Origin of the sequence: Thalassospira sp. MCCC 1A02898 (genome assembly GCF_001618185.1) — a bacterium.
In the GTDB taxonomy this organism is placed as follows: Bacteria; Pseudomonadota; Alphaproteobacteria; order Rhodospirillales; family Thalassospiraceae; genus Thalassospira; species Thalassospira tepidiphila.
In genome coordinates this window covers 173015-288357 of sequence record NZ_LPXK01000012.1, presented here as the reverse complement: position 1 = coordinate 288357, position 115343 = coordinate 173015, and the positions used below count along the sequence as shown (strand labels likewise).

The window sequence follows — 115343 nt, the reverse complement described above, 5'->3', positions numbered from 1 at the left end:
TCTTAAGGATCAGATTGCCAATTTTGGTGCTGAAGCCGAAGTTGCCGAAGTCGGTCAGGTTCTGTCTGTCGGTGACGGTATTGCCCGTGTTTACGGTCTGGACAACGTCCAGGCAGGTGAACTCGTTGACTTCCCGGGTGGCATTAAGGGCATGGCCCTTAACCTCGAAGAAGACAACGTTGGTGTCGTGATCTTCGGTTCTGACCGTTCGATCAAGGAAGGTGACCAGGTTAAACGTACTGGCGCCATCGTTGACGTTCCGGTTGGTAAAGAACTTCTTGGTCGCGTTGTTGACGGTCTGGGTAACCCGATCGACGGCAAAGGCGAACTGGGTGCAAAAGAACGTCGCCTTGCTGACGTCAAGGCACCGGGCATCATCCCGCGTAAATCGGTTCACGAGCCGGTACAGACCGGTATCAAGTCGATTGACTCGCTGATCCCGATTGGCCGTGGCCAGCGTGAGCTGATCATTGGTGACCGTCAGACCGGTAAAACCGCCATCATCGTTGACACCATTCTGAACCAGAAGCCGGTGAACGATGCAGCGAAATCCGACAGCGACAAGATGTTCTCCATCTATGTTGCAGTTGGTCAGAAACGTTCGACCGTTGCACAGGTTGTTAAGGTCCTTGAAGAGCGCGGCGCGATGGAAAACACCATCATTGTTGCTGCGACCGCATCCGACCCGGCACCGATGCAGTTCATCGCACCGTTCGTTGCTTGCGCAATGGGTGAGTACTTCCGTGACAACGGCATGCACGCAACCATCTTCTATGATGATCTGTCCAAGCAGGCTGTTGCTTATCGTCAGATGTCGCTGCTGCTTCGCCGCCCGCCGGGACGTGAAGCATTCCCGGGTGACGTCTTCTATCTGCACTCCCGTCTACTGGAACGTGCGGCAAAGATGAATGACGAAAACGGCGCTGGCTCGCTGACCGCACTTCCGGTCATTGAAACCCAGGGTAACGACGTTTCGGCGTTTATTCCGACCAACGTGATCTCGATCACCGACGGTCAGATCTTCCTTGAAACCGACCTGTTCTACAAAGGCGTACGCCCGGCTGTGAACGTTGGTCTGTCGGTTTCGCGTGTTGGTTCGTCCGCACAGATCAAAGCGATGAAGCAGGTTGCTGGCTCGATCAAGCTGGAACTCGCTCAGTATCGTGAGATGGAAGCATTCGCACAGTTCGCATCGGATCTTGATCCGGCAACCCAGAAACTTCTGGCCCGTGGCGCACGTCTGACCGAGCTGCTCAAGCAGCCGCAGTACTCGCCTCTCAAGGTCGAAGAGCAGGTTGTTGTGATCTACGCTGGTGTTAAAGGCTATCTCGACAGCATTCCGGTGAACAAGGTTCGCGCCTTCGAAGAACAGTACCTGTCCGAAATTCGTTCGGCTGGCGCTGATATCCTCGATGCGATCCGCACCGAGAAAGTTCTGTCCGATGACAGCGAAGCCAAGCTTAAAGCGTTCCTCGACAAGTTCGCGAAAACCTTCGCGTAAGACTGAAACTTAGGCGAAGGAGGAAACGCAATGGCTAGTTTGAAGGATCTGCGCTCGCGCATTGCCAGCGTCAAATCGACGAGGAAGATTACCTCGGCGATGAAGATGGTGGCAGCCTCCAAGCTCCGTCGTGCACAGGATGCAGCGGAAGCAGCCCGTCCCTATGCGGAACGCATGGGGACGATGCTGGGCCGTCTTGCAACTGCCGTCGGCAGCAATGAAGGGGCGCCAAAGCTTCTGGCCGGTACCGGTAAGGATGATGTGCATCTGCTCGTCGTCTTCACCGCGGACCGTGGCCTTTGCGGTGGTTTTAACGCATCGATCGTCAAAGCAACCCGTCTGAAAGCCAAAGCCCTGCAGGCTGAAGGCAAGACGGTGAAGCTGATCTGTGTTGGCCGCAAGGGTGCAGATGCGCTCAAGCGTGAATTTGGTGACAATATTGTCGCCCGGTATACTGGCATCGAGGGCAAGAAGGGGATTGATTTCTCTTCGGCAACCGAGGTGGCAGACAAGGTTCTGGCGCTTTACGACGAAGGCGAATTCGACGTCTGCACGATCTTCTACAACAAGTTCGTGTCCGCGATTTCGCAGGTGGCAACCGCTCAGCAGCTGATCCCGTTCACGGGTGAAGAAGCAGACGAGCAGGAAGAAGCAACTGGTTCTTCTGCGGTTTATGAATACGAACCGTCCGAAGAAGCCATTCTGGCTGATTTGCTGCCGCGTAACGTTGGCGTCCAGATTTTCGGTGCAATGCTTGAAAGCAGCGCATCTGAACACGGTGCGCGTATGTCCGCGATGGATAACGCAACCCGCAATGCCGGCGATATGATCGACCGACTGAGCATCCAGTACAACCGCTCACGTCAGGCTCAGATCACCAATGAACTGATTGAAATCATTTCCGGCGCCGAGGCTTTGTAAGCGGGTCGCAGGAAGTTAACGGATAGCTTTGTCCGAGCAGGAGACAATAACTATGGCGAACAAGAAGGCGGGGAAAATTTCCCAGGTAATGGGCGCCGTCGTCGACGTTAAATTCGACGGCGATCTGCCTCCCATTCTGAATGCGCTGCATGTTGACAACAACGGTCAGCGTCTGGTTCTTGAAGTTGCACAGCACCTTGGTGAAAATGCGGTCCGTACGATCGCAATGGACACCACCGAAGGTCTGCAGCGCGGTCAGGAAGTCACCGATACCGGTGACGCGATCTCGGTTCCGGTTGGTCCGGAAACCCTTGGTCGTATTCTGAACGTTATCGGTGAGCCGGTTGACGAACGTGGTCCGGTTAATGCAGCTAAGACCTCTCCGATCCACCGTGAAGCACCTGACTTCATCGATCAGTCCACCGAAACCGAAATTCTTGTGACCGGCATTAAGGTTATCGACCTTATCGCGCCGTACACCAAGGGTGGTAAAATTGGTCTGTTCGGTGGTGCGGGCGTTGGTAAAACCGTCCTTATCATGGAACTGATCAACAACGTGGCAAAAGGCCACGGTGGTTATTCGGTCTTTGCTGGTGTTGGTGAACGTACCCGTGAAGGTAACGACCTCTATCACGAGATGATGGAATCGGGCGTTATCAACCCGGAAGGCGAATCCAAAGCCGCACTGGTCTATGGCCAGATGAACGAACCCCCGGGAGCACGTGCACGTGTTGCTCTGACCGGTCTGACCCTTGCGGAATACTTCCGTGATGAAGAAGGCCAGGACGTTCTGTTCTTCGTTGATAACATCTTCCGCTTTACCCAGGCTGGTTCGGAAGTGTCGGCACTTCTCGGACGTATCCCGTCTGCTGTGGGTTATCAGCCGACGCTGGCAACCGACATGGGTGCGCTGCAGGAACGTATTACCTCGACCAAAAAAGGTTCCATTACCTCGGTTCAGGCAATTTACGTCCCGGCCGATGACTTGACTGACCCGGCACCGGCAACCTCGTTTGCCCACCTTGACGCAACCACCACGCTGAACCGTCAGATTGCCGAGCTCGGCATCTACCCGGCAGTTGACCCGCTCGACTCCACTTCGCGTGCTCTGGATCCGGGCGTCATTGGTCAGGAACACTACGAGACCGCGCGTGAAGTTCAGCGTGTTCTTCAGACCTACAAAGGCCTGCAGGACATCATCGCCATCCTCGGCATGGACGAGCTTTCGGAAGAAGACAAACTGGTTGTGGCACGTGCCCGTAAGATCCAGCGTTTCCTTTCGCAGCCGTTCCACGTTGCAGAAGTCTTCACCGGTACTCCGGGCGTGTTCGTTCAGCTCGAAGACACCATCAAGGCTTTCAAAGCGATCTGCGCTGGTGAATATGACCACATGCCGGAACAGGCATTCTACATGGTCGGCACCATCGAAGAAGCGATCGAAAAAGCCAAGAAGATGGCCGAAGCTGCCTAAGGCAGCTTTGGTCCCCCTCCGGCTAAGGAGCGAGGATTGTCATGACTGATACGACTGTACTGGAACTTGTTTCACCGTCTGCCCTGCTCAAATCCGAGCCGGTCGAGATGGTCGTTGTTCCGGGCACGGACGGGAATTTTGGTGTTCTGCCCAAGCATGCGCCGATGATCTCGACCATTCGTCCGGGTGTCATCGACATCTATGCAGGTGGTAAGGTTTCCGAACGTATCTTCGTTGCTGGCGGTGTTGCCGAGGTTAATCCCGAGCGTTGCACCATTCTGGCAGAAGAAGCGGTTCCGGTTTCCGATTTGAAAGCTGACGAAGCACAGGCCCGTCTTGAAGAGGCTCAGGCCGCTCTCAAGTCCGCCGAGACTGCACACGACAAAGCCAATGCCGAGCGCGCGCTCGATATTGCCCGTGCACAGATCCAGGCCCTGAGCAACTAACCCTGCTTTCAGAAAATCATTTAAAAAAGGCCGCCCTGATGGGGCGGCCTTTTTTGTTGTCCGATGTGGCTTTGGGGCGTCTTGGGGCTTTCGGGTTTCGGCCTAACCGTGCCAGCCAGCCTGTGTGCGCAAACTTGCCGCCTGCAAAATCCAGCCGCCACCAAACCCAAGCACCACGATCATACCAAATGCCGTCGCGATCATCGGCCCGGCGATTATCGCGACCTGTGCGAGATCAATCGTGCCGATGGCCTGTGCGGCGATAATTGCAATTCCGCTGCCTGCCATCAGCCCGACCAGTCCACTGATCGCAACCATCAGTCCGGTTTCAAGCGCCCCGGTTTGGCTGATTTGACGCGGCCGAATACCAAGGGCGCGCAGCATGGCAAGTGTCTCTGTCTGACGCTGGCGCAGCGCGATCAGCCCGCAAATAATCACCAGAACCGCGCCAAGGGTCGCAAGGGAGGTGATCGCAAGCAGCCCTACGACCACGCCGTCAAACAAGCGGGTCAGTTTTGCCAGAACGTCGTTAACGAAAATCACCGGGATGTCGCGATAGGTCTCAAGGATCGGGGCCATTGATGCCCTTGCATCCATTGTGTCATTGAGCTGCACAGCACTGATCACCCCATGGTCAAAGGCCGGGGACATCGGCGACAGCACAATCGGGAAATCAAGGTCAAGTCGGGTCCAGTCAATCTGTCGCAGATTGGCAATGCGGACGTTATGGGGCGTTCCCATGATATTGACCGTCAGGCTGTCCCCCACCGCTGCACCGATTGCCTGTGCGACACCGGCGTCAATGGATGCCAGACCTTCGTTAACGCTCTCTGGCGACCACCAATGGCCGTCCTTAAGCGTGCTTTGGCTCATGTTTGCTGTCGGACGATCCGCCCATGACATGCCCCGGTCGCCGCGCAGGAACCAGTGATAGCGCCGTGGTACTTGGGCCTGCGTCAATGGCGCGTCATTCAGATGCGTGACCCGACCGTGCAGAAACGGCATCTGGGTGATGCTTTGAACACCATCAGCGCGCAGGACATCTGCCTGAAAGGCGTCTTGTTCTGTGGGTGGGATATCGAAAAACACCACATCCGGATCCGGGGTCTGGGACGGCAAGACAGATTTCAAATGCTGACCCGCCAAGCTGCCAAACAGCATAACCGCGGTCAGACATGCCATCGCCAGACCAAAGGATGCGGTGATGGTCACGGTCGGCGCAGAGGGCCGCGCGATATTGCGCAATGCCAGACGAAGGGTGGGGGAAAGGCGATGTCGTGTTGATAACCTTCCTGCGATGGCCCGGATTATCCGTCCGAGACCGACAAAAAGAACCTGACATCCAACAAGAACCGCCAACAAGACAAGCGAAAACCAGCCAAGGTCAATCAGGGCACCGGCAATGCCAAGCAAGCAAGCTGCAATGACGGCCTTTATGATTATGAGCTTGATCGAACGGCGTTTTATGGTGTCTTGCGTTTCGCGTTGATCCTGATGGCGAAAGAGGCAAGCCGGCGAAGCTTCACTGGCATCGCGGATCGGGTTGATAGCAACAAGGGCAACAAAGCCGAAAACGAAACCCGTAATCAGCGGGCCATTCTCGAAAGTTGGCCTTGCGTCAAAGCCAAGTATTTCGGCGAACAACGGCCCAAGCACCTCGCCCGCGATTACAGTCAAAACAACCGCAATCAGGATAGCGAAGGTAGTGATAAGTCCCATTTGCCAGATAATGCTGGCGGCAACTTCCTGTGGCCGGGCCCCCAGACTGCGCAGGGTCGCAAAGCGGGGACGTCGCGTGGCAAGGTCGGCTGTCAGGGCATTTCGGATTGCACTTGTCGCAATGGCAAAGATCGCAATTCCCATCAGGCTGACGAAGGCGGACGCGAAATCCCCGATGCGTTCAAGCCCGGGGACGCCGTCCGCCGCACTGACAATCCGCCATCCGCTATCTGGGAATTGGTCCTCAATGGCGGCAATAATCTGATCCGGCGATCGCTTGTTATCCGGTGGCAGCTTGATCCGCAAATACCAGTAAACCTGCTTGCCCGGTGCCAAAAGTGAGCTGTTGCGATACGCATCTAACCCGACAATCACGCGGGGACCAAGCGAGAACAGCCTGAATTTGCGTTCTGGCTCGGCGGCGATACGTGCGCGGATCTGGTAAGGCTGACCCCCAAGATAAAGGGTATCGCCGACCCTGTACCCAACGTCTTCAACCAGTTCGGGACCAACGACAATGCCGGGTGTGCCATCGCGGGTGCCAAGGGCTTCGGAAAGGTGAATGTCTGGCGACAGTGCCAGATTGCCAAAAAGCGGATAGGGGGCATCAACCGCCTTCAGTTCGGAAAGTACGGCCTGTTGATTATCGGATGGCTGGACCATCACCCTTTGTTCGATTGTCAGGCTGAGGGTGCCAAGCGTTTCAAGAAAGGCAATTTCATCTGTCGTCGGTGCCCGGTGAAACAGACGCAGCGAGATATCCCCGCCAATGGTCTGTTGTGCGGACTGGCGCAACCCATCGCGAACCGACTGGGTCAGACTGACGGTCAGGACCAGAATGGTCGCGGCAAAGACAAGGGTTGCAAACAGGGTGACAATGCCGATACCGGGCTTGCGCAATTCGCGCAGCGCAATCCTAAGGCTCGTCGGGATGGACTGGGATGCTAAAAGCAGAGATGTCGGGCGGCGCACGGCAGTCTCTCTGGCAGGGGGTTACGGCGTGGGGGTCAACGCCAGTCCCAGCCAGAAGGATTCGATCATTTTCATCAGTTCGATGAATTCTGTCACATCAACCGGCTTGCGCAAATAACAGTTTGCCCCGGCGGCATAGCACAGATCGACATCATGCTCGGCACCGGATGTTGTCAGAACGATTACCGGAATGGATGCGCAATTGGGATCATTGCGGATGTCGCGCAACATTTCGCGGCCATCCTTGCGTGGCATGTTCAGGTCCAGAAGAATCAGGCGTGGGCGCGGTGAATTGCGATACGGACCATCTTGCTGCAAAAACTGCAGTGCGGTCATCGCATCCTTTACGTGATGCAATTCAACCGGTTGTTTGAATTCCCGAAGTGCTTCGCGCACCAGGCGCGCATCACCAGGATTATCTTCAATCAACAACAGGTTGTTTATTGAACCGTTCTTTTGATCCGGCATGCTGATCCGCTATCCTTAGGGATGAGCTTTTGGTGCGCATGGTCATCCCTGATCTTTTGTTTTGTGAGCCTGTCAATATATTGATCCTAAAGAAAAAGATGGCCCCCACCATCGAAAGGTATTCTTTGGAATCATATATATGATGTATTTCTTATCTATCCTTAAGTCTTAATTTCATACCTCAGCACGAAGTTCAATTCAATAAGACTTCAGTAAAGTTGCAGATATTATCCGACTGTATGGGATATAATGGTTCAAAAGTGCAGGGAAAAGAGTTTCTGCAAAACAATTTTTATCGGCAATATTACCGATAAATGCCTGCTCAGTTCGCCGAGATGCCGATTTCTTGTGCCAGCGAGTCGAATCGGGCTAGCAGCTCCGGCTGGTCGGCAAACACCGTGCTGGCCTTCTCGAACGCCGCCTTGGCATCGTCTTCCCGGCCGAGCACCATGTATGCCTGCATCAGGCGGGCCCACCCGTCGGGATTGTTCGGCTCAGCCTCCAGCCGTTCGGCCAATCCATTGACCATCGACATGATCATTTGCTGCTGCTCTTCAGGTGTCATTTCCTGCGCGGCGGCGATATCTTCCTGACTTGGGCCGGGGGACGTGTTTTCGGCAAGGTTCAGCCGTCCTTCAATGTCGATCCCTTGGGCAAGGGCGGCTTCATTGATCCGGCCAACCACCATCGGCAACCACGGGGCATCGCCCGGTGCCCCATTGGCAAGCGCGATCCAGCGATCAACCGCCGCACCGACATTGCCTTCCTGTGCATCGGCAAGGCCAAGATAAAACTGGATGCGTGGATCGGTACTGTCGGTTTTTTCGGCTTCGCGCAGCACGCCGCGCGCGGTTGTATTGATTTGGCCGTTATTGCTGCGGATCAGGCTTTCGGCATACATGGCCAGATAATCACCGTCGCGTCCCGACCGTTTGACGGTTTCAAGAAACGCGGTTTGCGCTTCTTCCGGGCGACCAAGCGCCATCAGGCTGGCACCCAGCAATTCCCAGGCCCGCAGATCATCTGGATTTTCCAAAAGCCTCTGCGACAGGTCGCTGACAGCACGATTAAGCACCGACTGGCGGTCTTCATCCGCGGTCTGGGCCATCCGCACGGCATTGATTTCATCGGTGCGGCTGGTGATCGGGCGGTCTGGCATGGTCGGATTGCCAAGATCAAGATAAAGCCCGAACCCGCCTGCAATGAACAGCACAATAAAACCGGCGGCAATGGCCCGGACGGGTTTGTTTGCCGATGTCTGCTGGATGGTGTCAGTGGGCTGTTGCTTTTTGATGCGCTGATCGGCCGCCAGAATACGGCGCTGAACTTCGGTGCGCGCGGCATCGGCTTGTTCTGCGCTTAGAACCCCGCGTTCAATGTCACGGTCAATCTCGGAAAGCTGATCGCGATAAACCGCCAAGTCGCGCGAAAGCTCGTTTTCCGGGCTGCCATCTTCAAGCTCCGATGCAGAGGACGCATCGCTTGCCTCATACGATCCAGCTTTTCGGTTACCGCCAAAAATCGGCCACAGAATGAACCCCGCAAGCAGCAGGGTTATCGCGCCAAGAACAATCCAGATGGTCATTATTTAGGTATCCTGTCCTTGGCTTATTCTGCGGGCACTGCTTTGGCGGCAGTCTTGTGGGAACGGGTCGGTGCACCGATGCGATAACGACGATCCGAAAGTGACATCAAACCGCCAAACACCATGACAAGCCCACCAAACCACATCCATGGGATCAGGGGTTTGACGTAAAACCGCGTGATCCATTTGCCGCTTTCATCCTGATCGCCGATCACGGCATAGATATCACCGGTGAAGCTTGATTGAATGCCGGCTTCGGTCGTTGGCATGCCTTCGACCGTATAGACGCGTTTTTCCGGTGTCAGGACAACGGTGCGTTCGCCCGGTGTGGTGATGGTGATTTCCGCTTCACGGGCGGCATAGTTCGGGCCCTGATATTCACGGATGCCAGACAGGATAAAGGTATGCCCGGCAAGTTCGGTGCTTTCGCCAACGGCAAGTGACTGAACGGCTTCCTCGGTCCAGGCCTGCGATCCGGTGATACCGGCCACCACGATTGCCACACCGGCATGGGCCAGCATCGTCCCGTGGGCCGACCGCGGCAGGTTGCGCATGCGGCGCAGGCTGGTGCCAATTGGCTCACGGAACAGCTTGATGCGGCCCGACCATTCAAGGATCGATCCGACAAACAGCCAGGCTGCAAGCCCCATCCCAAACAGGGCAAAGGCCGGGCCACCCGAAAGCCAAAGTGTCACCAGCACGACAACGGCGGCAGCAGCAAGGGCGATCTTGAGCTTGTTAAACACGCCTAGAAGGTCGGCACGTTTCCACGGCATCAACGGCCCAAAGGCCATCGCGACAATCACCGGGGTGATGATCGGAACGAAGGTCGCATTAAAGAACGGTGCCCCGACCGAGATTTTTTCGCCAGTCAGGGTTTCAAGCAGCAACGGATAAAGCGTGCCAAGCAACACCATGGCGGCGGCAATCGACAAAAGGACATTATTAAAAATAAGCGCCCCTTCGCGCGAAATCGGCTGGAACAACCCGCCGCCCTTCAATGTCGGTGCCCGCCAGGCATAAAGTGTTAGCGACCCGCCAACCGCAATGAACAGCAGGAACAGGATAAACACCCCGCGCGTCGGATCGGTGGCAAAGGCATGCACCGATGTTAGCGCACCCGACCGCACAAGGAAGGTCCCCAGAAGCGAGAAGGAAAACGCCAGGATCGCCAGGAAAATGGTCCAGCTTTTAAGCGCGTCACGCTTTTCCACTACGATGGCCGAATGCAAAAGCGCGGTTCCCGCAAGCCATGGCATGAAGGATGCGTTTTCAACCGGGTCCCAGAACCACCAGCCGCCCCAGCCAAGCTCGTAATAGGCCCACCAGGAACCAAGCCCGATGCCGGCGGTCAAAAATACCCAGGCTGCCAGCGTCCAGGGGCGCACCCAACGTGCCCAGGCCGGATCAACCCGGCCTTCAATCAGGGCTGCCACCGCAAAGGCAAAGGCGACTGAAAAGCCGACATAGCCGAGATAGAGGAACGGCGGATGAATGGCGATGCCCGGGTCCTGCAACAGCGGGTTCATGCCTTCCCCATCCAGCGGTGGGTTCAAGACGCGCTCAAACGGGTTCGAGGTCAGAACAATAAACAGGATAAAGCCAGCCCCAATCAGCCCCATCACACCCAAAACGCGCGCCAGCAATGTCGGTGGCAAATTGCGGCCAAATGCCGCAACCGCGCCGCCAAACAGGGTCAGGATCAACACCCAAAGCAGCATTGATCCTTCGTGATTGGCCCAAACGCCGGTGATCTTGTAGATCATCGGTTTGGATGTATGGCTGTTAGCCAGAACGTTGAGGACCGAGAAGTCGGAACTGACATAGGCATAGGTCAGCGCAAGGAAACTTGCAGCGACCAGTGCAAAGCAGGCCAAAGCCAACCTTGGTGCGACGGCCAGAAGTGCGGCGTCACGCCGCGATGCCGCCAGAAACGGTACGGTGGATTGGGCAACTGCCATCACCAATGACAGTATCAGCGCGTAATGTCCGATCTCTACAATCATATTATCGTTTCTCGTCCCTAGCAGGCTTTACAGTATCAATTATGTGCCCGGATGCGACATATAATCCCTTTAAAAAGGCTTGGAAACCTTGCGGAATATCAAATATGCGCTATTTGCTGCCCTAGGACGGGCGAAAATATGGCAATAGACATTACATATTGTACGCAAACAGGCTATAAAACGGTGGTCAGTAAGCGTATTGGTAGGCCAGAGGTTGACAACTGATGAGTCAATGTCCCGTCATTGACATAGCACAGAAAGAGACTTGGGCGCGTCGTGCAACGACGGCCTCCATTGTCATTGCTGCGACACTGATCCTGATCAAGGCTGTCGGCTGGTTCCTGACCGATTCCGTCAGCCTTCTATCTTCCATGATTGATAGCATGCTTGATGTTGGTACCTCTGTGATCAACTTCATGGCGGTGCGGTCGGCCTGGCGTCCGGCGGATTACGATCACCGGTTTGGCCATGGTAAGGCAGAACCGCTGGCGGGGCTGTTCCAATCGGCCTTCATGATTGGGGCTGCGATCCTGGTTCTGGCAGAGGCGGCATCGCGCATCACCGAACCCATGCCGATTTCCTTTGCCATTGAAGGCCTTTGGATCATGGGCGTTTCGCTGATCATGACCATTGGGCTGGTATTGCTTCAACGCAAGGCGGTGCGGATTTCAGGCTCGGCCGCGGTCGAGGCGGACTCGCTTCATTACAGCAGCGATATCCTGTCCAATCTGGCGGTGATGATAGCCCTGTTTGGCGGGATGTCGGGCCTTGCCTGGGCCGATCCGGCGATTGGCGGGCTGGTTGCGATCTTCCTGCTCTATTCCGCGGTCAAGGTTGGTCGGACCTCGGTCAAGGTGTTGATGGATGCGGAACTTCCCGAATCTGATAGCCAGCGCATCATCGAACTGACGATGAAAAACCCCGATGTCATCGGTATCCACCGTCTTCGGACCCGTTCATCGGGCGTGCATCGTTTTGCCGAGATCGAATTGATCATGGATGGCGGCATGCTGATGCGCGAATCGCACACCATCTGCCATCAGGTGATGGACAGCATCCGTGCCGAATATCCTGATCTCGACATCACCATTCATCCCGAACCGCCCGAAGACATCCATCTTGATGAATTCAGCGGCTATACCGAAGACCCGGAATTCTGGCACACCGGTCGTGCCAAACGTGCAGGCCAACATGATATTCCGGTCAATAACAGTGGCGGCGAAGTCGCGGCCATGGGGCGCTAGGCGCCAACCGGTTTCAACGATGACCACAAAAAATGGCGGACCCTTTCGGGCCCGCCTTTGTTTTATGCAGTGTTTTTGCAGTTTGCTGTGTTGAAACCTAAAGAACGGTCAACATGCTTGCGACCAGCGGGTGACGGACGATGTCCTTGTCACGCAGCTGGACACAGGCGACATCCTCGACATTTTCAAGACGTTCGGACATTTCCGAAAGACCCGACATTTCCGGCAGAAGGTCGGTCTGGTCCGGGTCGCCGGTCAGGATCATGGTGGAGTTCCACCCAAGGCGGGTGACCAGCATCTTAAGCTGTCCGTATGTGCAGTTCTGCGCCTCGTCGATCACCACAAAGGCGTTGTTGAGTGTGCGACCCCGCATATAGCCGATCGGTGCAATCTCGATCGTGCCGTCCGAGATATAAGTCTTAAGGCGCTTGGCCCCCAGACGATCATTGAGCGCATCATAAAGCGGGCGCAGATACGGTGCCATTTTGGCTTCGACGTCGCCTGGCAGGAAGCCGATATTTTCCCCGGCCTCAACCGCCGGGCGGGCCAGAACGATGCGGGCGATGTCGCCGTTATCAAGCGCTTCGACTGCCTTGGATACAGCGATATAGGTCTTGCCGGTGCCGGCCGGGCCAAGGGCCATGACCAGATTGTAATTGTCGATGGCATCCATCAGGGCTGCCTGGTTTTCACTTTTTGGGCGGATGTTGCGGCGGTAGCTTTGATCGCGTTGTCCTTTCTGTTCTGTTCCGGTCTGATCCGACCCGCCAAGCGGGTGCCAATCAGCATTGTTTTCATCAAACAGTTCATGAACATTGTTATTAGACTGCTGCGGACGGTTACGACGACGTGCTGCGCGCTTACCCATGACAATCACCTCAACAAAGTGGCCAAAAAAGCAAAACGCGCCATTCCGTTATGGAAAGGCGCGCATTCAATTTTCATCTTACGATGGAAGTGGCGGTAGGAGTTTCCGCCGGTCACAGCATGTTGCATGTGCGATCCGGGGGGCGAAAATTCTCGGTTTAAGACGCTTTTTCGCGGCACTCGGGAACTCCTCCTGCGGTCCAGTTATTGACCGTTAATTGGAATCGTACCCCCATATGCAGTGTCTTGTCACGGCTTTTTGCGCGATTAAAGTTTCATGAATTCGCTTTATGAGTCTTTTCAGGTATTTATCCCGCATCTGCGAAGGAAGTTTTTTTCCAATCAACCGTGCGTTGGTGTCGCTGAGCGCGATGGCAGGGCGGCACTGATCACCCAGGCGAGCGTTAAAAACGCGATTGATGTCACAAGGCATCCGACCAATCCGCCATAAAGATAGGCCACCCCCGAAAGCACCGTTCCGGTCAATCGTCCGATGGCGTTCGACATATAATAGAACCCGACATTCATCGCGACCTTGTCGCCCTCGGCATAGGCAAGGATCAGGTAGGAATGCAGCGATGAATTGATCGCAAAGACAATCCCGAACACAAGTAATCCACCCAGAACAGCAAGTTCCGGGGCAAAGTCCTGTGTGATGGCGATGGCAATAGCTGCAGACACGGCAATAAGGGTGGCAATCCAGATTTGCGCGGTTCGGCCATCCGGTTCGCGGGTTTTCGCACGCAGCATCTTCGGCGCAATGGCCTGAATAAAGCCATATCCGATCACCCAAAGCGCCATGTAACTGCCGACCTCGATATGGCCCCAGCCAAGCTCGGACGCCAGAAACACCGGCAAACCGACGACAAACCAGATATCGCGCGATCCAAACAAAAACAGACGGGCGGCGGACAGCACATTGATCTTGCGATCGCGTGAAAAGACATCGCGAAATTTCGGCTTCATCGCACCGGCTGGTCCGGCCATCGCAGAGCCGAGCGATATCGCAACCGCAATCAGGGTCAGCGCAAGACCCGCCGCCATCGCCAAAAGTGCACCTGAAAAACCAAGCCAGGACAGCAACGCACCACCCATGAAAAAGCCCACACCCTTAAGCGCGTTCTTCGATCCGGTCAAAAGCGCAACCCAGCGAAAAAGCGCCCCCTCGGCATGGGCGGGCACCAGAACCTTGATCGCCGATTTGCTCGACATCTTGGTCAGATCCTTGGCGACCCCCGATGCCGCCTGAAGTCCCATGACATAAGCAACCGAGATCGCGGGAAGCCAATCGGGATTGGTAAATGAAAGGGCGGTCAGGGATGCGATTTGCAATGCCAACCCGGCAAAAAGGGTAAAGCGCAATCCGCGTGCCTGCGCCAGCCACCCACCGACCAGATTGGTGACGATGCCTGCCACTTCATACAGAATGAACAACAACGCGATTTCAAATGCCGAATAGCCCAGCGCATGAAAGTGCAACAGCACCAGCATACGAAGCGCCCCGTCGGTCAGGGTAAAGCCCCAATAGGCCCCGGTGACCAGCGCATAGTTGCGGATTGCGGCCGACATTTTTGCTATTTCCCCAAAAGGTGTTGCGCGACCTTGGCCGCCAGATCCGCCATCCGGCAGACATATCCCCATTCATTGTCATACCAGGCCAGAATTTTGACCTGCCGCTTGTCGATCACCATGGTTGACCCGGCATCGATAATCGAAGAACGACTGTCATTAAGGTAATCGGCACTGACCAGCGGGCGTTCTTCATAGCCAAGAATACCGGCAAGATAGGTTTCAGATGCCTCACGCATCAGGCGATTGACGGTCTCAGTATCGGTGTCTTCGGCGACTTCAAACACGCAATCGGTCAGCGATGCATTCAGCAACGGGACACGCACGGCAATACCGTTCAGTTTGCCCTTGAGTTCCGGGTAAATCATCGTGATCGCGGTCGCCGACCCGGTGCTGGTCGGGATCAGGGATTGCAGGCACGACCGCGCACGGCGCAAATCCTTGTGCGGCAGATCAACAATCGTCTGGGTGTTGGTCACATCATGAATGGTGGTGATCGATCCATGCACGATGCCAAGCTTTTCATGCATGACCTTGACCACCGGCGCCAAACAATTGGTCGTGCAACTCGCCGCGGTCAAAAGGTGATGCTGGGTTGGGTCATAAAGATCGTCATTCACGCCATAGACGATATTAAGCGCGCCTTCCTTGACCGGGGCGGCAACGATGACCTTTTTAACCCCCTGATCAAAATAGGGCTGCAATGTCTCGGGCGTTTTGAACTTGCCGGTGCATTCCAGAACAATGTCGCATCCCATGCCGACCCAGTCGGTCTCGCCGGGGGTGGCATTTTCGCTAAAACTGATCTTGTGCGTCTGATCGATCACCACATGATCATCGATGCAGGCAACAGTATTGCCCCAGCGGCCATGGACCGAATCAAATTCCAGCAAGTGGGCCGCGGTAACAGCTCCGCCCTTGATTTCGTTGATATGGACAAATTCAAGGTCCGGGTGACCCCATCCTGCGCGCAGAACCAGACGGCCCATGCGGCCAAAACCATTGATGCCAATGCGGATTTTGCGGCTCATAACAGGGCTCCGTTAGTTTGCAAGTTTCGATGGGGTGAACCAGCCACGGGTGCGGTTGGCAATCGCGACAAGCGACAGCATCACCGGCACTTCAACCAGCACACCAACCACGGTGGCAAGTGCAGCCCCCGATGAAAAGCCAAACAACCCAATGGCGGTTGCCACAGCCAGTTCAAAGAAGTTCGAGGCCCCGATCATCGAAGACGGCGCGGCGATTTTATGCTCCACACCCAGCACCTTGTTGGCGACATAGACGATGGCGGCGATGAAATAGGTCTGCAAAATGATCGGTACCGCCAGAAGGGCAATGATCATCGGCTGGGCAATGATCTGCTGCCCCTGAAAGGCAAACAGCAGAACCAGCGTGCTGAGCAACGCAATCATCGACACGGGTTTAAGCTTCGCATCAAAGCTGTTGAACGCTGCGACCCCGCCTTTCATGACGCGATTTCGAATGATCTGACCGACAATCACCGGAATAACGATAAACGCCACAACCGAAATGGTCAGCGTTTCCCACGGAATGGTGATTGCCGAAATACCGAGTAACAGGGCCACAATCGGCGCAAAGGCAAAGATCATGATCGTGTCATTCAGCGCCACCTGGGTCAGCGTAAAGTTCGCATCCCCCTTGGTCAGGTGCGACCAGACAAACACCATCGCCGTGCAGGGGGCTGCCCCCAACAGGATAAGACCGGCGATATAACTTTCAATTTGTGCCTCGGGCAAAAGCGGACGGAAAAGAAAGCCGATAAACAACCAGCCAAGGGCGGCCATGGTAAACGGCTTGATCAGCCAATTCACACCAAGCGTGACACCGATCCCGCGCCATTGCCGGCCGACTTCGTGAAGCGCGCCAAAATCGACCTTCATCAACATCGGCACAATCATCAGCCAGATCAGTACCGTCACTGGCAGATTGATCTCATAGGCGGTCAGATTGCCAATCGCCTGAAAAATGCCGGGGAACATCTCGCCCAAGACGATGCCGACCACGATACTTGCCGCAACCCAGATGGTCAGAAAACGTTCAAACAAGTTCATTGGTGCAGATTCATTGTTGGCGTCGCTCATGCTTCCTCGCTGGTTGAGATTTGCCCGATCTTGTCGAGTTCATTTTGAAGCGACAGCCGGTCAAGCGACTTGAACGGGAGGCTGGTGAAGATCGAAATCCGGTTGCGCAACATGCGATAGGTTTCCGCAAACGCCAGGCGTTTTTCTGCTTCGCAACCTTCGGCCTCCGCCGGATCGGGCACGCCCCAATGGGCGGTCATCGGCGAACCGGGGAAAATCGGGCAGTCTTCATTGGCCGTGGCGTCACAAACCGTAAAGACGAAATCAAATTTGATTTCATCCTGACCCGAATAGGTTTCCATGTCTTTGGAGGACAGTGTCGTCATATCATGACCCAGACTTTCCAGAAGGTCACGCGCATAGGGATGTATTTCGCCGCGCGGGTGTGATCCGGCGCTATAGCCAAAGAAATGATCGTGACCTTCTTTGTTCAAGATGGCCTCGGCCATGATGCTGCGTGCCGAATTGGCACGGCACAGGAAAAGCACGTTATAGGTACCACCAGACATGTCTTTTCGTCCTCTGTAAAAGGCGTTGTGAGCTAACAGCAGTCGTCGTTTGTTGCCCGAACAATCCCGCAAAGTTCCGGACGGCCATGACAGCAGTCATCGGCAAGAAACCCCAGAAGATCGCGCATCGCATCGGGAACGATCCGGTAAATGATCGACCGGCCTTCTCGGGTGCTGGTAATCAGCCCGGCCTGACTAAGGGTTGTCAGATGCGATGACATGGTGTTGTGCGGAATGGATATCTGCCGGGCCAGTTCGCCCGCAGCAATACCGTCATTCCCGGCCCGGACCAGCAAGCGGAATGCTGCCAGTCTGTGTTCCTGTGCCAGGGCGCCAAGGGCGCTGATTGCGTGTTTTGTTTCCATATGTCGGGAAATATCGACATATATCGGTGCTGGCAAGTGACATTTGTATTGCAGTGGTGATCATGCTCAAGCCTGATGCCAAAAAGGATATTTGAATCAGCCAGATACGGGATTTTCTGAAAATGTATTTAAATAACTAGAAATATAGTTATAATAGCGGCATGAGCGAAAAAACCATTGCACCGGCCTTTGCCGCACTAGGCCACGAAGCCCGTCTGAAAATCTACCGTCTGCTGGTCAAGGCCGGGGACGAGGGACTTAATATCGGCGATATCGGGCGGGTGCTTGGCCTTCCGGCTTCGACCCTTTCCCATCATCTGGGCACCCTGGTTCAGGCTGGTCTGGTCAAACAGGAAAAACTGGGGCGCGAAACCCGTAATCGGGCGGATTTCGATGTCATGCGCGATCTTGTCGGCTTCATCACCGATGAATGCTGCAGCGGTGTCGATCTTGATGTCGCCGGTGAAACGGAAAAGGCCTGCTAGGTCAGGCCTCTTTTTTGGATCAATATAACTAATTTTCTAGGGATATAGATATGAGTGCCCTGACATTTCAATTGCGCCGCATCGGCACTTCTGCCCGTCAAACAGACCGGGTTTTGCTGGCAGCCTGCATCATCCTTGCCGTGATCTTTATCTTTGACGCGCCGCAATTTGTCCCAAGTTTGCAGTTCACGGCTGAGTCCTTTGTAAGCACGGCACCGTTTCTGGTGCTCTCAATCGGTATTGCCGCCTATGCGACGGCAACCGGGGCCGATAACCTGATTTCGCGCGCCTTTGCCGGGCGGCCTGTGCGAATGGTGTTTACCGCTGCGGCCTTTGGGGCACTGTCGCCATTTTGCTCCTGCGGGGTGATCCCGCTGATCGCGGCCCTGCTTGCCATGGGGGTTCCACTGGCACCGGTCATGGCGTTCTGGTTGGCTTCACCCGTGATTGACCCGGCGATGTTTGTTCTGACTGCGGGAACGCTTGGGACCGAATTCGCGGTGATTAAAATGATCTCGGCGATTGGTCTTGGTCTGATGGGTGGCTTTGTTACCCTATGGTTGGGGTCGCGGGGCTTCCTTGCCGATCCGTTACGTGACGGGGTGGGCAATGGTGGCTGCGGCGGGGCCAAGGTTCGTTCACACAAGGCGGTTGTCTGGAAGTTCTGGCACAATGATGAACGGATCAAAAAGTTCAGATCGTCCGCCATTGCCAACATGATCTTTTTGGGCAAGTGGATCGCCTTTGCCTTCCTGCTTGAAAGCATCATGGTCGCCTATGTCCCGGCTGAAAATGTCAGTGGATTGCTTGGCGGTGACGGGATTGGCCCGATTGCGATTGCCACCCTTGTCGGGGTTCCGGCCTATTTGAATGGTTATGCCGCGCTTCCGATCATGGAAGGCCTGATATCGCAGGGCATGCAATCCGGGGCGGCGATGGCGTTTCTGGTGGCCGGTGGTGTTTCGTCGATCCCGGCGGCGATTGCCGTTTTTGCGCTGGTCAAAAAGCCGGTCTTTGCGCTGTATCTGGTTTATGCGCTGGTCGGTTCGTTCGTAATTGGTGTTGTTTCGCAAGCCTGGCTGGGTTAAACCGCCCGCTTCATGTCCGATATGATGATTTCACGGTGGCAATGACGTTAAAAATCGCTACATTGCGCGCCAAGAAATTCATATCGGATTAAAGTTGATAACCATGTCGATGATTGACAAGCAGGTATCGCGTCGCCGTACCTTCGCCATCATTGCTCACCCGGATGCGGGTAAAACCACCCTGACCGAAAAACTGCTTCTTTTCGGGGGTGCCATCCAGATGGCTGGTGCAGTGAAGGCGAAAAAGGAACAAAAGGGTGCCCGTTCGGACTTCATGAAGATCGAACAGGATCGCGGTATTTCCGTTTCCTCCGCGGTTATGACGTTCGAGTTCGAAGAAAACATCTTCAACCTGCTTGATACGCCGGGCCACGAAGACTTTTCCGAAGATACCTATCGCGTGCTGACCGCCGTTGACTCGGCTGTCATGGTGATTGACGGAGCGAAGGGCATCGAGGCCCAGACGCGCAAGCTGTTTGAGGTTTGCCGTCTGCGTGACGTGCCGATCACGACGTTCGTTAACAAGCTTGACCGTGAAGCACGGGATTCGTTCGAACTGATTGATCAGATCGAACAGGATCTTGCCCTTGATGTGTCGCCGGTTACCTGGCCGATTGGCTCGGGTCGTGATTTCCATGGCTGTTATGATCTGGTCAATGATCAGCTTCTGTTCATGGAAAAAGGCGGCAACGTCGTCAAGGAAGCCATTCCGATCAAGGGGCTTGATGACCCTAAGCTTGATGAATTGATCCCGGATTACCTTCTGGAAAAGCTGCGCGAAGAAGTCGAAATGGTGCGCGAAATCTGCCCGCCATTTGATTTGCAAAGCTACCGTGAAGGGCATCTGACCCCGGTCTTCTTTGGGTCGGCGGTCAATAACTTTGGCGTGCGTGAATTGTTGCGCGGCATTGGCGAAATCGCACCGACCCCGCGTCCGCAAGAAGCGGCAACGCGTCTGGTCGAGGCGGTCGAGCCAAAGGTCGCCGGCTTCGTGTTCAAGGTGCAAGCCAACATTGACCCGAACCACCGGGACCGTATTGCCTTCATTCGTTTGTGCTCTGGCCATTTCAAACGCGGCATGAAGCTCAAGCATGTGCGTGCAGGCAAACTGATGGCTGTGCATAACCCGATGCTGTTCTTTGCCAATGAACGTGACATTGCCGAAGAAGCCTGGCCGGGCGATATCATCGGTATTCCGAACCACGGCACGCTGCGCATTGGCGATACCCTGACCGAGGGCGAAGACCTTCGCTTCCGGGGTGTTCCTGCCTTTGCACCGGAATTGCTCCAAAAAGTCCGTCTTGATGATCCGCTCAAGGGCAAACACCTTCAGCGCGCACTTGAACAGCTTGCCGAAGAAGGCGCATCGCAGGTCTTCAAACCGATGATGGGTGCGGACTGGATCGTTGGCGTAGTCGGTCAGCTTCAGTTCGAGGTTCTCAAGGAACGCATCTCGGCCGAATACGGCATCAAGGTGCATTTCGAACCGACGCCTGCCTATGCAGCCCGCTGGGTGGTGGGCGATGATCCGCTTGAAATCAAGAAATTCCGGGATGCGAACCAGTCGGCGCTGTTCGAAGACCATGACGAAACACTGGTCTTTATTGCGCGCAACGCCTGGCATCTTGAAACCACACAACGCGATTGGCCGAACCTCAAATTCGAAGCCACCCGCGAACAGAACCTGATTGCGGCGTAAATTTCGCACGTACCCAGATGCAAAAAGCCGCCTTCATCCGAGGGCGGCTTTTTCTTTGTGTGGTTTCGGCGGTTGTCTAGTTGCCAATGAAATAGCGGCCAACACCGACCAGAACCATGCCCACGGCCATGGCGGCAAACAGGTTGCGCGCAACCGCCATGGTAATCACGGTGGCTGCCGCCCCGGCAATGCCAATCGCACCTGCCGAAAGCGCACTTGGCACCCAGACGGAAATCAAAACCGCACCGGGCAGGCGTTCCAGCACATGCGCCCAGCGGCCATGTTGCGGCAAACGGTCCGCCATCAAAAGCCCACCCAGACGCATGCCATAGGTGACCGCCGCCATGCCAAGGATGGTCAGAACGGCCTCAAGGCTGAAACTTGTCAGATCGGGGAATTGGGTCATTGGCCCGTCTCCATTGCAGTCTCCGTCGCAGGTTTGGCGGCGTTTGTGCCTTCCGGCGCGCCATAAGCATCCCGGCCTTCAACGGCAAATTCAGCCTCAAGGCTGTCATCATCCATGTCTTCGCGCCAAGTCAGGGCGGCGACAAGGACACCCGCACCCGCACCAGCCAGGATCGACCAGGTGCCGGGCAAAGTGTAATGGCCAATAACCGATCCGATCGCGGCGGCAATCCATGGCAAAAGGTCAACCTTGCCCTTCCACATACCAATGGTGAGTGCGGCAAACACGGCAGTAAAAGCGAAATCAAGCGCATAAACCTCCGGGTCGGGAATACCCCCGCCAAGCAGGTAGCCCACCGTATTGCCGGTCGCCCAGACCACACCCAGGAAAATTCCGCCGCCCAGCAAGAAGCCCGGATTGGCCAAATCCTTTTGCGTCATCGACACGGCCCAGTTTTCATCGGCGACCATATGCATGCCGGTCACCTTGACCCAAAGTGGACGACCGCGAAACACCGGGCGTAGTGACGCCCCGATCAGGATATAGCGCATATTGATCACCGCCGTTGCGATGATGATGGTCGCACTTGGAATGGTTTCGCGCCAAAGATCGACGGAGACGAACTGTGCCGATCCGGCAAACACGGCCAGGCTCATGAACAGAAGCTCGCCAAGCGACAATCCGCGCTGTGCGGCCAGCACACCAAGCACCGCACCAAAGATGATGGTGCTGGGCAAAAGCGGCAGGCAGGCAAGGGCACCGCGCCGGATGGTGTCCGCGTCGAAATGCCCGATCTCGGGTTGGCTCTGGGGCTGATTTTGGGGTTGGTTCTCGGTCTGACTTTCGGTCTGTCCGGGGCGTGACATTTCCGACGTTTCCTGTGGTTGTTGGTGCCGGTTCGTTTCGGGCGACCGGCACTTTCATGGGCGTAAACGGGTGGGCGAGGAGCCATCATTTCAGGCGCCATACTGCCCGATATCAAATAGGCGGTATTGGACGATATTGCTATCGGTTGTTGATGTTGGTTTTGGGACTGCGGCTCAGGCCCGTTCGGTGGCAAAATCGGCGATCAGCATATCAAGGAATAGCTTGGTGATCGGATCGGGTTGCTTGCTGTCATCAAGGCTTGCCTGAAAGGTGACTTTCACCTTCAACCGATCCGGCAGGACCATGCGCATGCGCCCGGCCTCGACAAACTGCCTGGCGTAATGTTCGGGCAGATAGCCCAAAAAGGCGCCTGACAGGATCAGGCGTGCTTCGGCCTCCATGTCCGAGACGGTCGCATGCGGGCGCGAAATGGCGAATTCCTTGAGGTCGCGACCCAGCCAGGATTTCCGCCCGATCAGGCGATAACGGCGGATTTCATCAATATCAATGTCCGCATCATCCAGCGCAAAAAGCGGATGGTCTGACCCGCAATAGAACCGGTGGATCTCGTCATAAAGCGGGATGTAGCGCAGACCCAGCACGGTTTTCGGGAAGCTGCATATGCCGATCTGGATATTGTCGGTCACTACTTCACGCAGAAGATCATTGGGCGGATAGGTCACGACATTAAGCGTTACATCCGGTGCGCGTTCCATAAACCGCGCGATGGTCTTTTCGATCCGCCGTGCCCCCGGATCGGTGATGGTGTTGTCGGTCAGGCCAATGGTCAGTGTGCCGCTCAGTTTGTCACGGAGCGCCCGCATCTTGGTTTCATATTGCGCGACCGATTTGAAAAGCCGGTGGGCTTCTTCAAACACCACCTGGCCTTCGCGTGTCAGGGCAAAACCACCCCGCCCGCGTTTGCAAAGCGTAAAGCCAAGCCGTGTTTCAAGGGTGGTGACATAGCTTGAAATTGTTGAAAGTGACAGATTGAGATCACTTTGCGCCGCGGCAAATCCCCCGGCCTCGACAATGGTCAGGAAGATACGCAAAAGCTTGAGATCGGCCTGTTCCGTGATCATCGGGCGGCGTCCATGGGTGAGCGGTCATTACTTTGAGGAATGCCAAAGTAAAGTTCAGAAATACGTGATTTTTAACTGCTGCGCAATTTGATCTGATCGGGCCAACAAAAACATTCGGCCATTGGTTCAGATTTTATCGAACCGATGTGCCACTTCAGGAGGTCCCATGTTCACAGACGACAAGCTTGCAAAACTGCGTGAAAAATACGGCAACGCCAAGGGTGCCGACATCTTTGATCCGCATTTCCGCGAAGTCGCTGCATCGCAATTTTCCGAAAGTGGCGGGCGCAAATGGCCGTTTGCCGGGGTGCCGACTTTCCTCGATGCACCTTTTGCCGCCGATGCCGATGCCGAGAATTTTGCCGGGCTTGATATCGCCCTTGTCGGCGTGCCGATGGATCTTGGTGTCAGCAACCGTGCCGGTGCCCGTCTGGGCCCACGTGCGGTGCGCAATATCGAACGCATCGGGCCGTATGAACATGTCCTGCGCATGGTGCCGGGTGCGATGGCGCGCATTGCCGATATTGGCGATGTCCCGTTCAGAAGCCGCTATTCGCTTGAAAGCTGCCACGAAGATATCGAGGCCTATTTCAGCAAGATTGTCGGCGCAGGCGTTATTCCGATTGCGGTCGGCGGTGATCATTCGATCAGCTATTCGATCCAGAAGGCGGTGGGTAAGGATCGCCCCGTTGGCATGATCCATCTTGATGCCCATTGCGATACCTGCGGTGCCTATGACGGTTCGCGTTTCCATCATGGCGGCCCGTTCCGCGAGGCGGTGATGGATGGCGTCCTTGATCCCGAACGCACCATCCAGATCGGTATTCGCGGTGCGTCGGAATATGTTTGGGAATTTTCCTATGATAGCGGCATGACCGTGATCCACGCCGAAGAAGTACCGAAAATGGGCATTGATGCCGTGATCGCCAAGGCCCGCGAAGTGGTTGGTGATGGCCCGGTTTATCTGTCCTTTGATGTTGATTGCCTCGATCCGTCCTTCGCACCGGGCACCGGCACGCCAGAGGTCGGTGGCCTCACCTCGCGCGAGGCACTGGCGATCCTGCGCGGGCTCAAGGGTCTTGATTTTGTCGGTGCCGACGTTGTCGAAGTCGCCCCGCAATATGATGCCACCACCAACACCGCCCATATCGCCGCACAGGTCCTGTTCGAAGAACTGTGTCTGGTGGTCGATGCGATGAAGCGCCGCGACGCTGGCGCGTAAATACAACTGATGTCGCCTGCCCACGTCATTCACATGACGGGCAGGCGATGTCAGTTTTGCGCCGGTTTAGGGATCAAGACTTGCGATAAACGCGCCGGGGCTGACGCCCCACATCGCCTTGAAATGCCGGTTCAGATGGCTTTGATCGGCAAAGCCGGTGGCGGCGGCCGCATCGGCAATGCTTGCGCCGTCAAACAGCAACCGCTTGGCCCGCCGCAACCGCATGTGATTGAAATAGGTGTGTGGCGGAAGCCCGGTTGCCGCGCGAAACACGCGCAGCAAATGAAACCGGCTGAGCCCGGTAATCATCGCAAGATCATCAAGCGATATATTGGCATCCAGATGTGCTGCCATATAGTCAATCACCGCCCGAACACGTTTGTCCTCTGACCCCGGCTGATACAGATAGGGCGGGGCATCGGCATGGCGCAGCGCAAGGCGGGCAGCACTGTAAAGAAGTTGACTGTCACGTTCCAAAAGGCTGTTGCTGCCGTTGCTGCCATCGTCATTCGGGCGAAACAGGCGGTGCAGGCCTTGCAGTTGCAAATGCAATTCCGGGTCGTTGACGACACAGGAGCCAAAAAACGGCAGGCCACTGTTTTTGGGCGAAAGGTCCGTCACCAGATCGCCAAACACCTTCGGATCGATGAACATGATCTGGTATTGATAGCCATCATCGGATGCCGGGCTACCATCATGCACCTGCATCGGGTTCATCATCAAAAGCTGCCCGCGCGCGGCGACATAATTTGTCCCGCGGGTCGTAAACCGCTCCGCCCCGTTCAGGACAGTGCCAAACGCGTAATAATCGTGGCTGTGCTTGGGGAAAGAGAAATTCTTGTAATCGGCTTCGAACATATCAATGCCGTCGGCTGCCCGCCAGTGACGGGCAATCTCGCGGGGGCGGCCGGTCGCCGGTCGCGATGACGTCTGGCGACGCTGGGCTGCCGTGTTCTGTCGCGCGGCATTGTTCATCAGGCCATTATAACGCCAAGGCCGGGTGCCAGCTTGTACAATATTGTCATCGTGACATTTTAGTTGGCATCATTCCAAAAAATCGCCGGACGCCTGCGTAATCTTGCGGCGGATGGTCGAGTCGCAGTCGATTTTTGGAAATCTGCCGCTTTGAAGCCCTTCGAAACGGATAATGACCTTCGTCCAATTGTATAATGCGATGTTCATATGAACATTTTCGGGTGGCCGAAATGTTGTTTTGCGCAACGCAAATGACCATCCGGCACCTTGTTTGATCGACAAATGCGGGTTTCATCCAACTGTTACAAAACCGCGTCCTGCACCCATGTATGAATCGCGCCAAACGTAAATTTTGCTGTTTGGATGTCCCATGTTTCTTGATCGCATTCGTATCGGATCGCGCATCTTCGCCGGTTTTTTTGTTCTGGTTGTTCTGCTGGTTGGCCTGTCTGCCCTGTCATCAACCTATCTTCTGGGCTTTGGCGCACATGCAGACCGCATTGCCAAAAGTACCGGTCTGGTCGGGCTTGCCAATGACTATGCACTGCGTCTGGAACGTCTTTCCAACCAGGTCCTGTTGTTTGCCCAGACGGTTGATCCGCTTGACCGCGAAGGCATCACCACCATGCGCCAGGCGGCCGAGCAAAGCGGTGCCACCCTTGTCACCCAGCTGCGTCAAAACGGCGATACGGGCCGCGCAGACGCGCTTGAAAGCCTCAGTGCCGATTACATCGCAACGCTGGAACCGCTTGTGCTGCGGGCGGAAAACCTGTCGGCGGCATCGGAAACCATGCTGCTTGGCGCCAATCAGCTTGGCAAATCCGCAAGCCAGCTTGAAGATTTCATCGCCAAACGCGATCCGGTGATCGCCGAGAAATATGCAGATAAACTTGGCGCGGCCAATTTGGCGGCCATCGTCAATTCCCTGCAATTCCCGATCCTGCGCACCGCGGACTCACTTGATGCCGCCCGCTCGCAAACCTCGGCCCTGACCGATCTTCAGGAAGAAATCAAAGCGTCCTTTGATGGCCTGACGCGCAACGAGAAAAAACTGTTCTCCTACGCGATCCGCGACAATGACTTGCTAAAACAAGGCGCGAACCAGCTCGAAGCCTCCATCGCCGGGTTCCGTCAATCGATGGACGACTTCAAATCGGCCGTCCGCGAAGTCCAGACCATCACCCAGAATATCCGCACAGACGCCATGACCAATCAAACCGCCCTGGTCGAGGCGGCCCACAATCAGTCGGAAAACTCGGCCCTGACAAACATCGTGGTTGCCGCCATCGGGGTTCTGATTGCGGTTGCCTTGGCGCTTGGCATCGCGATGAGCATCCTGCGTCCGCTGCGTCGGGTGAATGGTGATATGACGCGGCTCAGTGAAAACGACACCGATATCGCCCTTGCCGATATCAAGCGCCGCGATGAATTCGGGGCGATGTCACGCACCGTTGCGATCTTCCGCGAAAACGCGCTCAAGATCGAAAAAATGGCCGAAGAACGCATCACGCTTCAGCGCATCGAGGAAGAAAAACGACGTGCATCGCTTGGCGCGATGGCCGAAACGATTGAGGGCGAGACCACCGGTCTTGTCAAATCGGTCAATCATCAGGTGACCCGTATGCGTGAAGCCGTGGTCGAAGTCGCCGCCGCCGCCGAACGCGTCACCGGACAAACCGAAACCGCAACCAGTGCCGCACACGACAGCCAGTCGCATTCCAATGCCATCGGCGATGCTGCCAACCGTCTGCGCGAAGCCATTGTCTCAATCGCCAACCGCGTCGAACATCAACGCGACATCGCGCAAAGTGCCGTCGGCTCGACTGAGGAGTCGGCAAAGGCAGTCGATGACCTGCGCGAAGTTGCCACCAGCATCGAACAGATTGTCGACCTGATCCGGGGCATTGCCGGACAGACCAACATGCTGGCGCTTAATGCCACCATCGAGGCCGCCCGTGCGGGCGATGCCGGCAAGGGCTTTGCCGTCGTCGCGGCAGAGGTCAAAAACCTTGCCAGCCAGACCGAACGTGCGACCGAACAGATCACCGAACATGTCAACGCAATGGGCGCTGTCACTGATCGGTGTGTTGCCTCGATGGAGGATGTCGGGGTCACGGTGCGGTCGATGATGTCTATTTCCGAAGAAGTCGCAGGCGACGTTGAACATCAACGCCGCGAGACCGAGGAAATTACCGGTGCCATCGCCCTTGCCGGCGATGCGGTACGCAATGTTGCGACCGCCATCGGTGCGGTATCCGAAGACATCGAAGTCACCCGCAAGCTCAGCCTTGATCTTAATCGTCGTGCCGACGAGGTTGATCGCAATGTGACCGAGCTCACAGCATCCCTTGACCGTGCGGTGGCCTCTGCCGCTGGCAACGAAGACGCAGATGGCACTGACGACAACGCCAAAGAAGCCACCAGATGGCACGATGACAATCTGGTGGTCTTCCCGCAAACGCAACAGCGCGGTGCCGCCTGATTTGTCGGCATCAGTCCGCGGTTTCACTGCTAAAATTCAAAATTGAACAACAAAGGCCTGCACACCGTATAGAGGGTGTGCAGGCCTAATGCATTAGCTCAGTGCTATCGGCGCAAAACGCAGGATTTGTCAGCAGTTAAGATACAAACTGCGACGTTTCTGATACACTTTTTGTGTGGTTCTCACTGGCGGGTTGCAATATCGTTCGGGGCAACGGTATTTCATCAAAAGCATAAAGCCTACTATTCGGTACTGAATTGAAATACCGGCACTTTCCCGGCGCGGGAACAGTGTCATTTGCAGTAAGGTTGTTTGGTCAGCCCGACTTGGAAGTATCAATGTGATGGCGCGTAAATCAACGCTTCTGATCGCAGGTGTTGCACTGATTGTTGTTGCGGCCTCTGCCTATATCTTTGCCAAAGACGACATCACGGCGTTGATCGCGCCCGATGCGCAACCCGCAAGTGTCGGGCAGCGCGGTGGCGGCGAACGCAGTCTTCCGGTGATTGCCGAATATGCCAGCCTGATGGATGAAAAGACCGTGGTTGAGGCCGTCGGAACCGGCAAATCGGCGCTGGGTGTTTCGATCTATCCGGCGGTGTCGGGCGAAGTTGCAGATGTGCTTGTGCGCGCCGGTGACAAGGTAACCAAGGGACAGGTTCTTGTCATTCTGGACTCTGATCGCGAACGCCTTGCCCGCGATCTTGCCGCTGTTCAGGCCCGCGATGCCGAACAACTCCTTGCCCGCTATGAAAAGGCCCGCCCGCTGGGTGCCGTTGCCGAAAGCGAAGTCGACAGTGCCCGCACCGCCCTGGCCGAGGCCCGCATCGCCCTTGATCAGGCAGAGGTCAATCTGGCCGATCGCACCATTCTGGCCCCGTTTGATGGCATCGTCGGCATCCCGCAGGTTGAGGCCGGCGACCGTGTTGACAGTTCCACCGCCATCGTGACGCTTGATAATATCGATAGCATTCTGGTCGATTTCGAAGTTGCCGAAACACGGTTCGATAATGTCCGTCCCGGCCAGTCTGTCCGGGTTGAAACCTGGAGCCTGCCGGGCGAGGAATTCACCGGTGTGGTTGAGTCTATTGGCAGCCGTATTGATCCTGAAAGCCGCACCTTTGCCGTGCGCGCCCGGGTGCCAAACCCCAATAGTCGCTTGCTTGCCGGGATGTCCTTTGCGGTTTATGTCGACATCGAAGGCAAACAATATCCCGCAGTTGCCGAAATTTCGGTCCTGTGGGGCGATGAAGGCACCTATGTCTGGCGGATCGATGATGAAGACAAGGTCTCGCGCGTTCCCGTCCGTGTCGTGAAACGGACCAATGGCCGGATCCTTCTCGATGGCGGGATTGCCGAGGGTGATCTGGTCGTGGTCGAGGGTGTCTTGCGTCTGCGTCCGGGCCGGACTGTTTCGGCAACCATTCGCGGCGATAACCCCGCGCCTGAAAATGCGCCGTCGGATGCGGGCGGCGTTGCCACCCGCGAAGGCGCTGGCGAGGGGTCCTGATCATGACGACAGGAACCGAAAATCACGATCATAACGATCTTGCATCGCTAAGTATCCGACGCCCTGTTCTGATCAGTGTGGTGTCCATGCTGATCATCCTGGCCGGTCTTGCCGCGATGCTCGGTGTCGAAATTCGCGAACTGCCCAATGTTGACCGCCCAACCATCACCGTGACGGCGGACTATGACGGGGCATCGCCGGAAACGGTCGATTCCGAAGTCACCGGGATCATCGAAAGTGCGGCATCGCGGGTCAGTGGCATCAAAGAAATCAGTTCGCAAAGCGAAGAGGCCAACGCCCGCATTCGCATCGAATTCTACCCCGATGTTGAAATCAACGATGCCGCCAGCGACATCCGCGAAGCCATCAGCCGTGCGGAACGCAGCCTGCCCGACGGGGTGGAAAACGTCCGCGTGGTCAAGGCCGATGCCGATGCCAGTGCGATCATGCGCATTGCTGTCGTCAGCAACAGCCTGACCGAGGAAGAACTCGCCAATATCGTCGAAGACCAGATCAGCCCGTCCTTGCTGTCTGTGCCCGGTGTGGCGGAAGTCGGGGTCAACGGGGATCGCGAACGCGTTTTGCATGTGCGCATCGACCCGCTCCGCATGGCAAGTTACGGCCTGTCGGTTCAGGATGTGGCTGACCTTCTGCGTACCGCCCAGTTTGATATTCCCGCCGGCAGTTTCGAATCATCCGATCAGAAACTGTTTGTCCGTGCCGATGCATCCGTTTGGGAAGTCGACAGACTGAACCAGATGCTGGTGCGCGACGGTGTCCAGATGGGCGATGTTGCCGATATTTATTATGGCCCGGATGATGCAACATCCTATGTGCGACTGAACGGGCGCACGGTGATCGGGCTGAGTATTACCCGTCAGGCGCAATCCAACACGATTGCGATTTCCAATGGCGTGCGCGATGTCGTTGAACGCCTTAACGATCAATATGACGACCTTGATGTTTTCGTGAACTCCGATGATGCGGTCTTTATCGAAGGCGCGCTTTGGGAAGTGATCTTTAGCCTCGGTCTTGCCATCGCGATTGTGATCGGGGTGCTTTATCTGTTCCTCAGATCCTTTACCGCGACGCTTATTCCGACCATCACCATTCCGATTGCCCTGATCGGCACGGTTGCCGCCATCTGGGCGATGGGCTTTTCGATCAACATCCTGACCCTTCTTGCACTTGTTCTCGCAACCGGCATGATTGTCGATGACGCGATTGTTGTGCTGGAAAATATTCAGCGCCGCCGTCATCAGGGGCTGGGCTCGATGGCCGCCGCAGTGCTTGGCTCGCGCCAGGTGTTCTTTGCCGTGATCGCCACCACGCTAACCCTGATTTCGGTGTTCGTTCCGATTTCCTTCCTGCCAAGTACGGCTGGCCGTCTGTTCCGCGAGTTCGGTTTTGTGCTGGCCTTTGCGGTGGTGGTGTCATCCTTTGTCGCACTGTCGCTGTGTCCGATGCTGGCATCGCGCCTGAAACATATCGATCCACATGATGGTAAGGCCGATGATGCCCCCAACATGCTGGAGCGTTTCGGCTTCTTCTGCGCCGGGATTTATCGCCGCATTCTCGAAGCCGCCCTTGGCAGCCCGATCATTACCGTGATGATTTGTGTCGTTGCCGGTGGGCTTGCCTTCGGTGTCTATACCAACGTGACGCAGGAATTGCTGCCCGATGAGGATCGCGGACGTATTCTTGTTTCCATGCGCGGCCCGGACGGGGTCGGCATCGACTATATGGACCGTCAGGTCGAGGCAGTTGAAGACATCCTGCGCCCGGTGGTCGAAGCAGGTGATGCCTATAACATCTACACCATTGTCGGCCTGTGGGATCCGAACCGCGCCCTTGTGATTGCCCCGCTGAAACCGTGGGAAGAACGGAGCCGCTCGCAGCAGGAAATTACCGCGTCGATACGTGGGGATCTGAATGCCCTGCCGGGTGTGCAGGCCTATGTCTGGCAGCCTAACAGTCTCGGCTTGCGCGGTGGCACGGGCGAGGGACTAGAATTTGCCCTGACCGGGACAAGCTATCGCACGCTGGCCGAAAATGCCCGCGCCATGCAGCAGGAGATCGAGGCAAACTATCCCGGCCTCACCGGCCTTCGGGTATCCTATCAAACCACCCAGCCGCAGCTTTTGGTCAATATTGATCGCAAGCGCGCCTTTGATCTCGGCATCCCGATCGAAGAACTTGATACCACGCTGCGTGCGATGATCGAAGGATACGAAGTCACCGAAATCAATGTCGATGACCAGAACGTCCCGATCAAGCTGCGCAGTGCGCTGGGCAGCATCAATGACCCGTCGGACCTCGAAAACCTGTTCGTCACCGGCACCAATGGCCGCATCCTGCCATTATCCTCTGTCATCACCTTGACCGAGGAAGCCGTCGCCTCCGAACTTGAACGCGAAGGGCAACAACGTGCTGTGACCATTTCAGCCAACCTCGCACCGGGCTATACCCTGGCTGAGGCGGTCGCGGATGTGAACACGGTCGGTGATCAGTTGCTGCCACCCGGTGTCGGCATCCTGTTCCTGGGTAATGCGGCGGCCCTTGGCGAAACCGCCAACGACGTGCAGATCACCTTCCTGATTGCCGTTCTTGTCGTGTTGCTGGTTCTGGCCGCCCAGTTCGAAAGCTTTACCTCCGCCCTTGTCGTGGTTTTGACCGTGCCGTTTGGTCTGGCGGCGGCGATCTATGCGCTGGCGCTGAGTGGCACCTCGATCAATATCTACAGCCAGATCGGGTTGGTGATGTTGGTCGGGCTGATGGCCAAGAACGGGATTCTGGTTGTCGAATTTGCCGATCAGTTGCGTGATGCCGGGAAATCCGTGCGTGATGCCGTGCATGATGCCGCCATGGTGCGTTTGCGCCCGATCATGATGACAATGATTTCTACCGTTCTGGGCGGCTTGCCGCTTGTCCTTGGCACTGGTGCCGGGGCAGAGGCGCGTGCGGCCATTGGCTGGGTGGTGTTTGGTGGACTTGGCTTTGCCACGGTCTTTACATTGTTCCTGACCCCGGTGCTGTATCTGTTGCTGGCGCCCTTGGTGTCGGCCCGTGCCGATGGCGGCAAGAAACTGCAATCGCAACTGCGCGCCGCCGAAGCCATTCCCGATCATGGCGAGGCAGCATCACATGTCGCGGCGGAGCCCGGAAGTGGCGGTCTTCAAGGAAGTGCGAAATAATATGAATAATCCTCACATTTCTGCGATTTCGGGAATTGCCCTTCTGGTCGCGCTGGTCGGGTGTCAGTCTGTCGGGCCGGATTATACCGCGCCGAAATTCGATCTTGTCGGCGCCTACACCCCGGAAATCCCGGTAATTGCCGCCAATCAAAGCAAACAGGACCGCTGGTGGGAAAGCACCACCGACCCGGTTTTAAATGGTCTGATTAATGAAGGGGTCGAAAACAATATTGATCTTCAGATCGCAATCAGTCGCATCCGTGCGGCTGCGGCGACTGCACGTGGCGTTGCCGGGGCGAATGGGCCACAGGTCGGCGCGTCGGTGGATGGTTCGGCCAGCCGATCGACCTCCAGCCGCGCCAGTGGCGATCAGGTGACCGATATGGGCTATGGTGCGGGCATTGATTTGTCCTGGACCGCCGATATCTGGGGCGGTCAGACGCGCGAGGAAGAAGTCGCTGAGGCCGATTATCTTCAACAGGTTTACCTGCGCGAAGACGTCTATCGCACCATGATTGCCGACATCATCCGCAACTATATCGAACTGCGCGGGGCGCAGCGGCGTCTTGCCCTTTTGCGGGACTCGCTTGATCTGCAACGCCAGACCAGCAACATCGTGCAGGTCCGTTTGCAAACCGGCCTGGGTTCCGAGCTTGATCTTTCTCGGGCACGCGCCGAGGTCGCCGATCTTGAGGCGACGGTTCCGATCCTGCAGACCACGATTGACCGGTCGATCAACGCGATTTCCATTCTGGTTGGTGCACAGCCGGGCACCCATCGTGATCTGTTGCTGGATGCATCGCCACTGCCCGAATTTCAAAGCAGCCCGCCAATTGGCATTCCGGCCGATTTGCTCCGCCGTCGGCCAGATGTGCGCGCGGCCGAGCTGGCGCTGATTTCCGCGACCTCGCAAATCGGGGTGGAAACCGCAACGCTGTATCCGGAATTGACCCTTGATGGGTCGCTTGCCCTTGGGGTGACCGGTTATGGTACAGGCCCGATTGTCCGCACCGCGATGGCGGCCATCGGGGCATTGATCGATGCGACGCTTTATGATGGCGGCGAACGGCGTGCGAATATCACGGTGGCCGAGGAAGAGGCTGAACAGGCCTTCCTGACCTATCGTCAGACGCTTCTGACCGCGATTGAGGAAGTCGAAAGTGCGATTTACGGCTATGTCGGGGCGGTTGCACAGCGCGATTCCCTGATCGCATCGGTGCAATATCACCGCGATGCCTTTGAACAGTCCCGCGTGCGCTACGTACAGGGCCTGTCGGACTTTCTTGATGTGCTCGATTCCCAGCGCAGTCTGACCACATCCCTGCAATCATTGGCCGATTCCGAAACCGATCTGGAACTTGAAACCATCAATCTCTATAGCGCGGCGGGACTGAGTGTCGAGGATGTTGAACGTTATGCCAACGAGGCCGGTGTGACGTTGGTAAACGGCTAGAACCTGTTGCGGCAAAGCACATATCAGCAAACTGTGGCTTGAGTTTCGCCGCCGTTCATCCTAGGTCTTTGGCAATCTGTATTCCGGGGAAAACCATGACCGGCGATCTGTTTGCCAATGAACCACCACGCAACCTTTTGCCCTTTGATGGCGAAGTGTTGTTGCTGCGTGACATCATGGATGCTGATGAAGCCGACAAGACCTTTGCCCGGCTTCAAAGCAACATTGTCTGGCAACAGGAAATTGCCAAACTCCATGGCAAGGAAATCCCGGTCCCGCGCCTGACCGCCTGGTATGGCGAAGTCGCCTATCGCTATAGCGGGGTGTACCACCCGGCAAGCCCGTTCCCCTCTATTGTTGCCCCGTTACGCACCTTGGCCGAAGAACTGGCAGGGGCGTCGTTTAACACCGTGCTGCTCAACCAGTATCGTGACGGGCGCGATAGCGTTTCCTGGCATGCCGATGATGAGGAAGTTCTGGGCGAAAACCCGGTGATTGCCAGCCTGACCTTCGGGCAGGAACGCCGGTTTCATTTCCGCCACAAGAAAACCGGTGATCGCCTCAGCATTGATTTGCCGCATAACTCGGCCCTGATCATGTCAGGCGCGACCCAGCATTGCTGGCTGCATCAATTGCCCAAAACGGCGCGTCAGGTCGGGCCGCGGATCAACCTGACCTTCCGCAATACCCGCCCCGAAAGCCGATAAACGATCGTATCCTGACGTGGCAATGCGTTCTGGTAGTATCGTGCTGGTTCTGGCTATAGTGTCGGCAATTCAACTGGGTAAAGATCACACACGACAGTTTCGGGGATAAGGCACGCATGGCAAAACGCGTAAAACTTCTGGATGTCGCCAAGGCTGCCGGGGTTTCGCAGGGGACAGCCTCCAATGCGTTTGGCAAGCCTGATCTGGTCCGCCCGGAAGTCCGCGAACGCATCTTCGAAGCCGCGCGCGAACTGGGTTATCGCGGGCCACATGTCATGGCGCGCATGCTCCGCACCGGCAAGGCGGGTGCGCTGGGTGTCGTATTTCCCGATAATCTTGAATATGCCTTTACTGATCCGGTGGCGATTGAGCTGCTGCGCGGGATCGGGCGCGAATGCGCCCGCCACGGTGTCAATGTCATGATCATTTCGGCCGACAACCCCGAACAAGCGATTGCCGCGGTCAATAATGCCGCGGTCGATGCCTTTCTGGTGCATTGCTATTCCGATAATAACGACATCATCGCTGCCATCCAGCGCCGCAATCAGCCCTTGATCAGCATTGATACAGATATTGCCGGTGCGGCGGGCACCGTGGTGCTTGATGACTTCGCGGCGGCGAAAAATGCGGCCCGGCATCTGCTTGAATGCGGGGCCTCGAAATTCGCCATTCTGTCGCTGCAGGCAACCGAGCACGATCATTTCGGCCCGATGAGCCCCAACCGTCTGGGGGCAGCCAGCCACCGGGTGGTGCGCGAACGGCTGGCGGGCTATCACGCGGCGCTTGAGGCCGCCGGAATTGCCGCAAGTGATGTTGTGCATATCGAATGCGACAACCAGTCCGAACAAAGTGCGCAAATGACGACAGAGCTCCTCGCAGACCATCCCGAAATCAACGGCATTCTCGCCATGTCGGACGTGATTGCCATCGGCGCAATTGACGCCGCGCGTGCCGTCGGGCGCAACGTGCCGGGCGATCTCAAGGTCATTGGTATTGACGGTATTGTCGCTGGCGAACGCACCGACCCGCCACTCACGACCATGCATCAGGATTCGGTGGAAAAAGGCCGGCTTGCCGCCGAAATGGCGCTATCGGATGAACCGGGCAAAACCATCACCCTGCAAACCAGCCTGTTGCTGCGCGGGTCTACTCAGGCCCCCAACTAGGCGAGCTCAGCATAGCGATAACAATCCGTCGTGTGGTCCATCACGATCCCGGTGGCCTGCAGGAAGGAATAGATGATCGTGGTGCCGACAAACTTCATGCCGCGTTTTTTCAGATCCTTGGAAATCTTGTCGCTGAGGTCGGTCGAAACCGGAACGTCCGACATGCGCTTCCAGTGATTGATCACCGGCATTCCTCCTACAAATGACCAGATGTAGGAATCGAAGCTTCCGAACTCTTTCTGGATGGCGATGAATGTTTGCGCATTTTGAATAGACGCCGCGACTTTTAATTTATTTCGAATAATCCCCGGATCGTCCAGAAGGGCTTCCTGCTTGGCCGCGTCATAGGCCGCGACCTTGTTCACATCGAAATTGTCATAAGCCGCGCGATAGGTATCCCGCCGTGCCAGAATGGTCAGCCAACTCAGGCCCGCCTGCGCACCTTCAAGGATCAGCATTTCAAAGAAATGTCGGTCATCATGCACCGGCACACCCCATTCCGTGTCGTGATAATCGACATAGAACGGCTTGTCGGCATGGCTCAGGGCCCAGCCGCAGCGCGGGTGGTGCTGATGATCAGTGTTTGGCATGTGTCTTCCTCCTTGAATGCCCGCATTCTGGCCGTGGAGCATGCAAACCCGCAAGCTGTAATCGGGGTGCGCCTGACATCTCCTGACAGTTTCTGGCAGGCGTTTTGGCAAGCCGGTTGGTGAGCATGATCACAAAGCGATGAAAACTTCCCCTCATTTGCGGCAAAATCAACGCTGTGTGCTTGCGTTGGGGGCAATTGCCGACTAGGTTTTGCTGCGTGCAAACATCTTTCCGGGCCCAAAGCATCCGTGCGCCCGGCGATTGTAAGGAGCGGCGATGCTGGCGATTTTTTGGCTTATTGACACTGTGGTGGGGATCTACATTTTCATGCTGATTGCATCTGCAATCCTGTCATGGCTTGTGGCGTTCAACGTGATCAATACCAGCAACCGGTTTGTTTATTTGGTTGGTGATTTCCTCTATCGGGTTACCGAACCGGTATTGCGCCCGATCCGGCGGATCATGCCCGATCTTGGCGGCATCGATATTTCGCCGATCATCCTGATCCTGATTTTGCAGTTCGCCAACATGCTGATCCAGACCGATGTCCGGATGGCGCTTGTCGGATATTGATGTCTCATTTCGCCTAGTAAAATGTCTCATTTAGACAATGTCTGATCACGCGCCCGTGTTACGGTCCGAGCCATCAGGGGTTCGGCTGTTTGTTCGGTTAACACCAAAGGCATCGTGCAATGCTATTGGCGATGTGGTGGCCGACGCTGACGGGCAGCAGTGGCTTAAGGTATCGGTGACGGCGGTGCCGGAAAACGGCAAGGCCAATCAGGCGCTGATAAAACTTTTGGCAAAAGCGGCCAAATGTCCTAAATCGTCGGTCAGGATTGTTTCCGGGCAAACTGATCGCACCAAAACGCTGCTGATCGACGGAAATCCCGAAGAGCTGATGGCGAAAATATCCCAACTCACGGGGCGGACAGACATATGAGTGACGCGAAAATCATAGACGGCAAGGCATTCGCAGCCAAACTGCGCACCGACATCACAGCCGAAGTATCGAAACTTAAAACCGAACATGGCGTAACACCGGGTCTGGCCGTCATTCTGGTCGGCGAAGACCCCGCCAGTCAGGTCTATGTCCGCAACAAGGGCAAACAAACCCTTGAATGCGGCATGAATTCCTATGAGCACAAGCTTCCGGCGGAAACCAGCGAAGAAGACCTGCTGGCGCTGATCGCCAAGCTGAATGCCGATGAAAATGTCCATGGCATCCTGTGTCAGCTTCCGGTGCCCAAGCACATTAACGAGCAGGCCATTCTGGCCGCCATCGACCCGGCCAAGGATGTTGATGGCTTCCACGTTGTGAATGCCGGCGCACTGGCAACGGGTGGCGAAGGTTTCGCGCCCTGCACGCCGTATGGCTGCCTGATGTTGCTTAAAGATACCCTTGGGGATCTGTCGGGCAAGCGTGCGGTCGTGGTTGGCCGTTCGAACATCGTTGGCAAGCCGATGGCGCAGCTTCTGTTGAAGGAAAGCTGCACGGTCACGATCGCGCATTCGCGTACCCGTGATCTGCCTGAGGAAGTCCGCCGTGCCGATATCGTGGTTGCCGCCGTTGGCCGCCCGAACATGATCAAGGGTGACTGGATCGCCCCGGGTGCCACCGTGATTGATGTTGGCATCAACCGCGTTGAAGGTGCTGAAGGCAAAATGAAGCTGGTCGGCGATGTCGAATTTGAAACCGCCTCCAAGGTGGCCGGTGCCATCACCCCGGTTCCGGGCGGTGTCGGCCCGATGACCATCGCGTGTCTTCTGAACAACACCCTGATTTCGGCTTGCCGTGCGAATGGCCTTGAAGTGCCGAACCTTGGTTTTGATAGCTAAGCGACAGGCATCAGCGAAATTACAAAGGGCAGCCATCGGCTGCCCTTTTGTTTTTAAACCAGGCTATTTGTCGGTGATGGCAGCATTGTATCGATTTCGTGCGGTCGGGCGTTCGACGATCACGAGAGCCACACCGGCAATCACAACAGCACCACCGATCAGCGACATTCGCGTGAGCTCCTCATCAAGCCATAAAACCCCGCCAAGGATTGTCGTAACAGGCACCAGCAACAAAAACGGACTGACAAACGCCACGGGGTATTTTCCAATCAGGTGATACCAGATGCCGATACCGCCAACAGTCATCGCGATGCCAAGATAGATAACGGTCACCCAGATCGTCGGCGCGGCATTAAGGATCAAGTCGATATGATCCTTTTCGAAAAATGCAGAGATCAAAAGCAATTGTGGGGACGCAAAGGCCGATATCCATGCCAGATTGCGCAATCCACCTGTTTCCCCAAGTTTGCGGATTTTAATTTGCCCGACAGCCCATGTCAGGATGCTTCCAAGTACCCATGCAACCGCGATGATATTGGTTCGAACCTGCGGGTCACCGGCGATCAGAACGATTCCGGAAAATGCGATCATGGTCCCGATGGCTTTTCTGTAGCCTGGCATTTCTCCAAGCATGATGGCACCGAGCATAATCAAAACCGGTGCTTCCAGTTGAACCAGAAGAATGGTTGTCGATGCATCAAGGTCCTTAAGGCCGACATAGATCATGGCATAAGGCACCGTAATCGCCAGAACCGAAATGAGCACGATAGTGCGCATCTGGCCGTATGGCGGTTTGACAAACCAGATCAATACGATGGCTGCGACGCCAAAGCGAAATGCCGCCAAGAGGATGGGCGGGAAGTAGTCGAGGGCGGACTTCGCCAGAACCCAACCCATGCCAAAGATAGCCGACATCAGGGTCGCCAGAAGCAGATGTTTATGTTTCACTTTTAAGTTCAGTTAAGTTGTCATTGTTCAGGGTGTATCATCTGATCCAATGTTCTTAGGTAAGATTGCCAAAAGCCAATCATTTGAAATGTGAAATGAATTCAGAAAAACTAAAGTCTGGCGTGTCTGGCTGGTTGCCGTCGCTTAAATCCATCCGCGCACTGGAAACAGTTGCCCGACACGGGAGCTTTCAACTGGCCGCAGAAGAGCTCGGTGTCAGCCCCGCTGCTGTTCATCAGTTGGTGCGCGGTTTGGAGGACGTGATTGGTCAGGATCTGGTCATTCGGGAGGGTCGAAACATTGCCATTACCCAAGCCGCCGAGGCGGGTTTGGCCGAGCTTCATATCGCATTTCAAAATCTTAGCGTCGGGATGCGCAAAATACGGGAGTATGACGGACGGCGACAATTGAGAATTTCGGTTGATCCGTCTTTCGCGCAGGCATGGCTTGTTGGGCGTCTTGGCCGCTTTCAGGCGCGCAATCCCGATATTGATATTCTGTTGGATTCCACAACGCGCTTTGCCGATATGGCGCATGGTCATGCCGATGTCGCGTTGCGTTATACAAACGAAGTTCGGGGCGATCTGAAATCCGTCAGATTTTTTGAAGACGAAACCATTGCCGTCTGCAGTCCGTCACTGATCCCCGGCAGGCAGCGTCCGCTTGATATCGCACTGCTTGCCGAGTTTCCTTTGTTGCATTTTGATTGGACGCAATCGCCGCAAATTCAGGTCAGTTGGCAGCGCTGGTTGCAGCTTGTCGGTGGACCGGCATTGACGCTTGGCAGCGGTGTACGGTTCAATGATTACAATGCTGTGGTTCAGGCCGCAATTGCCGGGCAAGGCATCGCCTTGGTGGGCAGGCCGCTGGTAACCGAGGCCTTGGCATCTGGTATCCTTGTTGAGCCTTTTGAGCGCAGTTACCGCAATGGATATGGCTACTTTGCAGTCAGCTCCCCTGAGGGTGACGGGGGTGACGATAGCTATGCCGAACAATTCGTTTCATGGGTCGTTGATGAAAGCCAAACTGACAAACTAAAGTGGCCAAACCCATAGAAGCATCGGCACGCCAACTGCAACCACGATGATTTCAATCGGCATGCCGAGGCGCCAGTAGTCGCTGAAGCGGAAGCCGCCGGGGCCGAGGATGAGGGTGTTGTTCTGATGGCCGATGGGGGTGAGGAAGGCGCAGGATGCGCCGATGGCAACCGCCATCAGGAACGGGTCGGAGCTGGCATCGAGTTGGGCGGCACTGCCTATCGCAATCGGGCACATGACGGCGGCGGTTGCGGCATTGTTCATGAAATCCGAGAGCGTCATGGTGACAATAAGGATCAGGGCAAGGGCAACTGGCGCGCTTCCTTGTGCGACGGTATCGAGCAGGAAGCGCGCAATCAGATCGGCACTGCCAGTACTTTCCATGGCATTGGCGACCGGGATCAGCGCGGCCAGCAACACAACCACCGGCCAGTCGACCGCATCATAAAGGGTGCGCGGCGAGACCACACCCACCAGCAAAGTGGCAAGCACGCCAAGTGCAAACGAAATGGCGGCAGGCAGGATGCCAAAGGCCGCAAGCGCAATCGCAACGGCCATGATGGCGGTAGCCTTAAGGGCCTGTGTCTTGTCGCCAAGGTTGAGCGACCGTTCGGCAAGCGGCGCGCAGCCCAGGCGATTGCCAAATTCGTTAATGGCCGCAGGCGTGCCTTGCATCAAAAGCACGTCCCCGGCCTGCATTTTCATGGTGCGCAAGCGTGACATCGAACGGTGTCCCTGACGGGACAGGGCCAGCAAGTTGATGCCATAGCGGCTGCGGATGCGGATATCGGCCGCAGATCGCCCGATGAAGGAGGCGTTCGGCAGGACCACGACCTCGATCAGGGAGATATCGTCTGACTGAAGGGCCGTTTTCTTTGTATCAGAGTCCTTTTTCTCCGATTTGGAGGCGTCTTCCTTTTCGGCGTCAGCCTTTGGTGCGTCACCGGATTTTTCGGCTGCCTTTTGCGCCTTTTGCGCGCGGACCTGTTCCTTGGCCTCTTCCTTTTGTTCGGCGTTGGCTTCTTCGCTGCGCAGTTCGGCTTCCAGGGTCAGCTCAAGGCCAGACAGGGCACTTGCCAGTCCTTCGGGTTCGGCTTCGATCAACAGGATGTCGTCCTGTTGCAGTTCGCGATAGGGGCTTGGTGCCGGAATGCGGCGTTCGTTGCGGATCAGGCCGATCACCTGCGCGTCCGACTTTTCAAGCTCGTCATTGATGTCGCGCATGAACATGCCGATGGCCTTGCTGCCCTCGGTGATGCGGGCCTCGGTCAAATAGGACCCGGTCTCGAACCCTTCTGCACCGGCACGTTGGCGGGTCGGCACCAGAAAGCGGCCCAGCAGAATGACAAATAGCAGTCCGGCAAGGGCGATGGCAACGCCGACCGGGCTGTAATCAAACATCGAAAATCCTGCCCCGTTTACCTCGGCCCGAAAGCCCGAAACGATCAGGTTGGGGGGCGTGCCGATAAGCGTCGTCATGCCGCCAAGGATCGAGCCAAAGGCAAGCGGCATCAGGATTTTGCCTGGTGGCAAGTCCTGTTTGTTGGCGATCTGAAGGGCAATCGGCATCAAAAGGGCCAGTGCCCCGACATTGTTCATGAAGGCTGACAGGATGGCGGCCAGAAGGCTGAGAGCTGCCATGGTGACAAACGGCCCGGCCGATTGCGGCAGGACAGTGCGCGAAAGGGTATCAACCGCCCCCGACCTTTGCAGGGCGGAAGACAGGATCAGGATACAGGCGACCGTGATCACGGCCGGATGGCCAAATCCGACAAAGGCCCCGTCGGTCGGAACCAAACCCAGAACCACACAAACCAGAAGGGATGCCATCGCCACCATATCATGGCGCCAGCGCCCCCATAAAAACAGCACAACGGTGCCAAGCAGCACGGCCAGAATCATGATTTGCGGGGTGCTCATTCGGGCTGTCCTGTTTGTTGGGGCGCTTTTGTCGCGATCAGGATTGAAGCCTATGAGGGCGGCGATGCGCGGTCAAGTTCGTCCGTGCGAACGACGGCAAAATCATCCTGCCAGAATTGTCAGGAGCGTGTGTTAGCATGCACCTGTTTTTATTCGATTTTCCAAGTGTGTCCTGATGCCGATTGACAGTGCTGCCACCCCGTCCCCGACCGTTTCGATATCTGCCAAACAGGCGCGTAACCTGGCACTTGTCGGGCAGGGCTTTGCCGCCAATCCCGACCGGGATGTGACCAAGCGCCAGATCCTTAAAACCATCCGGGCGACCAATATGTTGCAGGTCGACAGTGTCAATGTCCTGACACGGGCGCATTACATGCCGATCTTTTCGCGGTTGGGCGTTTATGACCCGAAGATGCTTGATGAAATGGTCTGGGGGACGGCGCGCCAGCGCAAGCTGTTTGAATATTGGGGCCACGAAGCATCGATGATCCCGGTTGAGGATTATCCGCTTTATCGTTGGCGGATGCGTGATGCCGAACAGGGCATGGGCACATGGGGACGGATCGCGCGGGTTCAGCGCGAACAACCCGATCTGATTGACAACATCCTGCGCCATATTGACCAAGAGGGCGCGGTCGCGGCCAGTTCGCTTGAGACTGAGGGGCGTAGCAGCGAGAAATGGTGGGGTTGGTCGAATACCAAAACCGCGATGGAATATCTGTTCTGGAGCGGGCAGGTGATGGCGCGCAAACGGCGCAGCAGTTTTGAGCGCGAATATGATTTGCCGCATCGGATCATTGGCGACGCGGCACACGAACCCGACCGGGATCGACAGGATGCAATGTGCGATCTGATCTGTCAGGGGATTGCCGCCATGGGGGTCGCCGCCGAGATAGATCTGCGCAAATATTTCCGTCTGCCAACCGATGAAACCAAGGCCTGTCTGCCGCGACTGGTCGAAGAGGGCCGGTTGTTGCAGGCCGACGTCGAAGGCTGGAAACAGGCAGGCTATCTGTGCCCGAAGGTCAATCCGCGGTCACGTGCCAAGCCGACATGCCTGATGGTGCCGTTTGATCCGGTGATGTGGGAACGCGATCGGGTGGAGCGGATATTTGGCTTTAACTACCGGATCGAGATTTATGTTCCGGCCGAGAAACGCCAATACGGCTATTACGTTTTGCCATTCATGTTAAACGGCGAATTTGTTGCCCGGGTGGATTTGAAATCAGATCGGCAGGCCGGGGTGCTTAGGGTGCAGAGTGCGCATCTTGAAGACCATGCGGGGGCCGGCGATGTTGCCGGGCCGTTGATGGAAAATCTGCAACGCTTGGCCGTCTTTCTGGGACTGGGCGGGGTCGAGGTGATGCCCGCCAATGACTTTTCAAAGTATCTTGCCAGTGTGCCCATAAGGTAAACGGGGCGCAGGTCCCACATCCGCGCCCCGTTTATCCGTCGAACTGGCTGACCACAAAAGCTTCAGGACAATGTGGTCATATTGTTTCACCTGGCCTTACCAGCAGGTGTAACCCCCATCTGCCAGAACGATGGACCCGGTCATCAGGCTGGAAGCATCAGAGGCAAGGAACAGCACAACCGATCCGATTTCCTCGGTCAGGCCCAGACGGGCCATCGGGGTGCCGTTGATCCATGCGTCATACATTTCCGGCTTGGATTTTACGAATTCATTGAGCGGGGTTGCGATATAGGTCGGTGCGACGGCATTGACGCGTACACCACGGTTGCCCCATTCGGCCGCCAGCGACTTGGTCAGGTGGTGGACCGCTGCCTTGGAGGCATTGTAATAGGCCTGTTCCTGCGGCTTATTGACGATGAAGCCAGACATGGAACCGACATTGACGATGACGCCGTTTTTCTTTTCAAGCATCTGCTTGCCGAATTCACGGCAGCACCAGAAGGTGCCGTTCAGGTTGACGTCAATGACATTAAGCCAATGTTCATCGGTGACGGTTTCCGCCGGGGTTTCCGAACGTGCGATACCGGCATTGTTGACCAGGATATCAACGCCGCCCTGCTTGGCCATCTTTTCGGCACTTGCACGGACCTGATCGGTGTTGGTGACATCCATGATGTCGATATCAGCCGAGTAACCTTTGGATTTCAGGTAATCTCGGCCTTCTTCGGCAACACCTTCGCTGATGTCACCGATGATGACATGGGCGCCGGCCTCTGCCAGAGCTTCGCAGCAGGACAGGCCGATGGCACGACCGCCGCCAGTGACATAGGCCCGACGGCCCGTAAGATCGAACTTTTTCAGATACATTTTGGACTCACAAGTGGCTAGGTTGGTAAGACGGGATCGCAATGTTTGTGGGACATCGCGATCCGGTTTTTGCACGTATCAGGATTTGGCCAGCGCCAGCCCTTGGGCATCAAAGCGATGGATGCGATCCTGTTCCGGGGTCAGGAAAATCTTGTCATGTTCGCCAAGCGGGATTTCCCCGGTGGCACGGACCGTCATCGGACCGAGACCGTCGGCTTCGACATGAAGATATGTTTCGGCACCAAGGTGTTCGGCGATCTTGACGGTTGCCGGGATTTCACCCTTTTCGGTGCTGACCGCGAAGTGTTCCGGGCGAATGCCGATTTCGTGGCAATCGTATTTTTTGGCAAGCTCCCCGCCCAGGAAGTTCATTTTCGGTGACCCGATAAAGCCCGCGACAAACTTGTTTGTCGGGTTGTTGTAAAGTTCCATCGGCTTGCCGACCTGTTCAACACGGCCCGCCTGAAGGACCACGATCTTGTCGGCCATGGTCATGGCTTCGACCTGATCGTGGGTCACATAGATCATGGTGGTTTTCAGTTCCTGATGCAGACCGGTGATTTCGAGCCGCATGTTCACACGCAGCGCCGCATCAAGGTTGGAAAGCGGTTCGTCAAATAGGAAGGCCGCCGGGTTACGGACAATCGCACGGCCAATGGCAACACGTTGACGTTGACCACCCGATAGTGCGCCCGGACGACGTTCAAGATAGTCGGTCAGGTTCAGGATCTTGGCCGCAGACTGGACTTTCTCTTCGATAACTTCCTTGCTTTCACCGGCCATTTTCAGGCCAAAGGCAATGTTGTTATAGACCGTCATATGCGGGTAAAGCGCATAGGACTGAAAGACCATGGACAGGCCGCGTTTGGCCGGGGCCTCGTTGGCGACATCGGTTCCGTTGATCAGGATTTTGCCATCGGTGACGTCTTCAAGGCCTGCAATCAGTCGCAGAAGCGTTGATTTGCCACAGCCCGACGGACCGACGAAAACCACGAATTCACCGTCATTGATATCAAGATCGACACCGGGAATAACATCGAGTGTGCCGAAGGTTTTCTTGACTTTTTCCAGTCGGATAGCACCCATTTTGGTGTTCCTTCTTTCCAGATTGCTATCAGGCTGCGGTTACTTGACCGCGCCGAATGTCAGACCACGAACCAGCTGTTTCTGAGAGAACCAGCCAATCACGAGAATTGGGGCAACCGCGAGCGTCGATGCGGCTGAAAGCTTCGCCCAGAACAGGCCCTCTGGGCTTGAATAAGACGCGATGAAAGCTGTCAGCGGGGCTGCATCGGACGTTGTTAGGTTGAGCGTCCAGAAGGCTTCGTTCCATGCCAGAATGATGTTGAGCAGCATGGTCGATGCGATGCCGGGAACTGCCATGGGCAACAGCACAAAGATGATTTCCTTGGGCAGGGTTGCGCCATCCATGCGGGCCGCTTCGAGGATGTCGGTCGGGATTTCCTTGAAATAGGTGTAGAGCATCCAGACCATGATCGGCAGGTTCATCAAGAACAGAACCATGATCAGACCAAAGCGGGTATCAAGCAGTCCCCAATCGCGGAACACCAGATAGATCGGGACCAGAACGCCGACCGGCGGCATCATCTTGGTCGACAGCATCCACAGAAGGGCGTCCTTGGTCCGCTTGGTCGGGTTAAACGCCATTGCCCATGCGCAGGTCACGGCAAAGACCAGACCGACCAGGGTGGAGCCGACCGCGAGGATCACCGAGTTCATGGCGAACTTGAAGTAGTTCGAGCGTTGCTGGACCTCGGCATAGTTTTCCAGTGTCCAGTCGAACGAGATGAAGCTCGGCGGGATGGACACCGCTTCGAGTTCGGTCTTGAAGCTGGTCAGCACCATCCAGAAGATCGGGAAGAAGATCAGAAGACCCACGATCCACGCGAAGACCGAGAAGCTGACATAGCCAAGGGGTGTTTGTTTGCTTTCCATGTCGTGCCCCTATTTGTCCAGGTTCTTGCCGATGAGGCGGATCAGGAAGATCGCCACGATATTGGCCAGAATGACCGCGACAATGCCGCCGGCAGATGCGCCACCAACATCGAACTGCAACAGCGCCTGCGTATAAACAAGGAAGGCGATGTTGGTCGTTGCCAGGCCCGGGCCACCACCAGTGGTGACAAAGATCTCGGCAAAGACGGTAAGCAGGAAGATGGTTTCGATCAGAACGACCACCGTGATCGCACGGCTAAGGTGCGGCAGGGTGATATAGAAGAAGATCGCGACCGGACCGGCACCGTCCATCTGGGCGGCTTCTTTTTGATCGCGGTCAAGCGATTGCAGGGCAGTCAACAGGATCAAAACGGCAAAGGGCAACCATTGCCAGGACACCATGATGATGATCGAGGTCAGCGGTGCATTGGTGAACCAGTCAATCGCGGGCAGCCCGAACAGGCTGGCGATCCAGGCAAACATGCCTGACACCGGATCCATCAAAAGGTTCTTCCAGACCAACGCATTCACAGTTGGCATGATGAAGAACGGTGCAATCACCAGCAGGCGCAAGACACCGCGCCCGAAGATCGGCTGATCAAGCATCAGACCCAGAAGGATGCCACCCACCACCGTGATGACCAGAACAGACCCGACCAGCAAAAGAGTGTTGGTAAGGGACGCGAAGAATGCGGGATCTGTCAGGAAGAATTCGTAGTTAAGTGTACCGATCCACTCTTCCATTCCCGGCGACAACAGGTTGTAGCGCAGGAAGGAGAAGTAAATCGTCATGCCCAGCGGGACGGCCATCCACAAGAACAGGACGATGATCGACGGTGCGGACATGATACGCCCGGTAAGGGTCGAGGCCCGTGTCGACATGATGTGCTCCCCGAAATTGTCGTTTCGATCCGTGACTTTAAGGGAAAAAAAGGGTGGTGTGTTTTGCAACCACCACCCAAGTTTCTCTCAGGTCAAGGAGGTTCAGACCGGATATCGCATCAAGGGCAGAAGTCCGGTCTGGGTAGTGTATCAGTAGTAACCAGCCTTGCGCATGGTGCGATCAGTGCTGGACTGAGCGGCCGAAAGGGCCTCTTCAACACTCATCTGACCTGCAAGGGCTGCGGAGAACTGCTGACCGACCGTGGTGCCGATACCCTGGAATTCAGGGATTGCAGCGAACTGAACACCAACATACGGCTTCGGTTCCAGGGTCGAGTTGATCGGGTCTGCGCTGTCGATCGCCAGAAGGGTCTCGTCTGCGAACGGTGCCGCTTCAAGATATTTCGGGTTCTGATAAAGCGACATACGGGTGCCCGGCGGTACGTTTGCCCAACCTTCTTTGGAGGCAACCAGTTCCAGATAGGCTTTCGAGGTCGCCCAGGAGATGAACTTCTGAGCAGCTTCTACTTTCTGGGAACCCATCGGAATGCCAAGGTTCCAAGCCCAGAGCCAGTTGGCGCCGGTGCAGGTGACAGCGCACGGAGCTTCGGTGAAGCCGACCTTGTCTGCAACTTTGGATTCTTTGGGGTTGGTCACGAAGGATGCCGCAACGGTGGCATCAATCCACATGCCGCACTTGCCGGAGTTGAACAGCGAAAGGTTTTCGTTAAAGCCGTTCGAGGTCGCACCGGGAGGACCGTAGTTACCAAGTACGTTGGTATACATGTCGAGTGCATTTTTCCACTCGGCACTGTCGAAGGTCGGGTTCCAGTTCTCGTCGAACAGGCGTGCACCAAAGGCATTGCCCATGGTGGTGATCAGCGCCATGTTTTCACCCCAGCCGGCCTTGCCACGCAGGCAGATGCCATAGACACCTTCGTCAGGCTTGTGGAGTTTCTTGGCGATTTCAAGGGTCTGGTCCCAGGTCAGGCGACCGTTGATTTCGATACCGGCAGCTTCGAACAGGTCGGTGCGGTACATCATCATCGAGCTTTCGCCGTAGAACGGTGCAGCATAAAGCTGGCCATCGTTGGAAACGGCAGAGCGGATCGCAGGCATCAGGTCATCGACGTCATAGTCGGAACCAAGATTATCAAGCGGTGCGAGCCAGCCTTTTTCAGCCCAGATCGGCACTTCGTAGGTACCAATGGTCATGACGTCATACTGACCGCCTTTGGTGGCGATGTCAGTGGTAACGCGCTGACGCAGGGTGTTTTCCTCGAGCGTGACCCACTCAAGGGAAATGTCAGGATTCTTGGAGGTGAAATCATCCGTCAGCTTCTGCATGCGGATCATGTCACCGTTGTTGACGGTAGCGATGGTCAGTTTCGTTTCGGCATTGGCGTGTGCAACACCGCCTGCCAGCAGCGCACAAAGCGCTACTCCCATTACGCGTTTCATATTTCCTCCCAAAGGACTATTTACCCGCTGAGCAACTTCGGTTGCCCACATTGATCATTTGTTCAGGTAATGAGCATTCACTCAATTTCGCTATTGCTTGTCAAACAAAATCGTTTTTGCGGCGCACAAAGAAACGCCCTGCCGATATGGGTGGCAGGGCGCAGAACTATTTGCTGTGTGGGTGAAAAATGCCGCGTGCTAGCGCAGCAAACTTTCCGCAGTGGCTTCGTCGGTAATCAGCGTTGAAATCAGTTGGCCACGCATTGCACCGCGAATCGCGGCAACCTTTTTCGCACCCTTGGCGACTGCAATGGTGTTGGTTGCGGGCTGGACAGCCGGCGCGCTGGTGACACAGTGATTGACCGGATGATCGAGGATATTGCCGTCCTGATCAAACGACCAACTGATCACTTCGCCGATGCCGCCACTTTCGCGCAGCGACACCAGCTCGTCTTTCGAGATAAAGCCGTCAATATGCAGCGGTGCATCATCGCCCAGATGCCCGACCCCGATAAAGCGGATGTCGGCTTCGCGCGCGAGTTTGAGGATATTGTCCATCGGGGGCTGTTGCTGCATGCGTTCGCGCATCTGCGGATCGGCAATGATCACCGGGATGGGCAACGGGTAATGCGGCGCACGGGTGCGGTCGGCAAGATCCGTCACCGCGTCATAGAAACTGGCCGCCCCGTCATGGGCAATGGTGCCGACCAGGGAGACGATCTTGTGATGATAGGCATCAATACGCCCGATTTCATCGACCATGGCGCGCATGGCACGGCCGGTACCAAGTGCGATGATCTTTGGTTCGGTGGAATGCAGCGCACGTTCGAGATAGTTTGCCGCCGCCTGCGCCATGCCAAACATCGCATCGGGTGCCGCCGGATCGGTTGGCACCACATCGCAACCGGCAATGCCATAGGTCTCGCAGATCGCCTTGCCCAGTTCCATGCAACGCGCAATCGGGTGATCAAGGCGAACCTTTACCAGCCCCTCGCTGACGGCTGCAGACACCAGACGCTGTGCGGTCGGGCGTGACACGCCAAGCTTCTGGGCGATTTCATCTTGCGTGTTGCCAGCACAGTAATAAAGCCAGCCAGCGCGGGCTGCTTCATCGAGGCGTGCCGCTTCCTTGCGGGTGCGTTTGACCATCTCATTCCCCGGACTTTTTGATCTGTTGCCAAAAGGCGAACAGGTATTTTTTGATTTTGAAAATTTGTCTTCTTTTTCCCTAGCGCCTTTTGGCGGCCCTGACCAGTACGAACCGTTTTACGGGATGTCAGAACCTTGAACGGCTTCTTTCGTTGAACTGCTTATGTTGATGTTTCGCGCGGAACACCGAATTCACCGGCAAGGCTTGCAAGCTCGTCATGGAACAGGTTCATCAGGTCCATCTTTGCTGATGCCATACGCTGTACAACCCCGATCTGGCGATAAACTTGCGGATCACCAAATGGCCGGATCAGAAGATTTTCATTATGCTCCTGAACGGCAATGTGGGGCACAACCGTGGCGCCAAGCCCGGCAACAACACATTCGACAATGGCACTGATTGTATCGATCTCCGCGGTGTCGGTTGTAACGATCCCCATCTTTGAGAGTTCCAGATCAATCAGATGGGCCAGCGGAACATTGGCGCGAAATCGTACGAACGGAAGTGTTTCAAGGATTTCGCGAGCATCCATATCGGGCGTGCCAAGAGGGGCGATCACGATAAGCGGTTCGCGAATAAACGGTCGCCAGACCATACCTTGCGGAATACCAAGATGTTCGGCAACGATCGCCATATCCAGACGCCCGGCCTGAACATCGCTGATCATGGAACTCGACAAACCGACACGCAAATTGATGCGGAAATCGGGATAGGTCGAGCGCAGCGAAACGATGGCCTTTGGCAAAAGCCCAATGGTACTGGTGCGCACCGATCCGATGCTGAGCGTTCCGCTTTTGCGTTCACCGTGCAGGGCACTTCGCGTTTCTTCAACAGTGCGCAATACGGAATGCGCGGTTTCAAGCAATTGGAGGCCATGTGCATTCAGCGTCGGTGGGCGTGTGTCACGGTTAAACAGACTGACACCCATTTCCTGTTCGAGCGCCTGCATTTGCTGGCTGACAGCCGATGGCGTGAGGTGGACGATTTCGGCAGCGCGGGCAAAGGTACCTTGTTCTGAAACGGCGACCAATGTCTTTAGTTGTCGAGTATCCATAAATTGCACCAGATTTTCTTAATTTATGCGGAAATATTATTCGCTGTAATATAAAAAATCTATTGTTAATCTTCCCTAACGCCGAAAAGGCAAAACAAACAAGAATCAAATTAGGGAAGAAACATGCAGGGTGACCTCTATCCACGCCCGTGCGAGGGAGTGGGCCAATGACTGAGCCTGTAAACATCCTCGTCACCGGTCCGGACCTGGATCCGGCAGCATCGGCACTGATTGAGCAGGCTGGTATTAATCGTATTCATACCCCGCCTTACCCGACAGACGACGTGCTGACCGATCACCTTGCCCGGTTCCGCCCCCAGGGCGTTGTATCTCGGATGGGAAAATTCGGTGCGCTTGCTATGGATGCGGCCCCCGATCTCAAGGTTATTTCCAAGCACGGCGCGGGTGTTGACAACATTGATGTCGATGCAGCAACCGAGCGCGGGATTGCCGTTGTGCGTGCGCCGGGTGCAAACGCCCTTTCGGTCGCCGAACATACCATTGCCTTGCTGCTTGCGACGGTAAAACAGATTGTGCCGCTGGTGTCTGGCCTACGCGACGGGCGCTGGGAAAAGCCGGGTTTCCTCGGCGTAGAGATTGCCGGAAAAACCCTTGGCTTGGTCGGGTTCGGTGCCATTGCACAGCACACGGCTCGCCTTGGACGCGGACTTGGACTGAATGTGGTTGCCTATGACCCGATGGCACAGGACAGCGTATTTGCCGCAGAAGGTGTGCAGCGGATAGCGAGTGTCGACGAACTTCTTGCCATCGCAGATATCGTTAGTCTGCATTGCCCGTTGATGCCTGCGACACAGCACATGATCAACGCGCAAAGCCTGCAGATCATGAAGCCGCAAAGCTATCTGATAAACACCGCACGTGGCGGCCTGATCAGTGAGACCGATTTGCTGATGGCGTTGCAAAGCGGACATATCGCCGGTGCTGGTCTTGATACGTTCGAGCAGGAACCACCGTCGCCTGATAACCCGCTGATGAACGAGAGAACAGTTGTTGTCACCCCGCATGTCGGCGGGGTTACGGCGGCGGCCGGTCGACGGGTTGGTCTTCTGGCCGTAGAGGGGATCCTTGATTTGCTGGCGGGCAAGAAAATTGCTGCAGAACGCATCGTCAATCCCGAGATTTTTGCTTCGGGAACAGCCCGACTGTTGACGTCAGGTGTAGATGCAAAACTGTTCGAGAAAGGGTGAGCAGAATGACTGTCGGAAATCGTATTTTTCCACGTAAACACAGAATCTCGGCAGAGCTGGTGGAAAAGTTCCGCGTCTTGCCGGTCGCCAATGTTAGCGATTGCATGAGCCGTCTATATGCGGGCGGCACCAACCTGCGTCCGATGCACACCGATGGTGTTCTTGCCGGTCCGGCACTTACGGTCAAATGCCGTCCTGGTGACAATCTGATGCTACACAAGGCCATTGATATTGCAGAGCCCGGCGACGTCATCGTTGTTGATGGCGGGGGCGATCTGAACAATGCACTGATGGGTGAGCTGATGCTCGCACATGCAATCAACCGCGGCGTTGCCGGCTTTGTTCTGTATGGCAGCCTGCGCGACCTTGATGCGTTCAGAAGCGTCAATCTGCCAACTTATGCGGTCGGGGTTACCCATCGCGGCCCTTACAAGTTCGGGCCAGGTGAGATCAACGCGACCATCTCGATTGATGGCATGACCATTGAAGCCGGTGATCTCGTCCTTGGTGATTCTGATGGTGTTTTGGCAGTGCCGGTCAACGACGCCGAAACCGTGCTTGAGGCCACCTTGGCGAAGCAGGCCGCCGAAGAACGTCAGATGCAGCAGATTAAAGAACGCACCAACGACCGTTCTTGGGTCGACAAGGCGCTGGTCGCGGCAGGTGTCGAGATCATATCAGCTTGATTTCGAGTTTGAAGTGAAGTGCGTTAAGTGTTTGGCATTTATGAATTGTTCAGGATGCCAAGATCAAGAGATGTCAATGATGTCTCATATGTAGAGCGAAAATGCCTGCATCATAAAATAAGAAAAACTGTTGAAAGAATGAATTTATATTCACTTTCATAAATAAAAAGTCGTGATGTAGGGTTGAATTAATCAATCGGGAGGAAACCAAAATGAAATTCAAAACGATTATTGCATCTGCGTGCCTTGTTGCTGCTTTTGCATCCAACGCGCATGCAGAATATCCGGAAAAGAAAATCGAAATCATCGTCGGTTATTCCGCCGGTGGTGGTACCGACGTTATGGCACGTACGGTTGCGCCGTTCCTTGAGCGTTATCTGGGTGATGGTGTCACGGTTGTTGTCAAAAACATGCCCGGCGCCAGTGGTCAGATCGGTGTGACCGAAGTTGCTAATGCTGATCCGGACGGCTACACGCTTGGCACCTTCAACCTGCCGGGCATGATGGCTCGTACGCTTGACCGCAAGGCTGATTATTCCGCCGACAGCTTCACCTATCTTGCCAACGTCGTTGACGATCCGAACGTGATCGTGACTGCAAAGGACAGCAAGCTCGACACCATGGAAAAGCTGATGACTGCTGCCAAGGCAGATCCGGGTGCAATCACCGTTGGCATGTCGAGCCTGGGCGGGGATGACCACTTCTTCCTGATGCGCCTGCAAAATGGCAGCGGTGCCGAATTCACCATTGCGCCGTTCAAGGGATCCGCACCGGCACGTACCGCTGTGATGGGTGGTCATGTTGCCATGGGCATCTTCAACCTTTCGGAAGTTCTCGGCTTCCGCGAAGAGCTCAACATCCTTGGTGTTGCCACCGAGGAGCGTTCAAGCCTAGCAGATGACATTCCGACCTTTACCGAGCAGGGAGTAAACGTTGTAAACGGTTCTCTTCGTGGCTTTGTCGCACCGCTAAATCTACCAGAAGATGTACGTGGCAAACTTCTGGATGCCTTCCAGAAGGCATATGATGATCCTGAGTTCTCTAAGGCGATGCTTGCATCTGGTAATCCGGTGAAACTGACTCTTGGCGACGACTTCAAGGCGCTTAATCAGGAACAGTATGACTTCGCCAAATCGGTTTGGGAAACCACTCCCTGGAAGTAATCCTTCGAGGTAGATTAAGGTTCCACGATGACAGCCAAAGAGGTGCGATGTGCCTCTTTGGCGATTTCCCAAAACAGACCTGAATTGCGTCACTTGTCTTGCACCAGACGGGATCAATACTACCCGTCGGATCCACATGAGCAAGCATTCGGGTTCAAATCAGTCGAGACCAGCAAAATGACGAACCAAACCGGTTCACGCATATTGCAACCTGACAACATTGCCGGTGTTGTAATGATTGCTGCCTGTGCGTGGCTCCTCACCAAAGTTACCGACATGCCCGAAATGAGCGCATTGTTGCCGGTGGCGATGCTCAGCACGATTATCGCGCTTTCGGTGTTGATGATTGTGCGTAATCTGATCCGGAGCGAGGCCATCGCGGTCAAGCCGGTCTTTTCCTCGTTACCGCGGTTTCTGCTCGTGGTGTTTTGTGTCGGACTCTACGTTCTGGCTGTTGCGACAATCGGCTTTTACACCTCGACATTAATCATGCTGCCTGCGGTCGCCTGGCTTTTTGGCTATCGCAATCCCAAGGGTATTGCCCTTGCGACGCTGATTTTTGTTGGCGGCATCGCATTGATCTTCCTGGTTCTGATGAACCAGAGCCTTCCGCCAGAATTCTTCCAGTCCTGACGCCGGAGAGCCTTTATGTATGCGAATTTGATTGATGCTCTGCCGAATGTTCTGGGTTGGGCCAATGTTCTTTCCGTTGTCGTTGGCGTTATCGCCGGGATTTGCGTTGGTGCACTTCCGGGGCTGAGCGCCACGATGGCGATTTCGGTTTTGATCCCGTTTACCTTCGGCCTTGATCCGTTGGTCGCACTTGGCATGATGGCCGGGATATATAACGGCGCGATGTATGGCGGGGCGATCCCGGCAGTATTGTTGCGTATTCCTGGCACGCCGGCCGCTGTTGCGACCAGTTTTGATGGTTACCCGATGGCGCAGTCAGGCCGCGGTGGTTTTGCGCTTCAGGTCGCGGTTGTTTCTTCGGCCATCGGCGGAATTGCATCGGCAATTGTTCTGATGTTGCTGGCACCGCCACTCTCGAAGGTGACCCTGCTTTTCGGGCCTGCCGAAATTTTCTGGGTCGCGGTGTTTGGTCTATCGTCAATTGTCTTCCTTCTGGGTGGCGATCCGATCAAGGGGCTGATCAGTGCCGCTTTCGGTGTCACGGTTTCCGTTGTCGGTTCGGATACGATCACCGGTTACGAGCGACTGACCTTTGATCATCTTGAACTGCTTGACGGGATCAATATCGTTGTCTTGCTGGTTGGGCTTTATGCCTTGCCGCCGGCAATCGATCTTCTGGAAAATGCTGATTTCGAGACAGTGAAGGGCAAGTTTAATCTGGGTACGGGCAGTATCTGGAAAGCCATCCCAAGTATGCTTGGTTTCTGGAAAACATGGCTGCGTTCCAGTGTGATCGGGGTGCTGATCGGTATCCTGCCCGGAGCAGGTGGCTCTATGGCTGCGTTCCTTAGCTATAACGAAGCACGTCGGGCATCAAAAAACCCCAAGGCTTGGGGTAACGGCGAACCAGAAGGCGTTGCCGCGGCCGAAACCGCGAACAATGCCGACACCGCATCGGCCATGATCCCCGCCCTGACTTTGGGGGTTCCGGGAACGTCTGTCGCTGCTGTTATGCTTGGCGGCTTGCTTATCCATGGCTTGCAGCCCGGACCGATGTTGTTCCGCGACAATCCTGACCTGGTCTTCGGCTTTATGTGGCAGTTCCTGTTCGGGGCAATTCTTCTGATATTTCTTGGCGGGTCACTTGCTACCAACAGCTTTGCTCAGGTTTTGCGTCTTCCGCGCCCGATGCTTGGCGCAATTATTATCGCACTTGTCTTTATCGGTGTGTATTCCATCAACGGACGAATGTTTGATGTCTACCTGACGCTTGGCTTCGGGGTGGTCGGTTATTTCATGGACAAGCTGAAATTCCCGCTGCCGCCCGTGGTTCTCGGTCTCATTCTTGGCAGTTTTGCCGAAGAGAACCTGCGTCTTGCGCTTCGAATTGGCCGGAATGACTGGTCGACACTGTGGCAGAACGGCACGAGCCAGATCATCATTGCCGTTACTGTATCAGTTATTGTCGGACCGCTTGTCATGCGCGTGATCCGCAAACGGAAATCGGAAGATGATTCTGCAAAATGAGCAGATATCTTTGTCTGGATGATTTTGAGGCGGCTGCAAGAAGCCGCCTCCCGCATCCTCTATTTACCTATATCTCAAGTGCTGCTGAAACGTCTTCGTCGCTGCGTGACAACCGGGATGTTTTCGGCAAATGGGGTTTTGTGCCCAGGGTTTTGCGGGGCGTGTCAGGGCGATCCATTTCATGCGACCTGCTGGGCAAGACCTATGACGCGCCGTTTGGTATTGCCCCGATGGGGATATCGGCCTTGATGGCCTACGACGGTGATCACGCCCTTACCCGTGCAGCGGCCAGCCACAACATTCCGATGGTGCTCAGTGGATCATCATTAACCCCAATGGAAGCGGTTCATGAGGCCAATCCAGATAGCTGGTTTCAGGCCTATCTTCCTGGCGAGGACGACAAAATCCTGGCTCTTGTTGACAGGGTCAAGCGGACCGGCTTCAAGACGCTGGTTTTGACCGTTGATACCGCGGTTCTGGCTAATCGCGAGAATAACCTTAGAGCCGGGTTTTCAACACCCTTGCGATTAACCCCGAAAACACTGTGGCAATTTGCCACCCATCCCGGATGGGTTTTGGGAACTTTCGCGAAAACCCTTATGACAAAGGGTATGCCACATTTTGAAAATTCCTATGCGACACGCGGTGCCCCGATCATGGCACGCAATGTCATGCGTGATTTCGGCAGAAAAGATCACCTGAATTGGGACCATTTGCGCCTGATTCGAGATCATTGGCAGGGCAAGCTGATTGTCAAAGGGGTTTTGGCTGCTACTGATGTAGGTGAAGTTGCCAAAGTTGGGTGCGATGCCGTCGTCCTGTCGAACCACGGTGGTCGGCAACTTGACGGTGCCGTTTCGCCGATGCGTGTCTTACCCAATGCAGTGTCGGTTGCAGGCAATATGCCGGTTATGGTCGATGGCGGCTTCAGGCGCGGGACAGATATCCTTAAGGCACTTGCCCTTGGGGCTGCATTTGTATTTGTCGGGCGGCCGTTCTTATACGCAGCGGTGGTTGACGGGGAACGTGGCGTCAGCCAGGCAGTTGAGATCCTGAAAAGCGAATTGCACCGTGATCTTGGACTTCTGGGGAAAACTACCCTGTCCGAGATTGAGGCCGATATTCTGATGACACATTAGGCTCATCACTTGTGGTTCAGTCCACGACGGTTAGCAAAAACAAAAGAACCCGCCTGAGAGGGCGGGCTCTTTCCTATGTGAATGAATCCAGACTTTGAATTATTTCTTCGGCAGGAATTCTGCGACCAGTTTCTCGGCAATCTGAACCGCGTTCAGGGCGGCACCCTTACGCAGGTTGTCACCAACGCACCACAGCGACAGGCCGTTTGCGACCGTCGGGTCCTTGCGCACGCGCGAAACAAAGACATTGTCCTCGCCCTGGACTTCCTGCGGGGTGACATAGCCTTCGTCCTGCCGGTAATCGACAACCGAAACGCCAGGGAAGTTTTTCATCGCCTTGCGGGCTTCTTCGACCGTGATCGGTTTTTCAAACTCGATATTGACCGCTTCGCCATGGCCGACAAAGACCGGGACGCGTACGCAGGTGGCGTGGACTGCGATTTCCGGCGCAAGAATTTTGCGGGTCTCGACCGACATTTTCCATTCTTCGCGGGTCGCGCCATCATCCATGAAATTGTCGATATGCGGGATGACGTTAAAGGCGATCTGTTTGGTGAATTCCTCCTTCTTTGGCGGATCATTCACATAGATGCCTTTGGTCTGGTTAAACAGCTCGTCCATGGCGGCACGACCGGCACCCGACACCGACTGATAGGTCGCAACAACGATACGTTTGATCGTTGCGATGTCATGAAGTGGCTTAAGGGCCAGAACCATCTGAATGGTCGAGCAGTTCGGATTGGCGATGATGTTCTTTTTGGCGTATCCGGCCAGTGCATCGCCATTGACCTCGGGCACGACCAGCGGAACACCCGGTTCCATGCGCCAATAGCTGGAATTGTCGATGACAACGCAGCCTGCTTCGGCAGCCTTGGGGGCCAGTTTCTTGGCGGTTTCACCACCGGCCGAGAACAGGGCGATATCGGCCTTTGAAAAATCAAAGGTTGCGGCATCGAGAACACTGATCTCGTCATCTTCGCCATAGCCCACGGTGCGCCCGATGGATTTCGACGATGCCAGCGCAAAGATTTCGTCTGCCGGGAATTTGCGTTCGGCAAGGGTGTTGAGCATCTCGCGCCCGACATTTCCGGTCGCGCCGACAACGGCGATTTTGTAGCCCATCAGGGTGCCTCTTTCAGTCTTGTCGGCATGGTGATCAAAATGATGCCGGAACGGGAAAACCCCGTGCGACAACGGATGACGCAGCGACCATGCCTTTGGGTAATGTCTGATAATCTGCGGCGAGATGTAAGGGTTTCTCGGCGATTGCGCAAGCATGTCGTTGCCAATGTGATCATGATTACTACTTGAGATCGCAGAAAAATCTGGCAGAATTACCAAAGGGGTTCATGTAGCGAACCTGAAATCAGAAACGTTTTGCATCTTGCCAGGTTGATTTCTGAATTTCTGCCTGGTTGGCGTCCAAGCCACCGATGTGACCACCTGACGATCCTCCGGACGGCCAGACAAAACGATCCTGATCACGGGTTCATTACAGATATGCGGCATTGCTGCATATGGGGCGATCACTATTCGGACTTTTATAAAAAGGACGGCAAATGACGTACCCGATGAGTTTGGATTGGACACAGAAAAAGGTTCTCGATTTCTTTCGGGAACATGTCACGCGCGGGACTTTGGTATTCCGTGTGGATGACAAGCACGAGGTCGTGCTGGGAGATGGATCAGAACCGCGGGCGGGTATGACCGTCCCGGACTGGACCAACACACTTAAAATGGCACTGAGCCCAGATCCGGGCTTTGGCGAGGCCTTCATGCATGGCGGATTCGACCTTGTGAACTGCGAGATGGAGGACCTGATCAAGGTGCTGCGTCTTAATTTCGAAGGCGGGCATTCGACCAGCGGGTTTGGCAGCTTTATCGAAAAGCTGCAGGCGCTGAAATTCCAGATCGGGCAGTTTACATCGGTCAGGGCCGCCTCACACCGCGTGCGCCATCACTATGATATCGGCAATGATCTTTACACCCGGTTCCTTGATCCGGAGATGCAATATTCATGTGCCTTCTGGGATGATGGGGCCCAGACTCTTGAAGAAGCCCAGCACCGGAAAATGAGCCTGACCACCCAGCGGCTCAAAATCAATGAGCCGGGCCTGCGCGTGGTCGATATCGGTTGTGGCTGGGGCGGGTTAAGCCGCTTTATCCATCGTGAGACCGGGGCAGAGGTGCATGGCATCACGCTTTCGACCGAACAATATAACTGGGCGCAGGAAAAGCGTTCGGAGATGGGCGGCAATATGAAGGCGGGGCTTGATTACCACCTGCTGGATTATCGGCTGTTTGCCGATGCCAATGCCGGGAAGTACGACCGCGTTGTATCGGTCGGCATGTTTGAGCATGTTGGTCGTCATCAGTTCAAAACCTATTTCGAAAAGGTCAGTGAGCTTCTGAAGGCCGGCGGGCGGGCTGTGATCCATACCATCATCAAGCCGCGGGCTGAATTTACCTCGCCGTGGATTGATAAATATATCTTCCCGGGCGGGTACATTCCGGCGGTGCATGAAGTGATCGAGGCTGCCGAACATGCCAACCTGACGGTAGAGGCCTCAAACTTCCATGCCGGTCGCAACTATGCCCAGACGCTTATTGCGTGGCGTGATCGGTTCCGCAAAGTCGCCGATGAACTTGACCCGGAAAAGTACGACGAAGAATTCAAACGCATGTGGGAATTCTATCTGGCCGGATGCATCAATGCCTTTGACGCGGGCGAGGGCGGCGGCGGCATGCGAGTCGGCCAGTTCGTCTTTACCAAGCCGGGCTTTGAATATGCCTGAGGGTCGCAATGATAGAGGGCGGGGAGCGATGGTTTCCCGCCCTGTTTGTTTTCTGCTTGCTGCTTCCCATATTCAATAAAGAGCCGTGCGACCCTGTTGCGGCGACATGCACCGCATGACTGCAAATCAAAATCAAAACAAAGAAGATCAAAGACGTGCCTTCAAACCAAGCCACATCGCGTGATGGACCGGCACGACAGATGTGAAAAGCGGAAAACCGGTCATTCTGTCGGGAGGAAACGACATGTTTGAAATGATCAGCCGGGATGACGCCAATCATCAGACGCAAAAGGATACCGCGCCGCATATCGGACGGCCCGAGGACTATGTCCGGGCCCTGGCCGAAATTGAAATGTCGAGCTGCGAACGCGATATGCTGCGTGCCCACGTCAAAGCCCCGGGGCGCAAGATTACCGGGCTGAAGCTGGCCGAGACGGTCGGGCATTTCGGATGCCGCATCGGGAATAAGAAGTATGGCCGGCTTGCCGCCAAGATCGCGGCCGCAGCAGACCTTCCGACGTGCAAGAGTGATGTCAGTGATTATCTGGCGGCGATATTCACCCTTGCCGAGGGAACGCAAAGTGATGGCGAGGACTGGACATGGGTGATGCATGACAATGTCGCCCGTGCGCTTGCGGATGCGGGTATCGTCTGAAATCCCAGATTGCTGATTTGATAAATTTCGAATTTTACGGGCGGGTCGTGTAACGCGGGCCGCCCGTGCTTCGTCCTTGTGGGCAGAGGGGGATTTTCCCCGTTAACCCTCGTGTCACCAAGGAGAATTGCCATGACCCGCTTTGCCTTTCATGAAGTCAGTCCGAAACTGTTCCAGGCCCAATTTGACCTTGCCACCAAGCTTGGCGAAAACCCGCAGATTGCACCCGTACTGCGTGACCTTATTGAGTGTCGGGTGTCGCAGATCAATGGCTGTGCCTATTGCGTTCGCATGCATTCTGACAGCTTTACCAAACATGGCGGCGATCCGGTCAAGCTTGCGATGTTGCCGGTTTGGCAGGGTGCCGAAGGGTTTAGCGCGGCAGAGCGTGCGGCACTGGCATGGGCCGAATGCCTGACCCGGGCGGAATGCCAAGTCACGATTTCGAAATGCCATCGGGTGCTTCTTGATCATTTCGAAGAAGCCGAGATTTCGGAGCTGACCTGCATCATTGCCACGATGAATGCATGGAACCGGTTGGGCATCGCGCAGCATGAATTTGCATGATCGTCGTAAGCTTCCTGACGGAGGCGTAAAAACCCCTTACAATCGGAGACACACAGCGATACGGGATTTCCCCGTATCGCTTCACGCGTTTGGTGGGACATCTTTGGCAGATCGGATTTTTGAACAACACAGGGCACGGTTGACCGCGTTGGCTTATCGTATGCTGGGCAGTCACGCCGATGCCGAGGATGCGGTTCAGGACGTCTGGTTGCGGTGGCGCAATCAGGATCATGAGACGATCAATGACGCCACCGGCTGGCTTGTCCGGGTGTGCAGCAATATCTGCCTCGATGTTTTGAAATCAGCCCGCCGCCAGCGCGAAAACTATGTCGGTCACTGGCTGCCTGAACCGTGGTTGCCGCCCGAACAACCCAAAGCCGAAACCCAGTTGATCGAGCAGGACGGCCTTGGGCAGGCTTATATGTTGATGCTTGAACGCTTGGCCCCGGTAGAACGTGTGGCACTTGTGCTGCATGAAGTTTTTGACTGGATGCATGACGATATCGCCCCCCTGATCGAACGCACGCCGAACAATACCCGTCAGATCCTGTTCCGCGCCCGGCGCAAGATGCAGCGCGACAGTGATCGCGATGCGACGCCCGAACCAAATGCAACGGCGTGTGATCGGGATCGTCTGGATGCGTTTGTCTCGGCCATCGGGACGAGTGACGTTGGCCGGTTGCTAGATCTTCTGGCACCTGATGTGATTTTGCATTCCGATGGTGGTGGCAAGGCACTGGCGACCGCCAATCCGCTGTTTGGCGCAGATCATGTGTCGCGGTTCTTTCTTGGTGTCTGGGGCAAGCGCAGTCCGGGTGAGCGCATCTTTGGCGTCACGATCAAGGATCAATGCTGGATCCTTATGGCCGAAGACGGTGTTGTGGCCACCGCACTTTGCGCGACCGAACGCGACGGAAAGATTGTTGATCTGTTTGTCCATCGGAACCCGGACAAGTTGGCGCTGTTTTCCGACATTCTTGCCGACGCCGTCGAGATTACCCATTAATGCAAAAAGGCCGGATCAATATCCGGCCTTTTTAATATCGGGATCGCTTGAAACGATCAGACGAGCTTGTCGAGTTCGCTGATCAGCGACTCACCCATAACCGTGGTCGAAACCTTGGCCATGCCCGGCTGCATGATGTCTGCAGTACGCAGGCCGCCCTTAAGGACGTTCTGTACCGCGTCTTCGATCAGGGTGGCATCGTCGCCCATATCAAACGAATAACGCAGCATCATGGCGAATGACAGGATGGTTGCCAGCGGGTTGGCGATGTCCTGACCGGCGATGTCCGGGGCGGAGCCGTGTACCGGCTCGTAAAGCGCCTTGCGCGCACCGTTTGCATCCGCAGCACCAAGGGACGCAGACGGCAACATGCCAAGCGACCCGGTCAGCATGGCGGCACAATCGGAAAGAATGTCGCCAAACATGTTGGTGGTGACCATCACGTCAAACTGTTTCGGGTTACGCACCAGCTGCATGGCGGCGTTATCGACGTACATGTGGCTCAGTTCGACTTCCGGGAAGTCCTTGGCAACACGTTCGACAACTTCGCGCCACAGAACGGTGGATTCCAGAACGTTCGCCTTATCGACAGAGCACAGGCGCTTGTTACGTTTCATTGCCATGTCAAAGGCAACGCGCGCGATGCGTTCGACTTCCGGCTCGGAGTAAACAAGGGTGTTGAAGCCGTGACGGACACCGTCGCGTTCTTCGATGCCGCGCGGCTGACCGAAATAGATGCCACCGGTCAGTTCACGCAGGATCATGATATCAAGACCCTTAACGACGTCTTCTTTAAGCGTCGATGCACCAACAAGGGCGTCAAACACCAGTGCCGGACGCAGGTTGGCAAACAGGCCCATTTCCTTACGGATTTTGAGCAAGCCACGTTCCGGTTTGATGTCGAACGGCATGTCGTCCCATTTCGGACCACCAACAGCACCCAGCAGAACAGCGTCGGCGGCCATGGCATCCGCAAGCGTTTCGTCGGTCAGCGGGTTTTTATGGGCATCAATGGATGCGCCGCCGATCAGACCTTCGGTGATTTCGAAATTCACGCTGCGCTTTTTCGCCATCCAGTCCATGACGCGCTGAACCTGACGCATGACTTCCGGGCCAATTCCATCGCCCGGCAGCATCAGTACTTTTTTGGTGGTGCTCATAAATGCTTCCTTCCCAGATTTTTTGGGGCCGCTCACCCCGTAACGATCAGAAAACGGGCGGCAAACCGATGTTTGCCGCCCGTTTTTGCAATTACAGCGACAGCCAGGGCTGCGATGCAGCGCGCTTGGCTTCGAAATCGTTGATGGCATCGGCCTTCTGCAGGGTCAGGCCAATGTCGTCGAGGCCATTCAGCAGGCAATGCTTGCGGAATTCTTCGACTTCAAACTTGATGCAGCCGCCATCCGGACCGGTGATTTCCTGATTTTCAAGATCAACGGTGACGGTCGCATTCGCACCGCGTTCGGCGTCGGCCATCAGTTTGTCGACATCTTCCTGCGGCAGACGGATCGGAAGGATGCCGTTCTTAAAGCAGTTGTTATAGAAAATGTCAGCAAAGCTTGGTGCGATCACGCAGCGAATGCCGAAATCAAGCAGCGACCAGGGTGCGTGTTCACGCGACGAGCCACAGCCAAAGTTGTCACCCGATACGAGGATCTTGGCATTGCGATAGGCTGGCTTGTTCAGAACGAAATCCGGAATTTCGTTACCGTTGTCGTCGTAACGCATTTCATCAAACAGGTTCTTGCCAAGGCCCGAACGTTTGATGGTTTTGAGGAACTGTTTGGGAATGATCATGTCGGTATCGACATTGATCATCGGCAGTGGTGCTGCAACACCGGTGAGCTTGGTGAATTTTTCCATTATCTTATCCCTTGCTTCCAGTTTCCCAGGCCAGACCGAGTGCTTCGATCAATTCTTCGGTCGCGTCGAGTTCCTGGGCCACGAAGTCCGGCAGGTTGATGCCGGTCAGTTGCGGCAGGAGGTGCTCAAGCACCGGTGCGCGGCCCAGACGAGGGGCACTTTCGCGGAAATTGATCAATGTGTGATCGGCCATGGGGAACCTTCCTTAACCGAGTTTGCGAATGTCGGTCAGATGACCGGTGATCGCAGCCGCAGCTGCCATGGCCGGGCTGACGAGGTGGGTACGACCACCACGGCCCTGACGGCCTTCAAAGTTACGGTTCGAGGTCGAAGCGCAACGCTCGCCCGGGGCCAGACGGTCCGGGTTCATCGCCAGACACATCGAGCAGCCCGGCTCGCGCCAGTCAAAGCCTGCTTCGATGAAGATCTCGTGCAGGCCTTCTGCCTCGGCCTGTTCTTTCACAAGACCGGAGCCCGGAACGATCATGGCATTGACGGTTTCGGCAACCTTGCGGCCCTTGGCGACTTCGGCAACAGCACGCAGGTCTTCGATACGACCGTTGGTGCAAGAACCGATAAAGACACGGTCGATCTTGATTTCCTCGATCGGGGTGCCTGCGGTCAGACCCATATATTCCAGTGAACGGGCAATTGCCTTTTGCTTGCCGGCATCCTTGCCGTCAGACGGGAACGGCACGGTGCCGGTAACCGGAACGACGTCTTCCGGGCTGGTGCCCCAGGTAACCTGCGGGACGATTTCGGCGGCATCGATTTCGACAATCTTGTCGTAATGTGCGCCTTCGTCAGACGGCAGGGTCTTCCAGTATTCAACAGCCTGCTCGAACGCGGCACCTTTCGGCGCCATCGGGCGGCCCTTGATATATTCAAAGGTTTTTTCGTCCGGGGCGATCAGGCCAGCGCGTGCGCCGCCTTCGATCGACATGTTGCAGACCGTCATGCGGCCTTCAACCGACAGCGAACGGATCGCCGAGCCAGCATATTCGATGACATAGCCGGTACCGCCAGCAGTGCCGATGCGACCGATGATCGCAAGGGTGATGTCCTTGGCGGTCACACCCGGATGCAGATCGCCTTCGACCTTGACCAGCATGTTCTTGGCCGGTTTCTGAACCAGCGTCTGGGTTGCCAGAACGTGTTCAACTTCGGACGTGCCGATACCAAATGCCAGCGCGCCGAAAGCGCCGTGGGTCGAGGTGTGGCTGTCACCGCAAACCATGGTCACGCCAGGAAGGGTGAAACCTTCTTCCGGGCCGACAATGTGCACGATGCCCTGACGGAGATCGTTCATCGGGAAATAGTGAATGCCGGTATCCTTGGCGTTCTGGTCAAGGGTTTCAACCTGAATGCGGCTGTCTTCTTCCTTGATGCCTTCGGAACGGTCAGAGGTCGGAACGTTGTGATCCGGCACGGCAAGCGTCAATTCCGGATGGCGCACTTTGCGGCCCGAATTGCGCAGACCTTCGAAGGCCTGCGGGCTGGTCACTTCGTGGACGAGATGACGGTCAATATAAAGCAGGCAGGTACCATCATCCTGCGTGTCGACCACATGGCTTTCCCAAATCTTGTCAAAAAGGGTTTTAGGTTGACCCATCTCGACCTCCTCATAATACATCGATCTTTTGAGCAGCAACGATCAAGCCGCTGGGTGCGGTTCTGAATGGGACGAAGATTGCTGCAATACCTGCTTTTGACGGCGGGTGGGGCTTGGCGTTTCTCCGGCGCAACCGGCTTTATCCGGTTTGCGAAATTTTATTATCCAGAACCACGCGGGTTTGTTCGTATTTGCCGCGGGAGTGCCTTTATACACGCCACCTTCCAAATCACAAGACATCGGGAGAGCGTTTTGTCAAACCGTTATTGTTTTCGGTGTGATTACGTCCTATTCATCAAAGAGAACATGTTTTTTCTGAGATTTTTTCTGAATTAAATATATCTGATATAACAAATATTGATGAGATTTGCTGATCTCTTGGCTCAAAGGTTACAGAAATTCAAGGCGATTCGTTGCTTTTTGGGCATTTACAAAGTGCCTGCAGTTGTCAACTAGTCAGAGCTGATAACAATTTTCTTGAACAGTCAGAAAGCCTGTAAAATGGTCCGCGCGTTTTTTCCGAAGAAAGCACTCTTGATCGGTTTGGGTCTCTTAATCATTGGTTCGGGTGTAGGTGTTTTGGGGGTTCGGAGCTATTTTGTTGCACAGGCAGAACGCCACGCGCAGCAGATAATCAAATCTGCTGAAATTGAGAATGCGACTGAAGCGGAAACCTTGTTAAGGATTTCCGCGGAAGTTCATCGAGAATTTTCCGAGGTATCACCGCGCTCTATTTTACTTTTAAGATTACGTCCCTATTTGACCCATCCTCTTCTACCTAAGTTCGTCCAGTTTCCGAACGGCGTTATAGAGACCGTGTTGCAGAAGGGGCTTTGTGACAATGCAGCGCGGAATCTTGCTTTCATTTTGGCTGAGCTTGGGTATCAGTCTTTTCAATGGGATATGGTTCAAACCGGAGCTGCCCATTCGGCTTTATTGGTTAACTTGTCTGATAAAAGTACAGCGCTGTTGGACCCTTTCTATGGAACTGCAAGCTACTCCATACAAGAGAACAAACTGATCTCACCTGAGTTGGCGCAGAAGAAATTGCGCGAAGGTGGAAAAACGGTGGATTATTTCATCCCGTTTTCTGACACGTCCCAGCTTTGGTTTTATGAGAAGTTTGAAGACTCTTGGATGGCAAAGCAGGGTGACGAGCTCATGATACCCGTGGTTATCCCCAGCATTGGCAAAGGTCGACTGATCCTAGGCGAGTTGAATGGTAGCTCCGATGATGTTGTAGCGACTTCAATTCAGAATGAGATGACGCCATATTGGGGGTACGTTGGTCATAAATATAATCGTTCTTGGGTTCGTACGCTGAGGGCGAGGCAGGATGTTGAGGTTGAGTTCAATCTTGTTCAGGAGGTTGAGAACTCGGTTGTCACTTCCGATCCTTTGCCGGATATCGATGGACGACGGATGCGTTGGCGACTGAAAGCAGGGGAAGAAATACAGTTCTTTGATGGCCGGGCACGGCGCTCGTTCACGCGCATGAATAGTTATCTGGATGTCGATCAGATTGTGATCCGTCCAATAGACTAAACCTTACAATTTGTAACACGTTGGAAACGAAAACGGGCCCACCCGAAGGTGAGCCCGTCTTTGTTCTGATGCTGAAAACAGCGAAGAATTACTTCTTCTTGCGTTCTTCGGCGGTCAGTTTGCCTTTGTGGCCGGTGGTCTGCTCGGCGATACGTGCAGATTTACCGGTACGGCCACGAAGGTAGTAGAGTTTCGCGCGACGTACGTCACCGCGGCGAACGACTTCGATTTTGTCGATGGCCGGGGAGTACGACTGGAAGATACGCTCAACGCCTTCGCCCGATGCAATTTTACGCACGGTGAAGGAAGAGTTCAGGCCGCGGTTCTTACGCGCAATGCATACGCCTTCGAACTGCTGGATACGCTCACGGGTACCTTCAACGACTTTCAGGTGTACACGGACGGTATCACCTGCATCGAATTCCGGAACTTCGCGCTGCGCAACGATTTTGTCGAGCTGCTCTTTCTCGAGCTGCTGGATGATGTTGGTCATGGTTTAACCCTCTTTGATGTTCCCGTTTGCCACGTACCGGTCCCAAAGGTCCGGGCGTCGCGCGCGGGTAATTTCTTCTGCCTGAGCATGCCGCCAGGCTTGTACCTTGGCATGATGTCCGGAAAGCAAGATCTCCGGCACTTCACGCCCGTTCCAGTTGGCCGGGCGCGTGTAATGCGGATATTCAAGCAACCCGGTTTCAAAGCTTTCCTCGTCGACAGACTCGGTCTTGTTGACCGTTCCCTCGATGAGGCGAATGCACGATTCAATCAGGACCATGGCCGGCAGTTCGCCGCCCATGAGGATGTAATCACCGATGCTGATTTCCTCGGCCTCGTGTTCATCCAGAACCCGTTGGTCAATACCTTCGTAACGACCGCAAAGCAGGATGGCACCCGGGCCTGCTGCCAATTCGCGACAGCGTTTCTGGTTCAGCACTTTTCCCCGCGGGCTGAGATAAATCAGCGGCAACTGCGGTGCAGAGCCACGCAATTCACGCAGGGCGGCGTCGACAATATCCGGGCGCATGACCATGCCGGCCCCGCCCCCGAAAGGATTGTCGTCTACAGTGCGGTGGCGGTCGGTTGCATGATCGCGGATGTCTTTGACATCAAGCGACCAGATCCCGTTTTCAAGCGCCTTGCCAGCCAAAGACTGACCAAGCACCCCCGGAAACATTTCCGGGAACAGGGTTGCAACTTTTGCCTGCCACACAGACATCGATCAGGCCTCCTTCCCGCTGCCGGTCGCGGTTTCCGCGCCTACTGCATCGGCAGTAACGGCATCAGAATCGCGGTCGGCCTGAGAGTCCTTGCGGGGTTTGTTCGGACGACGGTTACGATTACCGGGTCCGTCCTCATCCTGCAGTAGCCCCTCGGGCGGATTTACCACCATCTTGCGTTCCGAAAGAATGACCTCGGGCACGACTTCCTTGGTGAAGGGAAGAACAACAACCTTGTTCTTGGCTTCTTCAAGCGCGACTTCGATTACGTCGCCAGCGCCAAAATCAGCCACACCCCGTACGGTGCCAAAAACCGAACCATCAATGTGGAACGCTTTCAGACCGACAAGGTCAGCAAGGTAGAATTCATCTTCTTCAACCGTGTCAGGCAGTGCAGCACGCGGTACATGCAGCTTGGTGCCCCGCAGCCGTTCGGCAGCGTCCCGGTCGTCCACACCTTCGATCTTGGCGATCAGCTGGTCGCGGACATGTCCGACAGGAGACAGCTTGTATTTCACGCGTCCCTTGGCGTCGAACAACGGGCCGTAACCGACAAGGTTATCCGGATCGACGGTATAGCTTTTGACGCGCACGGCACCACGCACCCCGTGCGGGGCGGTGATCATGCCGACGCAGACATAAGCTTCGTCGTTTTTGGATTTGCGGGTATCAGCCATTTCGGTTCACAAGTTTCCGGTATCTGATCAAAGCGTGCCTTCAGCGATTACTCGCCTGCAGCTTCTTCTTCAGCAGGTGCTGCTGCTTCGGCAGCGGCTTCCGCAGCAGCGGCAGCAGCAGCTTCGGCTTTCTCAGCTTTCTCACGAAGACGTTCCTGAGCTTTCGCTTTCGGAGCAGACTTCTGCGGCTGTTCGGTCGGTTTGAACGCGTCAGCCAGGCCAGCTTTGCCCAGGAAACGTGCAACACGATCGGTCGGCTGTGCGCCAACGGACAGCCAGTATTTGATGCGCTCTTCTTTGAAGGTTACGCGGTTGTCAGCATCCTTCGGGAGCATCGGGTCGTAGGTACCGACGCGCTCGATGAAGCTGCCGTCACGCGGGGCACGAACGTCAGCAACTACGATACGGTAGTACGGACGCTTCTTGGCACCGCCACGGGAAAGACGAATCTTGACAGCCATTCGGATAAGTTCCTTTCAGCTTGGGTTTGTAGTCTTCTAAATCATGACCCCGAGGGGCCTATTCACTTGGTCTTTGATCCGGCTTTGTGGGCCGGTTTTGGTTCCTAAGAGGAATTCTTGAAGAACCCATTTCAGAACCGGGGGCTTGGCTATTTCTTTTTGCCGAACCCCGGGAATCCCGGAGGCAAGCCACCGCCGCCTCCCAATCCCGGCAACCCGGGCGGCAAACCGCCCCCGCCACCGGTAAATCCTTTTGGCAAGTTGTTGAGGTCGGGCATATCGCCGCCCTCAAGCATTGCCGGGTCCATTTTCGGCATGCCGCCAAACAAACCCTTTTTGCCCATCTTGCCCATCTTTTTGATCATGGTGGACATGGTCTGGTACTGCTTCAGAAGCTTGTTCACATCCTGAACGCTCAGACCACAGCCAGCGGCAATACGCTTTTTGCGCGATGCCTTGATCAGGGCCGGGTTTTCACGTTCTTTCGGCGTCATCGACAGGATGATCGCTTCCTGGTGGGTCAGAAGTTTGGGGTCAAGCTTGGTCTGCGACATCTGTTTTTTCAGCGCGCCCATGCCCGGCAGCATCCCCATGATTCCGGAAAGATCACCCATTTTCTGAAGCTGTTTGAGCTGTGCCAGAAGGTCGTTCAGGTCAAACTGACCCTTGCGCAGCTTCTTGGCCATTTTCTCGGCGTCTTCGGCCTTGATGTTTTCGGCAGCCTTTTCAACCAGGCTGACGACATCGCCCATGCCAAGAATACGGTTGGCGATACGATCAGGATGGAAGGCTTCCATCTCGTCGATTTTTTCGCCGATACCGATCATCTTGATCGGGCAGCCGGTGATCTGACGCATCGAAAGGGCGGCACCACCGCGCGCATCACCATCAACACGGGTCAGAACGATACCGGTGATCCCGACCTTGTCTGCAAATTCCTTGGCAACGTTTACCGAGTCCTGACCGGTCATCGCATCGGTGACCAGAAGGGTCTCGACCGGGTTGACGGCATCACGGATCTGGGCGACTTCGCTCATCAGTTCCATGTCGATATGCAGACGACCGGCGGTATCAAGGATGACCGCGTCATAGCCTTCCTTGCGTCCGGTATCCATTGCGCGCTTGGCAATCGAAACCGGCTTTTCGCCCATGACGATCGGCAGAATGCCAAGACCGTTATCGTCGGCCAGAACTTTCAGCTGCTGCTGGGCGGCCGGACGATAGATGTCAAGCGATGCCAGAAGGACTTTCTTGTTGCGCTTTTTGGTCAGGTTCAGCGCGATCTTGGCGGAACTGGTGGTTTTACCCGAACCCTGCAGACCGACCATCAGGATCGGAACCGGAGGGGTGGAAGCGAGATTGATTTCCTCGCCTTCGCCCAGCATGTTTTTCAGTTCGTCATGGACAATCTTGACGACCATCTGGCCCGGGGTGACCGAGCGCAGAACATCGGCACCAACTGCACGTTCGGTGGCGTTGGAGATAAAGGTTTTAACGACCGGAAGTGCCACGTCCGCCTCAAGCAGGGCGACGCGTACTTCGCGCATGGCCTCCTTGACGTCGGATTCTTTCAGCGCGCCACGTTTGCGCAGCTTATCGAGAACCCCGCCAAGGCGATCGCTTAGTCCTTCAAACATTCCAAATCCCGTCTGTGTTGCTGGTGTTTCCACCGTGTGCGCACAAAAAACTAAAACCCAGTGCTCGAAACTCGAGGACTGGGGGAGTCACCTCTTGGGCGACCTTTGGTGGGGAGGGTTTATTGGATCAGGGGGTGGGAGTCAAGCGCAATCGGGCGCAAAAGCGCGTTATTCTGCGCTTTTCATCCTGTTTGGCGCGCAATCGGCGATTCCGCCACTGTGCCCGGGTGTTTAACCGGCAGTCATGCCCGGCTCATGCCCAGAATTACGCAGGCTCAATCGCGTGATTGTCAATCAGACGCGCCTTGCCAAGCCGGGCAGCAACAAAGATTCGGGCCGGTTTTGTCACCGTATCACTGATCAGTTCCAGCGTATCGGCATCGCGGACTTCAAGGTAATCAATCGGATCAAATCCGGCAGACAGGATATCTTCGCGCCCCTTGGCCAAAAGCGGGCCAAGTTCGGCGCCTTTGGCGGCCTTGGCAGTGATGTCACTCAAGACCTTGTTGAGTGTCGGGGCAATCGCACGTTCGTCAGGTGTCAGATAGCGGTTGCGCGATGACATGGCGAGGCCATCGTCTTCGCGCAGGATTTTTGCGCCGATGATCTCGACCGGGATGTTCAGATCTGCGCTGAAACGCCGGATGACCATCAGTTGCTGATAGTCTTTTTGTCCAAAAATCGCGCAATCGGGCAGGGCCTGAAGCAGCAATTTGGTCACCACCTGTGCCACGCCATCAAAGTGGCCGGGGCGGGCCGCCCCACACAGCACACCGGTCATCGCGCCATCAACCGAGACCTTGGTGGCAAAACCGTCGGGATACATTTCCTCGACCGAGGGGGCAAAGCACAGCTCGACCCCGGCGTCATCAAGCAGTTTCTGATCGGCGGGCAGGGTGCGTGGATAGGCGCCGAAATCCTCGTTGGGCGTAAACTGGGTCGGATTGACGAAAATCGAAACAATCACCCGATCTGCGTGTTCACGGGCAAGGTGTGTCAGGCTGATATGGCCATCATGAAGCGCGCCCATGGTCGGAACCAGGGCGACACGCAGGCCTTCGGCGCGCCAGTTGGCAATAGTCGCGCGCAGATCAGCGACAGTGTGAACAGTCGTAAGGGACATCGTTTTCGTCGTATCGAAGATTGCAGAAAATCGCGGCGGTCTGGATCAGACAGCGCGCAACTTACCTTTTTTCGCTAACCCAAAGCAATGTTCATCCGTCGGGAACTGACGGGTTCGCACTTCGTCGGCATATTGGCCGACGGCCTCGGATACCGCATCGCCAAGATTGGCGTAGCGTTTGACGAATTTCGGCGTGAAGTCGGAAAACAGGCCAAGGATGTCTTCGGTGACCAGAACCTGCCCATCACAGGCGACCGAGGCACCAATGCCGATGGTCGGGATGTCGATGGCCTCGGTGATCTGACGTGCGACGGGTTCAACCGTGCCCTCGACGACAACCGAAAAGGCGCCGGCCTTGGCAACCGCCTTGGCATCAGCAACGGTTTTGCGTGCGGTTTCTTCGTCGCGGCCCTGACTTTTGAAGCCACCCATGGTGTTGACCTGTTGGGGCATCAGGCCGATATGGGCCATGACCGGCACCCCGCGCATGGTCAGGAATTCGATGGTTTCGGCAAGTTCGGCGCCGCCTTCAAGCTTGACAGCGGCACAGCCGGTTTCAGCCAGAATGTGGGATGCTGTGCGGAACGCCTGTTCCTTGGATTCCTGATAGCTGCCAAACGGCAGATCAACAACAACACAGGCATTCTTTGATCCGCGCATCACGGCCTTGCCATGGTTGACCATCATATCGACGGTCACGGCAAGCGTGCTTTCCATGCCATAGACAACCATGCCCAGTGAATCACCGACCAGAAGCAGGTCGCAATGTTCATCAAGGCGTTGCGCCATCGGCGCGGTATAGGCCGTCAGGCAGACAATCGGATCTTTGCCCTTACGGGCACGGAGTTCTGGGACGGAGGTCCGGCCCATCTTTTTGCTGGTGGCACTCATGACGTTTCTCCCCCGGTACAACCGGATTTCGCTGCCCGATCTTTGTCGAGCGTGCGGTCATGTTTACAATATCATGACCGCGATCGGGAAACCTTTTTTGCAATCGCGAAATAGGCAGTTCGGCCAATAACCGGGATTTTGGGCGTGGTTTGGCTGATCGTTCGAAGGATCAGCGTCCTAAAATGCTCTTGGCCGATTACAGGCACGCAGAAATCACAGACCTTCGGCAAGATCTTCAAGCATGTCGAGACCGACCGCCTCGATATGGCGGTTATCCTTGAGCGTAATCGTTGCTTCCTTGCGCAACTGGGTCAGGGTGCGTGACACGGTTTCAATGGTCAGACCCAGATAGTCGGCAATGTCGGAACGGCTCATGGGCACGTTGATTGTCTCGCTGCTTTCGCCGCGGTGTTCCTGACGGCGGGCCAGCATCAAAAGGAAGGATGCGACCTTTTCCTTGGCGGTCTTGCGGCCTAGCAGAAGCATCTGATCCTGTGCGGCGGCCAGTTCATCGACCGCCATGCCCAGCATGCGTTTTTCAAGATGCGGAAACTTGTCGAACAGTTTTTCCAGCTTCTGGCGCGGGAACCGACATGCGGTTACCGGTTCAATCGCCTCGGCGGTGTAGCTGTAATTGGCATTCAGTGCGAGACCAAGAAAGTCACCTGCAAACAGGAAACCGGTGATCTGGCGGCGGCCATCGCCGAGCAATTTATACAACTTTACCGAGCCAGACGTGACGTTAAAGACGTAATCAGCATCTTCGGCTTCGTGGAAAATCGTGGTGTGCGGGTCATAATGTGCATGCGTAAGCAATTGACGCAGCTGATCATGTTCATCGCCATGCAATGCGGAGCAAAAAGTCAAGTCCTTGATAGAACAGGCTTCGCAGAGTTGGGGGCGGACTGCCATCGTAGACTCCGATGCTGGTGACCCGGTAAGCGCAATACAAACCAATCTATCCGATGAGATAGCCCAGTTTCAAGCAATTCTAACTATCGTCTTCATGGAACTTCTTTGAGTTCCCCGGAGGCGTGACGTCATCGTCATCAAACAGAATGCGATTTGCCGCACCTTCCATATCGTCAAACTGCCCGGAACGCAACGACCACAAGAAGGCCCCAAGGCCCAGAAGCCCCAGAAACAATGCAATCGGGATCAGGAGAAGGAGGTTGCTCATGGCATTATATCCCTGCCTGCTGCGACAACGTGGTCGCCGGTTTGATGCCGACCCCGTCAGACTTGCCCGATTTTGCGTGTAAACGCAAGGCATTGGCGATCACAATCAGGGATGAGGATGACATGGCGATTGCCGCAAAAAGCGGTGTGACAAACCCTGATACCGCCAGCGGGATCGTGATCACGTTATAGGCAAAGGACAGGGCAAAATTTTGACGGACAAGTCGATCAGCCTTGCGCGCGACATCAATTGCCTCGATCACGGCGCCAAGCCGATCCCCCTGAAACACGATATCGGCCGCGTTTTGCGAAATTTCAGCAGCCGTTGCCGGCGACATTGATGCATGGGCGGCGGCAAGGGCCGGTGCGTCGTTGATGCCATCGCCGACCATCAAATCATGGTTGCCGCGATCCGCGCGGGCCTGAATATGGTTGGCTTTTTCGGTCGGCGACATCCGTGCCATCCAGCTGGTAATGCCAAGTGTTTCGGCAAGCTGGCGCACGGTGCTTTCGCGGTCACCCGACAGCAGGGTCATTTCAAAGCCACGCGTGCGCAGGGTGTCGATCACTTCGGGTGCGTCGCTGCGCATCGTATCGCGGAAGACAAACCGGGTCGGGGCAATGCCGGGCTCAGACAGCCACAATTCCGGTCCGGTAATATCGGATGGTACATCGGCGTTTTCGGCAACATCGCAGAAAGCACGGCTGCCAAGCCGGATCGGACCCGCCGGACCCTGCATCATCAGGCCAAGACCAGCTTGTTCGGTAACATTGGTTTGCGGGGTCACGTTTCCGGCGGCACGCACCAGTGCGCGGGATAACGGATGATTGCTGTTGGCGGCCATGCCGGCGGCAAGCATCAGTTTGTCTTGCTGTGGTTCGCCGACCAGTTCGGGTTTGCCCGTGGTCAGTGTGCCGGTCTTATCGAAAATAATGCCGGTGATCTTGGTCAGTCGTTCAAGGGCGGTTGCCGATTTGACAAGAATGCCCGCACGCAACAGACGCCCGGTGGCAATGACCTGAACCACCGGAACCGCAAGCGCCAGCGCACAGGGGCAGGTAATGATCAGAACGGCAATGGCATTCATCAGCGCATCCTGCCAGCCAATCCCACCAATCAGCCACCAGCCGATAAAGGTCGCCAGCGACAGGGTATGAACAACCGGCGCATAGGCCTTTGCCACCCGATCGGCAATGGCGACATATCTGGCGCGGCCCTGTTCGGCATTTTCCATCAGGCGCACGATTTCGGACAGCAACGTATTGCCACCGGTGGCGGTGACTTCGATACGAAGCGGGGCGGAAATATTGGTGGTTCCAGCAAACACGGTGGTGCCCGGACGGGTCAGAACAGGGATGCTTTCACCGGTGATGATGCTGGTATCGACATCAGATTGGCCGTCGATCACCTTGCCGTCGATGCCGATCCGTTCACCGGCCGCAGCCAGAACGATCATGCCCGGCGTGGCCTTTTGCGGTGCGATCAGACGCCGCGTACCATCAGGTTCAATCACGGTGATCGAGCGGGCATTGAGCGACAGAAGATGTTCAGCCGCCGAGCGTGCCTGCCCGCGCGCACGACCATCAAGATAGCGCCCGATCAGCAGGAAGAACAAAAGGGTAATCGCACTGTCGAAATAGGCATGCGGTTCGCCGCGAATGGTTTGTGCCAAACTCATACCAAGTGCCAGAATGACGCCCAGGCTGATCGGCACGTCCATATTGACCCGGCGGTTGCGAATGGCACCAAGGGCGGATCGATAAAACGGCAATCCGGCATAGGCCGCCGCAGGCAGCGCGATCAGGGCCGATATCCAGTGAAACAGATCGCGGGTCGCCCCACCCATGCCCTGAAAATATCCGGCCCAGACCGAGACCGACAGCAACATCACGTTCCCGGCTGCAAACCCGGCAACCGCCAGACAGCGCAGCAATTCCTTGTTGCGCGACGTTGTTGCCTGTTCAAGGGCGGCCGGATCAAACGGGATCAGGCGATAGCCCATCTGCATTACCGGGCGAATGATGTCTTCGATATCGGAAACATCGCCCTGCCAGCTCAGGCGCAGGCGGCGTGTCGTCATATTGACGCGGGCCTGCAATACGGCGCTGTTTCGTTGCAACAGGGTTTCGATCAGCCAGACACAGGCCGCGCAATGGATGCCATCGACCATCAGGTTCAGATGATGATGACCGTCGGTATCGGTGCTGGCCAGTTCGGTGAAATCAAAGCTTGCGATTTCGTCTTCGTCCGGGCGAAGGGCCCGGACCTTGGGATCGATTGCGCGTCGGTTGTAATAGGATGTCAGCCCCATTTCGCCCAAGAGCTCAAAGGCGCCAGCACACCCGGCACAACAAAAGTCGGGTGCGGCAGGTGACATGGCTGTCACCGGCTCGCCGCAATGGCGACAGGGCTGAAGGGCGACGTTCATGGATTTACGACGACATACTCGACAGTTTGATAATCATCCCCCATCGCGTTGGCGATGGTGCGCAATTGCCAACGACCATAAACCGGGAAGGCAGCACTTGCACGATATTCACCCGGTGCGATTTCGGCCATCGCGATAGTGGTATCAAGATCATCACGGTCTGCCCGCGACATCACAATGGACATTTTTGCCCCGGTGATCGGGTTGGAGTCTTTGTCGCGGAACAGGACGGTGATGGTGCCGTTTTGATCAATGACACCATCGACACTAAGCTTGCTGCGCCAGCCCAGTTCTTCCTGACGGGCAGCACCGGAAATGGCCGCGTTATAGTTGTTGCCCTCTTCGAAGGCATGCTTGGTCACAAGGCCATTCCAGCTGGTCATCGAAAAGGTGATCAGCGAGATATTGGCAATCAGCATGACGGCAAAGCCGCCGACAAAATACCACGGAATCCAGCGATCTGACTTGCGCGGGCCATTCTGATCTGTGGAAGGTGATGTCATCTGCATTGCCATATCTTGTCTCCTGAACTGAAACGCGTCTGCGATCAGCGGTCGTTTTCCGGACCGGCGAACACTGTATCATATGTTTCGGTATTGCCGGTTTCCTTATCGGTCACCGTGAATTCAAATGGTGTCGATTTACCATCAAGTGTTTGGGGATCAGCTGCCACAAAGACACGGAAACTGCCGACCCGGTCTGGGGCCACGTCCAGATCATAGGTGCCGTCCTGGTTCGGAGTCAGGCCGATGATCTGGAAATCAGTTGCATCAATCCCTTCAAGCGACAGAACATAGGATTTTTCTGCCTGTTCCTTGTTGAGAACCTTAAGGGTATAGCCGTTGCGCACGTCACCATCAGACAGGGCGACGAACAGCGGGTTACGGTCACGCAGAACATTGAGTTCAAGCACCGAACGGTTGGCCAGACCAAACATCATGACGGAAGCGACGAGCACCAGAAGCACTGCATAGAATATCGTTCTGGGGCGAATGATGCGTACACGTGTGGCTTTGCCCTGCGCGCGCAGTTGGCTGTTCTGGACCGAGTCGAACCGAACCAGATCGCGCGGGAAGCCGACCTTGTCCATCATCTCGTTACAGGCATCGATGCACAGCCCGCAACCAATGCACTCCATTTGCAGGCCATCGCGGATATCGATACCGGTCGGGCAAACGTTTACACAGGCGTGGCAGTCGATGCAGTGGCCGGTTTCGGGCACTTCGCCGCGCACAAGGTTTTTACGTTTGATCGGACCACGCGTTTCACCGCGCCAGCTTTCATAGGTGACGATCATGCTTTCATCATCAAGCATGGCGGACTGGAAGCGTGGCCACGGGCACATATAGGTGCAAACCTGTTCACGTGCCCAGCCTGCCAGAAGGTAAGTCGAACCCGTCAGGAACGCGATGGTGACATACGTGCCAAAGGTGGCATTGGCGGTGAAAATATCGACCATCACGGTCGGGGCGTCGTGGAAATAAAGGACAAAAGCGCCACCGGTCGCCATGGAAATGATGATCCATGCCAGATGGGTTGCACTGATTTTCCAGATTTTTTCCAGCGTCCATTTCGATTTGTCGAGGCGGACACGGGCGTTGCGGTCACCCTGAATATAGCGTTCCACCAGCATGAACAGATCCGTCCACACCGTCTGCGGGCAGGCATAGCCGCACCAGATACGCCCGAACAAGGAGGTTGCAAGGAACAAGCCCACAGCGGCCATGATCAGGATGCCGGTGATATAATAGACTTCCTGCGGCCAGATTTCGATGAAGAAGAAATAGGCACGCCCCAGATCCATATCGATCAGAACGGCCTGATCCGGTGCGCTTGGCCCACGATCCCAGCGCAGCCATGGCACGACCCAGTAAATGCCCAGAAGTGCAATCAGCGCAAACCACTTCAGGTTCCGGAAACGTCCGGAAACACGTTTGGGATAGACTTTGTCGCGCTTTTTATAAAGCGGGACTTCATCATAATCGCCTTCGTCAACGATGTCCGGGACGTTTTTGGGTTCGATATCTGGTTGCTGCAAAGTGGACATGGCCATGTTCGCTACCTGGTTGTTGCTCTGAACCTTGCGACTGCTCTCTGTGCGGGGCGAACCCGCCAGTCGCGTTGAAGGTTGGTCTGTCAGGAGAACTTGGGTTTCTGGCAGCTTTGCAGAGCAAACTCTAATTATTCAAATCTCAGGCAGAAAATACGAGAGACCCGACTTGCACACCATGACACATGTCAATTTATTAGCCGATATTGGTATGAATTGTTGCTGGTGAGCTGTCCGACAAAGAAAAAGGCCCGCGATCACAAATCACGGGCCTTTTCGGAAAAGTTGTCTTGGAATGCGGACTTCGTATGTGGACTTACTGGCCGCCACCGAGCGAGTGGACATAAACCGTCAGCATTTTGATGGTTTCTTCGTCCAGACGGCCTTCCCATGCTGGCATGACGCCGCGACGAGAATTCATGACCGTTTCAGTGATTGTTTCTTTTGAACCACCATAGAGCCAGATGGCATCGGTCAGGTTCGGTGCACCGAGATCCTGAATGCCTTTGGCATCTTCACCGTGGCAAGAAGCGCAGTTTTCCTCAAAAACGACCGTACCGCGATCTGCCGCTGCTGCGTCAGTTGCACGGTCCGTGAATGACAGAACATACTGGACCACATCTTCGATCTGGTCGCGTTCAAGCAGTTCGTCACGACCAAATGCCGGCATGTCATTGAAGCGCGTATCTTCATTGGCATCCCAGCGGATGCCAACATGCAGTGTTTCGTTGATCGCCTCAAGTGTACCGCCCCAAAGCCAAGCATCATCCTGAAGCGACGGGAAGCCCGGGTTACCCGCACCACCGGTGCCGTGGCACGGTGCGCAGTTGTCAGCAAAGACAGCCTTGCCACCAGCCATGGAGAAGTTCAGAAGTTCGGGGTCATTGACGACTTCCGATACATCCAGGGCTGCCAGACGTTCCATGTAAGGGGCACGCTCGGCCGCAACACTGGCCATGGTTTCGTGCAGTTCGGTGCGGTTGGTAGTCCCAAACGTACCTTTGAGATAATCATTGGCAGTTGGCCAGGACGGGTAAACCACCCAGTAGCCAACCGACCAGATGCAGGTGACCCAGAAGACATAGACCCACCATGATGGCAGCGGGGTATTCAGTTCCTTGATGCCATCCCATTCATGACCGGTGGTATCTGTTCCTGATACCTGATCTTTCTCGACTTTTGTCGACATTGCTCTGTTCTCCCCTCAATCCTGATCCCGGAAGGGGATCTGCGCATGTGATTCCATGTCCTTGTTGCGCTTTTTGCTTGGCCACATGACCCAGGCAATAATTGCGCCGAACAGCAGCATCAGCCACAAACCCCACAGAGGGCGGAAAAAGTCAGCGAGTTGCGTAAAGAATTCCATGACGATCCCCTTGCATTAGCGCAGGTTCATCTGCGGGTTGTAGGTGGTGAAGTCGACCATCTGGCCCAGGACCTGAAGGTACGCAACAAGCGCATCCATTTCGGTCAGTTCTGCCGGGTTGCCGTCAAAGTCACCTGTTGCCGCATTCGGGTAGCGCGCGAGGAAATCATCGTCATAGGCGGCATCCTCGCTGGCCTGCAGGTAAAGGTCCGCCTTGGCGGCTTCGATCATCTCGTCTGTATAGGGAACGCCTACCATCTTGAGAGTCTCGAGATGTGCCTGGGCATCATCGAAATTCAGTTTGCGTTCCGCCAGGAACGGATAGCCGGGCATGATCGATTCCGGCACAACCGCGCGCGGGTCGATCAGATGGGCCACGTGCCATGCATTGGAATATTTTCCGCCGACACGTGCCAGATCCGGACCGGTTCGTTTCGATCCCCATTGGAACGGATGGTCATACATCGATTCTGCTGCGAGGCTGTAATGGCCATACCGTTCGACTTCGTCGCGGAACGGACGAATTTGCTGGGAATGGCAGTTATAGCACCCTTCACGGAGATAGATGTTACGACCGGCCTGTTCGAGTGGCGAATAGGGACGGACACCTTCCACTTTCTCAATGGTCTGTTCCATCGTGAACAACGGTACAATTTCAACGATACCGCCGATGATGATGGTCAGGAAAATACCAAGGATCAGAAAGAAGACGTTCTTTTCTACGATATGGTGTTTTTTAAGAAGCATCTCTGGTTCCCCCCTTATTCGGCTGCAACGGGTGCAGGTGTGCCGATTGGTGCTTCGTTACGGAGGTCACCCTTGATGGTCTTGTAGATGTTCCAGACCATCAGCAGCGAACCCAGCAAGAACAGCAGGCCACCGGTTGCACGAATGATGTAGTAGGGATGCATTGCCTCGACAGTTTCGATGAAGGAATACTGCAGGAAGCCAAGGTCGTCATAGGCGCGCCACATCAGGCCCTGCATGATCCCCGAAACCCACATCGAGGTGATGTAAAGAACGATCCCGATGGTACCGAGCCAGAAGTGATGAGCCACAAGGCGCATCGAATACAGGCGTTCACGGTGCCAAAGGACCGGGATCAGGAAGTAGATCGCACCGAACGATACGAAGGCAACCCAGCCAAGCGCACCGGAATGCACGTGACCAATGGTCCAGTCGGTATAGTGAGACAGGCCGTTGACCGCCTTGATCGACATGACCGGGCCTTCGAAGGTCGACATGCCGTAGAAACCGACAGCCGCGACCATGAAACGCAGAACCGGATCCGTGCGCAGTTTGTCCCAGGCGCCCGAAAGCGTCATCAGACCGTTGATCATCCCCCCCCATGACGGCATCCACAGCATGATCGAGAAGGTCATGCCAAGGGTCTGTGCCCAATCCGGAAGTGCGGTGTAGTGCAGGTGGTGCGGACCAGCCCAGATATACAGGAAGATCAGCGCCCAGAAGTGGATGATCGACAGGCGATAGGAATAAACCGGACGTTCGGCACGTTTCGGAATGAAGTAGTACATCATGCCGAGGAAGCCAGCCGTCAGGAAGAAGCCCACAGCGTTATGGCCGTACCACCACTGGGTCAATGCATCCTGCACGCCAGAGAACATCGAATAGGACTTCGTGCCCATAAACGAGACCGGAATGGCAAGGTTGTTGCCAAGATGGAGCATCGCAATGGTCACGATAAAGGCCAGATAGAACCAGTTCGCGACGTAAATGTGCGGCTCGGTACGTTTCAAAAGGGTGCCGACAAACATTGCCAGATAGCAAACCCAGACGATCGTGATCCAGATATCAACGAACCATTCCGGTTCGGCATATTCACGACCCTGGGTCACACCGGTAACATAACCGATGGCCGCCATCACGATGAACAGCTGGTACCCCCAGAACACGAACGCCGGAAGTGCGCGGCCGCCATAAAGCGGTGCGCGGCAGGTACGCTGCACGACATAGAATGACGTTGCCAGAAGCGCGTTACCGCCAAAGGCAAAGATCACTGCCGAGGTGTGCAGTGGACGCAGGCGTCCGAAGTTCAGAAATTCTGTATCAAAATTGAGAACCGGAAATGCGAGCTGCCATGCAATGACATCGCCCACCAAAAATCCGACTACTCCCCAAAATACGGTCGCAAGTGCGGCCCAGCGCACAACGTCCATATTATAATTGACAGCAACTGAAGGCGATGCTGCCTGTGCCATGCTCCCCTGGCTCATGCTTGACTCCCGTTCAAGGTGGTCGGGTGAACTGCCCAAAACCCTCTCGGGCAGTTTCAATAGTCCCGATGAACCGACGACCTTCTTGATCTTCGGTCCACCTGCACAAAAAGCCCCACCCAAAATGCACCTTGTCTGAAAGTCAGGGCGCGTTATTCCGGGCGAGGTTTCCCAATTCGTTCGGCGAGTATGCGGACAGTTCATCCAAAAGCCATTGACCTACGTCAATCTCGGCTTGCAAACCCGTCAGAAATTCAATCGGCGGAAACGTATTGGCCCTTCGGCTGGGTACTTCTGTACTGGCTGTGTTTATGCGCGCCAAACCCTCAAAAGGTGTTGATGCACATCAAGGTGGGGCCGATTTATTTGCGGCATGATCTGCTAAATTCCAGAGGGCAGGATCATGTCAGAAGCCTATAAGTCACTTCCACTTACAGCACAGACCGCGGATATGACATATCCGCTGGTTCAGATGTTGAAAGTCGACATGTCTTTTGACCGTTGGCGTGCATTCGTCGATCAGTATTGCATGCCGGTTAATAAGGAGTCCGTTGGTGCAGGCACCGACGGTGATGACATCCTCTGGCAGCGTGAGCGCGGCATCATCGTGATCGCCAACGAGCGCGGCTATATCCATGGACTGTTTTCGTATTATGTCCGCGACGACATGACCGATGGCGTTGTCTTGCATGTCGACAATGTGATGGCAGTTGAAATCGTGTCAGGCGACTATGTCCTTGATGCCATGCGAGACGCCATGAGCCGACTTGCCCGCGTGCATGCGTGCAGCAATGTCTATGTCTCGCTTGGTGAACCGGACGAACGTCTCAGGGCCTATTTTTCCCGGGCCGGTTATGCGCCAAGCAAGGTGCGCTATTGTGCGCCGACAACCCCGCGACTTTCTGCCTGATTTATCCTTTTTCGGATGCGCGACAGTGCGATTGGCGTAATGCCGATAAAGCTTGCGATCTGTGCCTGTGTCAGGCGCGGAACGATATGGGCGTAATCTTCAAGAAATCCCTGATATCGATCCTGGGCGGACAGGCACAGGAATTCGTATTCGCGCTTTTCCTTGCGCATGCTGACCTGTTCGTTGAAATCAAAAAAGATCGCCATCAGGTCCGGTGAACGCGCGGCAAGTTTGCGCAAGCCGTCATAGGGCACAGCGGTAATTTCGCAGTCCTCAAGACATGTGATGGCAAAGTGGCTGGGCTCGCCCAGGATCTGGCAACGCCTTGCTCCCATGATCGCATTTTCCGCAAAGAAGCTTTTGATCCATTCCTTGCCCTCGAATGTGACATAGGACATCTGGGCGAGGCCTTTGCGAAGAAAAATCACATCGCCGCAAACCTCACCCTGTTTGATGATCTGGCTGCCTTTGGCATGGGTTGTGGTCCGTATCTTTGGTGCCAGATCCGGATCAGCCCTGAGCTGTTCGATCAAATCGTAAATGTTCATGCCCAATAAACCCGGGTTAATGCCAGTCCCACCGCGTAATGGCCAACTGTCGCTGATCTGAACGCCAGACTACGCGGATGGGAAGCCAATATGAACACACAATCAGGAACTGTCCTTATTACCGGGGCAACATCGGGAATCGGACGCGAATTGCTGGGCATTTATCATGCGCAGGGTTTTAACGTGATCGCGCATGGCCGATCCGAGGTGAAGCTTCATGACCTGAAATACCACTATCCGGGTTTGCAAACCGTGTGTGCCGATTTGGCGCATCCTGAATCCGTTGATGCGATGATGGCCGATACTTTCCGCGATGTTCCGCGCCTTGACCTTGTGATCAATAACGCCGCGGTACAAGAAAGGGGCGTTTTGACCGATGTGGAATTCAGCGCGTCTCTGGCGGATCGGGAAATTGCGATTAACCTGCAGGCGCCCATCCGCATATGTCATGCGGTGATCAAGGCATGGACAGAACAGGGCCATACCGGCACACCGCAACGGTCCGGGGTCTGGAGTCGCATCGTCAATGTGTCTTCCGGGCTGGCCTTTTTCCCCAAGACGGGCAGTGCGATTTATTGCGCCAGCAAAGCTGCGCTTCACAGCTTTTCGCAAAGCCTGCGTTACCAGCTTGTTGCCGCAGACCTGCCGATTGCCATCAGCGAGGTGTTCTTGCCGGTGGTCGACACCCCCATGACCGCAAGCCGCGACATTGCCAAGATCCCCGCACAGCAGGCCGCCCTTGCCATCCATGACGGCATTCTTGCCGGGCAGGATGAAATCTATGTCGGCAAGGCACGGTTGATCCCGGTGGTCACCCGGTTGTCGCCGTCCCTGATGAAATCGATTTTGCGCAAGGGGTAGGCGATCATGAAAGATCTTCTGAAAACCGGACTGGTGCTTGCGACCTGCTTTGCGGCGACCTTCGGGATATTGATCGCAACCGGGCTTTTGCAACGCGATGATGTCGTGCGCTGGCTGGAATATGCCGAGCAAATCGATGCGTGGCTTGTCGCAACGATTGTCATTGCGCTTCTGGTGGCGGATTTGTTCATCGCCGTGCCGACCATGACGGTCACCGTGTTGGCAGGATATTTTCTGGGGCCGATTGGTGGCGCATTGGCAGCTGGAACCGGCATGATCACCGCTGGTGCGATGGGATATGGGATCAGCACGAAATTTGGCCGTTCGGTTCTGCGCCGGATCATTTCCGATGAAGCACGTCTAGGCGAGATGGAGGAGGTCTTTTCTCGCTATGGCATGGTTGTTTTGATGATTTGCCGTGCAATGCCGATCCTGCCCGAAGTGTCATGCTGTCTGGCCGGTGTGACCCGGATGCGATTTGCGAAGTTCGGCTTTGGCTATCTTATCGGCACGGTTCCATACGTGATCGTGTGTGCCTGGCTCGGCGCGCAAAGTTCGGCCGCCGATCCGATGCCCGCCATTTGGGGTGCTGCGACAGTTTCGGTTGTCATGTGGTTATGCTGGTTTTTCCTGATCCGTCATCACAGACGGTCGCATCGCCGGGTTTGATCAGGGCGAGGTTGCGCCACACTGTGAATAACCCACATATGGACGTGCTTTGGAATCACGACTATAAGGCGGGTATGAACGGTATTCCTTTTGTCAAAATGCATGGTTTGGGAAATGATTTCGTTGTCTTTGACGGACGACGCGATCCCGCTGTGCTTGATCTTGATGACGCGACCGCTGCCCGTATTGCCGATCGCAAAACCGGGGTTGGTTGCGATCAGTTGATCGTCATCGAACCGGCCCGCGATGATCTGGCCGATGCCTTCATGCGCATTCGCAACAATGATGGCGGCGAGGTTCAGGCGTGTGGCAATGCGACCCGCTGTGTGGCCAATATCGTCATGGGCGAACTTGGCCGCAAAGACGTAATCATTGAAACCGTTGTCGGTTTGCTGGATGCCAATGGTCTGGCCGATGGCCGTGTCACGGTTGATATGGGACAGGTCAAACTGGATTGGCGTGACATTCCGCTGTCCGAGGCGGTCGATACCAACCATATTCCGCTCTCACTCGGACCGCTTTCAGATGCGGTGGGTGTCAATGTCGGCAATCCGCATGGTGTTTTCTTTGTTGATGACGCCGAGTCCATTGATATCGAGAAATTCGGCCCGGTGCTTGAACATCATGAAATGTTCCCGGAACGCGCCAATATCGAAGTTTGCAGCATCATCGATGAAAACAAGATCCGCATGCGCGTTTGGGAACGTGGTGTCGGCGTGACCCGTGCGTGTGGGACAGGTGCCTGTGCCGCTGGTGTTGCGGCGGCACGCCGTGGCCTGACCGGTCGCAAGGTCGAAGTGATCCTTGATGGCGGGCCACTGACCATTGAATGGCTGCCCGATGATCATGTGTTGATGACCGGTCCGGTCGCGACCAGTTTTTCTGGCTTTTTGCACGCGTCCCTTCTGGGAAACCATTGATCAGGTTTTCCTGATTGGTCTTTTGACCGGTTTGATCTGGCCTTGCGTCGGATGAGGTGATCGGGCAAAACAAGGCGCATCAGGATTTGGTTCAATCCATGTCGGGACACCCAATCCCGTCTTTTGTGAAACTCAAAAGCAGGTTCAGATAATGGCTGACTTCAATACGCTTGACGGTGTCAATGTCGCTGGCAAGCGCGTTTTGCTGCGCGCTGATCTTAACGTTCCGATGAAGGATGGTGTTGTTGGCGATACGACTCGTATTGACCGCACCGTACCGGGCCTGATCGAACTGGCGGATGCCGGGGCGAAACTGGTGGTGATTACGCATTTCGGTCGTCCCAAAGGTGCGCGCGTCCCGGAAATGAGCCTGAAACCGGTTGCCGATGCCCTTGCCAAGCAGCTTGGCCGTCCGGTGAAGTTTGCGGATGACTGCATCGGTGACGCAGCGGCAAGCGTGGTCAACAGCCTGAAAGACGGCGAAATCGCCCTTCTGGAAAACCTTCGTTACCACGCCGAAGAAGAAAAGAACGACCCGGCCTTTGTCACTGAGCTGGCAAAGCTTGGCGATATGTATGTTAATGACGCGTTTTCCTGTGCGCACCGTGCGCACGCCTCGACCGAGGGTCTGGCACGCGCGCTTCCGGCCTATGCTGGTCGTTTGATGCAGGCTGAACTCGAAGCGCTTGGCAATGCGCTTGAAGCACCAAAACATCCGGTGATGGCGATTGTTGGCGGTGCAAAGATTTCCACCAAGCTTGATCTTCTGGGCAACCTTGTTGCCAAGGTTGATCAGCTGGTGATTGGCGGTGGCATGGCCAACACCTTCCTGGCGGCAAAGGGTGTCAATGTTGGCAAGTCCCTGTGCGAGCATGACCTGCTTGATACCGCGCGTGAGATTTTCAAAAAAGCCGAAGCTGCCAATTGCGAAATCGTCCTGCCGGTTGATGGTCTGGTGGCCAAGGAATTTGCCGCCAATGCGCCGCATGATGTTTGCGACATCAACGACGTCGCTGCCGATGGTATGATCCTTGATGCCGGTCCGGCAACCATCGAAGACCTGAACAAGCGTCTCGAGACTTGTGAAACGCTGGTCTGGAACGGCCCGTTGGGTGCGTTTGAAATTACCCCGTTTGACACTGCAACCGTTTCGGTCGCCCAACATGCCGCAGAACTGACCAAGGCCGGCAAACTTCTGTCGGTTGCAGGTGGCGGTGACACGGTCGCGGCCCTGCGTCATGCCGATTCCGATCAGGCATTTTCCTATGTCTCGACCGCGGGTGGTGCGTTTCTGGAATGGCTCGAAGGCAAGACTCTTCCGGGTGTGGCGGCCCTTCGCGCCAGCTAAGCCATTTGGTTTGGGCACAAAACAACAAACCCCGCCAAGTTGGCGGGGTTTTCTTTTGCGGCGGGCTTTGAAAGCCTAGTCCTTTTTGACGTCAGGCAGGCTGTTTTGGGCCGTGCTTTGCATGATTTCATCGCGTTCGGTCAGGAATCCTGCGTAGCCGTTTTCCATCATGGCTCCGCCCAGTTCGATATAGACGGTGAACAGGCGCGATAAGGTATCGGCCTCGTCCGTATCAAGAACCGACAGCAATTCACCCGATCTGGCTTGCCCGGTTTCGAAATGCTCCCAGGCATGTTCGAGCAGGATTTTACCAAGATAATCGAGATCACCATATTTGCCCTGACCGATGGCATTGCGAATTTCACCAAGGGTGATGTCGGCAGCGATCAGGACTTCCGAGGGGATGGTGACAAGGCGGTCGGGGCCTTTGATGTCTTCGGGCAGGTCGCGCAGAATGTGGATGATATAGCAAAAGATCGCCATGTCCCGCGCGTGATAGAGCGGCGGGTTGGTCAGTGGCGAGGTATAGCCGATCTCTGCGTCATATCGGGCGGACAACAGATAAACAAAAATCGATGCCGGTGCCGCGGTTGCCCCTTCGCAATAGGCGATAAAATCTTCCCATTCGTCCATCGGTTCTTCGGCGATGTCACGATGAAGCGCATCAGCCAGTTCGATCCATGGATCTGCGGGAAGGTCGCTGCGTCCCAAGGTCAGGCGTAGGGCCTGATAGACCTCAGCCGACAAAGGGCCGTTTTCGGGCAGGGGATTATCCAGATCTGCCTTGGCGGCAATGACCTGTGCTTGCCATTGATGAATGGTTTGCAGGACAAATTCGCGTTGGGCATCGCGCTCGGCATCGGGCAATTCAAGGAACCCGTCATCGACGATATCGTCGATCACACGCATTGAGGCATAGGCTGCCAGAAAGAAACGCTGCCGTTCGGGCGAAAGGCGCATTGCGGCACGATACAGATTGGCATTCTTTGCGGCTGCCAGTTCGTTGCAGGCATCGAATGGTGGTCCAAGTACAGCGTGTTCAGGAGGGAGCGAATGGCTCATGCGTGTCTGGATGTCCCGTTGGTTTGCTTTCAAACAGTCATACAGCACTGCCAGCGCTGCGCAACATCCGAATTGGGAATTGTAAGGGGCGTTGGCATACGGTGCGCAATCGCATGATCAGAACTGGATCCGGTATCTAGCCGTCAGCCCCAACATGGCATCAATACCATCAAGTAGACCGTCGCTGGGGTTCGTTGTGGTCAAATCACGTGAAACCGAGCCATGCAGACCGATCCAGATATCTTCGAGCGGCATGTAGGACAGTGAGCCGGCAAGTCCGGCATCGTTGGTCAAGCCTGTGCCGGTAAAACCGAACCGTGGACGTGCACGATGTTGCATACCGAATGCATCGGTCTGATAAACACCGAAATTGCCCGGCGTCGCGGCATCAAGATCAACGAACGGGCCGACGGTAAAACCAACATCAGGGGACGGTGAATAGCCAAATCCGATCTGGGCATTCATGCCGTGATCAGAACGCGGCATGCCACCAAATTCAAGCCAGTACTGTGCCGGATTGTGAGGATCTGTTGCATCAGGACCAAGCGTCAGGCCATAGCGTGCCGACGGGGTGAAGCTGCGATCAAAGCCGGTTGGGTTTGAGGATGAAATACCACCGGGGCCAAATGCGCTGCCGCCCGGGATCAACGTAACGCCGGTTTGCGATGTTGGTTCAGTTTGCAGCGATTGGGCAAAAGCCGAGGGGTTCTGAACCAGGCCCGCATGCAGCAAAGCCGTCAGAAATATCCATATCCGGTGTCTTTTTGCCCAATTTGGCCAATGCAGCTTTTTCATGTCGCCTGTGCCCACAGGTGATCAAATAACCACAGCAATCGAGGCAACAGCCAGACTGCGTCCTTTGCCGGACGCTTGAATGGTTTGATTTTGTCGGTCCCAACCAACAACCGTTGAACCCTTGCTGCGTTATTGGCGCGTAGCAAACTTCTTCGGGTTCTTGACGGACGGGGTTTTCCGGCGTGACTTGATCCTGTGTTTTGCCGGGGATTGCCGGTCAGGATGTGCTCGTGCTCAGAAAGTCCCGAATTGCGTCGATTTGCGCTTTATCATTTAAGTGGGGTGCGTGCCCGCAGTTCGCCACTGCAAAAACCGGCATTTGTGGTTTTTTCTGTTTCATTTTATCGACGATGGATTTCGGAATCAGATCGGACTGTTCGCCGCTGATCAGCATGACCGGGCAGGGCAGGGCTTCAAATTCGGCCCAAGCATCAAATTTATCAATATGTTCGGCAAAAACGCGCATCACTTGCGGGTCGTAATGCATCATGAAATTGCCATTGGGCAGGCGACGTACGGAACGTGACGCCAAAAAGGCCCATGTCGCATCATCGGCCACCCCGAAGGATGCATAAACCAGACGAACAAGCTGTTCGACCTCGTCGATGGTTTCAAATTCCGGGGACGCGCCGACATAGGATTTGATGCGGGCAACCGCAGCAGGATCAAGTTCTGGGCCAATGTCATTAAGCACCAGCCGTTCGATACGTCCGGCGACTTCGGTTGTGGCGTAAAGGCCAATCAGGCCACCCATGGATGTGCCGATCCAGTCGCAGGTGTCGATGTTGAAATGATCGAGCAGTTCAAACATCTGGGCGACATAGAAGGGCACGGTGTATTCCGTGTCCGGATCGCTGGCCCAACCGGAAAATCCCCGCCCGATCATTGATGGGCAAAGAACATAGTATTTGTCGGTAAAATGCGGTGCGACATGGTCAAAGTCATCAGCCAGACGCGCCAGCCCGTGCATCATTAGAAGCGGTCGATTGGCCGGATTTCCCCAAGCCCTGACATGGACTTCATAGCCACAGCATTTGACGAAATGTTCGCGAAAATCGGCCATGGGGTACTCCTTGTCAGGGATGTCTTGTTCGGATCGTCAGGCGGACTTCTTGCGGGCGATCATGAACAGGCGATTGAAAGGAAACAGGGTACGTCCGTCATCGCGTGACGGATAGACCTGATTAAGCCGTTCCTTGTATTTCGCAGTGAATTTTGCGCGCGCTTCATCATCGGGCAGGGCATCCATGACAGGACGCAGGATGGTCGAACTGGTCCAGTTATAGACCGCGTCTGGCCCGGTCAGCACGTGACAATATTGCGTTTGCCAAAGGTCGACTTCATCACATGCGGGTGTCAGCACATCGAAATAATCACCCGGGCGCATGATGCGGGCCGCATGCATCGCGGTTGCCACTTCCTTGCGCCAGTCCATCCCCGCTTCGCCGATCAACTGGTGGCTGGGTGCCAGGAAATTGTTGGGCACCTGAATGGCGATAATGCCGCCGGGGCGAAGATGTTCGAGAAGGCGCGGAAACAGTTTTGAGTGATCGGGTACCCAGTGCAGGGCCGCATTGGAAAACAGCAGATCAACTGGCGCGTCCGGCTGCCAGTCGGCGATGTCGGCCTTTTGCCAAGTGATGTTTTCATCCCGCTTGCGCGCGGTTTCAAGCATCTCGTCTGACGAATCAACACCTGTGATACGCGGTCCGTCAGGATCGCTTGAACCATATGCATCGGCAAGTATGGCTGTTACTGAACCCGGGCCACAGCCAAGGTCGACAATATGACGGGGTGAAAACCCGCTTGCCGGTTTGGGCAAACGGGAAATCAGATCGATGGCCGGTCGCAGGCGTTCATTGCCAAACAAACCGTAACGGGCGGGATCCCAGTGTGTATTGCTCATGGGGAAAGTCTTATCGCGTTTCGGATGTCATTTGAAGCATCGAGGAGAGGTGCCGCCAAAAACAAGCGCCCCAGACCAGAGGTTGGGGCGCAGAAATCCGATGACACATCAAACGCAGCGATCAGTGATCGGACGCTTCAAGCTGGTCATAATGGCCCTTGATCAGATGGAACATGAACAGCACGGCACCAATGAACATCGCAAGTCCGACGAAGTAGGAATAACCGTCCTGCGAACCTGACGCGTAAAACAGGCCGAAAAGACCGACCACGATGGTCAGAACACCAAAGATCAACCGATCCATACCCATGTTGGAACTCCTCTAAGCCGAATGTTTGTTATTCAAATTTATCGAAAACTGTACTGCGATCAAACCGCAAACATCATCTTATGCCTGACCCTTTTCGCGAATTCTTTGCGGTATGTCATGAAACTCGGCGGCAATTTGTAAATAAACCGGCCTTTTGAAAGGCACGATAAGGTCCGGCAGGGTCGCCAGATCGTTCCAGCGCCAGCTGTCAAATTCTGGATCCGGGACATCAATATTGATGTGTTTGTCCTTGCCGGTAAAGCGCATGGCGAACCATTTCTGTTTCTGGCCGCGATACTTGCCCTTGAAGGCCTTGCCAATCAGGTGTTCGGGCAGGTCATAGGTCAGCCAGTTCGGTGTTTCAGAAATGATTTCAGCCTTGTCGGTGCCGATTTCTTCCTTGAGTTCGCGCATGGCGGCTTCAATCGGCGTTTCGCCGTCATCAATACCGCCTTGCGGCAGTTGCCAGGCGCCTTCAAACCCGAAACGGTTGCCCATCCAGACCAATCCGTCTGCGTTAAACAGGGCAATACCGACGCATGGCCGATACGGAAGATCATCTGCCGTGACTTTGTCTGCGTTCGGGGTGTCGGACTTCTTTGCCATGACTGCTCCTGACTGACGGGGCCGGAGTACCGGCATCTGTCATTAGTTCTCGATTGTGTTGGCGGGTTCGTCGGGCTCCGCCGGATCGGCAGGCTCCGAAAGCGCTTCTTCCTGCTCGGCCTGTTCTGCCATGACCTCACGTTCGCGTTGTTCGGCTTCAAGGCGGGCGGCCTCTGCCTCGTCGGCAGATTGCGGCGTGACCTGCTGGCCTGAAACGGCACTGACCGGGACCAGAACGACGCCCTGACGTTTCAGGCGGAAGGCCCAGTTGCGCAGTCGCTGGATCGTCACCGGATAGGATTGCGCAATCCCGACGGCAACGCCATTGCGTTTGGCGATCTCGACCAGTTCGGCCAATCGCCTGTCGATGTGGCGGCGGCTTGGCGTGTCATCGATGATGACATTGCTGATCGCATTCGGTGTTCCGTCGTTTGCCGCAAGTTGCGCGCCATAGCTGGCGACACCGCTTCCGGTGCCTTCGACATACATAAGGCCGGTACGCGAAATGAATTCGATCACCGGGCGAATGGCACTATCCAAGCTACCAAATTTCGATCCCTGACGACTGACCAGGCCGGCATAGCCCGGGAAACGTGCCAGCAACCATTCCAGACGGACAAGGTTTTCACCCTCTGAGAGGGATGTCAAAAGTGCGCGCGGTCCGGGGTCTGACAGCGGGAAGTCCGCCGGTTCCATCGGAAGTTCAAGGAAGACCTCGTGACCCATGGCGCGTGCTTCGCGGGCAACCGTTTGCAGATCGCGGGCATAGGGCGAAATCGCCAGTGAAATGTTCAAGGGCAGATCATTGATGGCCGCGTCGGTGCGTTCTTCGTTCAGGCCAACACCGGTCAGCATAACCGCGACAACGGGGGTACCTTCGGGCAGTTCGAACGGGCGCTTGTAGGCTTCAAACGGTGTGGTGCCATCATCGCCGATACGCGGGATGCGGCCAAAACTGCCTTCCTCGTCAAGACCGGGCAAGGGGGCCGGGCGCAAGGGATCGGGTTCGATTGGTTCGTCAAACGATCCTTCTTCCTCGATCAGGGCAGCGAGTTCTTCTGGTGTCGGTGCGCCATCACCGGAGCCATCGGTTGCCCCCGGTGTTCCGATCAGATCGGAAACGCCATCAAGGTTGCCGGCAATGTCTTCGGCCGACTGGCCTTGGCCATTTGCGCCATTGGCAGCCTCCATTGCTGCGCGATCGCGATCCTGAATGTCCTTAACACCGCGCGCGATTTCTTCTTGCAGTTCGCGTTCGGTGCCCGGAACCGTGATCGTGGCTTCCGGTCCGCCAGCATGAAACAGCCGCCAGCCGGTTTCCGGATCAAGCACCGGGATCATCGCGACCGCTGTTGCGCAAAACGGCGACAGGAACAGGGTGATGATCAGCAGTTTCGAAAGCCAGCTGCGCCGTGATTTCGGTCGCTTCGGCATTCGTTTGAACTGCACTTCGATCGGCAGTTCATTAAAGGGCAAGTCATCGAGATTGACGTTGTCTTCATCGTCGTCGGCGTCAGTCATCCCGTCGCCAAGGTCGTCGGCCAGATCACTGGCCATGTCCTCGTCGATGTCACCGTTCTTTTTCTTTCGGAACGGCAGGGAATTTAGGATTTTCCTGAACACGCGCAACTAGTCTCTCACGATGCCGGGTCCAACCTTACCCATTCGGACGCGGGCCAAACAGCGAAATACCCCGGATCATGTCAAGCGCACGCGACAGCTGATAATCATCAATCGCCAGCTGTTCGGCCTCGTCACGGCGGGAATTTGCATCCTGTTCCGCATCTGTGATGCCTTCGTCCTCGTTGCGAAGGGCGCCACTAAGCGATGCTTCGGAGCGACGGGTATCCGCCTCGATGCTTTCGACACGTGCCTGCGGAACGATGATGTCCGGCACAATGCCGACTTCCTGAATGGATTTGCCCGATGGCGTGTAATAGCGCGCCGTGGTCAGACGAAGTGCCACGTTTCCGGGCATCGGCAGGATGGTCTGGACCGATCCCTTGCCAAAGCTCCGCGTACCCATAATGACCGCACGGCGGTGATCCTGAAGCGCGCCTGCAACAATTTCGGATGCCGAGGCAGAACCATCATTGATCAGAACCACAATCGGCAAACCTTCGCTGAGGTCACCGCTGCGTGCGTTGTACCGTTCGGTGTTTTCGGTATCACGCGGACGGGTCGATACGATTTCACCCTTATCAAGGAAGGCATCGGAAACCGAGATCGCCTGATCAAGCAAGCCACCCGGGTTGTTGCGCAGGTCGATCACCAGTCCCTTGATTTCCGGGCCGATTTCTTCGCGCATGTCAGCAATGGCGCGTTGCAGGCCGCTGGCGGTCTGTTCGTTGAATTTGGTGATACGGATATAGCCGATATCGTCTTTCGGTTCGGCGCGGACCGACTGGATCTTGATCACCGCACGGGTCAGGGTGACATCGAACGGTGCCTGTTCGCCCTTGCGGATGATGGTCAGGACGATGTCGGTATTGACCTTGCCGCGCATCATCTCGACCGCGTCATTCAGCGTCATGCCGCGAATGGCGGTGCCATCGATATGCGTAATGAAGTCGCCCGGCTGAAGGCCAGCCTTTTCGGCCGGCGTGTCATAGATCGGCGCGATGACTTTGACAAAGCCGTCTTCCATCGTGACTTCGATGCCAAGACCACCGAATTCGCCGCGGGTATCGACCTGCATTTCCTCGAAATTATCCATATTCAGATATGAGGAATGCGGATCAAGCGATGTCAGCATACCGTTGATGGCCGCTTCGATCAGTTTTTTGTCATCGACTTCTTCAACATATTTGCTTTTGACCTGTTCAAACACATCGCCAAACAGGTTGAGCAGCCGATAGGTCTCAGCCGAGGAGGTTGAAGATTGCGCCAAAACTGGCGACGCAAGGCCGATAGTCATGCCGGTCGCGAGTGCGAGTACTGCCAATCGTGAGGTTTTCATCCACTTACCTTGCCGTTTTTCGAGGCCAGCCATGGAAGCGGATTGATTGCTTCCCCGTTCTGGCGCATCTCCAGATATAGTTTTGGCGAAGTTTCACCCATAATACCAACAGGTTCGCCCGCCAATAGATATTGTCCTACCACACTGTCCAGCCGATCAAAACCGGCGATAAGGCTATGGTATCCTTCGCCGTGTTCGATAATCAAGAGGCGGCCATACCCGCGGAAGGGGCCAGCAAAGACAACTTTGCCGTCAAAAGGTGAGACAACCTGCGCATTTGCGCGTGTGCTGATCTCAATTCCCTTGGATCTGTTTACGGTCAAACCATCCGGGCCGCGTGATTTTTCACCAAAAAGTGTAACCACTTTACCACTGGCGGGCATGCGGAGGTTGCCTTGTGCCAGTGTGATCGAGCTGCCAACAGCGAATTCTTCGTCGCTTGTATCGGTGCCACCGGTCTTGCCCGCATCAGATTTGCTTTCGGGCGGCGGTGGCGGAGTGTTTTTGGCAATTGTTGTTGCACCAAGCGTGTCTGCATCCGGTTCGGTACGTTTCGCAACACGAACTTCCGGACGCGCGCGCGGGCGCGGCAGCCCTTCGGCACGATTTTCCAGATTACGCAAAAGCTCGCCCAGCGATTTGGCTTCATCGGCAAGCACACTTACGGCCTTGGCGGCTTCTTCGGCTTCGGCCTCTGTCTGGGCGCGCAGGCGGCGCTTTTCATCCAGAAGGGCGGCAAGGGATGCGCGTTCTTGTTGCAATTCCTGGGTGGCAGCGGCCAACTCGCTGCGACGATTGCGAATATCTTCGCGCAGCGTGGCAATCTCGCCCAGTTCCTTGCGCAGATCGCGGGCATGCTGTTCGACACCGGGCAAGGCGGCCTTAAGCAACACTGCCGAACGCAACGTATCCTGCGGCGATGTCGGCAGGGCAATGACTGCTTCGGGCGGGGTGGTCGACAGGCGCTGCAGGGCCATCAGGATGCGAGCATACTGCCCGGCCTTGTCTTCAAGGCTGGTGGCCGCAACCTTTTCACGTGCTTCAAGCGTTTCGAGCTGATCTTCCAGTTCGGTCAGCGTGGTTTCAAGACGCTGGGTGCGTCTGGCGACAGATATCGCCTCGGACTGAAGGGCTTGTTCCTCGGTCCAGAGTTCCCGTGATTTACGCGACAGGAACTCTTCCTGTTTTTGTTGTTCGGAAAGCTGGTTTTCAAGTTGATCAAGTTGCTGATCAACCTTTTGCAGCGATTGGGCAAAAGAAGGCGCAGGCCCGCCTGCAGCAAAAACCGCAAAAGCGATCAGCGCAGGCAGGGCGATCTCATAAGCTAACTTAGCTCGCAAGAAGCGCGTCATTCTGTTTCAGGCCCTTAAGCAAGGGTTTACCAGTCATTTCTGCCGGTTGCGGCACGCCAAGCAATTGCAGCAAGGTCGGTGCGACATCGGCCAAACGACCATCTTCCAATGTTACCCCTTCCGGACCGTTAACAAGGATGGTCGGAACGAGATTAAGTGTATGTGCCGTGTGCGGTTCACCTGTTTCCGGATCGACCATCACTTCGCAGTTGCCGTGATCGGCGGTAACAAAGGCAACGCCGCCGACCGACTTGATTGCGTCAATCACCTTGCCAAGGCAGGTATCAACCGCTTCTGCGGCCTTCATTGCGGCTTCAAGAATGCCGCTATGGCCGACCATGTCCGGGTTGGCAAAGTTCAGGATGATGGTGTCGTATTTTTCCGACTTGATGGCAGCGACCAGTTTTTCGGTCACTTCCGGTGCCGACATTTCAGGCTGAAGATCATAAGTCGCGACTTTGGGAGACGCGACCAGAATGCGGTCCTCGCCCTCGAATACCTGTTCTTCGCCGCCGTTAAAGAAGAACGAAACGTGCGGGTATTTTTCGGTCTCGGCGATGCGAAGCTGCTTCATGCCGGCTTTGGAAACCACTTCGCCAAAGATGTTTGGCAGGGTCTGCGGCGGATAGATCGCATCCATGTATTTGGCATGTTCGGACGAATATTCGACCATCCCGGCCTGAACGGCGAACTTGACCGGCGTGCCGCGATCAAAGCCGTCAAATTCCGGTGCGCAAAGGGCGGCAAGGATTTCACGTGCGCGGTCCGCCCGGAAATTGGTCATCAGAAGGCCGTCGCCATCCTTCATGCCGTCATAATCGCCAATCACGGTCGGCAGAACAAATTCATCGGTGGTGCCGGCTTCATAGGCGTTGGCAATCGCGGCCTCCGCACTGTCAGCACTGCGGCCATCGGCGTAATTTTTGCCCTGAACCATGGTGAAATAGGCCTGGCTTACACGTTCCCAACGGTTGTCGCGGTCCATGGCGTAATAACGGCCGGTGACGGTGGCGATTTCAACATTGGCATCACCAATCAGGGCGCGGAATTTCTCAAGGAACTTGGCGGCACTTTTCGGTGCGGTATCACGGCCATCAAGATAGGCGTGAATTTTCACCGGCACGCCTGCACCCGCAATGATCTTGGCCAGGGCCGCCATGTGGGCCTGATGGGAATGCACCCCGCCTTCGGACAGAAGACCCGCGATATGGCAAACGCCCTTGGAATCGGAAAGTTTGGCAATGATCTTTTTGACGGTGTCGGTATCGGCGATGCTGCCGGTTTTGACCGCCTCGTCAATTTTGGGCAGTTCCTGCATGACCACACGGCCAGCACCCAGGTTCATGTGACCGACTTCCGAGTTGCCCATCTGACCTTCGGGCAGGCCAACATCCAGACCACAGGCCTTGAGGAACCCGGTCGGATTGTTGGCGTAAAGGTCATCCCAGACAGGCGTGTTGGCAAGGGCGACAGCGTTGTCCTTGCTTTCTTCGCGATAACCCCAGCCGTCCAGAATGCACAGCACCACAGGGCGCGGGCGCTTTACGGAATTCGATACAGTCACGTTCATAAACCCCACAGATAAAGGAAAAGGCTGAATGTCCCGTAAATATGGTGACTTACGGGCTCTTTCGCCATCAATCCCGCCATGCGGACAGGGTGGGTCAGTCTTCGCACACGACAGGTACATCAATTACCCGGGCAATTTAGCACGATTACCGTTGCTTAACAGCATCTGCCGCAGAAAATTTTGCAGATGCAAACCAGTTCTTTTGACAGTGTCTAAAGACGCAGATAGTGTTCAATCTGACGGTGAACCTCTGAGGTGGCAGAAATGTTATCTCGCACCGTGACGGGAGAGTTCGGATATCACGCGATTTGCATGATGTGCGGCGCCGAAGGAGCAATGCCTCATAAACACTCTCAGGCAGATGGACCGTCACGGAAGAGGCTCTGGAGAGAGAAACCAAAAAGCGCCTGGGAGAAAGCTCTGGTCAGGTTTCCACCGAAGGATGAACGCCCCAAGCCGATCTTGATCGGGCAGGGCGGATAATCTCAGGTCAAGGGACAGAGGGGGCAAAAACACCGGTTCGTAAACAGCGCGAAAACAAGCGCGTTATTGAGCCGTGAAGGAGGCCCTTGATGACAAATCCCGCGACCGATCCATCTTCGGGATCGCAAAAGAAATCCCAACATGACGTCAACCTGTCGGTTGTTGACCTTTACACGATTGGTATCGGTCCTTCGAGTTCGCATACGGTTGGCCCGATGCGCGCGGGATATCGTTTCTGCCTTGAACTTGAGGCGCGCAATCTTTTGCAAAAGACCGGCAGTGTCGTGGTTGATCTTTATGGATCGCTTGCCCTGACCGGCAAGGGGCACGCAACCGATACCGCGGTGATCATGGGCCTGAATGGCAAGCGCCCGCGCAATATCGATCCTGATGATATCGTGCCGACTGTGAAGGCGATAGATGAAACCAGCCAGTTGCAGCTTTACGGGCAGTATCCGGTTGCGTTTAATCGCGATACCAATCTGGTGTTTCATTTCACCGAAACCTTGCCGCAGCATCCCAATGGCATGCGGATTACCGCCTTTGACCATGATGGCGTGAAAATCCATACCCAGGAATATTTCTCGGTCGGGGGTGGCTTTATCGTATCCAGTGACGATCACGGTGCGGAATATTCCGGAGATAACATCACCTTGCCATTTCCGTTTTCGTCCGCCGATGAGCTGATGGAAATATGCAAGCGCGAAGGGCGCTCCATCGCGGAAATCATGATGGAGAACGAACAAAGCTGGCGCAGCTCTGATGAAACCATCGCCTTTGTTGATCGCGTTCATGAAGCGATGATGAGCTGCATTGATCGTGGCATCAAAACCGACGGTATCTTGCCCGGTGGCCTGAATGTCAAACGCAGGGCATCGAACCTTTACAAGGAACTGACCGAAAAGCCCGAAGCCGGCCTGCGTGACCCGCTGACGGTGATTGACTGGGTCAATCTTTATGCCCTAGCCGTGAACGAAGAAAACGCCGCAGGCGGGCGGGTAGTGACCGCACCAACCAACGGGGCGGCCGGCGTTATTCCCGCCGTTCTGCGTTATTACGAAAAGTTCGGTGCCAACGCCAATCAGCACAAAATCCGTGAATTCCTTCTGACCGCGGCGGCCATCGGATCGATCTATAAAAAGCGCGCCTCAATCTCGGCGGCCGAAGTTGGTTGTCAGGGCGAGGTCGGTGTTGCCTGTTCAATGGCGGCCGGTGCGCTGTGTGCCGTGCTGGGCGGAACGCCCGAACAGGTCGAAAACGCTGCCGAGATCGGGATGGAACATAACCTTGGCCTGACCTGCGATCCGATTGGCGGTCTGGTGCAGGTGCCCTGCATCGAACGCAACACCATGGGCGCGGTCAAGGCGATCAATGCTGCGCGTCTGGCATTGCGCGGTGACGGCCAGCATACCGTGTCGCTTGATAAGGTGATCGAGACCATGCGCCAGACGGGACTCGACATGCAAAGCAAGTACAAGGAAACCAGTCAGGGTGGTCTTGCGGTCAATGTCAACGTGGTCGAGTGCTGATCCCAACTCTTAAGAATAGGGCGGAAAACCGGGATTTTTGACATCTGCAATGTAAATTAGGCGGTTTTCTGTTCTTGTTTCTTGCGACTTGCGGTTGGTGTTTTGCTATGATTTGCCGACTAAAAATAGGGGCAAAGACCCCAATATCGGTTGGACATAGACATGAGCAAAAAACTGTTCCGCATTTACATCGCGGTCAGTCTGGATGGCTTCATTGCGCGTGCTAATGGTGCGGTGGACTGGTTGGGGGAATATGACCCGGCCGAGTTCGGCTTTGATGACTTTCTGGACTCCGTCGGTACGCTGATCATCGGGCGAAACACCTTTGATCAGGTGATGGAATTTGGCGACTGGCCCTATGAGGCCCGCCGCACAATCGTTTTGACTTCACGCGAACTGCCCAAAGATCGGCCTGCCAATACTGAGGCCTATGGCGGGAGTATCATCGAACTGGTCGATCAATTGCGCGACCGGCGGTCGGCAGATGGTGATATCTGGGTCGTCGGCGGGGGCAGTGTGGTCACACAGTTCCTGTTTGGCGGTTTCGCCGATCAGCTTGATATCTTTACCATCCCGGAAGTGCTGGGGTCCGGCATTTCATTGTTCGGGCGTGACGCCGGGGGGATCAAACCCCGTCTTCTGGCGTCCGAACGGTACAATTCCGGCGTCGTGCGCAGCCAATACGGTTTGGCCTAAGCCCGAAAACAAACAAGCCCGCATCTGGTGAACCGGATGCGGGCTTTGTGTTCCTGTGCCGTTTTTGGCGCAGGATGAAGGCTTAGATCTCTTCAAGTGCCTCAAGCGATTCTGGCAGGATCTGCCCGCCATCGACCACGATCTGCTGGCCGGTGATATAGGCCGCTTCATCGGATGCAAAGAACAGGGCAGCATTGGCGATATCCTCGACACTGCCCAGACGTTTCAGCGGGATCGAGTTCGCCATCGAGCTCAGATAATCCTCGCCAAGATCGGCTAGGCCCTCTGTCATGATGTTGCCGGGCATGACGGCATTGATTGTCGTGTTATAGCGCGACAATTCCATGGCGGCCGTCTTGATAAAACCAAGCTGACCGGCCTTTGACGCACCATAGTGCGACCACCCCGGATAACCGGTGATCGGCCCGGTGATCGAGGACGTGATCACCACGCGGCCCTTGCCGCCTTTTTCGAAATAGGGAATGCAGGCCTTTACGCACAGGAAGCTGCTTTTAAGGTTGGTCGACATCACCTGATCCCAGTCATCGGCTGTCATATCGACCATCTTGACCTGCGGAAAGATGCCGGCATTGGCACATAGGATATCAATCCCGCCATAGGTTTTGGCCGTGTAGTCGGCAAGCGCGCTTACCTGATCAAAATCCGAGACATCACACAGGAACATGTCGGCGGTGCCCCCGGCGGCATTGATTTCATCCACCGTCGCGGCCGCGTCCTTTTCGGTGCGGGCGGCGATCATGACCTTTCCACCCTTGCTGGCAAATACCTTGGCGATGCCCTTGCCAATGCCCTTTGAGCCACCGGTGACGATGACGCTCTTGCCGGAAATCGAAGTCAGCATGGTCGATCCTTTCGTGAAGTCATTGGGCAATGCGTCAGCTTTGCGGTGTGCTGCGGATTGCCGGTTCCCTGATTGTGCGCTGCGTTATGTTTTCTTGATGATTGGTCGAAATATTCCGTGATGCAACAAAAAATGTTGCAAGTTACACATTTTGTGCCGCATTATTCACAAAATGACACTGAGATGGTCCTGAAACGGGGCGTAACTTCCGTTTCAAGGCGGTCACTAGATATAGACAGGAGGCATCAATTGGGCGGCATTTACGATGACAAGATGATTGATGTCCTGAAAGAGGGTGCCATATCGGTCCTGCCCGGTTGGGGTATGGGGCCGGATGCCGATGTGTCGCTTCTGACCGTTTCGGAAAATGCGACCTTTTTGGCAACCGATCCAAATAGCGGTGCAAAACTGATCCTGCGCGTTCATCGGCCGGGCTATCACACGCGTGCGGAAATCGAATCTGAACTCGCCTGGATCAATGCGCTTCGGGCCAGTGACATTGTCGACACACCCAAGCCACGCATGCGCAGCGACGGGTCACTGGTTGCCGAGTTTGATCAGGGCGGGGTCAGTCGCCATGTGGTCGCGTTTGATTTTATGCGTGGTGCCGAACCCTCCGCTGATGAGGCACTGGTTGATGGATTTTTCAAGTTGGGCGCGATCAGTGCGCGCCTGCATGGTCATGCGCGGCAATGGACCCGATCGGTTAATTTTGTGCGCAAAAGCTGGACGTTCGATACCACCCTTGGCGCCAATCCGCATTGGGGGGATTGGCGGGACGCACCGGGACTTGATGACGATGGTCTGGCGTTGCTTGAGCGTCTATGCAGCCATCTTGATCAAAAGCTTGCGTCTTTCGGGATGGGCAATGATCGCTATGGTCTGATCCACGCCGATTTGCGTTTGGCGAATCTTTTGGTCGATGGCGACCGGCTGGGTGTGATTGATTTCGATGACTGCGGTTTTGGCTGGTTTGGCTATGACTTTGCAGCCGCCATCAGCTTTATCGAGCTTGATCCGATAGTCCCGGCATTGAAAGAAGCCTGGGTCGAGGGATACCGGACCGTTGCGCCGTTTTCAGCCAGTGACGCGGCGATGCTTGATAGCTTTGTAATGCTGCGTCGCCTGCTTTTGACTGCCTGGATTGCCAGCCATCCGGAAACACCGACCGCGCAGGAAATGGGCACAGGCTTTACCGCCGGGACCCTGCAAATGGCGCAGGATTATCTGACAGCCGAGAATGCGAAATGAAGCCTGTGCGCCCCATCCTTGATATGAACGCCTATGATGGCAAAACGTCTTTCGCGCAGACCAAAGAGGGTGACGACCTTTTGTCGCGCCGCACCCGGAACTTTGGCGCGGCATCGGTTCTGTTTTACCGCGATCCAATTGAAATGGTGTCGGGATCAGGCTGCTGGATGACAGCAGCGGATGGCACCAGCTATCTGGATTTCTATAACAATGTGCCCTCGGTCGGGCATTGCCATCCGCGTGTGGTCGCGGCTATGGCGGATCAGGCCGCCAAGCTTAATATCAACAGTCGTTATCTGCATCAGACGACCGAGGAATATCTCGATCGTCTGAAGGCGACATTTCCGAATTACCTTGAAAATATCGTCCTGACCTGTAGCGGCAGCGAGGCCAATGACCTTGCTCTGCGCATTGCACAGCGTGCGACGGGTGCCAGTGGTTTTATCGTGACTGAGTCCGCCTATCACGGCAACACGGCGGCGGTGACGGACATTTCGCCATCGGCGTTGAAACGTGGCCAATTGCCTGATCACGTGATTGCCATTCCGGCCCCCAGCAAGCTTACATACGGCGATGATATTGCCGCTGGTTTTGCCGATGAGGTCAATAAGGCCGCACTTGTTTTGCAGGATCGCGGATACGGGGTGGCGGCCCTGATCGCCGATAGCATTTTTTCCAGTGACGGTGTGTTTTCCAACCCGCGCGGTTTCTTGCGTCTGGCTGTCGCGATTGTGCATCGGGCGGGCGGGCTGTTTATTGCCGATGAAGTGCAGCCGGGTTTTGGCAGAACCGGCGATGCCTTCTGGGGCTTTGCCCGACACGATGTCGAACCCGATATCGTCAGCATGGGTAAACCGATGGGCAATGGTTTCCCGATGGCGGGCATCGCGGTGCGGCCGGAATTGCTCAGCGCATTTTGCGACGATGTCGGATATTTCAACACCTTTGCTGCAAGCCCGGTGGCCTCGGCGACGGGGCTGGCCGTTTTGAATGTTAACCGCGATGAGAACCTTCAGGCCAATGCGGCCCTATGTGGCAAATCGCTGCGTGAAGGGTTGCTGCATCTGGCTGATATTGATGGCCGTATCAGCGACGTGCGCGGGGCTGGGTTGTTTATCGGTGTTGATCTGTCACCTGATGGCGATCCGACCAATCCCAGCGGGCAACTGGTCAGTGACATCATCAATGCCATGCGCGAGAACCGGGTTCTGATCGGTGCGGCCGGGAAATACGGCCAGACATTAAAAATTCGCCCGCCGCTTTGCCTGAAATCGTCCGAGGTTGATTTCTTTATCGAGGCGCTGGCGAAGTCGCTTCGCGCCTGTCGATAAGCGCCCGAACCGGCTATTGAGGGATCAGTTGCGCGTCGCGGCCTTGATCGTGCAGCCACCGGCACGGATGGTTTCATCAAGAATCCCCATCGGGCTTTCATCAGTGACCAGAACATCGACCGACGTCCAGTCGCAATAGCGCGCCGGGAAGGCCTGATTAAACTTGGTGTGATCGGCAACGATCATGCTGCGTGTGGCGCGTTCCATCATGACGGAATAGACATCAGCCGCCTCGATCAGCGCATCGCTGGCCCCGTCACCGTCAAGGCCACTGGCACCCAATATGGCCCATTCCACCCGATAGTTTTCAAGAAAACGCACGGTCTGCGCGCCATGCATCGCACCTTCCTGTGCGTGATAAAGGCCCGGCGCCATGATCACCCGGATCGTCGGGTTGATCGCAAGAACCGTGGCAACACCGAACGAATGGGTGATGACGGTGAGATCCGTCATGGTCACCGCCAGTCGTTTGGCGACATGAACCGTGGTGGCCCCTGATCCGATCATGATATGGCGCGCGCCGGCCAGAACCGGCACGGATTGTTTGGCGATGCTTTCGCGTTCGGCAATGTGAAGCTGATGGCGTTCATTCAGGCCCGGTTCGCTGGCCTGACGGCGGACGGCACCGCCATAGGTACGGTTGATCAGCCCTTGCGACGTCAGTTCGTCAAAGTCGCGCCGAATGGTTTCATTCGATACATTCAAACGTTCGGCCAGATCCGCGATCCGCAATGACGGTTCGAGGTCCAGTTCACCAAGAATGCGTTGTTGTCGAAGGGATTTCTTGTTTGCTGCCATGACGCGATGATAGTGCCCGGACCATCATCGCGCCAGCCGTTTTAAGCAATCCGTCAATCGGAATTCAGCCCGTATTTACGGCAATGGGCGTGGTAGCTGCTGGCAAGTTCATCCGCCCCGATCAGATTGCCGGCTTCGTCCTTGTAGGTCAGATGATGTTCAATCGGCTGACCCTGCCAAAGCTTTTCAATCTCGGCCCGTTTCGGCGTCTTGCGGAAATCGGCAATGAAGTCGTTGATGGCGCAAAGCAACGGATAGGACGCAGGTTCCGCTGCGACCGCCGCGACATAGAAGAACGGGTGCGGCAGGATCGGCTTGGGCAGAACTTCCAGACGACCATGCCAAGGGCTTTGCGGGTTTTTCGATGCCCAGTAAAACACAGGATGGTCCCCGGCAAAGGCATCAATCGCCCCGTCGGCAACCGCGTCATGCACACGCGAAATATCGCCATAGGCGATCATGTTCGAAAGCTTGGCAATACCACCGGGTTTGTTTTCATTATCCGCCCAGCGAAGACCAACATCTTCAAGCACGGCAAGGGCGGCGGGGTCATTAACCGTGCCCAGTACCTTGCCCTCAAGATCGGCAATGGTGTTGATTGATGTGTTGTCCGGGCGGCGGATCAGCGAGAAGTTCAGATAGGTGTAGGTATCTGAAAACGCGACACCCTTATAAAAATCGCTGGGCGGCAAGGCGCACCAGACAACATCGGCGGGCGGTTGTCCGGCCTTTTTGCCAACAAACAGAAGTTCGGTCAAAAGATCCCACGGATGTTCAATGAACTCGCACTCAACGCCAATTGATTTGGCAAAGGCCTCGGCATAGTCGATATCAATGCCATGCAGCGGGCCACCTTTTTGCGGGCGGAACGATGCCCCGACCAGTGCCGGGTCAATGGCGATGCGGATTTTACCGCGCGCCTTGATATCGGCAAGGCGGTCATAGGCCGGGTCTTCTGGAATGTAACTGGTGGCCAGAAACTGCGAAAGCTTGGTTGTTACGTTTGCTGTATCGGTGGTGCAGTTTGAAAGTTTGGCGATTTCGCCTGACGCCCAGCTTACTTTGCTGCGTGTGCGGGCTGAGGAGTCTTTGCTGGCATCGAGCAGTTCAAACACGACCTGATTGTGGCCGCTGATATGTTCAAGGCGTCCCGACATCTGGGCAAAGCGATCCTTAAGCCCGCCCAACGCCTCTTCGATTTCACCACCCAGGCTATCAAGGTCATTGCCGATATTGCCCATGCTTTCGCGCAGGGATTTGGTGACATCGGACAGATCGATTAGATCGACGGCCTCGTTGGTGCGCTGCATGGTGCTTTGCGCCAGATTGCCAACCTCCTTGGCAACAACTGCAAAGCCGCGCCCATGTTCGCCGGCGCGGGCGGCCTCGATCGTGGCGTTAAGGGCGAGCAACTTGATCCCCTTGCCGATATCTTCAATCGCACTCAGAACCTTTGCCGCACCTTCGGCCTTGGTCTCCAAGTCCTGACTGATCTTTTCAAGATCGCCACGAATGGCATCGGTTTTCGACGATACCGTTGCACGCGTGCTTTCCTGCACGTCGTTGGCGGTATGGGTGCTTTCTTCGATTTCGCGGCGCGTCTGCTCAAGGCCGGTGCGCAGATTGTTGGATCGCACATCGATCTCGCGCATCAGGCTGTCTTGGGTTTCACCCGCCGTGTTGGCGAATTTCAGCAGGTTTTCAATGTAATCAAGGGCCGTGGAAATACCGCGCATCAGCGCGTCAAGTTGGTCGGCTTGTGGTGATGCATCCGCCTGCATGGGCTTTGTGTTTGATGATTGTTGCGGCCCGTCTTGATCGACCAGGTCCGCACGCGGCGCCAAGATGGTTTCTTCCATTTTTCAAAGCCTCACCACTGTCACTGAATTTTGTGAATTTTTATTTCTTATAAGGAAACTCTATCGTCGGGTGGAAAATGTTGCAAGGCAGCATATTATGAAAGTTGATAACAGGTGTTGTGATGCCTTGAAGTTGCAATGCTTTTCAAAAGCCACAGGACGTTTGGTGCCTGCACACCGGAACTTTGTGTTGCGTTGCAATGCCTAGTGCTCAGCAATACCGAACTTGCGGCAATGAGCTTGATGCAGGGTTGCCAGTTCATCTGCCCCGATCAGATTTCCGGCCTCGTCCTTGTAGGTCAGGTGATGTTCAAGCGCCTGGCCCTGCCACAGTTTTTCGATATCGGCGCGCGCAGACGTGCCACGGAATTCGGCAATGAATTCGTTGATCGCACACAGCAATTTCCAGGATGCCGGTTCGGCGGCCACGGCGGCAGTATAGTAATAAGGCAATGGCAGGATATTACCCGGCAGGACTTCAATACGGCCATGCCATGGGCTTTCCGGGTTATTTGCCGCCCAGTGGAAGATCGGCTGATCAACCGCGAAGGCATCAACAGTCCCGTCGGCCAAGGCATCATGCAGGCGTGTCTGGTCGCTATAGGCAATCAGGTTGGAAAGCTTGGCAATGCCGCCCGGCTTGCTTTCATTATCCGCCCAGCGCAGCCCCTGTTCTTCAAGAACCTGAAACGCCACCGGATCATTGATGATACCCAACACCTTGCCATCAAGGTCCGAAAGGCGATTGATCGCGGTATTTCCGGCACGCCGACAAAGCGCGAAGTTGAGGTATGTGTAGGTATCTGAATAAGCGACACCCTTGTAAAAGTCGCTGGGGGGCAGGGCACTCCAGACCACATCGGCGGTCGGTGCACCGGGCTTTGCGCCCACAAAAAGAAGCTCTGTCAGAAGATCCCAGGGATGTTCAACGAATTCACATTCAACGCCCAGCCACTTGGCAAGTGCCCTTGCGTAATCGGCATCAAGACCGCGCAACGGATCATTTGGTTTCAGGCGGAATGACAGCCCGACAAAGGCCGGTTCAATGGCGATGCGGATTTTGCCGCGCGCCTTGATATCGGCCAGTCGGTCATAGGTTGGATCATCATGCAGGTGATGGGACTTCAGAAACTGTGCAAGGTTGTCTTGCGCCAGTGCCGCATCCGAAAGGCTTGTGCTCAGTGCCTTGGTGTCATTATGCGCCCAGGTGACCTTGCCGCGTGTGCGGGCCGATGCATCCTTGCTGCCCGCCAGCAATTCAAACACCACCTGATTGTGCTCGGAGATGTCAGATAGCCGTTCCGACATGTTGGCAAAGCGTTCCTGAAGGGTGGTAAGCGACCCTTCGATTTCATTGCCAAGGCTATCAAGGTCATTACCGATACTGGCCATGCTTTCGCGGAGCGCCTTGGTAACATCCGAAAGATCGATCAGATCGACCGCCTCGTGGGTGCGTTGCATGGTGCTTTGCGCCAGATTGCCGACTTCCTTGGCAACAACGGCAAATCCACGGCCATGATCACCGGCGCGCGCAGCCTCGATCGCGGCGTTAAGGGCCAAAAGCTTGATGCCCTTGCCGATATCCTCAATCGCGCTCAGGACCTTGTTCGCACCTTCGGCTTTGGTTTCCAGTTCGGCGCTGATGCGTTCAAGGTCGGTTCGGATGGCATCGGTCTTTGCGGCGACCGTGGCGCGGGTGGCTTCCTGAACGTCATGGGCAACAGAGGTGCTGTTTTCGATCTCGCGCCCGGTGTCATCCAGACCGGCACGCAGATTGTTTGATCGCACGTCAATTTCGCGCATCAGGCTGTCCTGGGTTTCGCCCGCCGTATTGGCAAATTCCAGAAGATGCTGAATGTAATCCAGTCCGGTGGAGATCCCGCGCATCAGGTCTTCGATGCCAGCATTGGTTTGGGCGACCTTGCGTGCAGTTTCGCCGTCCTGCGTAGCCAAAACGGTTTGTTCCATATTCAACGCCTTACCATTGCCCAAGAGTCATTCTTTGATTTTGGGAATATTTTTTTCTTGTGGGGAATGTTAGCGGCGCTGTTTGTATGTTGCAAGGCAACATGGGCTAAAACGAGAAAATATCTTTATTTTCTCGGGCATAAGTTGAGCTATGGTATAGGGTGCCTTGCACTGCAGGTAGGGCCTGTCCCTATCTTTATGCCGCGGTGCGGCATTATTCGCGGTGATAAGGATGGTTGGTCTGAATGGCGTGGGCGCGAAACAGCTGTTCGGCAATCAGGGCGCGGACTAGCATATGAGGCCATGTGGCCTTGCCCAGCGACCAAAGCGTATTGGCCCGTGATTTCAGGGCTGCGCCATGGCCGTCCGCCCCGCCAATGGCAAAGGCGACATTGCCGGCATATTGATCCATCCAGCCTTCAAGCTTTTGCGAAAACTCGATCGATCCATATTCCTTGCCGCGCTCATCCAGCGCGATCAGGAAGGCATTTTCAGGAATGACGCCAAGCAGGAGATCTGCTTCGCGGTCTTTAAGCTGATTGGGGGGGAGTTTCTTTTTTTCTTCGACTTCGCGCAGCTCAAAGGGCCAGCGCAGTCGGGCGGCGTAATGGTCAAAAAGATCTTTCTCGGGGCCGGCTTTCATCCGTCCCACCGCAGCAAGGGTGATTTGCATGTCGTCGATCCAGACCGTTACGCAAGATACCTGTTTGGCGCCGTTACCCGCCTTGGGCAGGCGCCAAACAGCGCGGGCTGTTAGTACAGCCGCGCTGCCTGCTGTTTCAGAGCCGGGTTTTCAACGCCCCACATCTCTTCGATGTTGTAGAAGGCACGAACTTCCGGACGGAAAAGATGAACGATGACATCGCCCGTATCGACCAGAACCCAGTCACCCTGTTCCTTGCCTTCGGCCAGTGCACGGCCCTGACCGGCATCCTTGATGGCTTCGACAAGGTGTTCAGCCATGGATGCGACCCGGCGCGATGACGAGCCGGTTGCGATGATCATGTGATCGGCAAGGGAGGTTTTATCGGTCAGATCAATGGTAACAAGGTCTTCGGCCTTGTCATCTTCGAGGGTTCTCTGGATCAGCGAAAGCATTTCGCCGGAGGTCAGAGTCTGTTTTGCGGTACCTATGGTCGCCACCTTAATGTTTCGCGCGATGGCCGGACTTCCCCGGCCAAATACATCGCTGCGATGCTTACACCTGCCATCTGCCTTCGGCGCGAATTGCGGTCGAAGAGGCCGGATGGCGCTTGATTGGCAGGTATACCCAGGCCGGAACATCCAGATCGGCCAGCAAACCCGCCCTGTCCATGGGAATGCGCCAGCGTTCCATACGGCGCGCGGCGGTCCCGGACAATGCCTTGTTAGAATACCCTTCACGGTCGAGAACCGCAATGGGAGCACGTAAAATCAACCTTTCCCACCATTTCCATTTATGGAACTGGGCCAGGTTGTCTGCTCCCATCAGCCAAACGAACTTTGTTCGGGTAAAACGGCGTTGCAAGGCTGCAAGAGTGTCGGCCGTATAGCGGGTTCCAAGCTCGGTTTCAATTGCAGAAACAACAATGCGGGGATGCTTTGCCATCATCAGTGCCGAATCAAACCGGTCGGCAAGGTCGGCCATGCCGGTTGATGACTTAAGCGGGTTTTGCGGCGACACCAGCCACCAGACCGCATCAAGCTGCAGGCGTTTCAACGCTTCGAGCGATATGTGAAGGTGACCTTCATGGGCGGGATTGAACGACCCGCCCAATAGGCCGACCCGTGGTGGGGCCGCATGTGATCTGGGGGCAGATGACGTCATGGACGGGTCTGACCGTTACCACGAACAATGTATTTATAGCTGGTCAGCTGTTCGACTCCGACCGGGCCACGAGCATGCAGCTTGCCGGTCGAAATGCCGATCTCGGCCCCCATGCCAAATTCTCCGCCATCGGCAAACTGGGTTGATGCGTTTACGATGACGATCCCGGAATCCACCCCGTTGAGGAAGGTGGCCGTTGCGGTGGCGTTTTCGGCAACGATGGCATCGGTATGGTGCGATCCGAACGTGTTGATGTGATCAACCGCCTCTTGCACGCCCGACACAACCTTGATCGACACAATCGCATCTAGATATTCGGTGACCCAATCGTCGGCCGTGGCCGGTTTGATGCGACCATCAATCGCCTGTGCGGTTTCATCACCGCGAAGTTCGCAGCCCTTGGCAACCAGTGCCTCGGAAATGCGGGGCAACAGACGGCCTGCGACCGAACTATCGATCAGGATGGTTTCCGTCGCACCGCAAATCCCGACGCGGCGCATCTTGGCATTGACGACAATGTCGACCGCCTTTTGCGGATCGGCACTGGCATGGACATAGGTGTGGCAAAGCCCTTCCAGATGCTTGAACAGCGGAATACGGCTTTCATCCGTGATACGTGCAATCAGCGACTTGCCCCCGCGCGGAACGATGACATCAATGTAATCCGACAGTTTCAGCATCTCGCCAACGGCGGCACGATCCGTCACCGGGATCATCTGAAGGGCATTTTCAGGAAGGCCCGCTTCGCGGATGCCAGCCACCATGCAGTCAAAGATCGCGCGTGATGAGTGGAAGCTCTCAGACCCACCACGCAGGATGGCGGCATTACCCGATTTGATGCACATCGCACCGGCATCGGCTGTCACGTTCGGGCGGCTTTCATAGATGATGCCAATCACGCCAAGCGGGACGGATACGCGCGCGATATCAAGGCCGTTATGTTCCGGGCTCCAGCGCGCCAGCTCACGGCCGACGGGATCGGGCAGCTCGGCAACGGCCTCAATCCCCTTGGCAATTCCTTCGATGCGATCAGAATCCAGTGCCAAACGGTCCAGCAAGGCTGCCGTTAGGCCCTTGGCGCGACCGGCTTCCATGTCCTTGGCGTTGGCGGCAAGGATGGTGTCTGCGTTTTCGCGCAGTTTGGCGGCTGCGGCCTTAAGGGCGGCTTCCTTTGGTTCGGCCGGGACCTGTGCGAGTTCGAGTGCCGCCTTGCGGGCCTTGATTCCCATATCGCGCATCAGTGCTGCGATATCCTGGCTTTCGATACTGGCAAGCGCCGTCATGGTCCTGGTTCCGTTCCTGTCATTCTGGCCAGTGCAAAACGCACTTGGTCAATTGTTCTGAGATTTTATCAACAAATTGGCAAAATAGACATCAAACCGGCTATCTGCAATGTCCTTGAATGGACAAAGCACGCTGAATGCTTGCCAAATAGTGCGTAGCGGTCCATCTGTTGATGACACAAAGAGATGACATGCCGTGCACATACCGCAATGCTGCCCGGTTGCTGATTGGGGATAAGGTTTTGAAAAATATGGGTTCCGATCAACCGACTGCGCGTGCAGAGTTCGGCGTCGTGAAGACGTTCCTGCCCTATTTGTGGCCGCGCGGCGAGTTTGAGCTCAAGGTGCGTGTTGTTCTGGCTCTGCTGTTTCTGGTCGGTGCCAAGGTGGCAAACGTCTATATCCCGGTGCTGTACAAGTACGCGGTCGATGCCCTTGGCGGCGGTGACAAGGCCGGCGATGCGGCGGCAAACGCCGCCCAGTCGGGATCAACAGATACCACAGCCCTGATTGTCGTTCCGGTGGCACTGATTGTCGGTTATGGGCTTGTGCGGATTCTGGTTTCAGCCTTTGGCGAGATGCGCGATGCGGTCTTTGCCAAGGTGGCCCAGCGCGCCATCCGCAGATCGGCGCTGAGCGTTTTTGAGCACCTGCATGGATTATCCCTGCGCTTCCATCTGGACCGTCAGATGGGCGGGCTTTCGCGTGCGATTGAACGCGGGGTGAAGGGCATTGAATTTCTTCTGTCCTTCATGCTGTTTAACATCCTGCCGACCTTGCTTGAGATCTTCATGGTCTCGATCATCCTGTGGGCGCTTTATGATGTCTGGTTTGCGCTGATCACCTTTACCACCATCGTGATTTATATCGTCTTCACGCTGGTGGTGACCGAATGGCGCATGAAGTTTCGTCGCGAAATGAACAAGCGCGATGACGAGGCCAATACCAAGGCCATCGACAGTCTGATCAACTACGAAACCGTCAAATATTTCAACAACGAAGCCCATGAATCGACCCGCTATGACAAGGCGCTACGGGGCTATGAAGTTGCCGCGGTGCAGTCGCAAGTCTCGCTTTCCAAGCTCAATGTCGGGCAGGGTGCGATCATTGCCGTCGGCCTTGTTCTGAACATGTTTCTTGCCGCCCAAGGGGTGAAGGACGGCACCATGACGGTGGGTGACTTCGTTCTGGTGAATACCTATTTGCTGCAGCTTTACATGCCGCTCAACTTCCTTGGTTTCGTCTATCGCCAGATCAAGCAGTCGCTGACCGATATGGAACGCATGTTCTCGCTTTTGGATGTCGAAAAGGAAGTCGAAGACAAGGCGGGTGCCAAAAGCCTTGCCTGTGATGCGGCAACCGTCCGGTTTGAAGATGTGCATTTCTCCTACAACCCGGATCGCAAGATCCTTAAGGGGGTCAGTTTTGAAGTGCCGGCGGGTAAAACCGTTGCCGTGGTCGGGCCAAGCGGGGCGGGCAAATCGACCCTGACGCGCTTGATGTTCCGGTTTTACGATGTGTCGGGTGGCAAGATCACGATTGATGGTCAGGATATCCGCGATGTGACGCAAAACTCGCTTCGTCGCGAAATTGGCATCGTGCCGCAGGATACCGTCCTGTTTAACGATACCATTGCCTATAACATTTCCTATGGCCGTCCCGGTTCGGAACAAGGCGAGATCGAAAATGTCGCCAAGCTTGCCAGCATTGACGGATTTATCGCAGGTCTTCCCGAAGGCTTCAAAACCATGGTTGGCGAACGTGGCCTGAAACTTTCAGGTGGTGAAAAGCAACGCGTGTCGATTGCGCGCATGTTGCTCAAACGTCCGAAAATCATGATTTTTGACGAAGCCACATCCGCACTTGATACCCGCACCGAAAAGGATATCCAGCAGGCGCTTCGTGAAGTATCGCGCGGGCATACAACCCTGATTATTGCGCACCGATTGTCCACCGTGATTGATGCCGATGAAATCATCGTGCTGCGCGATGGGCAGGTTGCCGAACGTGGCCGCCATCAGGAATTGCTGGATCGTGATGGCCTTTATGCCGAGATGTGGGCCCAGCAGCAGGAAATCCGCCAGGCAGAGGAAATCCTCGCCCACGCGGGTGAAATTCAGGGGTAATCACGCCGTCGGGTACTTTCAGACTGGAACCTTGCGACGTTATCGCCAAATAATGGGGATGACGTCGCAACTGGTTTGGGGGGAAGTCCAGTGTCGAAATTAACACGAAGCGATCTGCACGCACTTGAAGGTTCGCCATCACAAAATCACCACCATAGCCATCTTCATGAACCTATGGATGAGGGCAGTTATGCTGGCGATACGCGCGAGGAAGTTGACCGCATGCGGCGGAACATGCTGGTGGGCATGGGGATGTTGCCGCTTGCGGGGATGATCCTTAACCCGGTCAAACAGGCTTGGGCGCTGTCAAACGAGGTCAGCATGCGTGAAGACGGGCGGTATCGCTATATCCGCTCCAACGCGATCCCCGATCATGCCACCGGAAGCTTCCCAAATCGCAAGAACCCCAATTCCATCAAAGCACAATCGCTTGAATTTCGTTTGCCGCTCAATCCAACGCGTGCAGGGCGGTTTTCATCAATTGATCACATGTCATTCGGTGTGGCTGTCAACGGGGTGCCGTTTGATCCCTTCACTGCCGAATACTGGCAACGCGATCGTCAATCCGGTTGGCGCTATGAGGCGATCTCGCCGACTGTCGATCTTGGTCTTGATCAGAATAACGCCCATGTTCAGCCCGACGGGACCTATCATTATCACGGCCTGCCAAA

The 115343-nt window shown here is 55.6% G+C and carries 106 protein-coding genes and 2 riboswitches (2 of these 108 running past the window's edge); of the genes, 42 read left to right on the top strand and 64 right to left on the bottom strand.

The window, feature by feature from the left end; genetic code table 11:
• The 4 genes in view from atpA to atpC are tightly spaced (at most 52 nt apart) and all read left to right on the top strand, a layout consistent with a single transcriptional unit that may run on beyond the window.
• A protein-coding gene (atpA, locus tag AUQ41_RS15750; RefSeq protein ID WP_008889762.1) for a F0F1 ATP synthase subunit alpha crosses the window boundary here: on the top strand, window positions 1–1501 show its 3' portion. It extends 32 nt beyond the left edge of the window; the window shows 1501 of its 1533 coding nt (coding positions 33–1533); its start codon lies off the left edge, out of view; the stop codon is at window positions 1499–1501.
• A 30-nt stretch (window positions 1502–1531) separates the two neighbouring features.
• A complete protein-coding gene (locus AUQ41_RS15745; RefSeq protein WP_008889763.1) occupies window positions 1532–2422 on the top strand; it encodes a F0F1 ATP synthase subunit gamma in 891 nt (296 codons plus the stop codon).
• A gap of 52 nt (window positions 2423–2474) precedes the next feature.
• The gene (gene atpD / locus AUQ41_RS15740) at window positions 2475–3893 is read left to right on the top strand and encodes a F0F1 ATP synthase subunit beta (RefSeq protein ID WP_008889764.1); all 1419 of its coding nucleotides are present in this window, start codon (window positions 2475–2477) and stop codon (window positions 3891–3893) included.
• 41 nt (window positions 3894–3934) lie between these two features.
• Window positions 3935–4339 carry an ATP synthase F1 subunit epsilon gene (gene atpC, locus AUQ41_RS15735; RefSeq protein ID WP_008889765.1) on the top strand — a complete coding sequence of 135 codons (405 nt, stop codon included), beginning with the start codon at window positions 3935–3937 and terminating at the stop codon, window positions 4337–4339.
• A 102-nt stretch (window positions 4340–4441) separates the two neighbouring features.
• Here the strand turns inward: atpC and AUQ41_RS15730 are convergent, their stop codons facing one another.
• The 4 genes from AUQ41_RS15730 to AUQ41_RS15715 form a co-directional block, all read right to left on the bottom strand.
• On the bottom strand, window positions 4442–7030 hold the full coding sequence (locus tag AUQ41_RS15730; RefSeq protein WP_143588755.1) for an ABC transporter permease: 2589 nt from the start codon (window positions 7028–7030) through the stop codon (window positions 4442–4444).
• Between the two features lie 21 nt (window positions 7031–7051).
• On the bottom strand, window positions 7052–7498 hold the full coding sequence (locus AUQ41_RS15725) for a response regulator (protein WP_008889767.1): 447 nt from the start codon (window positions 7496–7498) through the stop codon (window positions 7052–7054).
• A gap of 322 nt (window positions 7499–7820) precedes the next feature.
• Complete coding sequence (gene ccmI / locus AUQ41_RS15720) at window positions 7821–9083, bottom strand: c-type cytochrome biogenesis protein CcmI (RefSeq protein WP_063089230.1); 1263 nt, start codon at window positions 9081–9083, stop codon at window positions 7821–7823.
• Between the two features lie 23 nt (window positions 9084–9106).
• Window positions 9107–11089, bottom strand: a complete 1983-nt coding sequence (locus AUQ41_RS15715) for a heme lyase CcmF/NrfE family subunit (protein ID WP_008889769.1) — start codon at window positions 11087–11089, stop codon at window positions 9107–9109.
• Between the two features lie 224 nt (window positions 11090–11313).
• On the opposite strand from AUQ41_RS15715, the gene AUQ41_RS15710 reads away from it, so the two are divergent.
• Window positions 11314–12333, top strand: coding sequence for a cation diffusion facilitator family transporter (locus tag AUQ41_RS15710; RefSeq protein ID WP_063089229.1), 1020 nt, complete (start codon window positions 11314–11316; stop codon window positions 12331–12333).
• Between the two features lie 97 nt (window positions 12334–12430).
• Here AUQ41_RS15710 and AUQ41_RS15705 read toward each other — a convergent pair whose 3' ends face one another.
• The 6 genes from AUQ41_RS15705 to AUQ41_RS15680 form a co-directional block, all read right to left on the bottom strand.
• Window positions 12431–13201 (bottom strand): PhoH family protein, encoded by a 771-nt coding sequence (locus AUQ41_RS15705; RefSeq protein WP_008889771.1) that lies wholly within the window; start codon window positions 13199–13201, stop codon window positions 12431–12433.
• A gap of 341 nt (window positions 13202–13542) precedes the next feature.
• A complete protein-coding gene (gene arsJ, locus AUQ41_RS15700; RefSeq protein WP_063089228.1) occupies window positions 13543–14769 on the bottom strand; it encodes an organoarsenical effux MFS transporter ArsJ in 1227 nt (408 codons plus the stop codon).
• Between the two features lie 5 nt (window positions 14770–14774).
• Window positions 14775–15800 (bottom strand): ArsJ-associated glyceraldehyde-3-phosphate dehydrogenase, encoded by a 1026-nt coding sequence (locus tag AUQ41_RS15695; RefSeq protein WP_063089227.1) that lies wholly within the window; start codon window positions 15798–15800, stop codon window positions 14775–14777.
• A 12-nt stretch (window positions 15801–15812) separates the two neighbouring features.
• Window positions 15813–16844, bottom strand: a complete 1032-nt coding sequence (gene arsB, locus AUQ41_RS15690) for an ACR3 family arsenite efflux transporter (protein ID WP_063089366.1) — start codon at window positions 16842–16844, stop codon at window positions 15813–15815.
• A gap of 26 nt (window positions 16845–16870) precedes the next feature.
• Window positions 16871–17383: an arsenate reductase ArsC gene (locus AUQ41_RS15685; RefSeq protein WP_063089226.1), complete on the bottom strand. Its 513-nt coding sequence runs from the start codon at window positions 17381–17383 to the stop codon at window positions 16871–16873.
• 32 nt (window positions 17384–17415) lie between these two features.
• Window positions 17416–17748 carry a helix-turn-helix transcriptional regulator gene (locus tag AUQ41_RS15680; RefSeq protein ID WP_063089225.1) on the bottom strand — a complete coding sequence of 111 codons (333 nt, stop codon included), beginning with the start codon at window positions 17746–17748 and terminating at the stop codon, window positions 17416–17418.
• 161 nt (window positions 17749–17909) lie between these two features.
• Here AUQ41_RS15680 and AUQ41_RS15675 point away from each other — a divergent pair, with 161 nt between their 5' ends.
• From AUQ41_RS15675 to AUQ41_RS15665, 3 genes are all read left to right on the top strand, one after another.
• Window positions 17910–18233 (top strand): helix-turn-helix transcriptional regulator, encoded by a 324-nt coding sequence (locus AUQ41_RS15675; protein WP_063089224.1) that lies wholly within the window; start codon window positions 17910–17912, stop codon window positions 18231–18233.
• A 50-nt stretch (window positions 18234–18283) separates the two neighbouring features.
• On the top strand, window positions 18284–19321 hold the full coding sequence (locus AUQ41_RS15670) for a permease (protein ID WP_063089223.1): 1038 nt from the start codon (window positions 18284–18286) through the stop codon (window positions 19319–19321).
• A gap of 103 nt (window positions 19322–19424) precedes the next feature.
• Window positions 19425–21020: a peptide chain release factor 3 gene (locus tag AUQ41_RS15665; protein ID WP_008889778.1), complete on the top strand. Its 1596-nt coding sequence runs from the start codon at window positions 19425–19427 to the stop codon at window positions 21018–21020.
• Window positions 21021–21096: 76 nt separating this feature from the next.
• Here AUQ41_RS15665 and AUQ41_RS15660 read toward each other — a convergent pair whose 3' ends face one another.
• From AUQ41_RS15660 to AUQ41_RS15650, 3 genes are all read right to left on the bottom strand, one after another.
• On the bottom strand, window positions 21097–21426 hold the full coding sequence (locus AUQ41_RS15660) for an AzlD family protein (RefSeq protein WP_044827231.1): 330 nt from the start codon (window positions 21424–21426) through the stop codon (window positions 21097–21099).
• Window positions 21423–22292, bottom strand: a complete 870-nt coding sequence (locus tag AUQ41_RS15655; protein WP_063089222.1) for an AzlC family ABC transporter permease — start codon at window positions 22290–22292, stop codon at window positions 21423–21425. The genes AUQ41_RS15660 and AUQ41_RS15655 overlap by 4 nt, the downstream gene beginning before the upstream one ends.
• A 174-nt stretch (window positions 22293–22466) precedes the next feature.
• Entirely contained in the window at window positions 22467–23375 is a 909-nt protein-coding gene (locus AUQ41_RS15650; protein ID WP_063089221.1) for a LysR family transcriptional regulator, read from the bottom strand.
• Window positions 23376–23541: 166 nt separating this feature from the next.
• Between AUQ41_RS15650 and speB the strand changes: the two genes are divergently transcribed.
• Window positions 23542–24597 carry an agmatinase gene (speB, locus tag AUQ41_RS15645; RefSeq protein ID WP_063089220.1) on the top strand — a complete coding sequence of 352 codons (1056 nt, stop codon included), beginning with the start codon at window positions 23542–23544 and terminating at the stop codon, window positions 24595–24597.
• 66 nt (window positions 24598–24663) lie between these two features.
• On the opposite strand, the gene AUQ41_RS15640 is transcribed toward speB, so the two are convergent.
• Window positions 24664–25572 carry an AraC family transcriptional regulator gene (locus tag AUQ41_RS15640; RefSeq protein ID WP_063089219.1) on the bottom strand — a complete coding sequence of 303 codons (909 nt, stop codon included), beginning with the start codon at window positions 25570–25572 and terminating at the stop codon, window positions 24664–24666.
• Window positions 25573–25942: 370 nt separating this feature from the next.
• Between AUQ41_RS15640 and AUQ41_RS15630 the strand changes: the two genes are divergently transcribed.
• The 6 genes from AUQ41_RS15630 (at window position 25943) to AUQ41_RS15605 (ending at window position 36084) form a co-directional block, all read left to right on the top strand.
• Window positions 25943–28054, top strand: a complete 2112-nt coding sequence (locus AUQ41_RS15630) for a methyl-accepting chemotaxis protein (RefSeq protein ID WP_063089217.1) — start codon at window positions 25943–25945, stop codon at window positions 28052–28054.
• Between the two features lie 343 nt (window positions 28055–28397).
• Window positions 28398–29564, top strand: a complete 1167-nt coding sequence (locus tag AUQ41_RS15625) for an efflux RND transporter periplasmic adaptor subunit (protein ID WP_063089216.1) — start codon at window positions 28398–28400, stop codon at window positions 29562–29564.
• A gap of 2 nt (window positions 29565–29566) precedes the next feature.
• Window positions 29567–32758, top strand: a complete 3192-nt coding sequence (locus tag AUQ41_RS15620) for an efflux RND transporter permease subunit (RefSeq protein ID WP_063089215.1) — start codon at window positions 29567–29569, stop codon at window positions 32756–32758.
• 1 nt (window position 32759) lies between these two features.
• Window positions 32760–34211 (top strand): efflux transporter outer membrane subunit, encoded by a 1452-nt coding sequence (locus tag AUQ41_RS15615; protein ID WP_063089214.1) that lies wholly within the window; start codon window positions 32760–32762, stop codon window positions 34209–34211.
• Between the two features lie 95 nt (window positions 34212–34306).
• Window positions 34307–34918 (top strand): alpha-ketoglutarate-dependent dioxygenase AlkB, encoded by a 612-nt coding sequence (locus AUQ41_RS15610; protein ID WP_063089213.1) that lies wholly within the window; start codon window positions 34307–34309, stop codon window positions 34916–34918.
• A 116-nt stretch (window positions 34919–35034) separates the two neighbouring features.
• Window positions 35035–36084 carry a LacI family DNA-binding transcriptional regulator gene (locus AUQ41_RS15605; RefSeq protein ID WP_063089212.1) on the top strand — a complete coding sequence of 350 codons (1050 nt, stop codon included), beginning with the start codon at window positions 35035–35037 and terminating at the stop codon, window positions 36082–36084.
• On the opposite strand, the gene AUQ41_RS15600 is transcribed toward AUQ41_RS15605, so the two are convergent.
• Window positions 36081–36674: a DNA-3-methyladenine glycosylase I gene (locus tag AUQ41_RS15600; protein ID WP_063089211.1), complete on the bottom strand. Its 594-nt coding sequence runs from the start codon at window positions 36672–36674 to the stop codon at window positions 36081–36083. The genes AUQ41_RS15605 and AUQ41_RS15600 overlap by 4 nt on opposite strands.
• 277 nt (window positions 36675–36951) lie before the next feature.
• Here AUQ41_RS15600 and AUQ41_RS15595 point away from each other — a divergent pair, with 277 nt between their 5' ends.
• From AUQ41_RS15595 to folD, 3 genes are read left to right on the top strand one after another with little or no spacing between them, the layout of a single operon-like run.
• The gene (locus AUQ41_RS15595) at window positions 36952–37248 is read left to right on the top strand and encodes a YggT family protein (RefSeq protein ID WP_008889791.1); all 297 of its coding nucleotides are present in this window, start codon (window positions 36952–36954) and stop codon (window positions 37246–37248) included.
• 37 nt (window positions 37249–37285) lie between these two features.
• On the top strand, window positions 37286–37618 hold the full coding sequence (locus AUQ41_RS15590; RefSeq protein WP_063089210.1) for a DUF167 family protein: 333 nt from the start codon (window positions 37286–37288) through the stop codon (window positions 37616–37618).
• Window positions 37615–38514, top strand: coding sequence for a bifunctional methylenetetrahydrofolate dehydrogenase/methenyltetrahydrofolate cyclohydrolase FolD (gene folD / locus AUQ41_RS15585; RefSeq protein ID WP_063089209.1), 900 nt, complete (start codon window positions 37615–37617; stop codon window positions 38512–38514). Before AUQ41_RS15590 ends, folD begins: the two co-directional genes overlap by 4 nt.
• 63 nt (window positions 38515–38577) lie before the next feature.
• Here folD and AUQ41_RS15580 read toward each other — a convergent pair whose 3' ends face one another.
• Window positions 38578–39462: a DMT family transporter gene (locus AUQ41_RS15580; RefSeq protein ID WP_063089208.1), complete on the bottom strand. Its 885-nt coding sequence runs from the start codon at window positions 39460–39462 to the stop codon at window positions 38578–38580.
• 95 nt (window positions 39463–39557) lie between these two features.
• On the opposite strand from AUQ41_RS15580, the gene AUQ41_RS15575 reads away from it, so the two are divergent.
• Window positions 39558–40517 (top strand): LysR substrate-binding domain-containing protein, encoded by a 960-nt coding sequence (locus tag AUQ41_RS15575; protein WP_083952861.1) that lies wholly within the window; start codon window positions 39558–39560, stop codon window positions 40515–40517.
• Here the strand turns inward: AUQ41_RS15575 and AUQ41_RS15570 are convergent.
• Entirely contained in the window at window positions 40497–42419 is a 1923-nt protein-coding gene (locus AUQ41_RS15570) for an SLC13 family permease (RefSeq protein ID WP_063089206.1), read from the bottom strand. The two genes, AUQ41_RS15575 and AUQ41_RS15570, sit on opposite strands and share 21 nt — an antisense overlap.
• A gap of 175 nt (window positions 42420–42594) precedes the next feature.
• Between AUQ41_RS15570 and AUQ41_RS15565 the strand changes: the two genes are divergently transcribed.
• Window positions 42595–43833: a winged helix-turn-helix domain-containing protein gene (locus AUQ41_RS15565; RefSeq protein WP_063089205.1), complete on the top strand. Its 1239-nt coding sequence runs from the start codon at window positions 42595–42597 to the stop codon at window positions 43831–43833.
• A gap of 96 nt (window positions 43834–43929) precedes the next feature.
• Here AUQ41_RS15565 and AUQ41_RS15560 read toward each other — a convergent pair whose 3' ends face one another.
• The 7 genes from AUQ41_RS15560 to AUQ41_RS15530 all read right to left on the bottom strand — a co-directional run bounded on the left by AUQ41_RS15560 (window position 43930) and on the right by AUQ41_RS15530 (window position 51203).
• Window positions 43930–44700, bottom strand: a complete 771-nt coding sequence (locus AUQ41_RS15560) for an SDR family NAD(P)-dependent oxidoreductase (RefSeq protein WP_008889797.1) — start codon at window positions 44698–44700, stop codon at window positions 43930–43932.
• Window positions 44701–44778: 78 nt separating this feature from the next.
• Window positions 44779–45786 carry an ABC transporter ATP-binding protein gene (locus AUQ41_RS15555; protein ID WP_063089204.1) on the bottom strand — a complete coding sequence of 336 codons (1008 nt, stop codon included), beginning with the start codon at window positions 45784–45786 and terminating at the stop codon, window positions 44779–44781.
• A 39-nt stretch (window positions 45787–45825) separates the two neighbouring features.
• Window positions 45826–46656: a carbohydrate ABC transporter permease gene (locus AUQ41_RS15550; protein ID WP_008889799.1), complete on the bottom strand. Its 831-nt coding sequence runs from the start codon at window positions 46654–46656 to the stop codon at window positions 45826–45828.
• A 9-nt stretch (window positions 46657–46665) separates the two neighbouring features.
• Window positions 46666–47538: a carbohydrate ABC transporter permease gene (locus AUQ41_RS15545; protein WP_008889800.1), complete on the bottom strand. Its 873-nt coding sequence runs from the start codon at window positions 47536–47538 to the stop codon at window positions 46666–46668.
• Between the two features lie 150 nt (window positions 47539–47688).
• Window positions 47689–48999 carry a sugar ABC transporter substrate-binding protein gene (locus AUQ41_RS15540; protein ID WP_040823061.1) on the bottom strand — a complete coding sequence of 437 codons (1311 nt, stop codon included), beginning with the start codon at window positions 48997–48999 and terminating at the stop codon, window positions 47689–47691.
• 198 nt (window positions 49000–49197) lie between these two features.
• Entirely contained in the window at window positions 49198–50148 is a 951-nt protein-coding gene (locus AUQ41_RS15535) for a sugar-binding transcriptional regulator (protein ID WP_063089203.1), read from the bottom strand.
• 161 nt (window positions 50149–50309) lie between these two features.
• Window positions 50310–51203: a LysR substrate-binding domain-containing protein gene (locus AUQ41_RS15530; protein WP_063089202.1), complete on the bottom strand. Its 894-nt coding sequence runs from the start codon at window positions 51201–51203 to the stop codon at window positions 50310–50312.
• Window positions 51204–51370: 167 nt separating this feature from the next.
• Between AUQ41_RS15530 and AUQ41_RS15525 the strand changes: the two genes are divergently transcribed.
• From AUQ41_RS15525 to AUQ41_RS15500, 6 genes are all read left to right on the top strand, one after another.
• Window positions 51371–52411 carry a hydroxyacid dehydrogenase gene (locus AUQ41_RS15525; protein ID WP_063089201.1) on the top strand — a complete coding sequence of 347 codons (1041 nt, stop codon included), beginning with the start codon at window positions 51371–51373 and terminating at the stop codon, window positions 52409–52411.
• A 5-nt stretch (window positions 52412–52416) separates the two neighbouring features.
• Window positions 52417–53097 carry an RraA family protein gene (locus AUQ41_RS15520; protein ID WP_063089200.1) on the top strand — a complete coding sequence of 227 codons (681 nt, stop codon included), beginning with the start codon at window positions 52417–52419 and terminating at the stop codon, window positions 53095–53097.
• Window positions 53098–53309: 212 nt separating this feature from the next.
• The gene (locus AUQ41_RS15515; protein ID WP_063089199.1) at window positions 53310–54260 is read left to right on the top strand and encodes a tripartite tricarboxylate transporter substrate binding protein; all 951 of its coding nucleotides are present in this window, start codon (window positions 53310–53312) and stop codon (window positions 54258–54260) included.
• A gap of 177 nt (window positions 54261–54437) precedes the next feature.
• Window positions 54438–54893 carry a tripartite tricarboxylate transporter TctB family protein gene (locus AUQ41_RS15510; RefSeq protein WP_063089198.1) on the top strand — a complete coding sequence of 152 codons (456 nt, stop codon included), beginning with the start codon at window positions 54438–54440 and terminating at the stop codon, window positions 54891–54893.
• Window positions 54894–54908: 15 nt separating this feature from the next.
• A complete protein-coding gene (locus AUQ41_RS15505; RefSeq protein WP_063089197.1) occupies window positions 54909–56420 on the top strand; it encodes a tripartite tricarboxylate transporter permease in 1512 nt (503 codons plus the stop codon).
• Window positions 56417–57559, top strand: a complete 1143-nt coding sequence (locus AUQ41_RS15500; protein ID WP_063089196.1) for an alpha-hydroxy acid oxidase — start codon at window positions 56417–56419, stop codon at window positions 57557–57559. Before AUQ41_RS15505 ends, AUQ41_RS15500 begins: the two co-directional genes overlap by 4 nt.
• Window positions 57560–57658: 99 nt before the next feature.
• Here the strand turns inward: AUQ41_RS15500 and AUQ41_RS15495 are convergent, their stop codons facing one another.
• Window positions 57659–58681, bottom strand: a complete 1023-nt coding sequence (locus AUQ41_RS15495) for an aspartate-semialdehyde dehydrogenase (protein WP_063089365.1) — start codon at window positions 58679–58681, stop codon at window positions 57659–57661.
• A gap of 449 nt (window positions 58682–59130) precedes the next feature.
• Between AUQ41_RS15495 and AUQ41_RS15490 the strand changes: the two genes are divergently transcribed.
• The 4 genes from AUQ41_RS15490 to sigJ all read left to right on the top strand — a co-directional run bounded on the left by AUQ41_RS15490 (window position 59131) and on the right by sigJ (window position 62582).
• The gene (locus AUQ41_RS15490) at window positions 59131–60354 is read left to right on the top strand and encodes a cyclopropane-fatty-acyl-phospholipid synthase family protein (protein WP_063089195.1); all 1224 of its coding nucleotides are present in this window, start codon (window positions 59131–59133) and stop codon (window positions 60352–60354) included.
• A gap of 244 nt (window positions 60355–60598) precedes the next feature.
• Window positions 60599–61009 (top strand): hypothetical protein, encoded by a 411-nt coding sequence (locus tag AUQ41_RS15485; RefSeq protein WP_063089194.1) that lies wholly within the window; start codon window positions 60599–60601, stop codon window positions 61007–61009.
• A gap of 132 nt (window positions 61010–61141) precedes the next feature.
• Window positions 61142–61576, top strand: a complete 435-nt coding sequence (locus tag AUQ41_RS15480) for a carboxymuconolactone decarboxylase family protein (RefSeq protein ID WP_063089193.1) — start codon at window positions 61142–61144, stop codon at window positions 61574–61576.
• Window positions 61569–62582, top strand: a complete 1014-nt coding sequence (gene sigJ / locus AUQ41_RS15475) for an RNA polymerase sigma factor SigJ (protein ID WP_255356212.1) — start codon at window positions 61569–61571, stop codon at window positions 62580–62582. The genes AUQ41_RS15480 and sigJ overlap by 8 nt, the downstream gene beginning before the upstream one ends.
• 56 nt (window positions 62583–62638) lie before the next feature.
• Here sigJ and leuB read toward each other — a convergent pair whose 3' ends face one another.
• From leuB to leuC, 4 genes are all read right to left on the bottom strand, one after another.
• Window positions 62639–63742 carry a 3-isopropylmalate dehydrogenase gene (gene leuB / locus AUQ41_RS15470; protein ID WP_008889808.1) on the bottom strand — a complete coding sequence of 368 codons (1104 nt, stop codon included), beginning with the start codon at window positions 63740–63742 and terminating at the stop codon, window positions 62639–62641.
• Window positions 63743–63833: 91 nt separating this feature from the next.
• Entirely contained in the window at window positions 63834–64445 is a 612-nt protein-coding gene (leuD, locus tag AUQ41_RS15465; RefSeq protein ID WP_008889809.1) for a 3-isopropylmalate dehydratase small subunit, read from the bottom strand.
• A gap of 4 nt (window positions 64446–64449) precedes the next feature.
• A complete protein-coding gene (locus tag AUQ41_RS15460; RefSeq protein ID WP_008889810.1) occupies window positions 64450–64638 on the bottom strand; it encodes a hypothetical protein in 189 nt (62 codons plus the stop codon).
• Window positions 64639–64650: 12 nt separating this feature from the next.
• Window positions 64651–66057 carry a 3-isopropylmalate dehydratase large subunit gene (gene leuC, locus AUQ41_RS15455; RefSeq protein ID WP_008889811.1) on the bottom strand — a complete coding sequence of 469 codons (1407 nt, stop codon included), beginning with the start codon at window positions 66055–66057 and terminating at the stop codon, window positions 64651–64653.
• Window positions 66058–66558: 501 nt separating this feature from the next.
• Between leuC and AUQ41_RS15450 the strand changes: the two genes are divergently transcribed.
• A complete protein-coding gene (locus tag AUQ41_RS15450; RefSeq protein ID WP_063089192.1) occupies window positions 66559–67602 on the top strand; it encodes a hypothetical protein in 1044 nt (347 codons plus the stop codon).
• 88 nt (window positions 67603–67690) lie between these two features.
• Here the strand turns inward: AUQ41_RS15450 and rplS are convergent, their stop codons facing one another.
• The 16 genes from rplS to ccoN all read right to left on the bottom strand — a co-directional run bounded on the left by rplS (window position 67691) and on the right by ccoN (window position 82848).
• On the bottom strand, window positions 67691–68095 hold the full coding sequence (rplS, locus tag AUQ41_RS15445) for a 50S ribosomal protein L19 (protein ID WP_008889812.1): 405 nt from the start codon (window positions 68093–68095) through the stop codon (window positions 67691–67693).
• 3 nt (window positions 68096–68098) lie between these two features.
• On the bottom strand, window positions 68099–68815 hold the full coding sequence (gene trmD, locus AUQ41_RS15440; protein ID WP_008889813.1) for a tRNA (guanosine(37)-N1)-methyltransferase TrmD: 717 nt from the start codon (window positions 68813–68815) through the stop codon (window positions 68099–68101).
• 3 nt (window positions 68816–68818) lie between these two features.
• Window positions 68819–69493 carry a ribosome maturation factor RimM gene (rimM, locus tag AUQ41_RS15435; RefSeq protein WP_063089191.1) on the bottom strand — a complete coding sequence of 225 codons (675 nt, stop codon included), beginning with the start codon at window positions 69491–69493 and terminating at the stop codon, window positions 68819–68821.
• A gap of 47 nt (window positions 69494–69540) precedes the next feature.
• Window positions 69541–69954, bottom strand: coding sequence for a 30S ribosomal protein S16 (gene rpsP, locus AUQ41_RS15430; RefSeq protein WP_008889815.1), 414 nt, complete (start codon window positions 69952–69954; stop codon window positions 69541–69543).
• Window positions 69955–70103: 149 nt separating this feature from the next.
• Window positions 70104–71591: a signal recognition particle protein gene (ffh, locus tag AUQ41_RS15425; RefSeq protein WP_063089190.1), complete on the bottom strand. Its 1488-nt coding sequence runs from the start codon at window positions 71589–71591 to the stop codon at window positions 70104–70106.
• 265 nt (window positions 71592–71856) lie between these two features.
• Window positions 71857–72714, bottom strand: coding sequence for a pantoate--beta-alanine ligase (gene panC, locus AUQ41_RS15420; protein ID WP_063089189.1), 858 nt, complete (start codon window positions 72712–72714; stop codon window positions 71857–71859).
• Window positions 72715–72759: 45 nt separating this feature from the next.
• Window positions 72760–73605 carry a 3-methyl-2-oxobutanoate hydroxymethyltransferase gene (gene panB / locus AUQ41_RS15415; protein WP_063089188.1) on the bottom strand — a complete coding sequence of 282 codons (846 nt, stop codon included), beginning with the start codon at window positions 73603–73605 and terminating at the stop codon, window positions 72760–72762.
• Window positions 73606–73818: 213 nt separating this feature from the next.
• Window positions 73819–74517 carry a cyclic nucleotide-binding domain-containing protein gene (locus tag AUQ41_RS15410; RefSeq protein WP_063089187.1) on the bottom strand — a complete coding sequence of 233 codons (699 nt, stop codon included), beginning with the start codon at window positions 74515–74517 and terminating at the stop codon, window positions 73819–73821.
• A gap of 79 nt (window positions 74518–74596) precedes the next feature.
• On the bottom strand, window positions 74597–74785 hold the full coding sequence (ccoS, locus tag AUQ41_RS15405) for a cbb3-type cytochrome oxidase assembly protein CcoS (RefSeq protein ID WP_063089186.1): 189 nt from the start codon (window positions 74783–74785) through the stop codon (window positions 74597–74599).
• Window positions 74786–74789: 4 nt separating this feature from the next.
• Window positions 74790–77162, bottom strand: coding sequence for a heavy metal translocating P-type ATPase metal-binding domain-containing protein (locus tag AUQ41_RS15400; protein ID WP_232308414.1), 2373 nt, complete (start codon window positions 77160–77162; stop codon window positions 74790–74792).
• Window positions 77163–77209: 47 nt separating this feature from the next.
• Window positions 77210–77728 (bottom strand): FixH family protein, encoded by a 519-nt coding sequence (locus AUQ41_RS15395; protein ID WP_008889822.1) that lies wholly within the window; start codon window positions 77726–77728, stop codon window positions 77210–77212.
• A 32-nt stretch (window positions 77729–77760) separates the two neighbouring features.
• A complete protein-coding gene (gene ccoG / locus AUQ41_RS15390) occupies window positions 77761–79266 on the bottom strand; it encodes a cytochrome c oxidase accessory protein CcoG (RefSeq protein ID WP_063089184.1) in 1506 nt (501 codons plus the stop codon).
• A 313-nt stretch (window positions 79267–79579) separates the two neighbouring features.
• Window positions 79580–80452, bottom strand: coding sequence for a cytochrome-c oxidase, cbb3-type subunit III (ccoP, locus tag AUQ41_RS15385; RefSeq protein WP_063089183.1), 873 nt, complete (start codon window positions 80450–80452; stop codon window positions 79580–79582).
• 15 nt (window positions 80453–80467) lie between these two features.
• Entirely contained in the window at window positions 80468–80629 is a 162-nt protein-coding gene (locus AUQ41_RS20575) for a cbb3-type cytochrome c oxidase subunit 3 (protein WP_008889825.1), read from the bottom strand.
• A gap of 15 nt (window positions 80630–80644) precedes the next feature.
• Window positions 80645–81376 carry a cytochrome-c oxidase, cbb3-type subunit II gene (ccoO, locus tag AUQ41_RS15380; RefSeq protein ID WP_063089182.1) on the bottom strand — a complete coding sequence of 244 codons (732 nt, stop codon included), beginning with the start codon at window positions 81374–81376 and terminating at the stop codon, window positions 80645–80647.
• Between the two features lie 14 nt (window positions 81377–81390).
• Window positions 81391–82848 (bottom strand): cytochrome-c oxidase, cbb3-type subunit I, encoded by a 1458-nt coding sequence (gene ccoN, locus AUQ41_RS15375; protein ID WP_008889827.1) that lies wholly within the window; start codon window positions 82846–82848, stop codon window positions 81391–81393.
• Between the two features lie 418 nt (window positions 82849–83266).
• Here ccoN and AUQ41_RS15370 point away from each other — a divergent pair, with 418 nt between their 5' ends.
• Complete coding sequence (locus AUQ41_RS15370; RefSeq protein WP_063089181.1) at window positions 83267–83773, top strand: hypothetical protein; 507 nt, start codon at window positions 83267–83269, stop codon at window positions 83771–83773.
• Here the strand turns inward: AUQ41_RS15370 and AUQ41_RS15365 are convergent.
• Window positions 83737–84321: a Crp/Fnr family transcriptional regulator gene (locus tag AUQ41_RS15365; RefSeq protein ID WP_063089180.1), complete on the bottom strand. Its 585-nt coding sequence runs from the start codon at window positions 84319–84321 to the stop codon at window positions 83737–83739. The genes AUQ41_RS15370 and AUQ41_RS15365 overlap by 37 nt on opposite strands.
• 90 nt (window positions 84322–84411) lie before the next feature.
• On the opposite strand from AUQ41_RS15365, the gene AUQ41_RS15360 reads away from it, so the two are divergent.
• From AUQ41_RS15360 to pgk, 4 genes are all read left to right on the top strand, one after another.
• A complete protein-coding gene (locus AUQ41_RS15360; protein WP_063089179.1) occupies window positions 84412–85182 on the top strand; it encodes an SDR family oxidoreductase in 771 nt (256 codons plus the stop codon).
• 6 nt (window positions 85183–85188) lie between these two features.
• The gene (locus AUQ41_RS15355; protein ID WP_063089178.1) at window positions 85189–85851 is read left to right on the top strand and encodes a TVP38/TMEM64 family protein; all 663 of its coding nucleotides are present in this window, start codon (window positions 85189–85191) and stop codon (window positions 85849–85851) included.
• A 74-nt stretch (window positions 85852–85925) separates the two neighbouring features.
• Window positions 85926–86771: a diaminopimelate epimerase gene (dapF, locus tag AUQ41_RS15350; RefSeq protein ID WP_063089363.1), complete on the top strand. Its 846-nt coding sequence runs from the start codon at window positions 85926–85928 to the stop codon at window positions 86769–86771.
• Window positions 86772–86922: 151 nt separating this feature from the next.
• Window positions 86923–88119, top strand: a complete 1197-nt coding sequence (gene pgk / locus AUQ41_RS15345) for a phosphoglycerate kinase (RefSeq protein ID WP_063089177.1) — start codon at window positions 86923–86925, stop codon at window positions 88117–88119.
• Between the two features lie 75 nt (window positions 88120–88194).
• On the opposite strand, the gene AUQ41_RS15340 is transcribed toward pgk, so the two are convergent.
• From AUQ41_RS15340 to gpmI, 10 genes are all read right to left on the bottom strand, one after another.
• Window positions 88195–89181 (bottom strand): squalene/phytoene synthase family protein, encoded by a 987-nt coding sequence (locus AUQ41_RS15340; RefSeq protein WP_063089176.1) that lies wholly within the window; start codon window positions 89179–89181, stop codon window positions 88195–88197.
• A gap of 117 nt (window positions 89182–89298) precedes the next feature.
• Window positions 89299–89913, bottom strand: a complete 615-nt coding sequence (locus tag AUQ41_RS15335) for a hypothetical protein (protein ID WP_063089175.1) — start codon at window positions 89911–89913, stop codon at window positions 89299–89301.
• 280 nt (window positions 89914–90193) lie between these two features.
• Complete coding sequence (locus AUQ41_RS15330) at window positions 90194–91039, bottom strand: alpha/beta fold hydrolase (protein ID WP_063089174.1); 846 nt, start codon at window positions 91037–91039, stop codon at window positions 90194–90196.
• A gap of 36 nt (window positions 91040–91075) precedes the next feature.
• Window positions 91076–91882, bottom strand: coding sequence for a methyltransferase domain-containing protein (locus AUQ41_RS15325; RefSeq protein WP_063089173.1), 807 nt, complete (start codon window positions 91880–91882; stop codon window positions 91076–91078).
• 121 nt (window positions 91883–92003) lie between these two features.
• Entirely contained in the window at window positions 92004–92192 is a 189-nt protein-coding gene (locus tag AUQ41_RS15320) for a hypothetical protein (RefSeq protein ID WP_008889835.1), read from the bottom strand.
• Window positions 92193–92270: 78 nt separating this feature from the next.
• Window positions 92271–92798: an RNA pyrophosphohydrolase gene (locus AUQ41_RS15315; RefSeq protein ID WP_008889836.1), complete on the bottom strand. Its 528-nt coding sequence runs from the start codon at window positions 92796–92798 to the stop codon at window positions 92271–92273.
• Window positions 92799–92840: 42 nt separating this feature from the next.
• A complete protein-coding gene (locus AUQ41_RS15310) occupies window positions 92841–94421 on the bottom strand; it encodes a divergent polysaccharide deacetylase family protein (RefSeq protein WP_232308413.1) in 1581 nt (526 codons plus the stop codon).
• Window positions 94422–94455: 34 nt separating this feature from the next.
• Complete coding sequence (locus AUQ41_RS15305; RefSeq protein WP_063089172.1) at window positions 94456–95757, bottom strand: S41 family peptidase; 1302 nt, start codon at window positions 95755–95757, stop codon at window positions 94456–94458.
• Window positions 95754–97109 carry a murein hydrolase activator EnvC gene (locus AUQ41_RS15300; RefSeq protein ID WP_063089171.1) on the bottom strand — a complete coding sequence of 452 codons (1356 nt, stop codon included), beginning with the start codon at window positions 97107–97109 and terminating at the stop codon, window positions 95754–95756. The genes AUQ41_RS15305 and AUQ41_RS15300 overlap by 4 nt, the downstream gene beginning before the upstream one ends.
• Window positions 97087–98679: a 2,3-bisphosphoglycerate-independent phosphoglycerate mutase gene (gene gpmI, locus AUQ41_RS15295; protein ID WP_063089170.1), complete on the bottom strand. Its 1593-nt coding sequence runs from the start codon at window positions 98677–98679 to the stop codon at window positions 97087–97089. Before gpmI ends, AUQ41_RS15300 begins: the two co-directional genes overlap by 23 nt.
• Before the next feature lie 273 nt (window positions 98680–98952).
• A riboswitch (glycine riboswitch) is annotated at window positions 98953–99058 on the top strand.
• A gap of 2 nt (window positions 99059–99060) precedes the next feature.
• A riboswitch (glycine riboswitch) is annotated at window positions 99061–99182 on the top strand.
• 69 nt (window positions 99183–99251) lie between these two features.
• Between gpmI and AUQ41_RS15290 the strand changes: the two genes are divergently transcribed.
• Window positions 99252–100691, top strand: coding sequence for an L-serine ammonia-lyase (locus AUQ41_RS15290; protein ID WP_063089169.1), 1440 nt, complete (start codon window positions 99252–99254; stop codon window positions 100689–100691).
• Between the two features lie 162 nt (window positions 100692–100853).
• Window positions 100854–101387 carry a dihydrofolate reductase family protein gene (locus tag AUQ41_RS15285; protein WP_063089168.1) on the top strand — a complete coding sequence of 178 codons (534 nt, stop codon included), beginning with the start codon at window positions 100854–100856 and terminating at the stop codon, window positions 101385–101387.
• Window positions 101388–101469: 82 nt separating this feature from the next.
• Here the strand turns inward: AUQ41_RS15285 and fabG are convergent, their stop codons facing one another.
• Window positions 101470–102249, bottom strand: a complete 780-nt coding sequence (gene fabG, locus AUQ41_RS15280; protein WP_063089167.1) for a 3-oxoacyl-ACP reductase FabG — start codon at window positions 102247–102249, stop codon at window positions 101470–101472.
• Between the two features lie 249 nt (window positions 102250–102498).
• Between fabG and AUQ41_RS15275 the strand changes: the two genes are divergently transcribed.
• Together AUQ41_RS15275 and AUQ41_RS15270 are read left to right on the top strand one after the other, a co-directional pair.
• Window positions 102499–103500 carry a phosphotransferase enzyme family protein gene (locus AUQ41_RS15275; protein WP_083952863.1) on the top strand — a complete coding sequence of 334 codons (1002 nt, stop codon included), beginning with the start codon at window positions 102499–102501 and terminating at the stop codon, window positions 103498–103500.
• Window positions 103497–104831, top strand: coding sequence for an aspartate aminotransferase family protein (locus AUQ41_RS15270; RefSeq protein WP_063089166.1), 1335 nt, complete (start codon window positions 103497–103499; stop codon window positions 104829–104831). The genes AUQ41_RS15275 and AUQ41_RS15270 overlap by 4 nt, the downstream gene beginning before the upstream one ends.
• A 24-nt stretch (window positions 104832–104855) precedes the next feature.
• Here the strand turns inward: AUQ41_RS15270 and AUQ41_RS15265 are convergent, their stop codons facing one another.
• The 7 genes from AUQ41_RS15265 to AUQ41_RS15235 form a co-directional block, all read right to left on the bottom strand.
• Window positions 104856–105629 carry a DeoR/GlpR family DNA-binding transcription regulator gene (locus AUQ41_RS15265; RefSeq protein ID WP_063089165.1) on the bottom strand — a complete coding sequence of 258 codons (774 nt, stop codon included), beginning with the start codon at window positions 105627–105629 and terminating at the stop codon, window positions 104856–104858.
• A gap of 53 nt (window positions 105630–105682) precedes the next feature.
• Complete coding sequence (locus AUQ41_RS15260) at window positions 105683–107488, bottom strand: methyl-accepting chemotaxis protein (protein WP_063089164.1); 1806 nt, start codon at window positions 107486–107488, stop codon at window positions 105683–105685.
• A gap of 204 nt (window positions 107489–107692) precedes the next feature.
• On the bottom strand, window positions 107693–109456 hold the full coding sequence (locus AUQ41_RS21320) for a methyl-accepting chemotaxis protein (protein WP_063089360.1): 1764 nt from the start codon (window positions 109454–109456) through the stop codon (window positions 107693–107695).
• 214 nt (window positions 109457–109670) lie between these two features.
• Window positions 109671–110129: a 23S rRNA (pseudouridine(1915)-N(3))-methyltransferase RlmH gene (gene rlmH, locus AUQ41_RS15250; RefSeq protein ID WP_063089163.1), complete on the bottom strand. Its 459-nt coding sequence runs from the start codon at window positions 110127–110129 to the stop codon at window positions 109671–109673.
• An 80-nt stretch (window positions 110130–110209) separates the two neighbouring features.
• Window positions 110210–110599 carry a ribosome silencing factor gene (gene rsfS, locus AUQ41_RS15245; protein WP_051007601.1) on the bottom strand — a complete coding sequence of 130 codons (390 nt, stop codon included), beginning with the start codon at window positions 110597–110599 and terminating at the stop codon, window positions 110210–110212.
• 55 nt (window positions 110600–110654) lie between these two features.
• A complete protein-coding gene (locus tag AUQ41_RS15240) occupies window positions 110655–111263 on the bottom strand; it encodes a nicotinate-nucleotide adenylyltransferase (protein ID WP_040823073.1) in 609 nt (202 codons plus the stop codon).
• The gene (locus AUQ41_RS15235; protein ID WP_063089162.1) at window positions 111260–112546 is read right to left on the bottom strand and encodes a glutamate-5-semialdehyde dehydrogenase; all 1287 of its coding nucleotides are present in this window, start codon (window positions 112544–112546) and stop codon (window positions 111260–111262) included. Before AUQ41_RS15235 ends, AUQ41_RS15240 begins: the two co-directional genes overlap by 4 nt.
• Before the next feature lie 251 nt (window positions 112547–112797).
• Here AUQ41_RS15235 and AUQ41_RS15230 point away from each other — a divergent pair, with 251 nt between their 5' ends.
• A complete protein-coding gene (locus AUQ41_RS15230) occupies window positions 112798–114672 on the top strand; it encodes an ABC transporter ATP-binding protein/permease (protein WP_063089359.1) in 1875 nt (624 codons plus the stop codon).
• A 90-nt stretch (window positions 114673–114762) separates the two neighbouring features.
• Window positions 114763–115343, top strand: the 5' portion of a protein-coding gene (locus AUQ41_RS15225) for a YHYH protein (protein ID WP_143588757.1). The gene runs 520 nt beyond the window's last position; 581 of the gene's 1101 nt are visible here — the first part of the coding sequence; it begins with the start codon at window positions 114763–114765; its stop codon lies beyond the right edge, outside the window.

Bases quoted from the DNA above. Each gene is read 5' to 3' on its own strand.
- AUQ41_RS20575 (WP_008889825.1), bottom strand. From the start codon at position 80,629: ATGGAATTCTTTACGCAACTCGCTGACTTTTTCCGCCCTCTGTGGGGT.
- ccmI (WP_063089230.1), bottom strand. From the start codon at position 9,083: ATGACCATCTGGATTGTTCTTGGCGCGATAACCCTGCTGCTTGCGGGG.
- AUQ41_RS15620 (WP_063089215.1), top strand. From the start codon at position 29,567: ATGACGACAGGAACCGAAAATCACGATCATAACGATCTTGCATCGCTA.
- AUQ41_RS15305 (WP_063089172.1), bottom strand. From the start codon at position 95,757: ATGAAAACCTCACGATTGGCAGTACTCGCACTCGCGACCGGCATGACT.
- AUQ41_RS15715 (WP_008889769.1), bottom strand. From the start codon at position 11,089: ATGATTGTAGAGATCGGACATTACGCGCTGATACTGTCATTGGTGATG.
- AUQ41_RS15530 (WP_063089202.1), bottom strand. From the start codon at position 51,203: ATGGATACTCGACAACTAAAGACATTGGTCGCCGTTTCAGAACAAGGT.
- atpD (WP_008889764.1), top strand. From the start codon at position 2,475: ATGGCGAACAAGAAGGCGGGGAAAATTTCCCAGGTAATGGGCGCCGTC.
- AUQ41_RS15325 (WP_063089173.1), bottom strand. From the start codon at position 91,882: ATGAGCAATACACACTGGGATCCCGCCCGTTACGGTTTGTTTGGCAAT.
- AUQ41_RS15460 (WP_008889810.1), bottom strand. From the start codon at position 64,638: ATGGCCGATCACACATTGATCAATTTCCGCGAAAGTGCCCCTCGTCTG.
- gpmI (WP_063089170.1), bottom strand. From the start codon at position 98,679: ATGAACGTGACTGTATCGAATTCCGTAAAGCGCCCGCGCCCTGTGGTG.
- AUQ41_RS15450 (WP_063089192.1), top strand. From the start codon at position 66,559: ATGGTCCGCGCGTTTTTTCCGAAGAAAGCACTCTTGATCGGTTTGGGT.
- AUQ41_RS15600 (WP_063089211.1), bottom strand. From the start codon at position 36,674: ATGCCAAACACTGATCATCAGCACCACCCGCGCTGCGGCTGGGCCCTG.
- rplS (WP_008889812.1), bottom strand. From the start codon at position 68,095: ATGACCAACATCATCCAGCAGCTCGAGAAAGAGCAGCTCGACAAAATC.
- speB (WP_063089220.1), top strand. From the start codon at position 23,542: ATGTTCACAGACGACAAGCTTGCAAAACTGCGTGAAAAATACGGCAAC.
- rlmH (WP_063089163.1), bottom strand. From the start codon at position 110,129: ATGCAAATCACCCTTGCTGCGGTGGGACGGATGAAAGCCGGCCCCGAG.
- AUQ41_RS15230 (WP_063089359.1), top strand. From the start codon at position 112,798: ATGGGTTCCGATCAACCGACTGCGCGTGCAGAGTTCGGCGTCGTGAAG.
- panB (WP_063089188.1), bottom strand. From the start codon at position 73,605: ATGAGTGCCACCAGCAAAAAGATGGGCCGGACCTCCGTCCCAGAACTC.
- AUQ41_RS15360 (WP_063089179.1), top strand. From the start codon at position 84,412: ATGAACACACAATCAGGAACTGTCCTTATTACCGGGGCAACATCGGGA.
- rimM (WP_063089191.1), bottom strand. From the start codon at position 69,493: ATGGCTGATACCCGCAAATCCAAAAACGACGAAGCTTATGTCTGCGTC.
- folD (WP_063089209.1), top strand. From the start codon at position 37,615: ATGAGTGACGCGAAAATCATAGACGGCAAGGCATTCGCAGCCAAACTG.
- AUQ41_RS15370 (WP_063089181.1), top strand. From the start codon at position 83,267: ATGTCAGAAGCCTATAAGTCACTTCCACTTACAGCACAGACCGCGGAT.
- AUQ41_RS15705 (WP_008889771.1), bottom strand. From the start codon at position 13,201: ATGGGTAAGCGCGCAGCACGTCGTCGTAACCGTCCGCAGCAGTCTAAT.
- AUQ41_RS15395 (WP_008889822.1), bottom strand. From the start codon at position 77,728: ATGGCAATGCAGATGACATCACCTTCCACAGATCAGAATGGCCCGCGC.
- atpC (WP_008889765.1), top strand. From the start codon at position 3,935: ATGACTGATACGACTGTACTGGAACTTGTTTCACCGTCTGCCCTGCTC.
- AUQ41_RS15285 (WP_063089168.1), top strand. From the start codon at position 100,854: ATGAGCAAAAAACTGTTCCGCATTTACATCGCGGTCAGTCTGGATGGC.
- panC (WP_063089189.1), bottom strand. From the start codon at position 72,714: ATGTCCCTTACGACTGTTCACACTGTCGCTGATCTGCGCGCGACTATT.
- ccoG (WP_063089184.1), bottom strand. From the start codon at position 79,266: ATGGCCATGTCCACTTTGCAGCAACCAGATATCGAACCCAAAAACGTC.
- AUQ41_RS15670 (WP_063089223.1), top strand. From the start codon at position 18,284: ATGAGTGCCCTGACATTTCAATTGCGCCGCATCGGCACTTCTGCCCGT.
- AUQ41_RS15655 (WP_063089222.1), bottom strand. From the start codon at position 22,292: ATGTCACGCCCCGGACAGACCGAAAGTCAGACCGAGAACCAACCCCAA.
- arsJ (WP_063089228.1), bottom strand. From the start codon at position 14,769: ATGTCGGCCGCAATCCGCAACTATGCGCTGGTCACCGGGGCCTATTGG.
- AUQ41_RS15485 (WP_063089194.1), top strand. From the start codon at position 60,599: ATGTTTGAAATGATCAGCCGGGATGACGCCAATCATCAGACGCAAAAG.
- AUQ41_RS15515 (WP_063089199.1), top strand. From the start codon at position 53,310: ATGAAATTCAAAACGATTATTGCATCTGCGTGCCTTGTTGCTGCTTTT.
- AUQ41_RS15490 (WP_063089195.1), top strand. From the start codon at position 59,131: ATGAGTTTGGATTGGACACAGAAAAAGGTTCTCGATTTCTTTCGGGAA.
- AUQ41_RS15315 (WP_008889836.1), bottom strand. From the start codon at position 92,798: ATGGCAAAGAAGTCCGACACCCCGAACGCAGACAAAGTCACGGCAGAT.
- AUQ41_RS15680 (WP_063089225.1), bottom strand. From the start codon at position 17,748: ATGGAAACAAAACACGCAATCAGCGCCCTTGGCGCCCTGGCACAGGAA.
- dapF (WP_063089363.1), top strand. From the start codon at position 85,926: ATGAACGGTATTCCTTTTGTCAAAATGCATGGTTTGGGAAATGATTTC.
- ffh (WP_063089190.1), bottom strand. From the start codon at position 71,591: ATGTTTGAAGGACTAAGCGATCGCCTTGGCGGGGTTCTCGATAAGCTG.
- leuB (WP_008889808.1), bottom strand. From the start codon at position 63,742: ATGAGCACCACCAAAAAAGTACTGATGCTGCCGGGCGATGGAATTGGC.
- AUQ41_RS15745 (WP_008889763.1), top strand. From the start codon at position 1,532: ATGGCTAGTTTGAAGGATCTGCGCTCGCGCATTGCCAGCGTCAAATCG.
- rpsP (WP_008889815.1), bottom strand. From the start codon at position 69,954: ATGGCTGTCAAGATTCGTCTTTCCCGTGGCGGTGCCAAGAAGCGTCCG.
- AUQ41_RS15665 (WP_008889778.1), top strand. From the start codon at position 19,425: ATGTCGATGATTGACAAGCAGGTATCGCGTCGCCGTACCTTCGCCATC.
- AUQ41_RS15540 (WP_040823061.1), bottom strand. From the start codon at position 48,999: ATGAAACGCGTAATGGGAGTAGCGCTTTGTGCGCTGCTGGCAGGCGGT.
- AUQ41_RS15260 (WP_063089164.1), bottom strand. From the start codon at position 107,488: ATGGAAGAAACCATCTTGGCGCCGCGTGCGGACCTGGTCGATCAAGAC.
- AUQ41_RS15590 (WP_063089210.1), top strand. From the start codon at position 37,286: ATGTCTGATCACGCGCCCGTGTTACGGTCCGAGCCATCAGGGGTTCGG.
- AUQ41_RS15500 (WP_063089196.1), top strand. From the start codon at position 56,417: ATGAGCAGATATCTTTGTCTGGATGATTTTGAGGCGGCTGCAAGAAGC.
- AUQ41_RS15575 (WP_083952861.1), top strand. From the start codon at position 39,558: ATGAATTCAGAAAAACTAAAGTCTGGCGTGTCTGGCTGGTTGCCGTCG.
- AUQ41_RS15505 (WP_063089197.1), top strand. From the start codon at position 54,909: ATGTATGCGAATTTGATTGATGCTCTGCCGAATGTTCTGGGTTGGGCC.
- AUQ41_RS15695 (WP_063089227.1), bottom strand. From the start codon at position 15,800: ATGAGCCGCAAAATCCGCATTGGCATCAATGGTTTTGGCCGCATGGGC.
- AUQ41_RS15520 (WP_063089200.1), top strand. From the start codon at position 52,417: ATGACTGTCGGAAATCGTATTTTTCCACGTAAACACAGAATCTCGGCA.
- leuC (WP_008889811.1), bottom strand. From the start codon at position 66,057: ATGGGTCAACCTAAAACCCTTTTTGACAAGATTTGGGAAAGCCATGTG.
- AUQ41_RS15535 (WP_063089203.1), bottom strand. From the start codon at position 50,148: ATGGTCAAACGCACCCGCAAGGAAGCGGCACGCCTCGATGAAGCAGCC.
- ccoN (WP_008889827.1), bottom strand. From the start codon at position 82,848: ATGGCACAGGCAGCATCGCCTTCAGTTGCTGTCAATTATAATATGGAC.
- AUQ41_RS15610 (WP_063089213.1), top strand. From the start codon at position 34,307: ATGACCGGCGATCTGTTTGCCAATGAACCACCACGCAACCTTTTGCCC.
- AUQ41_RS15650 (WP_063089221.1), bottom strand. From the start codon at position 23,375: ATGATCACGGAACAGGCCGATCTCAAGCTTTTGCGTATCTTCCTGACC.
- AUQ41_RS15480 (WP_063089193.1), top strand. From the start codon at position 61,142: ATGACCCGCTTTGCCTTTCATGAAGTCAGTCCGAAACTGTTCCAGGCC.
- AUQ41_RS15570 (WP_063089206.1), bottom strand. From the start codon at position 42,419: ATGAGCACCCCGCAAATCATGATTCTGGCCGTGCTGCTTGGCACCGTT.
- AUQ41_RS15710 (WP_063089229.1), top strand. From the start codon at position 11,314: ATGAGTCAATGTCCCGTCATTGACATAGCACAGAAAGAGACTTGGGCG.
- AUQ41_RS15410 (WP_063089187.1), bottom strand. From the start codon at position 74,517: ATGGCAGTCCGCCCCCAACTCTGCGAAGCCTGTTCTATCAAGGACTTG.
- AUQ41_RS15625 (WP_063089216.1), top strand. From the start codon at position 28,398: ATGGCGCGTAAATCAACGCTTCTGATCGCAGGTGTTGCACTGATTGTT.
- ccoS (WP_063089186.1), bottom strand. From the start codon at position 74,785: ATGAGCAACCTCCTTCTCCTGATCCCGATTGCATTGTTTCTGGGGCTT.
- AUQ41_RS15270 (WP_063089166.1), top strand. From the start codon at position 103,497: ATGAAGCCTGTGCGCCCCATCCTTGATATGAACGCCTATGATGGCAAA.
- AUQ41_RS15355 (WP_063089178.1), top strand. From the start codon at position 85,189: ATGAAAGATCTTCTGAAAACCGGACTGGTGCTTGCGACCTGCTTTGCG.
- AUQ41_RS15565 (WP_063089205.1), top strand. From the start codon at position 42,595: ATGCCGATTGACAGTGCTGCCACCCCGTCCCCGACCGTTTCGATATCT.
- AUQ41_RS15545 (WP_008889800.1), bottom strand. From the start codon at position 47,538: ATGTCGACACGGGCCTCGACCCTTACCGGGCGTATCATGTCCGCACCG.
- arsB (WP_063089366.1), bottom strand. From the start codon at position 16,844: ATGAACTTGTTTGAACGTTTTCTGACCATCTGGGTTGCGGCAAGTATC.
- AUQ41_RS15365 (WP_063089180.1), bottom strand. From the start codon at position 84,321: ATGAACATTTACGATTTGATCGAACAGCTCAGGGCTGATCCGGATCTG.
- trmD (WP_008889813.1), bottom strand. From the start codon at position 68,815: ATGTCTGTGTGGCAGGCAAAAGTTGCAACCCTGTTCCCGGAAATGTTT.
- AUQ41_RS15340 (WP_063089176.1), bottom strand. From the start codon at position 89,181: ATGAGCCATTCGCTCCCTCCTGAACACGCTGTACTTGGACCACCATTC.
- AUQ41_RS15605 (WP_063089212.1), top strand. From the start codon at position 35,035: ATGGCAAAACGCGTAAAACTTCTGGATGTCGCCAAGGCTGCCGGGGTT.
- AUQ41_RS15660 (WP_044827231.1), bottom strand. From the start codon at position 21,426: ATGACCCAATTCCCCGATCTGACAAGTTTCAGCCTTGAGGCCGTTCTG.
- AUQ41_RS15615 (WP_063089214.1), top strand. From the start codon at position 32,760: ATGAATAATCCTCACATTTCTGCGATTTCGGGAATTGCCCTTCTGGTC.
- AUQ41_RS15265 (WP_063089165.1), bottom strand. From the start codon at position 105,629: ATGGCAGCAAACAAGAAATCCCTTCGACAACAACGCATTCTTGGTGAA.
- fabG (WP_063089167.1), bottom strand. From the start codon at position 102,249: ATGCTGACTTCGATTTCCGGCAAGAGCGTCATCGTCACCGGTGGCTCA.
- AUQ41_RS15640 (WP_063089219.1), bottom strand. From the start codon at position 25,572: ATGAACAATGCCGCGCGACAGAACACGGCAGCCCAGCGTCGCCAGACG.
- AUQ41_RS15235 (WP_063089162.1), bottom strand. From the start codon at position 112,546: ATGACGGCGCTTGCCAGTATCGAAAGCCAGGATATCGCAGCACTGATG.
- AUQ41_RS21320 (WP_063089360.1), bottom strand. From the start codon at position 109,456: ATGGAACAAACCGTTTTGGCTACGCAGGACGGCGAAACTGCACGCAAG.
- AUQ41_RS15300 (WP_063089171.1), bottom strand. From the start codon at position 97,109: ATGACGCGCTTCTTGCGAGCTAAGTTAGCTTATGAGATCGCCCTGCCT.
- AUQ41_RS15320 (WP_008889835.1), bottom strand. From the start codon at position 92,192: ATGGGTATGGATCGGTTGATCTTTGGTGTTCTGACCATCGTGGTCGGT.
- AUQ41_RS15555 (WP_063089204.1), bottom strand. From the start codon at position 45,786: ATGGGTGCTATCCGACTGGAAAAAGTCAAGAAAACCTTCGGCACACTC.
- AUQ41_RS15725 (WP_008889767.1), bottom strand. From the start codon at position 7,498: ATGCCGGATCAAAAGAACGGTTCAATAAACAACCTGTTGTTGATTGAA.
- ccoO (WP_063089182.1), bottom strand. From the start codon at position 81,376: ATGCTTCTTAAAAAACACCATATCGTAGAAAAGAACGTCTTCTTTCTG.
- AUQ41_RS15685 (WP_063089226.1), bottom strand. From the start codon at position 17,383: ATGTCTGGTGGTACCTATAACGTGCTTTTCCTGTGCCGTGCCAATTCG.
- AUQ41_RS15525 (WP_063089201.1), top strand. From the start codon at position 51,371: ATGACTGAGCCTGTAAACATCCTCGTCACCGGTCCGGACCTGGATCCG.
- AUQ41_RS15675 (WP_063089224.1), top strand. From the start codon at position 17,910: ATGAGCGAAAAAACCATTGCACCGGCCTTTGCCGCACTAGGCCACGAA.
- AUQ41_RS15560 (WP_008889797.1), bottom strand. From the start codon at position 44,700: ATGTATCTGAAAAAGTTCGATCTTACGGGCCGTCGGGCCTATGTCACT.
- AUQ41_RS15550 (WP_008889799.1), bottom strand. From the start codon at position 46,656: ATGGAAAGCAAACAAACACCCCTTGGCTATGTCAGCTTCTCGGTCTTC.
- AUQ41_RS15495 (WP_063089365.1), bottom strand. From the start codon at position 58,681: ATGGGCTACAAAATCGCCGTTGTCGGCGCGACCGGAAATGTCGGGCGC.
- AUQ41_RS15510 (WP_063089198.1), top strand. From the start codon at position 54,438: ATGACGAACCAAACCGGTTCACGCATATTGCAACCTGACAACATTGCC.
- AUQ41_RS15240 (WP_040823073.1), bottom strand. From the start codon at position 111,263: ATGACGTCATCTGCCCCCAGATCACATGCGGCCCCACCACGGGTCGGC.
- AUQ41_RS15400 (WP_232308414.1), bottom strand. From the start codon at position 77,162: ATGTCACCTGCCGCACCCGACTTTTGTTGTGCCGGGTGTGCTGGCGCC.
- AUQ41_RS15290 (WP_063089169.1), top strand. From the start codon at position 99,252: ATGACAAATCCCGCGACCGATCCATCTTCGGGATCGCAAAAGAAATCC.
- leuD (WP_008889809.1), bottom strand. From the start codon at position 64,445: ATGGAAAAATTCACCAAGCTCACCGGTGTTGCAGCACCACTGCCGATG.
- AUQ41_RS15630 (WP_063089217.1), top strand. From the start codon at position 25,943: ATGTTTCTTGATCGCATTCGTATCGGATCGCGCATCTTCGCCGGTTTT.
- pgk (WP_063089177.1), top strand. From the start codon at position 86,923: ATGGCTGACTTCAATACGCTTGACGGTGTCAATGTCGCTGGCAAGCGC.
- AUQ41_RS15595 (WP_008889791.1), top strand. From the start codon at position 36,952: ATGCTGGCGATTTTTTGGCTTATTGACACTGTGGTGGGGATCTACATT.
- ccoP (WP_063089183.1), bottom strand. From the start codon at position 80,452: ATGTCGACAAAAGTCGAGAAAGATCAGGTATCAGGAACAGATACCACC.
- AUQ41_RS15330 (WP_063089174.1), bottom strand. From the start codon at position 91,039: ATGGCCGATTTTCGCGAACATTTCGTCAAATGCTGTGGCTATGAAGTC.